Annotated in this window: 102 protein-coding genes and 1 rRNA gene (1 of these 103 running past the window's edge); 44 read left to right on the top strand and 59 right to left on the bottom strand. The window is 60.3% G+C overall.

Going from position 1 to position 115343, the window contains the following annotated elements; all coding sequences use genetic code 11:
- Window positions 1–60 precede the first annotated feature (60 nt).
- The gene (locus HYT87_03065) at window positions 61–441 is read right to left on the bottom strand and encodes a helix-turn-helix domain-containing protein (GenBank protein MBI2058726.1); all 381 of its coding nucleotides are present in this window, start codon (window positions 439–441) and stop codon (window positions 61–63) included.
- Window positions 442–711: 270 nt separating this feature from the next.
- On the opposite strand from HYT87_03065, the gene HYT87_03070 reads away from it, so the two are divergent.
- Both HYT87_03070 and HYT87_03075 read left to right on the top strand, forming a co-directional pair.
- Window positions 712–1029 (top strand): RNA-binding protein, encoded by a 318-nt coding sequence (locus HYT87_03070; GenBank protein ID MBI2058727.1) that lies wholly within the window; start codon window positions 712–714, stop codon window positions 1027–1029.
- 42 nt (window positions 1030–1071) lie between these two features.
- On the top strand, window positions 1072–1269 hold the full coding sequence (locus HYT87_03075) for a hypothetical protein (protein ID MBI2058728.1): 198 nt from the start codon (window positions 1072–1074) through the stop codon (window positions 1267–1269).
- A gap of 68 nt (window positions 1270–1337) precedes the next feature.
- Here the strand turns inward: HYT87_03075 and HYT87_03080 are convergent, their stop codons facing one another.
- From HYT87_03080 to HYT87_03090, 3 genes are all read right to left on the bottom strand, one after another.
- Window positions 1338–2192 (bottom strand): MaoC family dehydratase N-terminal domain-containing protein, encoded by an 855-nt coding sequence (locus tag HYT87_03080; GenBank protein MBI2058729.1) that lies wholly within the window; start codon window positions 2190–2192, stop codon window positions 1338–1340.
- A 329-nt stretch (window positions 2193–2521) separates the two neighbouring features.
- Window positions 2522–5095 (bottom strand): hypothetical protein, encoded by a 2574-nt coding sequence (locus HYT87_03085; protein MBI2058730.1) that lies wholly within the window; start codon window positions 5093–5095, stop codon window positions 2522–2524.
- Complete coding sequence (locus HYT87_03090; GenBank protein ID MBI2058731.1) at window positions 5092–5835, bottom strand: LON peptidase substrate-binding domain-containing protein; 744 nt, start codon at window positions 5833–5835, stop codon at window positions 5092–5094. The genes HYT87_03085 and HYT87_03090 overlap by 4 nt, the downstream gene beginning before the upstream one ends.
- Window positions 5836–6118: 283 nt before the next feature.
- Here HYT87_03090 and HYT87_03095 point away from each other — a divergent pair, with 283 nt between their 5' ends.
- Window positions 6119–6286 carry a hypothetical protein gene (locus HYT87_03095; protein MBI2058732.1) on the top strand — a complete coding sequence of 56 codons (168 nt, stop codon included), beginning with the start codon at window positions 6119–6121 and terminating at the stop codon, window positions 6284–6286.
- Between the two features lie 44 nt (window positions 6287–6330).
- Here HYT87_03095 and HYT87_03100 read toward each other — a convergent pair whose 3' ends face one another.
- The 8 genes from HYT87_03100 to pilM form a co-directional block, all read right to left on the bottom strand.
- Window positions 6331–6609: a CopG family transcriptional regulator gene (locus HYT87_03100; protein ID MBI2058733.1), complete on the bottom strand. Its 279-nt coding sequence runs from the start codon at window positions 6607–6609 to the stop codon at window positions 6331–6333.
- Window positions 6584–6928, bottom strand: coding sequence for a BrnT family toxin (locus HYT87_03105; protein ID MBI2058734.1), 345 nt, complete (start codon window positions 6926–6928; stop codon window positions 6584–6586). The genes HYT87_03100 and HYT87_03105 overlap by 26 nt, the downstream gene beginning before the upstream one ends.
- Window positions 6825–7487 (bottom strand): hypothetical protein, encoded by a 663-nt coding sequence (locus HYT87_03110; GenBank protein ID MBI2058735.1) that lies wholly within the window; start codon window positions 7485–7487, stop codon window positions 6825–6827. Before HYT87_03110 ends, HYT87_03105 begins: the two co-directional genes overlap by 104 nt.
- A complete protein-coding gene (locus HYT87_03115) occupies window positions 7484–8491 on the bottom strand; it encodes a site-specific DNA-methyltransferase (protein MBI2058736.1) in 1008 nt (335 codons plus the stop codon). The genes HYT87_03110 and HYT87_03115 overlap by 4 nt, the downstream gene beginning before the upstream one ends.
- Before the next feature lie 114 nt (window positions 8492–8605).
- Window positions 8606–9496 carry a restriction endonuclease gene (locus HYT87_03120; GenBank protein ID MBI2058737.1) on the bottom strand — a complete coding sequence of 297 codons (891 nt, stop codon included), beginning with the start codon at window positions 9494–9496 and terminating at the stop codon, window positions 8606–8608.
- Between the two features lie 236 nt (window positions 9497–9732).
- Window positions 9733–10581: a type II secretion system protein GspN gene (gspN, locus tag HYT87_03125; protein MBI2058738.1), complete on the bottom strand. Its 849-nt coding sequence runs from the start codon at window positions 10579–10581 to the stop codon at window positions 9733–9735.
- A 27-nt stretch (window positions 10582–10608) separates the two neighbouring features.
- On the bottom strand, window positions 10609–11133 hold the full coding sequence (locus tag HYT87_03130) for a hypothetical protein (protein ID MBI2058739.1): 525 nt from the start codon (window positions 11131–11133) through the stop codon (window positions 10609–10611).
- A 70-nt stretch (window positions 11134–11203) separates the two neighbouring features.
- Window positions 11204–12709: a pilus assembly protein PilM gene (pilM, locus tag HYT87_03135; GenBank protein ID MBI2058740.1), complete on the bottom strand. Its 1506-nt coding sequence runs from the start codon at window positions 12707–12709 to the stop codon at window positions 11204–11206.
- A gap of 206 nt (window positions 12710–12915) precedes the next feature.
- Here pilM and HYT87_03140 point away from each other — a divergent pair, with 206 nt between their 5' ends.
- From HYT87_03140 to HYT87_03170, 7 genes are all read left to right on the top strand, one after another.
- Complete coding sequence (locus HYT87_03140) at window positions 12916–13158, top strand: hypothetical protein (GenBank protein MBI2058741.1); 243 nt, start codon at window positions 12916–12918, stop codon at window positions 13156–13158.
- A complete protein-coding gene (locus HYT87_03145; protein ID MBI2058742.1) occupies window positions 13155–13445 on the top strand; it encodes a cell division protein ZapA in 291 nt (96 codons plus the stop codon). Before HYT87_03140 ends, HYT87_03145 begins: the two co-directional genes overlap by 4 nt.
- 237 nt (window positions 13446–13682) lie before the next feature.
- On the top strand, window positions 13683–14252 hold the full coding sequence (locus tag HYT87_03150; GenBank protein MBI2058743.1) for a 5-formyltetrahydrofolate cyclo-ligase: 570 nt from the start codon (window positions 13683–13685) through the stop codon (window positions 14250–14252).
- Window positions 14245–15810, top strand: coding sequence for a ribonuclease Y (gene rny / locus HYT87_03155; protein ID MBI2058744.1), 1566 nt, complete (start codon window positions 14245–14247; stop codon window positions 15808–15810). The genes HYT87_03150 and rny overlap by 8 nt, the downstream gene beginning before the upstream one ends.
- A gap of 48 nt (window positions 15811–15858) precedes the next feature.
- Entirely contained in the window at window positions 15859–16887 is a 1029-nt protein-coding gene (locus HYT87_03160; GenBank protein ID MBI2058745.1) for an alcohol dehydrogenase catalytic domain-containing protein, read from the top strand.
- Window positions 16887–18077, top strand: coding sequence for a tyrosine--tRNA ligase (locus HYT87_03165; GenBank protein MBI2058746.1), 1191 nt, complete (start codon window positions 16887–16889; stop codon window positions 18075–18077). Before HYT87_03160 ends, HYT87_03165 begins: the two co-directional genes overlap by 1 nt.
- Window positions 18074–19801, top strand: coding sequence for an Rne/Rng family ribonuclease (locus tag HYT87_03170; protein MBI2058747.1), 1728 nt, complete (start codon window positions 18074–18076; stop codon window positions 19799–19801). Before HYT87_03165 ends, HYT87_03170 begins: the two co-directional genes overlap by 4 nt.
- A gap of 109 nt (window positions 19802–19910) precedes the next feature.
- On the opposite strand, the gene HYT87_03175 is transcribed toward HYT87_03170, so the two are convergent.
- The 3 genes from HYT87_03175 to HYT87_03185 all read right to left on the bottom strand — a co-directional run bounded on the left by HYT87_03175 (window position 19911) and on the right by HYT87_03185 (window position 22450).
- Window positions 19911–20816, bottom strand: a complete 906-nt coding sequence (locus HYT87_03175; protein MBI2058748.1) for a hypothetical protein — start codon at window positions 20814–20816, stop codon at window positions 19911–19913.
- A 273-nt stretch (window positions 20817–21089) separates the two neighbouring features.
- A complete protein-coding gene (locus tag HYT87_03180) occupies window positions 21090–21245 on the bottom strand; it encodes a cytochrome P450 (GenBank protein MBI2058749.1) in 156 nt (51 codons plus the stop codon).
- Window positions 21246–21460: 215 nt separating this feature from the next.
- Window positions 21461–22450: a glycerophosphodiester phosphodiesterase family protein gene (locus HYT87_03185; protein MBI2058750.1), complete on the bottom strand. Its 990-nt coding sequence runs from the start codon at window positions 22448–22450 to the stop codon at window positions 21461–21463.
- A gap of 275 nt (window positions 22451–22725) precedes the next feature.
- On the opposite strand from HYT87_03185, the gene HYT87_03190 reads away from it, so the two are divergent.
- The 3 genes from HYT87_03190 to HYT87_03200 are packed head-to-tail and all read left to right on the top strand — an operon-like array spanning window position 22726 to window position 23801.
- Entirely contained in the window at window positions 22726–23118 is a 393-nt protein-coding gene (locus HYT87_03190; GenBank protein ID MBI2058751.1) for a DUF302 domain-containing protein, read from the top strand.
- Between the two features lie 11 nt (window positions 23119–23129).
- A complete protein-coding gene (locus tag HYT87_03195; protein ID MBI2058752.1) occupies window positions 23130–23585 on the top strand; it encodes a thioredoxin family protein in 456 nt (151 codons plus the stop codon).
- A gap of 36 nt (window positions 23586–23621) precedes the next feature.
- Window positions 23622–23801 carry a thioredoxin family protein gene (locus HYT87_03200; protein ID MBI2058753.1) on the top strand — a complete coding sequence of 60 codons (180 nt, stop codon included), beginning with the start codon at window positions 23622–23624 and terminating at the stop codon, window positions 23799–23801.
- A gap of 16 nt (window positions 23802–23817) precedes the next feature.
- On the opposite strand, the gene HYT87_03205 is transcribed toward HYT87_03200, so the two are convergent.
- The 11 genes from HYT87_03205 to HYT87_03255 form a co-directional block, all read right to left on the bottom strand.
- Entirely contained in the window at window positions 23818–23994 is a 177-nt protein-coding gene (locus HYT87_03205; GenBank protein MBI2058754.1) for a hypothetical protein, read from the bottom strand.
- Between the two features lie 147 nt (window positions 23995–24141).
- The gene (gene gspF, locus HYT87_03210) at window positions 24142–25365 is read right to left on the bottom strand and encodes a type II secretion system inner membrane protein GspF (protein MBI2058755.1); all 1224 of its coding nucleotides are present in this window, start codon (window positions 25363–25365) and stop codon (window positions 24142–24144) included.
- Window positions 25366–25370: 5 nt separating this feature from the next.
- Entirely contained in the window at window positions 25371–25775 is a 405-nt protein-coding gene (locus HYT87_03215) for a type II toxin-antitoxin system VapC family toxin (GenBank protein ID MBI2058756.1), read from the bottom strand.
- Entirely contained in the window at window positions 25753–26016 is a 264-nt protein-coding gene (locus tag HYT87_03220; protein ID MBI2058757.1) for an AbrB/MazE/SpoVT family DNA-binding domain-containing protein, read from the bottom strand. Before HYT87_03220 ends, HYT87_03215 begins: the two co-directional genes overlap by 23 nt.
- Window positions 26017–26104: 88 nt before the next feature.
- Window positions 26105–27808, bottom strand: coding sequence for a type II secretion system ATPase GspE (gspE, locus tag HYT87_03225; protein ID MBI2058758.1), 1704 nt, complete (start codon window positions 27806–27808; stop codon window positions 26105–26107).
- A gap of 11 nt (window positions 27809–27819) precedes the next feature.
- Window positions 27820–30060, bottom strand: coding sequence for a type II secretion system secretin GspD (gene gspD, locus HYT87_03230; GenBank protein ID MBI2058759.1), 2241 nt, complete (start codon window positions 30058–30060; stop codon window positions 27820–27822).
- Between the two features lie 59 nt (window positions 30061–30119).
- Complete coding sequence (locus HYT87_03235) at window positions 30120–31025, bottom strand: hypothetical protein (GenBank protein MBI2058760.1); 906 nt, start codon at window positions 31023–31025, stop codon at window positions 30120–30122.
- A gap of 44 nt (window positions 31026–31069) precedes the next feature.
- Window positions 31070–32020 carry a polyprenyl synthetase family protein gene (locus HYT87_03240; GenBank protein MBI2058761.1) on the bottom strand — a complete coding sequence of 317 codons (951 nt, stop codon included), beginning with the start codon at window positions 32018–32020 and terminating at the stop codon, window positions 31070–31072.
- The gene (xseB, locus tag HYT87_03245) at window positions 32004–32285 is read right to left on the bottom strand and encodes an exodeoxyribonuclease VII small subunit (protein ID MBI2058762.1); all 282 of its coding nucleotides are present in this window, start codon (window positions 32283–32285) and stop codon (window positions 32004–32006) included. Before xseB ends, HYT87_03240 begins: the two co-directional genes overlap by 17 nt.
- Window positions 32286–32325: 40 nt before the next feature.
- The gene (locus HYT87_03250; GenBank protein MBI2058763.1) at window positions 32326–33705 is read right to left on the bottom strand and encodes an exodeoxyribonuclease VII large subunit; all 1380 of its coding nucleotides are present in this window, start codon (window positions 33703–33705) and stop codon (window positions 32326–32328) included.
- Entirely contained in the window at window positions 33705–34343 is a 639-nt protein-coding gene (locus HYT87_03255) for an MBL fold metallo-hydrolase (GenBank protein MBI2058764.1), read from the bottom strand. The genes HYT87_03250 and HYT87_03255 overlap by 1 nt, the downstream gene beginning before the upstream one ends.
- Before the next feature lie 156 nt (window positions 34344–34499).
- Here HYT87_03255 and HYT87_03260 point away from each other — a divergent pair, with 156 nt between their 5' ends.
- On the top strand, window positions 34500–35348 hold the full coding sequence (locus HYT87_03260) for an SPOR domain-containing protein (protein ID MBI2058765.1): 849 nt from the start codon (window positions 34500–34502) through the stop codon (window positions 35346–35348).
- A gap of 345 nt (window positions 35349–35693) precedes the next feature.
- Entirely contained in the window at window positions 35694–36356 is a 663-nt protein-coding gene (locus HYT87_03265) for a DUF5610 domain-containing protein (protein ID MBI2058766.1), read from the top strand.
- 61 nt (window positions 36357–36417) lie between these two features.
- Here the strand turns inward: HYT87_03265 and HYT87_03270 are convergent, their stop codons facing one another.
- The 4 genes from HYT87_03270 to HYT87_03285 form a co-directional block, all read right to left on the bottom strand.
- Complete coding sequence (locus HYT87_03270; protein MBI2058767.1) at window positions 36418–37878, bottom strand: ATP-binding protein; 1461 nt, start codon at window positions 37876–37878, stop codon at window positions 36418–36420.
- A gap of 871 nt (window positions 37879–38749) precedes the next feature.
- Window positions 38750–40864, bottom strand: a complete 2115-nt coding sequence (locus HYT87_03275; protein ID MBI2058768.1) for a hypothetical protein — start codon at window positions 40862–40864, stop codon at window positions 38750–38752.
- A gap of 368 nt (window positions 40865–41232) precedes the next feature.
- Complete coding sequence (locus tag HYT87_03280; protein MBI2058769.1) at window positions 41233–41346, bottom strand: helix-turn-helix domain-containing protein; 114 nt, start codon at window positions 41344–41346, stop codon at window positions 41233–41235.
- A gap of 179 nt (window positions 41347–41525) precedes the next feature.
- Entirely contained in the window at window positions 41526–42881 is a 1356-nt protein-coding gene (locus tag HYT87_03285) for a DUF2088 domain-containing protein (GenBank protein ID MBI2058770.1), read from the bottom strand.
- 291 nt (window positions 42882–43172) lie between these two features.
- On the opposite strand from HYT87_03285, the gene HYT87_03290 reads away from it, so the two are divergent.
- The 8 genes from HYT87_03290 to HYT87_03325 all read left to right on the top strand — a co-directional run bounded on the left by HYT87_03290 (window position 43173) and on the right by HYT87_03325 (window position 56834).
- Complete coding sequence (locus HYT87_03290; GenBank protein ID MBI2058771.1) at window positions 43173–44072, top strand: hypothetical protein; 900 nt, start codon at window positions 43173–43175, stop codon at window positions 44070–44072.
- A gap of 146 nt (window positions 44073–44218) precedes the next feature.
- Entirely contained in the window at window positions 44219–45658 is a 1440-nt protein-coding gene (locus tag HYT87_03295) for a hypothetical protein (GenBank protein ID MBI2058772.1), read from the top strand.
- Between the two features lie 142 nt (window positions 45659–45800).
- Window positions 45801–47810 (top strand): cyclic nucleotide-binding domain-containing protein, encoded by a 2010-nt coding sequence (locus HYT87_03300; GenBank protein MBI2058773.1) that lies wholly within the window; start codon window positions 45801–45803, stop codon window positions 47808–47810.
- Entirely contained in the window at window positions 47807–48070 is a 264-nt protein-coding gene (locus HYT87_03305) for a hypothetical protein (GenBank protein ID MBI2058774.1), read from the top strand. The genes HYT87_03300 and HYT87_03305 overlap by 4 nt, the downstream gene beginning before the upstream one ends.
- Window positions 48071–48073: 3 nt before the next feature.
- The gene (locus HYT87_03310) at window positions 48074–48280 is read left to right on the top strand and encodes a DUF2283 domain-containing protein (protein MBI2058775.1); all 207 of its coding nucleotides are present in this window, start codon (window positions 48074–48076) and stop codon (window positions 48278–48280) included.
- 124 nt (window positions 48281–48404) lie between these two features.
- Entirely contained in the window at window positions 48405–51905 is a 3501-nt protein-coding gene (locus HYT87_03315; protein MBI2058776.1) for a PD40 domain-containing protein, read from the top strand.
- A gap of 48 nt (window positions 51906–51953) precedes the next feature.
- Window positions 51954–55472 (top strand): PD40 domain-containing protein, encoded by a 3519-nt coding sequence (locus tag HYT87_03320; GenBank protein MBI2058777.1) that lies wholly within the window; start codon window positions 51954–51956, stop codon window positions 55470–55472.
- Window positions 55473–56834: an FG-GAP repeat protein gene (locus tag HYT87_03325; protein ID MBI2058778.1), complete on the top strand. Its 1362-nt coding sequence runs from the start codon at window positions 55473–55475 to the stop codon at window positions 56832–56834. It abuts the gene before it with no gap.
- Between the two features lie 39 nt (window positions 56835–56873).
- Here HYT87_03325 and HYT87_03330 read toward each other — a convergent pair whose 3' ends face one another.
- From HYT87_03330 to HYT87_03345, 4 genes are all read right to left on the bottom strand, one after another.
- On the bottom strand, window positions 56874–57245 hold the full coding sequence (locus HYT87_03330) for a clan AA aspartic protease (GenBank protein MBI2058779.1): 372 nt from the start codon (window positions 57243–57245) through the stop codon (window positions 56874–56876).
- Window positions 57246–57294: 49 nt separating this feature from the next.
- Window positions 57295–57885: a hypothetical protein gene (locus tag HYT87_03335; GenBank protein ID MBI2058780.1), complete on the bottom strand. Its 591-nt coding sequence runs from the start codon at window positions 57883–57885 to the stop codon at window positions 57295–57297.
- 104 nt (window positions 57886–57989) lie between these two features.
- Window positions 57990–60419, bottom strand: coding sequence for a PBP1A family penicillin-binding protein (locus HYT87_03340; GenBank protein ID MBI2058781.1), 2430 nt, complete (start codon window positions 60417–60419; stop codon window positions 57990–57992).
- Between the two features lie 112 nt (window positions 60420–60531).
- Window positions 60532–61761: a BamA/TamA family outer membrane protein gene (locus tag HYT87_03345; protein ID MBI2058782.1), complete on the bottom strand. Its 1230-nt coding sequence runs from the start codon at window positions 61759–61761 to the stop codon at window positions 60532–60534.
- 44 nt (window positions 61762–61805) lie between these two features.
- On the opposite strand from HYT87_03345, the gene HYT87_03350 reads away from it, so the two are divergent.
- Both HYT87_03350 and HYT87_03355 read left to right on the top strand, forming a co-directional pair.
- Entirely contained in the window at window positions 61806–63161 is a 1356-nt protein-coding gene (locus HYT87_03350; protein MBI2058783.1) for a hypothetical protein, read from the top strand.
- Window positions 63158–64489, top strand: coding sequence for an outer membrane protein transport protein (locus HYT87_03355; GenBank protein ID MBI2058784.1), 1332 nt, complete (start codon window positions 63158–63160; stop codon window positions 64487–64489). Before HYT87_03350 ends, HYT87_03355 begins: the two co-directional genes overlap by 4 nt.
- Here HYT87_03355 and HYT87_03360 read toward each other — a convergent pair whose 3' ends face one another.
- The 5 genes from HYT87_03360 to HYT87_03380 all read right to left on the bottom strand — a co-directional run bounded on the left by HYT87_03360 (window position 64490) and on the right by HYT87_03380 (window position 68172).
- Window positions 64490–65509 carry an alpha/beta hydrolase gene (locus HYT87_03360; protein ID MBI2058785.1) on the bottom strand — a complete coding sequence of 340 codons (1020 nt, stop codon included), beginning with the start codon at window positions 65507–65509 and terminating at the stop codon, window positions 64490–64492.
- A gap of 2 nt (window positions 65510–65511) precedes the next feature.
- Window positions 65512–66396 carry a methylmalonyl Co-A mutase-associated GTPase MeaB gene (meaB, locus tag HYT87_03365; protein MBI2058786.1) on the bottom strand — a complete coding sequence of 295 codons (885 nt, stop codon included), beginning with the start codon at window positions 66394–66396 and terminating at the stop codon, window positions 65512–65514.
- 111 nt (window positions 66397–66507) lie between these two features.
- Entirely contained in the window at window positions 66508–66909 is a 402-nt protein-coding gene (locus HYT87_03370) for a cobalamin B12-binding domain-containing protein (protein MBI2058787.1), read from the bottom strand.
- A gap of 109 nt (window positions 66910–67018) precedes the next feature.
- Entirely contained in the window at window positions 67019–67531 is a 513-nt protein-coding gene (locus tag HYT87_03375) for an ExbD/TolR family protein (protein ID MBI2058788.1), read from the bottom strand.
- Entirely contained in the window at window positions 67435–68172 is a 738-nt protein-coding gene (locus HYT87_03380; protein ID MBI2058789.1) for a hypothetical protein, read from the bottom strand. Before HYT87_03380 ends, HYT87_03375 begins: the two co-directional genes overlap by 97 nt.
- A 164-nt stretch (window positions 68173–68336) precedes the next feature.
- Here HYT87_03380 and HYT87_03385 point away from each other — a divergent pair, with 164 nt between their 5' ends.
- From HYT87_03385 to HYT87_03410, 6 genes are all read left to right on the top strand, one after another.
- The gene (locus HYT87_03385) at window positions 68337–68810 is read left to right on the top strand and encodes an NADH-quinone oxidoreductase subunit C (GenBank protein ID MBI2058790.1); all 474 of its coding nucleotides are present in this window, start codon (window positions 68337–68339) and stop codon (window positions 68808–68810) included.
- Between the two features lie 2 nt (window positions 68811–68812).
- Window positions 68813–69319 (top strand): NADH-quinone oxidoreductase subunit NuoE, encoded by a 507-nt coding sequence (gene nuoE, locus HYT87_03390; GenBank protein ID MBI2058791.1) that lies wholly within the window; start codon window positions 68813–68815, stop codon window positions 69317–69319.
- Window positions 69320–69326: 7 nt separating this feature from the next.
- Window positions 69327–70640, top strand: coding sequence for an NADH-quinone oxidoreductase subunit NuoF (gene nuoF, locus HYT87_03395; protein ID MBI2058792.1), 1314 nt, complete (start codon window positions 69327–69329; stop codon window positions 70638–70640).
- 7 nt (window positions 70641–70647) lie between these two features.
- The gene (gene nuoH / locus HYT87_03400; protein MBI2058793.1) at window positions 70648–71688 is read left to right on the top strand and encodes an NADH-quinone oxidoreductase subunit NuoH; all 1041 of its coding nucleotides are present in this window, start codon (window positions 70648–70650) and stop codon (window positions 71686–71688) included.
- A gap of 218 nt (window positions 71689–71906) precedes the next feature.
- Complete coding sequence (locus tag HYT87_03405) at window positions 71907–73766, top strand: diguanylate cyclase (protein ID MBI2058794.1); 1860 nt, start codon at window positions 71907–71909, stop codon at window positions 73764–73766.
- Between the two features lie 225 nt (window positions 73767–73991).
- On the top strand, window positions 73992–74324 hold the full coding sequence (locus HYT87_03410; GenBank protein MBI2058795.1) for a hypothetical protein: 333 nt from the start codon (window positions 73992–73994) through the stop codon (window positions 74322–74324).
- 386 nt (window positions 74325–74710) lie between these two features.
- Here HYT87_03410 and HYT87_03415 read toward each other — a convergent pair whose 3' ends face one another.
- The 5 genes from HYT87_03415 to HYT87_03435 all read right to left on the bottom strand — a co-directional run bounded on the left by HYT87_03415 (window position 74711) and on the right by HYT87_03435 (window position 81836).
- Entirely contained in the window at window positions 74711–76642 is a 1932-nt protein-coding gene (locus tag HYT87_03415) for a hypothetical protein (protein ID MBI2058796.1), read from the bottom strand.
- Window positions 76643–76765: 123 nt separating this feature from the next.
- Entirely contained in the window at window positions 76766–77584 is an 819-nt protein-coding gene (locus HYT87_03420; GenBank protein MBI2058797.1) for a glycosyltransferase family 2 protein, read from the bottom strand.
- Between the two features lie 16 nt (window positions 77585–77600).
- The gene (locus HYT87_03425; GenBank protein ID MBI2058798.1) at window positions 77601–78416 is read right to left on the bottom strand and encodes a class I SAM-dependent methyltransferase; all 816 of its coding nucleotides are present in this window, start codon (window positions 78414–78416) and stop codon (window positions 77601–77603) included.
- Between the two features lie 162 nt (window positions 78417–78578).
- Window positions 78579–79211, bottom strand: coding sequence for a cytochrome P460 family protein (locus HYT87_03430; protein ID MBI2058799.1), 633 nt, complete (start codon window positions 79209–79211; stop codon window positions 78579–78581).
- Between the two features lie 255 nt (window positions 79212–79466).
- Complete coding sequence (locus HYT87_03435; protein ID MBI2058800.1) at window positions 79467–81836, bottom strand: hypothetical protein; 2370 nt, start codon at window positions 81834–81836, stop codon at window positions 79467–79469.
- A gap of 93 nt (window positions 81837–81929) precedes the next feature.
- Here HYT87_03435 and HYT87_03440 point away from each other — a divergent pair, with 93 nt between their 5' ends.
- The 7 genes from HYT87_03440 (at window position 81930) to HYT87_03470 (ending at window position 90415) form a co-directional block, all read left to right on the top strand.
- Window positions 81930–84158, top strand: a complete 2229-nt coding sequence (locus HYT87_03440; GenBank protein MBI2058801.1) for a hypothetical protein — start codon at window positions 81930–81932, stop codon at window positions 84156–84158.
- Window positions 84159–84216: 58 nt separating this feature from the next.
- The gene (locus HYT87_03445) at window positions 84217–85728 is read left to right on the top strand and encodes an outer membrane protein transport protein (GenBank protein ID MBI2058802.1); all 1512 of its coding nucleotides are present in this window, start codon (window positions 84217–84219) and stop codon (window positions 85726–85728) included.
- 188 nt (window positions 85729–85916) lie between these two features.
- Window positions 85917–86915: a flagellar motor switch protein FliG gene (fliG, locus tag HYT87_03450; GenBank protein MBI2058803.1), complete on the top strand. Its 999-nt coding sequence runs from the start codon at window positions 85917–85919 to the stop codon at window positions 86913–86915.
- Between the two features lie 3 nt (window positions 86916–86918).
- Complete coding sequence (locus tag HYT87_03455) at window positions 86919–87758, top strand: hypothetical protein (protein ID MBI2058804.1); 840 nt, start codon at window positions 86919–86921, stop codon at window positions 87756–87758.
- A 205-nt stretch (window positions 87759–87963) separates the two neighbouring features.
- Entirely contained in the window at window positions 87964–89274 is a 1311-nt protein-coding gene (locus HYT87_03460; GenBank protein ID MBI2058805.1) for a FliI/YscN family ATPase, read from the top strand.
- 38 nt (window positions 89275–89312) lie between these two features.
- Window positions 89313–89765: a flagellar export protein FliJ gene (gene fliJ / locus HYT87_03465; protein ID MBI2058806.1), complete on the top strand. Its 453-nt coding sequence runs from the start codon at window positions 89313–89315 to the stop codon at window positions 89763–89765.
- Window positions 89762–90415 carry a hypothetical protein gene (locus HYT87_03470; GenBank protein ID MBI2058807.1) on the top strand — a complete coding sequence of 218 codons (654 nt, stop codon included), beginning with the start codon at window positions 89762–89764 and terminating at the stop codon, window positions 90413–90415. Before fliJ ends, HYT87_03470 begins: the two co-directional genes overlap by 4 nt.
- 38 nt (window positions 90416–90453) lie before the next feature.
- Here HYT87_03470 and HYT87_03475 read toward each other — a convergent pair whose 3' ends face one another.
- From HYT87_03475 to HYT87_03490, 4 genes are all read right to left on the bottom strand, one after another.
- On the bottom strand, window positions 90454–91245 hold the full coding sequence (locus tag HYT87_03475; GenBank protein MBI2058808.1) for a methyltransferase domain-containing protein: 792 nt from the start codon (window positions 91243–91245) through the stop codon (window positions 90454–90456).
- A 24-nt stretch (window positions 91246–91269) separates the two neighbouring features.
- A complete protein-coding gene (locus HYT87_03480; GenBank protein ID MBI2058809.1) occupies window positions 91270–91668 on the bottom strand; it encodes a hypothetical protein in 399 nt (132 codons plus the stop codon).
- Window positions 91669–92417: 749 nt separating this feature from the next.
- The gene (locus tag HYT87_03485) at window positions 92418–93194 is read right to left on the bottom strand and encodes a ParB/RepB/Spo0J family partition protein (protein MBI2058810.1); all 777 of its coding nucleotides are present in this window, start codon (window positions 93192–93194) and stop codon (window positions 92418–92420) included.
- Window positions 93195–93343: 149 nt separating this feature from the next.
- Entirely contained in the window at window positions 93344–93973 is a 630-nt protein-coding gene (locus HYT87_03490; protein MBI2058811.1) for a TetR/AcrR family transcriptional regulator, read from the bottom strand.
- 337 nt (window positions 93974–94310) lie between these two features.
- Between HYT87_03490 and HYT87_03495 the strand changes: the two genes are divergently transcribed.
- From HYT87_03495 to HYT87_03505, 3 genes are all read left to right on the top strand, one after another.
- Window positions 94311–95660, top strand: coding sequence for a hypothetical protein (locus HYT87_03495; GenBank protein MBI2058812.1), 1350 nt, complete (start codon window positions 94311–94313; stop codon window positions 95658–95660).
- 94 nt (window positions 95661–95754) lie between these two features.
- The gene (locus tag HYT87_03500) at window positions 95755–96018 is read left to right on the top strand and encodes a DUF2191 domain-containing protein (GenBank protein ID MBI2058813.1); all 264 of its coding nucleotides are present in this window, start codon (window positions 95755–95757) and stop codon (window positions 96016–96018) included.
- Window positions 96002–96430: a PIN domain-containing protein gene (locus tag HYT87_03505; protein ID MBI2058814.1), complete on the top strand. Its 429-nt coding sequence runs from the start codon at window positions 96002–96004 to the stop codon at window positions 96428–96430. The genes HYT87_03500 and HYT87_03505 overlap by 17 nt, the downstream gene beginning before the upstream one ends.
- A 47-nt stretch (window positions 96431–96477) precedes the next feature.
- Here the strand turns inward: HYT87_03505 and HYT87_03510 are convergent, their stop codons facing one another.
- Window positions 96478–97314 carry a hypothetical protein gene (locus HYT87_03510; protein MBI2058815.1) on the bottom strand — a complete coding sequence of 279 codons (837 nt, stop codon included), beginning with the start codon at window positions 97312–97314 and terminating at the stop codon, window positions 96478–96480.
- 11 nt (window positions 97315–97325) lie between these two features.
- The gene (locus HYT87_03515; GenBank protein ID MBI2058816.1) at window positions 97326–98243 is read right to left on the bottom strand and encodes a PD-(D/E)XK nuclease family protein; all 918 of its coding nucleotides are present in this window, start codon (window positions 98241–98243) and stop codon (window positions 97326–97328) included.
- Between the two features lie 94 nt (window positions 98244–98337).
- Here HYT87_03515 and HYT87_03520 point away from each other — a divergent pair, with 94 nt between their 5' ends.
- Window positions 98338–101172, top strand: a complete 2835-nt coding sequence (locus HYT87_03520) for a lamin tail domain-containing protein (protein MBI2058817.1) — start codon at window positions 98338–98340, stop codon at window positions 101170–101172.
- Entirely contained in the window at window positions 101172–101675 is a 504-nt protein-coding gene (locus tag HYT87_03525; GenBank protein MBI2058818.1) for a thermonuclease family protein, read from the top strand. The genes HYT87_03520 and HYT87_03525 overlap by 1 nt, the downstream gene beginning before the upstream one ends.
- A gap of 328 nt (window positions 101676–102003) precedes the next feature.
- Here the strand turns inward: HYT87_03525 and HYT87_03530 are convergent, their stop codons facing one another.
- The 9 genes from HYT87_03530 to HYT87_03570 form a co-directional block, all read right to left on the bottom strand.
- Window positions 102004–102498: a hypothetical protein gene (locus tag HYT87_03530; GenBank protein ID MBI2058819.1), complete on the bottom strand. Its 495-nt coding sequence runs from the start codon at window positions 102496–102498 to the stop codon at window positions 102004–102006.
- A gap of 66 nt (window positions 102499–102564) precedes the next feature.
- On the bottom strand, window positions 102565–102930 hold the full coding sequence (locus HYT87_03535; protein MBI2058820.1) for a hypothetical protein: 366 nt from the start codon (window positions 102928–102930) through the stop codon (window positions 102565–102567).
- Between the two features lie 331 nt (window positions 102931–103261).
- On the bottom strand, window positions 103262–104788 hold the full coding sequence (locus HYT87_03540; GenBank protein ID MBI2058821.1) for a hypothetical protein: 1527 nt from the start codon (window positions 104786–104788) through the stop codon (window positions 103262–103264).
- A 529-nt stretch (window positions 104789–105317) separates the two neighbouring features.
- Window positions 105318–105743: a putative toxin-antitoxin system toxin component, PIN family gene (locus HYT87_03545; GenBank protein MBI2058822.1), complete on the bottom strand. Its 426-nt coding sequence runs from the start codon at window positions 105741–105743 to the stop codon at window positions 105318–105320.
- The gene (locus HYT87_03550; GenBank protein MBI2058823.1) at window positions 105740–105958 is read right to left on the bottom strand and encodes a ribbon-helix-helix protein, CopG family; all 219 of its coding nucleotides are present in this window, start codon (window positions 105956–105958) and stop codon (window positions 105740–105742) included. Before HYT87_03550 ends, HYT87_03545 begins: the two co-directional genes overlap by 4 nt.
- Window positions 105959–106094: 136 nt before the next feature.
- Window positions 106095–107216, bottom strand: coding sequence for a hypothetical protein (locus tag HYT87_03555; GenBank protein ID MBI2058824.1), 1122 nt, complete (start codon window positions 107214–107216; stop codon window positions 106095–106097).
- Window positions 107217–107269: 53 nt separating this feature from the next.
- A complete protein-coding gene (locus HYT87_03560) occupies window positions 107270–108232 on the bottom strand; it encodes a PEGA domain-containing protein (protein MBI2058825.1) in 963 nt (320 codons plus the stop codon).
- Window positions 108216–108686: a hypothetical protein gene (locus HYT87_03565; GenBank protein MBI2058826.1), complete on the bottom strand. Its 471-nt coding sequence runs from the start codon at window positions 108684–108686 to the stop codon at window positions 108216–108218. Before HYT87_03565 ends, HYT87_03560 begins: the two co-directional genes overlap by 17 nt.
- 261 nt (window positions 108687–108947) lie before the next feature.
- A 23S ribosomal RNA gene (locus HYT87_03570) occupies window positions 108948–112063 on the bottom strand.
- 350 nt (window positions 112064–112413) lie between these two features.
- On the opposite strand from HYT87_03570, the gene HYT87_03575 reads away from it, so the two are divergent.
- Window positions 112414–115343: the 5' portion of an Ig-like domain-containing protein gene (locus HYT87_03575; protein MBI2058827.1), read on the top strand. The gene runs 640 nt beyond the window's last position; only the first 2930 of its 3570 coding nucleotides appear in the window; the start codon lies at window positions 112414–112416; its stop codon lies beyond the right edge, outside the window.

Genomic DNA, 115343 nt, shown 5'->3' on the forward strand with positions numbered 1-115343 from the left:
TCTCGCTCGGATGGGAAGGTATCTTCAGACACCGCTCAAGCGATTCGTAGGGGAGCATCTTCAGATGCTCCCTCTTGTCGGGAGGGTCTGAAGACCCTCCCCTACTTGCTCCCTCTTGTCGGGAAGGTCTGAAGACCCTCCCCTACGCTCCTCCCGCGTCCAGTGGGCGTCGTTGCGGCGGAAGATCCCGTGCCGGTCCATGTAAATCGACAGCGGAATGCCCTTCTGGGTGAGGACCTGCCGCAGGATCCGGCGCACGGTCACGCGCGAAAGCTTCACCCCCTCCCGATCCACCTTCCGCCTTAACCGCCTCACCTGACGCTCCGACAACCCCAGCAACTCCGCCGCCTTCTTCACCGTCTCACGCCCTTCCAACATCAACCGAACCACGTGCAACCGTTGCCACTGCCTCTGACTCAACCGAATCTCTCCTTCGTCCATAAGATAATCTCCTTTCCAAAGATCATCTCGGACACGAAGAAAGAGGACAGAATCACTGAACAGTTACAGGAGGACATTTTCACTGAACTACCACAGGATCAAAAGCAAGCTTGACTCAAAGGCGGCAGTATGCGAAGGTGCGCCCCATCGAGCAAGGGCATACTTCAACTCAATGCCTGGTGGCATCCGGCGAATCTCTTCCACGCACAGGAGCCAAATCAACATTCGGAAGGGAGCGACTCCGGCTAATCAGGGGGAAATGAGGTAATCATGGGAACAAAATTGTATGTTGGTGGACTGTCCTATTCGACGACCACCGAAGAACTTCAGGGCGCGTTTTCGCGAGTGGGCCAGGTGCAATCGGCCACGATCATTACGGACAAGATGACCGGACGATCCCGAGGATTTGGCTTTGTGGAGATGAGCACGCAGGAGGAAGCGAATGCGGCCATTTCTCAGCTCAATGGTCAGACGTTGGGTGATCGCACGATCACGGTGAACGAAGCACGCCCGCAGGCTCCCCGCTCAGGCGGTGGAGGCGATTTCAGGGGCGGCAACCGCGGAGGTCGCTCGGGCCAACGATGGTAGGCTCAACCTCGTTGAGCCTGGCCGGGCCTATAAACGAGGCCCATGCCCGATAGCGGAGGGAAGAGGGCGCGCGAAGCGCGCAAGCGGGAGAAGAAACGGATCAAGGAGGAGCGGAAGCGCCTGCGGAAAGCCGGTTTGCTTCAGCCTGGGTCATCCACCTCGTATCTGCCGGACGACGAAGGATCGGCGCCGGCGGAGGACTCCCCCGAGCCGGAGAAGAAAGAGACTACCGAAACCTGAGCCGCTCCTCCTTGGAGCGGCTCCTTTTCAGTTGATCGACCGCGTGAGGCGGTATGCGAAAAGCGAACTCAGTTCGCGGACTCGACGAGACCGTTCTTGAGGACGAGATCTCCTGCGCGGTTCTTTGTCTCGAATCCCAGGATGGTCATCTTGTCGTTCTTCTCCACGATCCATGCTTCCGTTGAGAGGGTCTCCTTGGGCAGAACAATCTTCGCGAACCGGACGGCGATTCGCTTCACCTTTCGGGGGTCGGAGTCGAGCTGCTTATCGATGATCCCTTTGGAAGCAAGGCCCAATGTGCACATGCCGTGGATGATGATTCCCGGCAGTCCCGCCATCTTGGCGACGTTGTCGTCCACGTGAATCGGGTTCCGGTCGCCTGAACCTTCGGCGTATCGGATCGACTGGTCTTTGGCCACTTCCATCACGACCGTGAAGAGGGGTTTCTTGTTGGAAGCCTCCGGGGCCGGTTCATCTTTCTTGCCTCCGCCGCCCTTGCCACCGCCGCGGATGAAGTAGCCGCCTTTGGCGACCTGCACGACGGCGCCGGACTTGTCCTTGGTCGTGGATTCGACGGTGATGAGTTCTCCGGAGCCCTTGTCTTCGATGTTGAGGATCTTTGCGCCGGTCTTGAGTTCGTCGCCGGGCTTGAGGAGTCGATGGAACGTCATGTCCTGCTCACCGTGAACGAGCATCATGATGTTCGCGTTGAGATCGGGATCGAACAGCGGGCCGGCCGATGCGGGAAGTGAGGGTACGATGCCGAAGAGCGGAGGACCGATGAGTCCGCCGTCTTTCGACTCGTCCCAAAAGAAGGGCGACGTTTCGTTGATGCCGAGACAGTATTTCTGGATTCCTTCTTTCGTGACGGCGTAGCCGATTTCGGGGTAGGTTCGGCCGATGCAGGCCTTGTTCATTCCCATTGGAGTCCTCCTTCGCGTAAGTAGCCGGGATTCGCCTCGTCCCTTCCGCTTCGCTCCACGGGCGAGGAGTGGAAGGTCCATCGGGCTCTGGCCTCGGCTCCGATGCGTTCGCGGGCGGAACGACCACCCGCTTGGGTAGGGTTACACAGTATGACGCGCCGTGTCAATGCGAAGCCGGGTTCGCCGGCGGTGGGCCTGCCGGCCCGTTTTGGTAGCCGCAGCCTTCGGGCTGCTTACATGACGCGGGCTGAAGCCCCATGCCACGGAGGGTATGGGACCATGATATGTCGCCGCACCACGGATGGTGCGGCATGGACCATGGCCCGCGCCTACCGAATGATGAGCGTCAGCAGGTGCCGGTCCATTCTGAGGGTGTAGTCGTCCGTGAGATCCGGGAGGCGTTTCCCCGGCTCCTCCATTGCGTCCGATTCGTAGACTTGTTTGAGTCCGAATTCGCGCAGGGCGGATTTCATCTTGACATTCACCGGCGTGTCGAGCGGATTGAAGAGCCGCAGAACGAGCGAGTCGTCAATCTCGGATCGCTTGAACACCATCAGCTCCGCGCCCTCGAGGTCGATAAAGCTTTTGCTTGCCGGTAAGGTGCCTTCGTGCGCGTCGGTGGGGACGGAAATCAGGGGCTGGTGGAGGTCGAATGCTTGACGGTATGCCTCCGCCGCGTCGATGGCGCCATCGTGCGGGATGATCCAGAATGATACCTCGTGTGGATCGGGATCGGTGCCGATCGCGCCGAGGACTTGGCATTTCTCCAGCGAGGCGTTTCGCGTGATCATCATTTCGACGTCGGCGTTTTCGCCCACGTGCCACCCTTGGCTCGCGAGGCTGACGAACAACATTCCCTTCCCCGTCGGGTCGGAGACATCCAGCCATTCCAACACGGGCCAGAACGTCGGATCGTAGTGACGCTTGAGCGGTCGGGCCGTCCACGCATACGGCGTGGCGGTGACGAGTTGCGGATGGCCCAACCTCGTTTCGACCCGTGCGGTAATCGTTGAATCCTTTGGTGCCGAGGCTGTCAGCTTCTGGAGGAGTCCGGGTTGTCCCGCGTAGCTCCATTCTTCCTGACGGACTTCCGAGCCTTCCAAATCCAATCGAGTGATCGTGACAGTTGCGAGCGGTTCGCTTGCAACTACCTCAGCGGATTCGCTTCCAGGGCGGGCAAGTGCGACACGCTCAAAGCGGCACCCGTCCATCTCGTGCCCCAGTCGCCACATCCCGCCATCATCCAGGTATGAAATGATATCGACTTCTTGCTTGCTTGGACTCATGGCCGCGAAGCGCGGAGTCGCGCGAGACGTACTCGCCGGTCCACCTTGCCTGGCCAAAACCCTGAACCCCATCGGAGGAACCTCGTTCGCCGCGAATAGTGTTCCTTGCCCATCCGTAGATTCACCAGCATTCACGACTTCACTTCTTGAGCGTGAGAGGGAATTCCAGACGACAAAGGGATCAGCGCCTTCGTCCGTTGTTTGGGAACGCGCGGTCAGGCTTCGGAGTGCACTGTCCATGACGGATTGCCCCCGGAGGATGACGTCTCGAAGGATGGGAAGTTGCTCTTCCTTGTAGACCTTGTCCGGGCTGGTGCCGGGGAGGTAGTCGTGATGGTTGCTCCAGGCGAGTTTTTCCCAGAGTTCGCGGAGCTCGGCCTTGGGATAGCCCGCGGGGTCGAAGAGCGATTCCAGTGTGGCGAATTTTTCGGCCTGCATGAGGAGGTAGCTCGCTTCGCGGTGGAGTTTTTTCAGTTCGACTCGCGAGCCGAAGAAGCCCATCCAGTACGGCGCGATATCCACTTCCAGCTCTGGGACGCGCTTGCCCTGAAACTCCACCAGTCGAGCGAACTCCTCGAAAGTGGCGGCCAACGCCCACACTCCCGTTTCCGAATATTTCGTCGCGTTCCAGTTGTCCATGTATTCCACCAGTCGCGGTTTCGGCAGCGCGAAGTCGCAGCCGATGGGGACGAACATGTAGTCGGTGGGACTGACATCCGCGAGTTGGGAGACGTACATGGCGATCTTGGCGTTGGTGGATTCGGCATCCGGTTTGAACGGGCCTAGATGGCCCCCCGGTAGCTGGAACGGTTCGTCGTAATCGATGTTGTCTCCTTGACAGTATGTATAGGGCATCCAGTGGGTCAAGATCCGCGTGCCATCGGCACCCTTCCACCAGAAGTCGATGGCCTTCTCGTTGAACAGCTTCTCGGCCGTGGAGCCCGGGCGAGGTGTGTATTTCATATTTGGCATGATGAAGTTGTCGATGCCGTCCGCTCGCGAGAGCGCCGCGTATTTGTAGCCTGCGGCCGTGAGCAGACTAGGCAGGCCGGTTCCGAGGCCAAAATCGTCGGGCAGCCACGCCGTGGCCGAGCCGACTCCGAATTCCTCCATGGTGAACCGGCGGCCGAGCATGAAGTCTCGCAGCAGGGCTTCGCCCGTGGGCAGCACCACGTCCGGACTCGTAATCCCTCCGCCCACAATACGAAATCGTCCGGATTTTGTGTGCCGTTTCAGCCGCTCGCGATCTTCGGGATGTTTTTCAAGGTGGTGCTTTAGGAATGCCATTTCGGCCATGGAATAGAAGTAGCGCGGGTTTTCATCGAGAATGTCGAGGGAGCTCCGGATAATTTTCTCAACGTACCGGTCGTAGTACTCCGGGAATGTCAGTTGCCAGTCCAGATCCATGTGCGCGTTCTGCCCGAACACGATCACGCGCTTTGCCTTCGCAGGGATTCCCAGCTTCTCCCTCAGATCGTGCTCCGAGTTGGCCCCGATGACGGTTACCTCATACTTCTTTTCGCAGCCGAGCAGGAGAAAAAGCAGGGCGGTTGCAATGGCGATCTCCCCTCCGATGCGCCGGGGCCGGAAGAAGCGGGTCGCCTTCTTCGGAATCAATTCAGGCTGGATGGGGATGTGGTGGGTGGAGAGGATGGGGAGGATTTGGACATGGATTCAATGCGGCTGACCATGATCCGGGTGACCTGTTCGCACCGCAGGGCCACGTCGTCCAGTTCGAGGAGGCTCTGCTTCGTGGCCGGTTCGATGTTGAGGAGGAAACACGCCCAATTCGTGACGACCTCCATCGGCATGGACTCGGTTGTCGACATCATTTGGTCGACCTGCTCTTGAGGCTGCCCTTGCAGGCTCAGAAGCGTGCGCGCGGTTTCCGTGAGCGTACGCCGAAGCCGCAGGGCGAAGTCCGGAGATTCCGGGAGGTGATCGAGAAGGACTCGGATGGGCGCCTCCTGGTAGGAGCGATCATGAGTTGTGCTTCCGAATTCGACTTTCTGAACCCCGAGCAGAACGATGTTGTATCGATCCTCCGCTTGCTCCTCCCAGGCGACGATCCGCCCGAGGCATCCGATGGAGCAGAACTCGGGGGGGTCGCCCCCTTCGCTGCCCTCCTCGGCGCTTCGGGTACGGCCAGCCGTCCTAGCGCCGCGATACTGCGGTTCCCATCCCGGTTTCAGGAGGGCCATGGCGATGTGGCGCGAACCCGAAAGGGAATTGTTGATCATTTCGAGGTAGCGCGGCTCGAAGATGTGGAGCGGCATTCGAGTATGCGGGAAGAGCACCACGTTCGGCAGCGGAAAGACTGGGACGGTGGTCGGAAGATGCCTGGGTGCAGCGTCCATCGTGATCATTGTCACAGTTCCGTGGGGCCAATACAACATTGCACCGCGCACCTGGGGGACACACACTGCCCGTTATGGGGAATATTCAACGTGACGCCGCTCACACAATTCAGAACGCGCCGCGATTTCGGGCAGAGATCAATAACCTTTGACGCAACATTCCTGGCACGGGTCCTGCTTCATCTTTGGCGGGTTCTACCGATGAAAGGAGTATGGAATGGAATGGTGCTTCACTAGAGTCAGGGCCGCAGGGAGCCCTGAGTTTGCCGAAGGGGGGAACCCGATGAGTTGGAAACGAGCCGTATTGAACATCGATGGCGGGGCCGTGGAGGACCCCAGGGGCGTGATCGGATTCGTGAAGGACGTCCGATCCCACTGGGGATTCTATTTGATCTCTTCCGCCTTCACCGCGGCCGTCTGCACGATGGCCGTGAAACTCCTGGCGAGCTAAAGCTCACCCCTATCGAGGCAAATCCTCGATCGTGCGTGTGCCCCTCACTCGCGTGGGCCTCCGCGTCGGCTCGATGAATCTGCCGGCGTATGTTCTTGATAGAGTGCGGCGTACCGATCCACCAACATGCGAATCATTTTCTGGTAGTGGGTTCGGTGCTTCCGCGCCTGCTGTTTGAAGAACTGAACGCTTCTCTTGCTGAGCCCCATCGTAACCTTCACGCTCTCCTCCCTGTAGGCGAGATCCCTGGGTTCCGGCAGGAAGTCCGCGACCAAGCGGGGGCTTCCCATCGGTTCGTCAGTGTATCGGGTTTTGCTTTTCATAGATCCTCTTTCCCTTTCTCCAATACCCCGCTCCGAGAATCCGGATAACTTCCTTTCGGTATGTGAATCGAACGGTCAGGATGCCGCCCCCGATTCGTCCCAAGCAGAAATACCGGTGCTCTTTGCCCGCACCGTGGCGCATATCTTCCGCGACAACGCTCCGGTTCAGCGGCGGGCCGCGCAGCGGACCGTCCGCTGCAACCGGTTGTTGGGCGTCATTCGTCGGATTTCCTCGACCAGAACTCACGGACCTGCTCGAAGCGAGATACCCGTTCGCCAATCTTCGCGATCTCTTTAGGGTAGAACTCCAACATGACATCGCAAAACTCCAACATCCAACGCTTCCGCGGGTACCCCGGATTCACGGTCACACGATTCGAGTTGGCGATCTGAATCTGGCCCCAGCCGAGGGCCCCGATCGTCAGGCAATCCCATCCAAGGAATTCGATGGGCACGAATGTGACATGGGTGACCTTTGCCTTCACGCCCTCGACGCTGTAGCTGACGAGAAGAACCGTGAAGAAGTTGCTGTCGTCCTCGTAGAAACGCGCCAACCGTTCCACGGAAGTAAGGTTCGGCATGTTGAACTTCGTGTCGGTCCTGTGCGTCTTGACGTCGACGATGTAGTACAGTCCTTCGCGATCCTTGAACGCAAGGTCAGCCATTGCCCGGCGAGCGAAGTTCGGGGAGTACTCGCCACAGTGCTCGCCAAGAATGTTCTCGAAGGATGCCGCTACGACGTTTTCGATGGCATCTCCCACAGCCCTGGGGCTCTGGGCGGTGTTCTTCGATAGGAAATCTGGACTGCCATTGATCAAATCTCGGACCCGGGCCTGGATCAACACGTAGTCATTGCTATGAAAGAGCCGGCTCATCATGACTGATCCTCGATTAGGAAAGACTGCGCGGTCGTGTTGGATCTCGGCGTTGAGTTCTTCGTGTCCTGGAACGCGAGAGAATTACGTTCCCAGAAGTAGCCACCGGAGTAGCCCTGAATCGAAGGCTCGTGATGAGAAAGCTCCAACCGCTTCTCGGCAAGCAGGCAGTAGATTTCCTCCTGCTCAATGCCGATGAATTGTCGACCGAGTTTTTTCGCTACCACTGACGTGGTGCCGGAACCCAAGAAAGGATCGAGCACACAGTCTCCGGGCTTTGAGCTGGCGAGCAGAAGCTTGGCGAACAGTTTCTCCGGTTTCTGAGTCGGGTGCTCCGTGTTCTCTGGCATGGACCAGAAGGGAACTGAGATATCAGTCCATAGGTTTGAAGGGTGGGTCACTCGGAAACCGCCGTTGGCTTCCTCGTTCCAGTCCTTCGGCTTTCCGTCTACGTCACGATAGGGCGCAATCACCCGGCGCTTTTGCTTCACGGCCTCTACGTTAAAGGAGTACTGGTCGCTGAGAACACAAAACCAAATGTCCTCGGAGCAGTTCTTCCAGTTACGTAAGGCGCCGCGGCCTTTCTCACGTTCCCACGTGATCCGGTTCTGCACAAGAAAGTACCGTTCAAGAGCACGTTGGACGACTCCAGAGGATCGCCATTCGCTGCACACATACACTGAGGCCGAAGGCTTTAAGAGTTCGACAGCCAGCGAGAGCCAAGAGTGTAGCCACTCTTCGTATGCCGCGAGGGGCTGTCTCTTGAATGTGGAGCTTCTGAATTCCTTGGTTAGGTTGTAGGGCGGATCAACGATCAGCAAGTCCACGGACTTCTTGGGCAATAGGGGCAGGACCAACAATGAGTCGCCGAGGATCGTTCGCCCGGCGCATTCCGACAAAGTCACTGGCTGATTGACAGAAAGCAGTCGCCTACGCAGGCGTTCGGCGTCTTGCTCAGAGAGTGCCAGCGTCCTGTTCCGTGGTGCTCGCAATGCTGGTTCTCTCATGCCTTCCTCTGCAAGCAATGCCGCTTCATGACGACCAACGTTTGCGCTGACCCGCGGTCGCTATAGATTCCTCAATGGCGCCCGTCGGGTCAAGCGCCTTGTTCGCCGGCAACATCACTTCTTGAAGTCCTCGAAAAAGGATTCGTCGATAACGAAAGCAGCCCGGGGCTTGAGGCCGAGCTCAAGCTTTTCGAACATATCGAGTAGCTTCTCGCCATCTACAAGCTCTATCGGAGGGACACCATCTCGCACAGCTTCTTGACGAGCGTCGGCCGTGAAAGTTCCTGTCGTAAGAATGATGCCCTTGTCAGCACGGCCGGCCATGGCTCCTCTGAAATCACGCACCTGTCCAGGCGTGACTGTGCCACTATACTTCTTACACTGGAAGAGAACGCGGAAGCTGACGAAGGGATTGACTTCAAGAACGCCATTCCCATCAATTCCCCCGTCACCAGATCGCCCGGTAACCGTTACATGCTGGAATCCCGACTCTCGAAGTAGCCGCTGACACAGTCTTTCAAAACCAGCAGAGGGGAGCGCTCTTATCAGCAGCAACAGACCTTCACGGTGGCCATGGCCCCGCGCCGCTACCGCAGACTCCGGCAATGACTCTTCAAGAAGCTGTTCTGTTCCATCCGTCCTTGGTTTTGCTTTCCACTCGGCAGTGAACAACTTGTGCAACTCCCTAAAGAGCTGCAAGGCCGCCGCATGAGACAGAGTGGTTGCGCGCCCCTTCTCTGTCAGGCTCCATACACCTCGTTTCGACGACTCGTCCAGCAAGCGAGCTCGGGTTAGGTAGAACCGAGCCCATGCCACTTGATTCGCAAACCGAGATTGGCCACTCTCCATCTGTTCGCCCTGCTCCTTCTCCGAGATGCTAAGAAGCGAGACAGTCTTGTTTCGGACCTCTTCCGGACTACCCGAGCCGCCAAGTTCTTTCAATGCTTCAAGGACGGGACCGAAATATCGTACAAAGCGCGGCCCTTTCCCTTCGTTTTTACTCATTTCATGCCCCCTTGGCGGTCGTCCTGGTCCGGTAAACCACTGACTAGGTAACCATCTTACCCTGATATTCCAGCCATCTGGCGGTCTCCTGGCGGTTTTGGACGATACCCGTAACTGACGCGGCCAAGGGCCATTTGGGAGATACGGTATGCCTCCGCTCACCCAAGGTCAACAGCCCCCTCATCTCTTGATGGGGAGGATGGTGGTGGGGGGGGGGCTGAACGGATACGCGAGAATTACAATTCCGGGATGGGGAAGCCGAGGGTGCCGCCGAGGGCGAGGCGGTAGTAGCCTTCGCCGTCCACACGCAATTTGCCGCTGACGAGCGGAGTGAGTTTGGCGACTAGATCGCCCATGGGCTTGAAGAAGATTTCGGCATGAAGCGGGCTGCTTGAGAGAGGGGCTTGGAGAACGACGGTGCCGTCGGCTCGGGCGGCGAGATCGCGGCCTTGAAGAAAAGCCTCCCGCAGGATCGCTTGGGACTTGTCGAAGCCGATCTGGAGATCCAGCCGGCCGAGTTCGCCGGACGGAATCTGGACGACGAAAAGGTCGAGATTGTCCAATCGGATTTTCTCCCCATGGAGCTGAATGAAGCCGTCCAGCGACAACGATGTGGCGGTGTCGACGGTGACTTCGGCTTCGCCGGAGAGAGAGCCCTTGATTTTCCGGGCTACCAACGCCGGCAAAGGGAGTTGTGTCGGATCGAGCGATGCCCATTTCGCCTTCACGCCGGTCTTCTTGCCTTTCCATCGATAGGAACCGCTCAGCGATCCGCCGAAGCCGCGAACGCGGAATGATACTCCAGGCTCCAGCTTGAAGATCGTCCACGACGGAGTCAGGACGACCCGGTCCATGAAGATCGTGGGCAGGCTGGGAGGAATGGCGAGCGATACTCCGCGCGCGCTCAACCCAATCGGGAGCGCAAGGTTCAGCGTTTCGAAATCGATGAGGACCCGGCCGGCCGGATCGACTTTGGCGAGAATCTTCTGCGCGATTTTCTCATAGGGGAAGAGGAGCGCAATGAAGATGAGCGTCATGGCACTCCCGTATAGAATGTACGGCCAACGGGGATGATCTTTTTTCATGGAAAACGACTCAAGCGGCTTTGGGGCTCAGCCGCCGCGCGGGGAGAGCGAGTAGACGCGTACCACGGCGTCCAGCAGCTCGGGCTTGTCCGATCGCTTGCGAATTTGAAGCCGGTCCGTTCGAATGGATCGTTCCCTGAACCCTTCCACGTTGACGAGGTAGTTGCTCAGTTGCTTGAGTGTAAGGCGCTCCAATTTCACCTCCACGTACTCCAGGGGCAGCTCCGCGGCAGGCGGGCTGGATGAGGGAATCATGCTGAGGACCTGGTCCTGGGCGATTTCGCTCTGCCGGGTCAGCCCGTCCATCGCCGCAACGAGGGAAGGTGCCACTCCCGTGGAGATGCCTTGCGCCTGGGCGGACTGCTTGAGTTTTTCGTAGCGACTCTTCAGCCGCTCGAACTCCTCGAGGTCCGTTTGGGCAGTGGCCGAGGGTCCCCGCATTTCCCCAATTTTCTTGGAGATACCAGGAAGGAGGAAAAAGAGGAACGTCATGAGAAACATTCCGCCGCCCACGATGGCCAGGAACTTTTCTCGCTTCGAAAGCGCCCTCACCCCATCACCCCTCTCCGGAATTCAGGATTTGAGATTTGAGATTTCAGCTCTTGTGGGAAGGGGTGGGAAATCATCGCGCGGCTCCCCCGATCTTGGCGTGGGCCAGTTCGAATGACACGCTGAACTGAACCTCCCCGCCCGAAGTCGCGCGAGTCTGGGCGAGCTTTACATTTCGCAGGAGCTTGGAGGTTTGCAGGCCTTGGTAAATGGATTCCGCGCCGGCAAACGAGGACGCCCGCCCTTCAAGCGTGCCGCGGACTTCTTCGATCTTGAGGGCGTAGATGGTGGCGAGGCTCTCCTCGGGAAGCAGGCGGCTGATGTCGGTCAGGATGTCGAGCGCCGAGGGCGTGTTCTGCGCGCCGCGCTGGGCCATTTCGAGTCGGTGTGCGCGGGCTTTCAGATCCTCCACTTCCTTCCCGGCGGGTGTGGAGGCGCCTTCGGGGACCAGTCTCAGATAGTCCGAGCGCATTTGAGATCTAATCTTGCCGGACTGCCGCATGCGCACAATCGCTCCCGTCGCGAAATCGGCGAACACGGCGCCCGCGAGAACGGCGGCCAGAAGGACGGGCCCCTTCCACTCCGCCTGCCAGAACGCGCGCTGTCGTCGGTACTCCAATTCACCCTGACGAAGATTCAGGCGCGAGAGGTCTCTCGAGTCCATTGCGCTCAGGGCGCTCCCAAGCGCGACAAGGGTGCGCTGACGATCCTGCGGCGCCGTGCGGGCCGGACCCCCGGCCGAGGTAGCGGGTGACAGGGGCGGAGCGGCCTCGACCTTCAGACCGAGCTCTTCACGGAGGCGGGAGATGGCCGGGTCGTCCGGAGAGAGATCCCCGCTCATGAAGAATCGTTCTACCGGCATTTGGAATTCGACCTCCGAGTGGGAAAGAACCTGACGCATGTTCCGCACGAGCTGCGCCTCGGGTCCGTGGCCGTTCCGGCTGAGGAACACCGTGTGTCCGACTTTGAGAAGGCCGTTTTCGAAAACTCCTATGGAGGCATAGCCGTCCGCCACATGCAGGACTCCGACCGGTTTCGCGGTGGGTGGACCGGCCAGGACCACCTGGCCGAGCGCCACAAGGCTGCTCTGCACCCGGGTCGGCTCGAGCCCGGCTTCCTTGAGCGTAGTCAGGAGCCCCTTGAGCGCCTCTTTCTTCGAGCCGACGACGAACACCTTTGCCCCCGCGGCTTCGCTGCCGAGGATGGCGAAATCGAAAACCACCTGCTCGATTTCCAAGGGCAGTTGGTCCTCCATCTCGCCGGGGAGCACCGCTTCGAGGCGGCGGCGATCCTTGAATTTTGATTTTACGATGAACGTCTTGTGGAAGACGCGGTTCGACGGCACCGCGAGCACGATTTCGCGAATCTGTTCCGGCGAGACCAGCTTTTTCCGGAGCGCAACGAGCGCCTGCTTTAGAGCGGCCTCCGGGGCGAGGTCGGGTCCGGAAGGGACCGGTTCGACATAGAGCTTCAACCCCTCGGGTTTCCGGGCGTTTCCGGACAGCTCTACGGCCTGGATGGAGAGGCGGCCGATATCAAGCCCCAGGACTCTCTTGGAAAGACCGATGCGGCGGATCATTCGCAGCCATTTTAGCACAGCCTGCCGCACCCCGCCTTCTTTTGCCTCCCATCGTGGTCGGCTTGCGTGGCGGGGTACCGCACCGTCCCTGGCTGGCACTTGCCGTTCAGGCGCCGCCCGTCCTTGAGACGGCTTTCCTGGCGGCAAGTACCGCACCCTCCCTGGCTGGCCTTGACGCATGTCAGCTCTATGTTATGATCGAAAATGTGGAAGCCAAGACCGTTATCGATGCGGTTGATGAGCTTGAAAAAGTGACGAATTCCCTTCTAAACCGCGCCCGGACGTTGAGGTCCCAGCGCCTTCAGCTCAAGCAGAACCTGACGGGGAAAGATCAGGAGCTGACGAGGCTGGAAGGGTGGCAGGCGAGGCAGAAGGAACGAGAAAAAGAGGTGCTGTGGCGTTTGGAAAAGGTCGTGAAAGCTTTGGATCGAATGGGGGTTGAGGCATGAGTCGTAATCAGAAAGTGAAGGTGTACGGCCATGTCTTCTCGATCAAGACCAGCCGGGACCCCGCTTTCACGCAGGAGGTGGCGCATCACATCGATCGTCAGATGCGCGAGGTGGCCACCGCCAACAAAACCAGCACAACCGAACAAATCGCTCTCCTCGCAGCGCTGAACATTACGGGTCAGTTGCTGGAGGAAAGGAGGAACAACGAAGCCGTTTTGACCAAGGTTTCGCAACTGCGGAGAAGTGTGGAAGCTGAGATTTCGAAAGATACAGAAAGCAAAAGCTGAGAACGTATGAAAAATATGTTTCCCTGGGATGTGGGTGAGCGCGGCCTGAGATTGAGCCATCGTGGTAAGTCATTGGGGATCTCCGTTCGATCGGGGACGCGTCACCCTCTTCGGGGGGTTTGCGAGAACCGGTTGCACCGTTCCCCCCCTACACCGTAGGGGTTCAATTTCAACCGTTCCACCGCATTCCCGGGGAAACAGCCGATCCTCGCTCCCGGTCTCCGCCCACAAACGATGGTGGGCAGCAAAGAACACATTCGAGCCAAACTTCTAAGACGCCGCCGGGCACTGACTCCCTCCGAGCACGAGGGCCGGAGCCGGGCCGTGGGCCTTCTGGCCCTGAGGCTGTCCGCCCTCCGGTCCGCCCGAAGCGTGGCGCTGTATCGCGACATGCGGAATGAGGTCGCGACCGGGTTCCTGTTTGACCGGCTCCGGCGGCGGCGGAAGAGAGTATCGCTGCCCAAGGTGTCGGGACGCCGCTTGGCCTTTTATCGCGTCGATCGGTGGGATAACCTCCGTCCGGGCTACGAGGGGATTCCGGAGCCGGTTGCGCGCGCGGGCCGGCGGAATCGTCTCGACGCCATCGATTTCTTTTTTGTGCCGGGGGTGGCCTTCGATCGTCGAGGCAACCGGCTCGGCCACGGGGGGGGGTTCTACGATCGCATTCTCGGCCGACGCCGGCCCTCCAGCGTCGCTTGCGGGTTATGCTTCGATTTTCAACTCCTGAACGAATTGCCTCGACAGGCGCACGACCGACCGGTCGACGTGATCGTCACGGAAAAGGAGGTCATTCACACCCATGCCTGAAATTCTCCTCTCCTTCGGTTTACCGGTGGTGATCGGAGCAGCCGTGGCGGGTCTTCTCACGGCTGTTCTGTACTCCACGAAAGTAAAGAAGAATCGGGCCGATGCCCAGGCCGAAGCCGCGCGGCTGGCCGAAGGTGCCCGGAAAGAATCGGAGTCTGCGCGGGAGAAAATCGAGAAGCAGGCCCGGGATCAGGCGAACCGGATCCGGACGGAGGCCGAGCAGTCAATTGCCGACCGGCGGCGCGAAATCGAGAAGTGGGAGCGCAAGCTCCGGGGCCGGGATGAGGTGGTGGACCAGAAGTACAAGATCATCGAGCAGCGGCAGTCGGATCTTCAGCGCAAGGAGCGGACGCTCGCCGAGCAAAGCGAGACCTTGCGCAGGAAAATCGAGGAGGCGGATGGCGTGAGGGACCGCCTGGTGGCGAAGGTCGAGGAGGTTTCCGGTCTGAGCCGCGAGGACGCCCGCAAGCAGCTCGCCGCCCAGATGGAGGCGGAAGCCAAGATGGAAGTGGCGAAGGCCATGCGAAAACACGAGGAAGAAGCCCGGAAGACCGCGGAAGAGAAAGCCAAGCACATTATTGTCGAGGCCATCCAGCGCTGGGCGGGCGAACTTTCACCGGAGGCGACGACCACGGTGATCGACCTTCAGGATGACGAGGTCAAAGGGCGCATCATCGGCCGGGAGGGCCGCAACATTCGTGCTTTCGAGGCGGCAACCGGCGTGGACGTGGTGATCGACGACACCCCGGGCACGTTGCTGCTCTCCTCCCTTAATCCAGTGCGGCGCGAGGTGGCGCGAGTGGCGATCAAGAAACTCATCGGAGACGGGCGCATCCATCCGGGCCGCATTGAGGAGGTGGTGGAGCGGGCGAAGAAGGACGTGGACAAGCGGATGATGGACGCTGCGGAGAAGGCCCTGCTGGATCTCCGGATCCACGGGATGCACCCTGAACTGGTCCGGCATCTTGGGCAGCTCTTATACCGAACGAGCTACTCGCAAAATGTTCTCTACCACAGTGTTGAAGCAGGATTCATCGGCGGGATCATCGCCGTGGAGCTGGGCCTGGACCAGAAATTGGCGCGCCGGATCTGTCTCCTTCATGACATCGGGAAGGCCGTGTCGCACGAGGTGGAGGGGACGCACATGGACATCGCCGCCGATCTGCTGCGCCGATGCGGCGAGTCCGAAGAAGTCATCAAGGGTGTGGAGGGGCACCACGAGGCCGAGCCGCCCACTATCTTCTGCGTCATCGCGCAGGCGGCGGACGCGATTTCGGGCGCGCGGCCTGGGGCGCGACTCGAATCGCTGGAGAACTACGTCAAGCGCGTGGACTCGCTGGAGAAAATCGCCCAGTCGTTCCCCGGCGTGGAGAAGGCCTACGCCATCCAGGCGGGACGCGAAATCCGCGTTGCGGTGGACTGCAAGAGAGTCAACGATGACGAGGTGTACATGCTCTCCAAAGACATCGCGAACAAGATCCAGCAGGAGATGACGTATCCCGGGGAGATCAAAGTGACCGTGATCCGCGAGGTGCGCGGAGTGGAGGTGGCCCATTAGACAATTTGAGATTTCAGATTTGAGATTTGAGAGTGCGGAGAAGATGTCGTGAAGGCGGTGGTGTTGCACAAGACCGGCGGGGTGGAGGGGCTCCACTATGAAACCGTGCCCGATCCGGAGTTGCGTGATGACGACGTTTTGGTGCGCATTCGCGCGTGCGGCGTGTGCTACCGGGATCTGCTCGACCGGCGGGGAAAGTTCCCGTTCATCCAGATTCCGATTATTACCGGCCATGAGTTCTCGGGCGAGGTGGTGAAGGTGGGAAGGAACGCGGGCGAGTGGTCGCCGGGCGATCGCGTGGTGAACCTTCACCGGAACCCCTGCGGTTTTTGCGGCCCATGTTCGATTGGCGACGAGATCCACTGCGAGCACGCCCACGCCCATTTCGGGCTGACCTGGCCGGGCGGATACGCGGAATACGTGGCCGCTCCGAAGACGAGCCTCGTGCGTCTGCCGGATTCAATTCCGTTCACCGACGGGGCGGTCCTCATGTGTACGGCGGCGGTGGCCCTGCGGGCCGTGAAAGTGCGGGCCGACGTCCGCTTGGGCGAAAAAGTCCTCATCACGGGGGCGTCCGGCGGCGTGGGTACCATGGCGCTCCAGGTTGCCAAACAGTGCGGGGCCTCGGTCGTTGCCGTGACGTCGAGTGACGGGAAGAAAAAGCATTTGGAGGAGATGGGCGCGGACGAGGTACACGTCAGTCCGACCGGCAGTTTCCACAAGGAGATCGGCGGCGGACCGATGGGCGGGGTGGACGTGGCGGTGGAGATCGTCGGGAGCGCGACGTTCAACTCCTCACTCCGGTGTCTCAAGCCGGGGGGCCGCCTCATCCTGGTGGGGAACGTCACTGGCGAGCGCGTGGAGCTCAATCCGGGGATCATCATCCTCAAGGCGCTCAAGATCATCGGATCGGATTCCTGCTCGCGGGCCGAACTGACCGAAACCATCCGGCTCGTGGAGGCGAAAAAATTGAGGGTGCATGTCTCGAAATCCTTCCCTCTGAGCGAGGCGGCGAAAGCCCAGACGTGGCTCGAAGAGAAGAAATCGTCCGGCCGCACCGTGCTGATCCCGAATTGATGGTGCCAGCAGACCAACAGCTCGCCCTGATCCGCCGGGGTTGCGTGGAGATTATCAAGGAGGAGGACCTTGCCGCCCGGTTGGCGACGGGAAAACCGCTCCGTGTGAAGGCGGGATTCGATCCCACCGCGCCGGATCTCCACCTCGGCCATCTCGTGCTGTTCGAGAAGCTCCGCCAATTCCAGGAACTCGGTCACGTGCCGGTGGTCATCATGGGCGACTTCACGGCACGCGTGGGCGATCCATCGGGACACGACCAAACGCGTCCAACCCTTTCCCCGGCCGAGATTGAGCGCAATACCGAACGGTTCTTGCAACAGCTCGGGAAGGTACTCAACTTGAAGGGTGTGGAGATACGAAGGAACTCCGATTGGATCTCGAGGATCGGCCGAGAAGGAGTTTTCGGGTTCCTGGATTGGCTTTCCGCCATCGGGGCGCCTCCGATCCAGCGTCTCTTGGAGCGGGAAGAATTCCAGAAGCGGAAAGAGAGGCGGGAGCCGATCTACATCCAGCAGCTCCTCTACCCCCTCTTTCAGGCCTACGACTCCGTCTGTGTTCAGGCCGACGTGGAGCTTGGGGGGACCGACCAGAAATTCAACCTCCTGTTGGGTCGGGAGGTTCAGCAGACGTTGGATCAGCCGCCTCAGGTGGCCGTGCTCCTTCCCCTCTTGGTCGGTACGGATGGGACGAAGAAGATGAGCAAATCGCTCGGGAACCATGTAGCTCTCGAAGACTCCCCTGTGGAGATGTTCGGTAAGGTCATGTCGATCGGCGACAGCGTAATGAAGACCTATTACGAGCTGCTGACATCGGAGACCGTGGATGACGGGCACCCAATGGAGGCGAAGAAAAGGCTGGCCTCCTTGGTCGTGGGGCGTCTGCACGGCGCAGCGTCGGCCGCCGAGGCCGCCCGGGACTTCACGATGAAGTTCCAAAAAAAAGAACTCCCTGAAGACATGCCCGAAGTGCGGCTGCCGGCGACCGGAGCCCCCCTGCTCCTGTGCGACGCCATGGCGGGTCCGCTCGGCCTCGCGCCCTCGAAGAGCGAGGCGCGCCGGCTTATCCGGCAAAAGGGAGTTCGAATCAATGAACAGACCGTGGACGATGAAAAGGCCCTCCTGCCTCTGGAGGATGGGCTGGTTGTCCAGGTCGGAAGACGAAAATTCGTGAAGGTGAGGATAGTGAAGTGAACGAGAACGAACCTGAAAAACCCGTCGAGTCCCGACCGGAGCCCGCGGGAGAACCCACGGAGCGTCCGCGAGAACAGCAGCCGCGCCAGCGGCATGATCGCCATCCTCGTCAACGCGGGGGAGGTGGCGGGGGCGGAGGCGACGCCAGGACCCAGTCGCAAAACCGCTCCTCGTTTGCGGAACGGGGCGGCGGAGGCGGTGGATGGCCGCGTCATCGAAGTGGTCCCCCCCCCCGTCCTCGCGAGGAGGAAGAGCCCGAGGAATTCGAGCGTCGGCCGGCGCAGCCCATCAAGATTGTCATCAGCGCGGCGGCGTATGAGACGCGCGCGGGCGTGCTGGAGGGCGACAAGCTGGCCGAAATCCTGATCGAACGGCCCAAGGAAAAGAACTTCACCGGCAACATCTATCGGGGGAAGATCGTCCGGCTGCTTCCCGGCATGCAGTCGGCGTTTGTGGACATCAACGACACGCGCACGGCGTTCCTGCACATCACGGACGTCATGGAGCGCTGGGAGGAGCGCAATCGTCCGAAGCGCTTGGAACAGGTCTTTCGCGAGGGAGACAGCATCCTCTCCCAAATCATCCGCGACCCCGTGAAAGACAAAGGCGCCAAGCTCAGCACGAAGCTGACCTACACGGGGCGGTTCTGCGTGGTGGTGATCGGCAACACCATGTTCGGGATTTCACGGAGAATCGAGGACAAGAGGATCCGTCGCCGTCTTCACGATATTGGCGCCCGGATGCAGAAACGGCGTACGGGTCTCATCTTCCGCACGGCCGCGGGCTTGGCGGATGAGGAGGCGGTCGTACATGAAATCGAGGAGCTCTACCGCGCGGCCGAGGAGATTGCGGACAAGTTCAATGAGAAACGCGATCCGGAATTGCTATCCGCCGAGCCGCCCCTGATCATCCGGGCCGCGAGGGATATGCTCGGAGGGCGGGATGAAGAATTGATCATCGATCGGGAAGAGGCCTATCAACAAGTGGTGGATTACATGAAAAGGCACGATCCCGGCGCCCTTCCCTGCGTGAAGCTCTACAAGGGCCATGAACACGTCTTCGAACATTATGGAATCGAAGCGCAGATTCAGAAGGCGCTCCAAAAGGAGATCGACCTGCCTTCCGGCGGGAGCATTGTCATTGACGAAACGGAGGCCCTCACGGCCATCGACGTCAACACCGGGCACTATGTGGGCCGCGGCAATGTCGAACAGACGCTGCTCAAGACGAATCTGGAGGCGGCGCAGGAGATTGCGTACCAGATCAAACTGCGTAACATCGGCGGGCTCATCGTGCTGGATTTCATCGACATGGCCAGGGAAGAGAACGAGCGGAGGGTGTATGACGCGATGCTGGATGAATTCAGGTACGAGAAAGGCCGCACCATCATCCAGCGGTTCTCCGGGCTCGGCGTCATCGAGATGGCCCGTTTTCAGACACGGAAGAGCCTACGAGGCGTCATCACCGAACCGTGCGTTTCGTGCAACGCCACCGGCCAGGTGAAGAAGTCGATCACCATCTGCTACGAGATCCTGCGGATGTTGGAAAAGAAGTTGAGGGAGAATAAGAAGACCACGTTCACGGTCACGGCGCACACGGACATCGCCTACCGCCTCGATTCGGAGGAGAAGCAATACGTGGATCGGCTCCGGGAGAAGTTCAAGGCCATGATTGAGGTCCGTACGGAGAGCCGTTTCAGACCGGACGAATTCTGGGTGGATTGAGTGCAGGAGGCTTAACCACGGAGGGCGAAGGAACGCAGAGAGATGGAATTGAATGAGATCAGTGGACAGATTGTGGATGGGGCGATGACGCCGGCTGTGTCCTGCTTTCTCATGGTTGACTCTCCGGAATGATTTCGAATCGGGAAATGTCCCCGCCGAGGCTTTCGGAGAGATAGACCGTTCCATCTGGTGCAACGGCCAGATCCTCGGCGTGTGAGATGCCGTCGCAGGCCACGCGAACCGAGTGGCCGTTCTCGGGATTGATCCAGACGACTTCGTCCAGTTGGGAAACCAGCAACCCTCCCGTTGCCGGATGGAAGATCACGTCCGTGGGGGATTGGATCGCCGTGGGAACTGTTTCCATCTTCCCTGTCCCACTTAGACGTAGGATCGAGGTTGAATTGGCTGCGACCACATACAGGCTTCCACCTGACGAGTAAGTAATATCACATGCACCGGGCAGGCCGGACAACAGTGTGGAGCGGGAAGTTGGGTCGTCCGCCGGGCCTTCGAATCGCGTAACCCACGATTCCGGGAACGCGAAGAAGGGTCCCTTGCTCTCGCAAAGGGTCAGGCGACCTCTTTGATCGAAGGCGATGTCCATGGGAAGGCTGAGCGAATCGAGAACCGTGCGATCGGCGCGAGTGACAGGATCCAACCTGTGCAGTACGCCGGCGTTGGATTCGGTCACCCAGAGGGCCGGATTGGACTCGGGGCCGATCGCGAGAGCCCACGGGAACGGAACGTTCTGAATCCACGGGGGATCGAGAGGGGCGCCCGAAACGGCGTCGAATCTCAGAACCGCGGATTGATCCGTGCTGGCGACCCATAGCTCCGTCCCGTCCGGGCTGATTTCGATGTCGTCCGGTATCAGGCCCGGCTGGCGGACGACCGTCTGAAGGGGGGAACATGATTTCGGCGTGATCGGTGCGACATCCTTTTCAGATACCTCCGAGCAAGCGAGGGAGAAAGCGGATGTGAGCAAGATGAGGACGAGGGGATTGCGCGTCTCCATTTCGAGCGGGCATCGTAGCGTACCTTACAACGAAGGACCATCCAGAATGACGCGCGTTCCCCTGGACGGCGCAAAGGTGATACTTCGTCGGACAACTCGTGCGCGATACCCGGGGGCCAGCCGGAGCCGGAATCTGGAGAAAACCTGCGAGGCAACAATCTTGATTTGTATCCGTTCAGCACCCCCCATCCTCTCCTCCCCCCTCATGGGGGGAAGGGGTGGTAGCCGCACCCTTTATGGGTGCGTCTTCAGACGCAGGCATGAAGCCTGCGCCTACCCCCTCCCCCTCGACGGGGGAGTCACGCCGGAGGGCGGATCCGCCTGCTGGCGGAGGTCAGGGTGGGGGTGAACGCTTACTTTGATTTCATACGTGGCGAACACCGTGCCAAGGCACCGTCGAACTCCCCCGCCGAATGGAAAATTCTGCACGCTTCGATGAAGGGAATTGGACGGAACCCCCAGTTGAGGATTTGGAGCAGAGGGGGCATTCGGGGTCCGGGTGGTAGGAGGGACGGCGCTTCGGGATTCACGCGGCCCTCCTCGCCTCGCTCGGAGGACGGCGTTTGGAAGTAGAATGGAGACTCACGCCGTCACCATTATCGGGTGAGTGCGCCATTCGGGCAATTCGTGACAGGAGGGAGAGGCTAAGGCAGAAGCTGCCAGGGATCGCTTTTGAAGAGCCAGCGATCGAGATGCTGGAGCAGAATGGCGGGGAATTCCGTCTGAACGATCTGGATGCCGGCGTCGAAGATGGGGGAATAGTGGGACGTGTCGTGCGTTCCTTGCTTGCTCCGCAGGACCGTCACGGCATCCTCTGTGAAGATGTCGGAGAAGAGCTTGGGCTCGGAACCGACGAGGGGGCGGGCTTGAGGGCCGAGCGGCCAAGGGATCTCGAAGATTTCGGGTCGGCGGTCGAAGAGCGCGAGGTGCCGGCGGATCTCCTCTTCCGTATCCGGGCGGACCTGCACGTGGACGGCGGGATTCAGCTTCCGTGCTTGAACGGCGCGCTCCGCGTCGGACACGCTGATCATGACTTGATCGATCATTCCGGAGGACTCGATCGCCTGAACCACGAGATCGATTCGACTCGTCTTGGTATCCAAAATAATCACCAGCCGGTCCCGGGCGATCGCCAAGGCGTCCTCGAAGGCAGGCACATGGTCGCATGCGAAATCTCCCTTGAAGCGGTTGTTTGGCGCAAGGAGCGGAATCGATGTGATCTCGCCGGCCGACTTCGTTTCCACTTCCGCGTCGATGCCGGTCGTGCGTTTCATGTTGCCGTCGTGCATGAGGATGAGTCGGCCATCGGAGGTATCTCTCACGTCGATTTCTGATCCATCGGTTCCCATCCAGACGGCGGCGCGCAGACCGGAGAGGCTGTTCTCGGGCGCGATCACGCCCCCTTCCCCGCCGGCGCCTCGATGCACCACCACCGTCGGTCCTTGGTTACACGTGGAATCGATGACACAACCCAACGGAACGGGCGAGCGGCGCAGAGGCAGCTTTGATGTGGAGGTGCAGTCGAAGAGCGATGGAGAAAACGTTTCGGGGGCCGTCGGCAGGGGTTCATCGTTGCCGCACCCTATCCCGTGGATGCCGGCGAGAACGAAAAGCGCCAGTGCCGATCGGGTCATGCGAGTCTTTTAGCCCAGACCTTCAATCGGGTAAAGCCAACCGCGAGGAGAATCCACCGTGTAACAATTGACCGAACTCACGCCCTCAATACTGGGAGCAAACATAATGACGTTTGAAAACGGCTTGGTCCTTGCAGGATTCATGGTCGGATGGATCGTACTCCAGACGTGGGTCCTCCCGCGGCTGGGTGTGCCGACTTGAGCGCGTCCCGACGCGTGCCGGCCGGCGCGCAAGGCAGATCCGGCACCGGACAAGCCGGAGGAAGGGAGTTGAGATGGCCACGTTTGGAATGAGAAAGGAATTGAATTCGACGTATGACGCCGCGCTGTCCAGTGTGCCGGATGCGCTCAAGAGCGAGGGGTTCGGCATCCTGACGGAAATCGACGTGAAAGACACGCTGAAGAAGAAATTGAACGTCGATTTTCGCCGTTACAAGATCCTGGGCGCCTGCAATCCACCTTTTGCCCACAAGGCTTTGCAAGCGGAGTTGGAGATCGGGCTCCTGATGCCGTGCAATGTGATTATCTACGAGGGAGATTCCGGGAAGGCCGTGGTCGCGGCGGTTGATCCGGTCCTGACGATGGCGGCCCAGGGGAACGCACGGGTCAAGGAGATTGCCGGAGAGGTGCGGGAGAAGCTGACGAGAGTCTTGGAAAGGCTGTGCTGAGGAGATCGTCGATGGGAATGATTTCAGAGAAAGACGGCCAGGCCATCCGGGACCACTTCAACGGAAACCTGTCGGCGCCGGTCAAGATCGAATACTTCACCCGGCCGGACAGCCGGATCTTCGTGCCCGGCCGCGAGGAATGCGCGACCTGCAAGGAAACGGGCGAACTCTTGGGCGAGGTTGCCGCCCTGTCGGATCAGCTCACGCTTGACGTTCACGACATCACGCGCGACGCGGCCCGTGCCGATGAGCTTGGAGTCAAACGGGTTCCGGCCTTCGTGCTCTCAGGCGCGGCGAAGGGCCGAGTTCGGTACTTCGGAATCCCATCGGGCTATGAATTCTCCGCGCTGATCGAAGATCTGGTTGACGTATCCAAGGGGGAAGCCGACCTGAGCCAGAAGACGCTCGATGCCCTGGGAACGCTGGATAAGGACCTCCACATTCAGGTTTTCGCCACGCCGACCTGACCCCACTGCCCCGGTGCGGCCAGGCTGGCCCACAAATTGGCCATCGCGAGCGAGCGCGTGACGGCGGACGTCATCGAGGCCAACGAATTTCCGGATTTGGTTCAGAAATACCGCGTCTCCGGCGTCCCCAAGATCATCGTCAACGACACCGTCGAATTCGTCGGCGCCCAGCCGGAATCCCGATTCGTCTCCGAAGTCCTCCGCGCTGTCGAATAGGCACCCGGTCGGCCTCTCAGCGCAGTCGGGCGAGGACGTGGAGAAACTCCCAGAGGCCGTCTTTTTCGCGGCGGACGGAAAGGATCCGGAAACGATCGCATAGAATTCGGCGCAAGTCCGCGGGAGTGAAGAAGTGATCGTAGTGGTTACGGTGGATGATCCAGTCCCGCTTGGCGGCCCTCTCCGCAGCCAAGATTCAGTGAAGATGTGGTGATGGGGTCATGCAAAAATGTGGGGATGTGGACATGTAGTCATGTGATCATGTGCTCGGACGGGTGTCTCTTCTCCGTCACATGACCTCATGACTCCATGAATACATGACAACATTCCTTCATGCGGCCTACATCGTGATCTGGCTGAGCTGGAGAATCGGTAGCAGGATGGAGAGCAGGAGGAAGACGATTACGCCGGCCATCACAATGATCATCACCGGTTCGAGGAGCGTGACGAGGCCGTTGATCTTCGTTTCCGTTTCCATCTCGTAGTTCTGGGCGACTTTCATGAGCATCTCTTCTAGGGCGCCGCTGCGCTCGCCGACGGCCACCATGTGGATGAGGATGGGCGGATAGAGTCCGCTTCGTCGGAGCGGCTCATGGAGAGGCGCGCCTTCCGAGACGCGCTTGCGGGCCTCATCGATCGAAGCGGCGAGGATCACGTTGTTGACCACCGGTTTGGAGATCTCCAGCGCCGGGAGGATGTTCACGCCGCTCGAGAGGAGTGTACTCAGCGTGCGGCTGAATCGGGCCACCGCGAGTTCACGGACGATCTTCCCGAAGACGGGCAGCATGAGGAAGAACCGATCGAAGACCAACCTCCCCCGGTCGGTCTTGCGGAAGCGATTGAGTGAGTACAGGCCTCCGGCGATGGCCAGGATGAGGAGCCACCAGAAGCGGCTGAAGTTCCTCGACATCATGAGGAGGATCCGGGTCATGAGCGGGAGCGTCATTTCCATCTCTTCAAAGATCGAGAGGATGCGGGGCAGCAGAAATGTGAACACCAGGAAGATGAACACGGAACCGACCACCGTCATGAAGACCGGATAGTAGAGGGCGCGGCGGATCCGGTTCTGAATGGCCACTTGGTTCTCGAGGAATTCCGCGAGCCTGAGGAGGACCGCATCGAGCGCGCCGCTGGCCTCGCCGGATCTCACCATGTTGACGTAGAGAAAGGAGAACACCTCCGGAAACTCCATCATGGAGTCGGCGAGGGATTTTCCTTCGTTTACGCTCTGTCGAACCTGGGAGAGGACCTTCTTCATTTTGGGATCGTCCACCTGCTCGATAAGGGCGGTCAGGGTCTCATAGACCGTGAGTCCGGCCGCGAGGAGCGTGGCGATCTGGCGGGTGATCGCTGCCACGTCCTGCGTGCTGGCGCGGCGGAACGGGAGGGAGATGGCGAATTTGGAAAGAGGCTTGGCTTCCTGGAGAACGCCCTCCTTGACGGCCGTGGCGTAGACTCCGTCCTTCTTCAACTTGGCGCGCGCGGTGCGGGGGTTGTCCGCATCGACCACGCCGGCGACGGTCTTCCCGTCGGTTTTGTATCCTTCGTATTCGAACAGCGGCATGGGCGCTAATGGGAAAGCCAGTTGATGGTGATGATGGACTCCACTTGCTTGAAGTCCTTATCCACGGTGTGGAGAACGGCGTTTCGCATTCGAGCGAGACCCGCGGCAAAGGAGTCGCCCAGCGACATCCGATAGGTGGACTTGATGGCTGCCGCGGCCTCCGAAACTTCGAGATCGGCGGGGATGACGAGAATGGGCAGCCGGAGGACGTCGCCTCGAACGCCTTGCCACTGACGTTCACCCCATTTCTTGACGGCCGCGTAGGTGACCTCCGCCCAATTTGGGCCCGACAGGAGGATGGGTTTTCCGGCCTGAAAAGCGTTCTCCAGCAGTTCGGTCACCGCCGGGGCGCAAGGTTCCTCAAAGAGGTAGGCCAGGACCGCGGAACTATCGAATACCGAATCTCGCAAGTTTCTTCTCTTCCCGCTCCAGGTCCCGGCGCCTCTCATCAACAAGATCTTGCACGGCAGACCCGTCGCTCTTCAGAATCCCGCGAAGGCTTCGGATGAACTCCTTCGTGATGGGCTGGAGAAGGATCTTGTTGCCCTGTTCGATGAAGGCGACCTTCGTCCCTTTCTTGATCCCGTATTTCTTGCGGAGCGGCGCCGGAATCACGAGCTGCCCCTTGCTGGTCACCGTGCCTTGATCCATTTCGACCTCCAGAGAGGGATTCTTACATTACCATCAAAGTAAGTCAATCGAGAGAAAGTAATACGCCGAGCCGCCGGTCCGCAGGCCCCTACGCCAGTTCGAGGACTTCTTCCTGGGTGACGCGGAGGACTTCTTCGATGGTGGTGAGGCCGGCCTTCACTTTGTTGGCGCCATCTTCGCGGAGGGTGATCATGCCCTTGGAACGGGCCATCCGCTTGATGACGTTGGCGTCGGATTTCTGGACGATGAGTTCCTGGATGTAGCCGTCCACCAGGAGCACTTCAAAAATCCCAAGGCGGCCCATGAAGCCGGTGAAAAAGCATTGGGGGCAGCCTTTCCCGCGGAAGAACTGAATGCCGTTCGAGTCGCCGTTGATGCCGAGTTCCTCCACTTGGGACTGGGTCGGGACATACGCCTCGCGGCAGTCGGGGCAAATCGTCCGGATCAGCCGTTGGGCGATGACGGCGGTGAGGGAGGAGGAAATCAGGAACGGCTCGATGCCCATGTCGATGAGCCGGGTGAGCGTGCCGGCCGCGTCGTTGGTGTGGAGAGTGGAGAAGACCAGGTGGCCGGTGAGGGAGGCCTGAATGGCGATCTCGGCGGTTTCGGCGTCGCGGATTTCGCCGACGAGGATGATATCCGGATCTTGACGCAGAATCGACCGGAGGGCGTTGGCGAACGTCAGTTCGATCTTCGGGTTCACCTGGATCTGTCCGATGCCCTTGATCTGGTATTCGATCGGGTCTTCCACCGTGATGATGTTCTTGTCCGGCGAATTGATTTTCGAGATGGCCGCGTAGAGCGTGGTGGTTTTTCCGGAACCCGTGGGGCCGGTCACCAGGATGATCCCGTTGCTGCGCTTGAGAAGGACGTCCAACATGCGGAGGTCCTTCTCGCCCATGCCGATTTCCGGGAGGTCGAGGAGCCCTTTGCTCTTGTCGAGCAGTCGCATGACGATGCGTTCACCGAAGGCGGTGGGAACCACGGAGACGCGCACGTCCACGTCCTTTCCGGCGATGCGGAGCCGGATGCGCCCGTCCTGGGGCAGCCGCTTCTCCGCGATGTTCATGCCCGCCATGACTTTGATACGCGAAGTGATGGTGGGCTGGGCCGCTTTCGGGGGCGTGTGGACGTTGTAGAGGATGCCGTCCACTCGGTATCGAACCACCACCTCCCGCTCGAACGGTTCGATGTGGATGTCGGTCGCGCGCTGCTTGATCGCGTTGTAAAGGAGCGAATTGACGAGGCGGATGATCGGTTGCTCATCCGTCACGTCCAAGAGGTCCTCCGGCTCAGGCAGGGCCTCGGCGTCGATGCCGAGGGTCTCATCCTTCAACTCCTCCATGGCCCGGCCGCTCGCGGCGAGTTTGTCGTAGATCTGATTCGTCAGGGCGACGATCCGGTCTTTCTCAGCCAGAAAAAGATCGAGAGGGCTTTCCAGGACCAGCCCCAGATCGTCGATCCCTTCGATGTCGAGGGGGTCGTGCAGAACCGTCAGGATGCTGCCGTTTTCGCGTTTGAGCGGGAGGATGTGATGGGTTCGCACGAATTGAATGGGAATGCGCTCGGCGAGTTCAATCTGGAGATCTTCGGGCGTTTTCTGGAGGATGGGGATGTCGAACTGCCGGCTGAGCGCCTGAATCAAATGCGTCTCATTGATCGACTTCTGCCTGACGAGGATCTCGCCGATACGTCCGCCTTTTGACTTCTGGGCCTCCAGCCCGTTTTCCACGGCTTCGGCCGAAATGCCGTAGTCCTGGACGAGAATTTCGCCGAGCTTGCGATGGGTCACCCCATCCCCTCCTACTGCCCTTCTTTTGTGGGCGGCGGCGGTTCCTGGGCCGGAGGCTCCGGAGTGGGAGATTCTTCCTTGGGTTTTGGGGGGGGCGTGGGTTCGGGTGGCGCCGGGCTTGCGTCAAAATTCTTTTCGGCCTCTCCGGAGCGCGGCGAATCAGGTGGCGCCGGTTCCTCCAGCCGATCACGCAGTTTCTTTGTTGCTTTTCTGTGCTCCTTCGTGGCGCGTTCGATGGTCTGGCGCATTTCCTGTTCCTTCCGGAGACCGAGATCGCGCACTTCTTCCGGTGTGCTGAGAACATAGGGAGTCAGGAAGATGAGCAGATTCGTCTTCAGAAGCGTTTTCTTCGACGACCGGAAGAGCCAACCGATGATGGGGATGTCGCCGAGAATCGGGACCTTGCTTTCGCTGATGCTGATCGTATCTTCGAGGAGGCCGCCGATGACCACCGTCTGTTTGTCCTGCACGACCAACGTGTTCTTGACCTGTCTTTTCCGCGTGATGAGGCCCTGTTGGCCGACCTGGAATCCGGTGGGCACCGACTCACTCACCGCGGAGATCTCCTGAGAGATCTTCAGGCGGACGGCCCCGCTCTCGTTGATTTGCGGTGTGACTTTAAGATTGATGCCCACGTCTTTTCGCTCGATGTTCTGGATGATCGGCGCGCCGGCCAGCGTCGATTGCTGCGTCTGGGTGATGAACGGAATGTTCGAGCCGACGATGATCTCGGCCTCCTCGTTGTCCATGGTTAGAATCTGTGGCGTGCTGAGGATGTTCACGTCGTTGTCGGAGGCCAGAGCGTTGAGGAACGCGCCGAAGGTGGGAAAGGCCAGCTTGGCGCCGCCGACATCAATCTCGAACTTCTCACCGAGGATTCCGAAGAACACGCCCGGCTTGGCGAAAGTGGCAATGCCCGTCCCGGCGGATGCCCCGGTCGCGCCGGTTCCTCCCCCGAGGGGAATGAGGGTGCTCGATCCGCCCAGGTTCGTGCCGCCGAAGGTGATCGCCCCGGCGCCGTCCTTGGAGGCCTGGCCGCCGTGGGCCACGATCCCCCACTCCTTCTTTCGATCAAACGAGACTTCCATGACCACGCCTTCGACGTAGACCTGCTTGCGACGGACGTCGAGCTGCTGGATGACGGAATCGATGACCTCGTAGTCCCGCTGCGAGGCAATGATGATGAGAGAATTCGTGGCCTTGTCCGCCGTGATTTTGACTCCGCCCTCCAACGTGACGCTCGATGGGGAGCCTCCGCCGCCGGGCTGGGAGGGGGGCGAGGGCTGCCCCGGCATTCCGGCGGATCCCGTTTGCCGCGTGGGAAGCCCCGACACGAGGCTGGCCAGCACTTGCGCGAGTTGCTCGGCATCCGCATAGTTGAGCGAGCGGACACGGATCCGCCCGCCACCCGCCTCCACCGGCACGTCCAGATCCCCGATCAGCTTCTTGAGTTTCTCGATTTCGAGCCGGGGGCCGACGACGATGAGGACGTTCATCCTCTCATCCGGAATGATTTTCGTGATTCCTCCGGCGCCGGGCTGGCTGCCCGCGCGGCCGACCCGTCTTTGCCGTCCGGTCTGTTCAACGAAGATTTGTGAGATCTGCTGGGCCAACGTGACCGCCGTCGCATATTTCAGGCGGACAATTTCGACGATGTCTTCGAAACCGGGAACGTCCAGCGTGTCGATGATACGGAGGAGGCGAAGGATATTGGCCGATGTGTCGATGAAGATGAGCGTGTTGGTGGCGAGATAGGATTTGATCACGCCGTTGCGGGACACGAGATCGCGCAGGAGTCCTTCGATTTCGTCCGCGGGCACGTACTGGAGAGGAACCAGGCGCGTGATGAAGGTTTCCACCGGCGGGAGGGGCGTCTGTTCCACGCTCGTGGGAATGCTCTCCTGTTTGGCGTCCGTGGCCGGAATGATTTTCATGATCTTTCCGGAAGGTACGAGCGTGAACCCACGCACATTCATGACGCTCTCGTAGACGTGATAGGCCTCTTCGACGGTGACCGGCTGGGGCGAGATGATGGTGATCTTGCCGCGCACGCGCTCGTCGAGAATGAAGTTCTTCCCGGTCAGATTGCTGATGGTTTTCGTGAGATCCTTGATGTCGAATTCGCCGTCGATGTTGACTTTCTCTTTCGGATCGAAGGTGGGCTTCCTGGCTGGCGCACCCGGCGCGGGGGCCTGGCCGGTGAATAGCAGGAAAAAGGCGAGGCCGATGGCGGCCCTGGAGAGAGGGCTCACGGGATTCGGGGGGCTATCCTCGCGGTCGAATCCGCGCAGGAAGAGTCGCAGATCGAGCGTTACCGGATGTCATAGTTGAAACTTTGGGCCGAGCCGTCGCGTTCCAGATCCAGGGAGAGGCGGGAGGCTGCCTTGAGCTGCGTGAACGCTTGGAGCGCTTCTTCGGTCGTCGTGATGTTCAAGCCGTTGATGCGGCGGAGGACGTCGCCGTTCTTGATCCCGATCTGGTCGAAGAGACTGTCCGGGCGGATCGAGAAGATCCGGAAGCCGTCGGGCTTGCCTTTGTCGAAGTGCGGCACCACGCGGGCCTGCGTCAGGAGCGTGCTGAGGTTTGAGAGGTGTTCGTTGACCGTGTTGCGGTCGAGTCTGTACTGGCCGGGCGCGACCTGCTGAGGCGGCGCGGTGGGGCCCGAAGGAGCGGGTGGGCTGTAGCTCGCGGTCTGAGGTTGCGCATCCACGGGCCTCGGTTTCCCCTCCTCGCAGAGCACGAGTTTCTCCAGGTACCCGAGCCGCTCGAAGTAGACCACCTGTCGATCCACTTTGACCAGCTTGACGTCCGGCTTGATCATGCCGCCGACGAAAAACAGATTGACGTCTTTGTTCGGGGTGTCGAGATCCTGGATGGACGCGAAGGAGTGGTCGGCTTGAGAGCTGACCACGGTGCCCACCAGACACAGGTTGAGCGAAGTGTGTTGAGCCGCATTGGGATCGATATCGGGTGTGGTTCCCTGGGCCGCCTGATTCTCGGTGGCGGCGCCGAAAATATTTTTGTCGAGAATGGGCGAGTAGTCTTTGGCTGCCTGAACGGTGGTGGGTGCCTCCACGGGCGCCAAGGCCGCGGGTTTGGGCCGCGAACCGAAAGCCAAGTTCTGATCGATCACCGTCGTAACGAGATGGGCGTTGACGTACGAGATCAGCGTGAGAAGGGCAATGTTGATAATGGTGCCGAGTTTCTGGGCGGTCATTTTTGGTATTTTAGCTCAGAAAACGGGCACTTGCAAAGGGTTGATCAGCGGGAACGGGAGACGACCCAACGGGCGATCGCCCGGAGCGGGTCGGCCCCGGGTCCGAACGGGCGGAGGCTCCGCTGGGCGCTTTCGGCCAGATAATTCGCCTTGTTGCGCGCGCCCTCGATCCCGTAAAGGGTGACGAACGTGGTTTTCCTCAATTTCTCATCCTGGCCGGCCTCCTTGCCCAATTGGCTCGACGTGGAGGTGGCGTCGAGAAGATCGTCGGCGATCTGAAAGGCCACGCCGATCTTGAGGCCGTATCGCTGCAGGGCGCCGAGGGTGGCGGCGGACGCCCCCTTCACCAGGGCTCCCGCGGTGAGGGCGGCTTGGATGAGCGCGCCGGTCTTGCGCCGTTCGAGGTCTTCGATCCGTGCGGGTGTGGGTGTCGCGGGCACCTGTCCGATATCGATGGCCTGACCCGCCACCATTCCATCCGGACCGGAGGCGCGAGCGATGGCTTGGATAATCCGGACAACCGCCGCCGCCGGAAGCTTCGAGGGGTTCCGCGCCAGGATCTCAAAGCCGAGCGTGAGGAGCGCATCGCCGGCGAGGATGGCCTGTGGTTCGCCGAAGACCTTGTGACAGGTGGTCTTGCCGCGCCGGAGATCGGCGTTGTCCATCGACGGCAGATCGTCGTGAATCAGGGAGTAGGTGTGGATGAGTTCGATGGCGCAGGCGACCGGAAGGGCTTTTTCGGCCTTTCCCTTCACCGCTTCGCACGCGGCGATCGCGAGAATGGGTCGGAGACGCTTGCCGCCGGCGAAGACGCTGTATCGCATGGCCTCGAAGAGGCGCGAGAGATCGGCATTGGAAGCCGAGCGTGGGGAGGGCAGGATCGTGCCCAGGGCCGCGTCGATACGGCGAACCCGCTCGCGGAAGTAGCCTCCCAGATCGAAGGCATCGGCCGCGTCGGACGGCTTCGGCTGCCCACCTTCAGAAGGGGATGTCATCGTTTCCCTTCGTGGCTTTCTGCCCCCGGGCGGGTTTTTCGGGCGAACCTTCGTTTTCCTCGAAGGGAACGGCCTTGCTCTCGCCCCTTCCGTTTTTCATCAGTGTTTCCACCTTGAACTGGGCTTCGTCCAGCTTCTTCTTGCAGAAATCGGAGAGCTTCTTGCCTTCCTCGAAGAGTTCGATGGATTTCTCGAGGGGCAGGTCGCCCTTTTCGAGATCGTCTACGATCTGTTCGAGACGCTTGAGGCCGTCTTCGAATCGCATGGATTTCGGGTCGATTTTGGCCATCGGGTTCTCCTTGCAGCTAGATCAACCTGCCCTGCCTGGGGTCGCGGATGATTTCGCACGTCAGTTCGCCGTCCCACAGTCGGACTTCGACTTTTTCGCCCTTCCGGGTCTGTTTCGCCTGGGTGAGGATGGCCCTCTGGGGGAGGCGATAGGTAATGGAGTAGCCGCGTTTCAGGATGGACAGGGGGCTCAGGGATTCAAGCAGAGCGCCGTGCCGCTCGACGGCCTGGGCCTTCGCGGCCAGGATTGTTTCGCTCGAAGCGTCGAGGCGCTGATCGAGGCGACTCAGATCGATGCCCGCTTGGAGGAGGCGGCGAGTCGGGCTGAGCAGGGTGAGGGCGCGGGCAAGTTCTTTGAGGTGGGATTCGTGCTGCGTCAGGAGCCAGACGGCGGCGTTGTCCATGCGGGCGGAAACGTCATCCAATCGGAGCAGGAAATCCTCCACCCTCCGCTCGGGAGAAGTCAGTACGCGGAGGGCCTGTTGGAGGCGCGCGAGATTCGTGGCCAGGAGGTTTTTCATGGCTCGCGCCAGTCGGATGTCCAACCCTCCCATCTTCTCCTCGAGTTCAATCTTGCTCCGGATGACCATTTCCGCCGCCGCGGAGGGGGTCGGCGCGCGGACGTCGGCCACAAAATCGGCGATGGTCGTGTCGATTTCATGCCCGACGGCCGAGATCACCGGAATCTTCGATTCGAAAATGGCCCGCGCGACCACCTCTTCGTTGAACGCCCAGAGGTCCTCCAGCGATCCCCCCCCCCGGCCGACGATCAACACTTCCGCCCAGTCCCGTTCGTTCATCTCGCGAATGGCGGCGGCGATCTCTTCGGCGGCGCCCTCGCCCTGCACTTTGGCCGGGGCGATCAGCACGTGGACGTTCGCAAATCGCCGCCGGAGAACCGTGAGAATGTCGCGGACGGCTGCGCCCGTCGGAGAGGTGACGATCCCGATCCGCTGTGGCAGCTCCGGGAGCGGTCGTTTGCGCGCGGGATCGAACAGGCCTTCTTTTTGCAGTCTCTGCTTGAGCTTTTCGAATTCGAGAAGGAGCGCGCCCACGCCGACCGGCTGGAGAAAATCGACGATGAAAGAGTAGTTGCCGCGCGGTTCATAGAGATTGAGGCGGCCGTGGGCGACGATTTCCATTCCGTCTTCAAGATCCACCTTGAAAACCGATTTCTTTTCCGCGAACCGGAAAATGACGGAGCTCAGGATCGAGGAGGCATCCTTCAATGAAAAATACGCGTGGCCCGAGGCGTGAGGCCGGTAGTTGGCCACCTCGCCCCGCACCCAGAGGTCCGGGTAGCGTCCTTCCAGTAGGCCTTTGAGTTCGTGCGTGAGCTCGCTGACGGAATAGACTTTTTGCGCCTCGGCGAGGCTGAGCGAGGATGGATTGGGCACTAGAGCTCCGTGATGAAGGGGTTGGTCTTGCGTTCGCGACCGATCGTGGTGGCGGGGCCGTGGCCGGGATAGACGACCGTTTCATCGTCCAGCCGGAGAAGGCGTTCGCGAATGGATTTCATGATGTCGTCGAACGATCCGCCCCAGAGATCGGTCCGGCCGATGCTGCCCAGGAACAGCGTGTCGCCCGTGAAAAGTTTATCCCCCGCGCCGTTGGCCAGACGAAAAGTGAGGCTCCCGGGAGTGTGACCTGGAGTGTGGATGGCTTCGAGCTGGAGGGATCCCGCGGTGAAGCCGTCGCCGTCCTTGGAGGGGCCGTCGATCTGGGCGGCCAAACTCGGCCGGATGCCGAGGAGCGCGGCCTGTGCCGGCAACATTTTGAATAGAAAATCATCGTCCGGGTGCAGGTAGACCCGGGCGTTCGTGGAGGCCTGCAATTTCCGGGTCCCACCGATGTGGTCGAGGTGGGCGTGGGTGTGGAGAATGGCCTTGACAATAAGGTTGTGTCGTTTCAATATCGCGTCGATTCGCTCGGTTTCGTCCCCCGGATCGATGACCAGGGCTTCGCGCGTGGATTCGTCGCCCAGGATGTAGCAGTTGCACTGGAACGGGCCCACGACGGCGGTTTCCAAGACCATGGAACCGACAGTAGCACGGGAGGGCCGTTTTTCAAGCCCGGCTGGGAGAGTGACAGGGCGGACCGGGTGTGATAGAGAGTAAGTGTAGGACATCCCGAATCGGCTCATGAGGCCGGGCAGGGAGCAGCCAAGGAGGGGCCAATGAGTTAGAGGCAGATGAGCGATTTTGATCTGACGCTGATTCGGAAAAAGCTGGCCCGCGATCTCGGCAAATCGGCCGGGAGAAACGCCAAACCCGTCAAAGGTCCCTACGACGTTTCCATTTTCCCTTCTTCCAAGGGGCGGTACATCAAGTTTGCCCTGGCGGGCTTGGCGATCGTTTTCTCCGTGGGATTGGTTTCGTATTTGTTTGAGTCGGGGGAACCTCAGCCGGGCCATTCAGGCAAGGCCGGTGAAGTGAAGGTCAAACAGCCCTCCGCTGCGATGGCTCAGCTTGAGCGATTGGCGAGCCTCCCGGCCACTCCGGCGGTTTCCGCCCCCATGAAGGCCGAGGATGGTTCGGCGCATCGGCCCGTAGAAGTGAAACCGGTGGAACGAGCCGGCTATTACGTGCAGGTGGCGGCGTACCGGGGGATGCGGACGATGCAATCGGCTCAGGACCGCGTTTCCCAGATGGGCTACGAGAAACAGATGGTGGTCAAGGAGACGTTCTGGACTCCGCAGTACGTGATCGTGGAATCCGGCTCCGCGCAGGCGACGGAAATCGCCGCGCGGGTGGGCGCCGCCCTCCGGAATGTTCGACCCATGCTGCTGGTTGAACCGGTCGGGGGGGGGGGCCTGAGAGTCGGCCCGATCTACTATTCCGAGCTTCTGGAGAATGTGCGCGGGCGGCTAGGCCAGGCCGGACTGATCGTCCGCGATGTTGCGGTGGTGGAAAGGGAATTGATTTATCTCCTGCTCATCGGGCCCTACGCGGACGAAGCCTCGGCGGCGGAGACGCGAGCCCGGCTTCATTCCTTCGCTCCTGACGCCCTCTTGATTTTCGAAAAGGGCGCGGGCGGGTAGCCCAGGACTGGCCTGGGATTTGAAATTTGAGATTTCAGATCTCAGAGTGGGTGGCGGGGTGATCCCGGTCACAATCTTCAGACATTCCTCAAGTTTTGCCTTCCGGCTCCGATAACTTCACATAAGGCCTGAAAATAGAAAGAGTGAGTGGAGAACGGGGCGCCCCGGGGGGGGCCAGCCAGGACAGGCGCGGTACTTGCCGCAACGTGGCCGAGCGTGATGCGAGGCCGACCCACGGCAAGTGCCAGCCAGGACAGGCGCGGTACTTGCCGCAACGTGGCCGAGCGTGATGCGAGGCCGACCCACGGCAAGTGCCAGCCAGGAGCAGCAAGGAAAGGAGCAAACATGGAGGTCAGTATTCACGCGGAGGTTCTGAGAGCGCAGTATCTTTCAACCCAACTGGGTGGGGTCTACGGGGGTGGGGGGCAAACGTCGTTCCCACCGGCGCTGGATCGAGCACGGGCAAGCATCGCACCGGCGCAATTCCCCAAATCCAATCCTTTCGCCGTCCCCGGAGCGGAGCGGAGGGGGGCGGCCCCTGATTCAGGACCGGCCACGGTGGTTTCACTCTCCTACAAGAGTCTGGATCTCCGCATTTCAATGGACGATTCAGAGGTCAAAGAGTTGGAGGAATCGGGGGGAGCGAAGCCGGCGCTCGAAGATAAATTTTCTCCGGAAGCGGTCAGCGATCGGATCATCGATTTCATCAAGGGACTCTTCCAAACCTTTCAAGGGCAGGACCCGAACGGTGACGTGAACACTTTTGCGGGGGAGGTCGCCCGGGGTGTGGAGGAGGGTTTCGCCCAGGCGAAGGAACTCCTGAAGTCGATGGACATGCTCACGGAATCCCTCGCCAAGACGATCGGGGAGACCCATCGGCTCACGGTGGACAAACTGGGGAACTTCTTCGATTCCATCGGTGTGACGCTGGAGAATCTGCTCCAATCGGCCACCGAACTGACGGGGGCTTCCCCCGCTCAGACCCTGCAAGCCACCCAGGCGACGTAGCCACCACCGTCACTTTCCTCCGTCGCCGCCCCTCGTCCCCGTCCGGGGATGGGGGGCATCTCTATGGGGGTTGAAGGGGCAGCTCGATCTGTCCGTCGACCGGGGGTTTCCGGGATCTGAGTAGGTTGTATCCTACGGTCCAACAGTAGACGCTCGATTCAACAAACCTGATCTTGAGATCAGCTTCCGCCATTTCCCCCCGCTGATCCACTGTTGTGACAGCTACGCTGTGGATTTTGTTCTTTCGGGCAAAGTTGAGCAGAGTTGAAAGTTCATACGGCCTCTCGTGGAAGCGGTTTGTCCACTTGACTTCTACACACCACCGGACTTTTTCGGTGTCCCTCCACACCAAGTCCACCTCCCCTTCATGCTTGCATCGGGCATAGAACAGATTCTCCAGGCCGGATGAATGCGTCCATTGGCTCAGGATCGCTGTTTCGACCATGTTGCCCATGAAGGGATGTTCAGAATTGATCGGATGGAAAAGCGCGGACCTCATGGAAGGGTTTGTCAAGTAGACCTTGAAGTAGTTGGCTCTTCTGAATCGCCGGCCAGCGTCGTCAAGCCGGTGAAGAACGATTATTAGGAAAGCCGCCTGAAGGTATTCGATATACTTCTTCAGCGTGTTCTTTGCGACCCCTGCCCCTGAAGATAGCCCATCGAGCGAAACTTCGTTTCCGGTATTGTAGGCGAGGACCGTGAACAAGCGATTAAGCTCTTGGATGTCTTGGATGCCGTACAGGTTCGGCAAATCCTTGAGGAGCACCTTGTCGACGATGTCACTCTTGATGAACCGCTGCGGGTTTGCCTGGATGGCCTTGGAGAACAGGGCCTCTGGATATCCTCCGAAATTCAAGTAGTTCACGAATTCCTGGTTCAAGGTGGCGATGTTCGCGGACACCCCCCAGCCGGTTGCCATGTCGCCCGGGTGGCGCGGCCACTCGATCAGGTTATTCTTGCGCAGGAGTAGGAGATACTCATAGAAGGTGAGCGGGGGGAGATAGAAATCTGTGAATCTTCCGGCACCGGACTCGGTACTCTTCAACTTTAACGCGGCGGCTGCGGAGCCGGAGGCGACAAATCGCGTCTTCCCGTAGTCGTCTACGAGTCTTTTGAGATGGACCTCCCAACCTCGGAGGTATTGAATCTCATCGAAGAAGATGAAGCAGTTCTCAAGTTTCGGGCTTTCCGCCATCTGCGCGTAAAGTTCCACGAGATGCTCGAGGCGACATCCTGAGTAGACGGGGGCCTCGATCGACAGGTAACAGATATTCCTGGGCCGCACTCCTTGTTCGATTAGTTGCTGGATGGCGTGGTATAAGAGAATGGTTTTCCCCACTCTGCGCGGGCCCATGAGTACCACCGCTCTTCGAGCCCCCGCTTCGAGAACTAGGTTGAGGAAGTCGGGCAGGTATGCGCGGGGCGTCATGGACCGATGGTCCGCGTCGATAGCTCCATCGATCCACCAAGGGTTTTCCAGCTTGATCTTTTCTTGTCGTTCCTTATCTGAGATCTGCTGCATTGGATACCGCCTGCCTGTTGGGGCTCAGCATATGGCACGATGAAAATAAAGTCAAGTATTTGATCTTATTTTGTTTTACGTGGATAATACAACAACACTAGTTTGTTACGTGGTTGCATATGTGCAACCCCAGTCTAAAGCCGGTAGTGCGTCAGGTCGGCAGGTGGTCGATGAAGGTGAGGTTGCAGGAGCGGCCGTGGGTGGATTCGGCCATGTCGACGGCGGCCTCGACGGACGGTGCGGGAACGAAGATCGGGGTCCTTCGCGCCCGCCACGATGACCTGGCCGATGTGCTTCATGCGCCGGAGAGGATAGGGCTCATGGGGTCAACTCTTGACTTGATACTAGCTCATGGGGTCAACTCTTGACTTGATACTACTTTGGGGTGGCGCGTAGAAATGGGGTCACTCTTGAATATTGATTTTCTCCCGAGGTCCGGATCGGCGGTGCGACGGAGATGATCCCGCCATTACTCACAGTCCATATGTTAACGCAAGACCTGACACCGTATGTTTGTGGCATCTAAACCCGAGCTTCGGATCGGTCACAAGGCTTTTCTTTCTCGATCTATTTACGCCGGTCACCTTCTTTCCTGCGTGTGAGTTCCAAGCACTGGGCAGAGGGCTGGCGTACATCCCACGCAGTTTCATACTTGAGACATTTGTCGGTTGCTCGGCAGGTGCAGCAAATGGCGTGAATGTGACAATCGATCCTTCCATCCAGACTCCCGGAATAATTCATCGGCTCACGACTGGTGGTCACGCCGAGGCATGGATGAAATTTGGAACCCTTCACGCCCTTGTCAACCATAATGCAATGTAGGAAACAACGTCCCGGTAAGCGTTCTAAATCAGGAACCTGTCTCCGAAATCTACTGGAGGCAGGCGAGACCCTGGTCGGCCTTGCCCAGTGAGGAATTGTATCCAAGCTCTATCACCGTCCGCTCCCCGTTCTTGGTGGCGGAGGCCCATCCATTGTCGCCGACCACCTTCATGTTCACCGATTGCGGTGCGGTGTCTTTCGTGTAGGACCCCGTGTGGCTCGATCCGGAAATGATGAACATTGTGGTCGAATCCATGAAGAGGGGATGGCCCTGAAGGTTGACCTGTACAACATTCTCGGGAGATTTCAGTGTCTTCTTGCCATTCTTTCCGGCGGAACCTTCTCCGAAGGGAACGCAGGTCAGGTTCCAGGGATTGTTTTTCCCGTCACCGGATGACCAGTTTTCGTTGAACGGCTGTCCATCCTTGTCCACGTAATTGTTGCAGGCCCCTCCCCGGTCAATGGCGATGAGATCCTGGCGAAGCAGGATCGGAACGTAACGGAACGTGGAGATAAGGTCGTCGTAATACAGGCTCCCGTGCTTCTTCCAGGCCCAGTCGTTGATTTTCGCCGAGAAATTCTGTTCGCGCACGCCCTTCGGGCTCGCATGGTACAATTTCAGGAACTCCTTCGGGGTAGCAGTTGCCATGCCATAGCAATACGCGCAGACCGGCTTCTTCGCGTCTCGATTGAGGTAGAGGGGGTACTCGCGATCGGAAAAAACCTGCCCCGGGTATTGCAGATGATAGTCGCGGCAAGAGACGGGTATGAACGCCTTGTGGGCCGGAAGGTCGTCCGCGATCGTTTCCGGCATGGGGGTGACGCTCCCGATCGCGCACGTTTCGGGTGTCCTTTCACACACCTGTGCCAGATCCCGCAATTTGCGAATCGTCCCGGATGTTGGATCCGTGATCTGAGTCTTGGCGTCGACCACGTTATAGGAGTGATACTTCGTGGTCGACGTCCACTCATAGTCATCCGGGTTATTGAACATGTTGTCGATTTCGCCGAGGAGTTTCTGGTAGTCATCATAGGAATTCAGGATCGCCGTAATGGCTGCCACCTGAGCGGTGTTATCCGCGTTGCATGCGTCCTCGGAGCCGGGACAGGCCACGTCCTTCTGGAGCCAGGCCTTGCGCTTGGACTCCCAATCGTCCCTGCTCCACTTGCGGAATGAGGCCAGGTACGCCGCCGTCTCGGAGGCGTCCGCGCCGCCCCCCAGGCAATCCTTGAGCTTACCGGTGAATTCCTGTGTCTTGGCGTAGAAACCATCCAGGGTGTCCCCAGGCGCCTGGAAATCGCATTCAATGGCGGCGTTCATAAAGGTTTTGAAGCTCTTTTTTGAGTTGTCATACGCAGCCTTGAAATCCGCGTTTGTCGACCCGCCCGCCGACTCATTGGGAACCTCTTCGCTGAATCCACCTGAGATGGATGCGGCGGCGGACGCGTCGGTTGCGACGATTTCAATCATGAGCTTGAGCTCGGCGCCGGTTTCCATCTCGAACAGGTAGTAGTCTCCACAATGATTGACGAAATCATCGAATGTGTCATACGCGCCGAGGATTTCGTCCTTGATGACGATGTCGGGGTTCAGGGACTTGACCAGCCCGGCCGCGGTGGAGTGATACACTCCGTAGACGCGGTTCGTTGAAAACTCGGCCGAGGCGGACCAAGAGGCATCTTCGCCCGCCTTGAACACTCCGATGCCCATCTTGGCGTGCTCGTTCATGGAAAGGCTGGCGGAAAGGTCCACGGAGGTCTTGATCACCTTTGCCTCGGTGACGCTCTCGACCGTTCCCGGTTTCCAGTAGCCGCCGGTCGTGGGATCCTGCGAGAACCCGGTCTTATCAAGGTCCACACACACGATCTGATCGTCCGCCGCGCCGGACACGGAATCGTAGGCGGACCCCCAGTTCATACGGGTCTTGACGTATTTGATGTCCAACGCATTGTGGCCGTCGAAACTCCGGGCCACCACGCGATCCACCCTTCCCGCGTCCTTGGCCTCCAGTTCCGGAGGCGTGATTTGGGCCAATGTCGCATCCGTCTCCACAGGCTCCGGGGGCGCGGCTGAGTTTGATTTGCCGGAGCCGTTGCAACCAACGAAGGTCACGGGCAGAACAATGACAAAGGCCAAAATACCGGACAGGGGAAAATGTATCATTTGCGAACTCTCCTTTGGAAATGGGGACTTTGGGGAAGACCGTTCAGTGATCCGTAATGTCCACAATCACCGCCCGGCGCGAGGAAGAATCGAGATTGAATCAGCGCGAATTTCCTTGCCGCTGGAAGCACGGGGTGCAACCTACGCTACGCGGACGAAATGTCAAGGTCGATAGAGTGCATCCGAAACCTCAGCGCTTCTCGACCCGCCTGCCGGTCTGCGGGCGGGAGGGATCGAAGAACAGGCGGGGTTACTGTTCGAGCGGATTCGAGAACTCCAAGACTTCGAGACTGGTTCCGTTCGCGCCAATTTCCGGACGCACATACGGCTCATACGGTGTCACATACGGTGTCAGGTCTTGCATTCATTCATTTCGTCTTCTCGAACTCCCGCAATCGTCTGCTCACGGTCGAGTAATGAACGCCCAATGACGCCGCGATCTCGCCCAACGTGTACCCCTCTCGAATATAGGCACGGCCCACCTCCTGCGGCGTCCCCTTCCTTCACGATCTCCCCGATCCCCCGGCGTACCCCAATTCCGGCCGATGAAGTCTGGGAGGAGCTGGGTATTTCCAGAAAGAAGAAGTCCACCCGCCGATAGCCGGTCCCCTATTCCCCGGGACAACGCGATGCTTGCCGCCGGGGTTCGTGCATGATGTGTTCAGGTCGGCAGGTGGTCGATGAAGGTGAGGTTGCAGGAGCGGCCGTGGGTGGATTCGGCCATGTCGACGGCGGCCTCGACGGACGGTGCGGGAACGAAAGGATCCTTCGCGCCGGCCACGATGACTTGGCCGATGTGCTTCATGCGCCGGAGAGGATAGCTGGCCATGAGTCCGTGAACGGGGTGGAACGAGTAGCAGTATCGGTACTTAAAAAGGTAGTCCGGCCGGTTGGCGAAATCTTCTTCGAACTGGTCACGCATCGCCCAGGGGTCTTTTGTGACAGGCAGGACGCGATCCCACACCTCGCGATAGGCGGCGTGGTGAACGTCGTCCCATTCGTTCGGACACGGCGTGGCCATGATGACCGTGCAGCCTTTCTTGCCGACGCTTTCCGTGGTTCCACCGAAGTAGCCGAGTCCCGATGAAAAAAGCGTAAGGATCGGGTTCATCTTCGCGAACGTGGCGTAGGGGCTGTACGACGCCAGGCCGTAAACGAGCACGTCGGCCTTTTCACCTTCCGGAACCGCCGCCGGCACGGAATCCTGGAGAAGCGAGAGAACTTTCTTGCGCGTGGCGGAGACTCCGCCCGCGAAGACATGGGCGACCTCGAAGGGGCTGCGGAGCACGGTCTCAATCTTGAACACGCGGTTCTTGCCCAGTTTCTCGTCCACGAGCGCGCCCATTTCGTCGAGCACGCGATGGAGCGGATTGTTGCGAACGGAGGCGCTGAGGCCGTCCGGCGAGTGGTGCCACCGGATGCTCCGGTTGGTGCTGAGGCCGACGCAGACCGATTTCCATCCTCCCGTGAGGCCGCGGAGGGCGCTCGCGTTGATGTAAACGGTGAGATCGCAATCGACCACGAGTTTGTTGACTTCCACGTCGTATCCGTTCGGCGTGGCGCCGAGGTAGGCGAGGTTTTCCTTGTCTTCCGCATCGTGGGAAAAGACACGGTAGCCGAACTCCTGCACGAGGTCGTCGCCGATGATCCGTCCGATCTCGTTGCGCGTCCACCGCCGGTGCAGCGCCGAGGCGCAGACGAGCCAGATGTCGTTTCTCTGCACGCCGGCCTTGCGGAGGTCGTCCAGTACGGCCCGAATGGCCAGATTTCGCAGCGGGGCGAGACAGATCACGGTGGGATCGTCGAACGCGATAAGGACCTTGCTTCCATTCCGGACCAATTCCGGTATTCGCGGCATGTCCATCGGGCGATCGAGGGCGTCGCGAACCGCTTTGCCAATGTCCGTGATCGGCGGCAGTTTGCCCGGCATCCAGGAGCTGGGCCGCTTCCGGGTACGGTCCGGGAGTGTCGCGTCGATCATCCCGTCACCGAAGGCCATCGAGACGCTGATCGCCATTCCGCCTTCTTACCAACCCCGGCGAAAGAAGTCGAGCGGGAGCCGCACCCCGCCTGCCATCGCTTCCCATCGCCCCTTGCGCTTCGCTCCAGGGACGATGAGCGGTAGGGCCATGCGAGCTCTGCATCGTGTTCGGCCTGACGGGCGGGGTACCGCACCATCCATGGCTGGCACTTGCCGTTCAAGCGCCGCCCGTCCCTGGGACGGCTATGCTGGCGGCAAGTACCGCACCATCCATGGCTGGTTGCCGGAGGGTGCCATTTGCCTTATTGTGTAGTCATAGTGACCCGGATGGTCCTCTTATGGGCGGTTCTTGCGATGGCCTGTTCGTCTGAGAACACGGGCGAGAAACCGCCGACACTCGCTCCGCCCACGCGCGGATATCAGATCAGAGCAGATCCGATCCGCGTGGACGCCGGCGAGGAGTCGGAGGTCTGTCAACATGCGGCCACCGTCGCGGGACCGGGTGAGGCGGTGCGTCGGATTGAGGTGGCCGCGGGACCGGGCTTGCATCACTTCATACTTTTTACGTGGGAAAGCGAGAGCGCGCCGACGCCGTCCCGATGGCCGTGTGTGGCGGCGGGGATCGGGGGGGATCTGTCGCACATCCTCGACTTTCGGCCACTCAGCGGGTTTCCGCCGCAGCCCTATTCCGAAATCCTATTTCCTGAAGACGTTGGATTTCCCCTTCGCCCGAACCAAGCGTTCGTGCTGGACGGCCATTTCCTCAACCTCGGGGCGACGCAGCAGAGGGAATCCAGTCTCACCGTCAACCTGCACACCGTGTCGCAGTCGGAGGTGTCGCACCTCGCGCGAATTCTGTACGATATCAATCTGTCGTTCCGCGTCCCCGCCTCGTCCAGGGGCTACGCGGAAGGGACCTGGGAGGCGAAAGAGGACATCCATCTTTTCGCCCTCACCTCTCACACCCACCGCAGAGGGATCGAGGTAACCATCCACCACGCCGAGCGACTTCCGGGCGATCCGGCCTCTTTCGAGGAGAAGGAGCCGCTCTACCGGAGCCGCGACTGGTCGTCTCCGGCGTTTGCCGTCTTCACGGAGCCGATCCTGATCCGAGCGGGAGACGGTCTTCGCTACCGCTGTCTCTTCGATAATGACAAAATGATCCCATTGATATTCGGAGTGACCTCGGAAGACGAGATGTGCATCCTCTACGGTTTCTACTACTGAGACCGTCGGGAAGCTTCCTTCCGCGCATGGTTCGACAAGCCGTTCGACGGGCTCAGGACCCCATAAGGTCCCGAGTCTATCGAGGGGCACACCATGAGCGGATGTATTCCGCCCACCCTGAGCTCCGTCGAAGGGTCGTCCTGGGCATGTCGAAGGACGAGGCCGCATGGGCGAGGCGGAGAGCAATCTTGGGGCTGTGCGTCAGCAGCTTGCTCATGGGCTGCTCCGACTCCGATGATCTGCCCTGCTCCCCCGCTCGGGTCCGCCCCGCGTATTCCGACGCCCTCTGCCTGGCGGGGGCGCTGCCGGCGGGAGACGATGACTGGGCCCGCAGCTACCGGCGGTTCGTGCTGGAGAAGGCAACAGCCGCTGGGGTCAGGACATTCCGGGACGATTTCACCTGGTCGGAGGCCGAACCGGAACGCGGTCGGTTCAACTTCGCCGCCCAGGACGCCAGAATGGACGATCTGACCGCCGCCGGCGCTCGGGAGATAGGCCTGATCACCTATGGGAACCCGTGGGCCTCGGCGAAAGGAAGCGATTGTGCGAGGCAGGACCGTGGGAATTGCGCGGTCTATCCGGCGGACGATCCGGACGACTACGCCCGTTTTGCCGCCGCTCTCGCCGAACGATATCGGGCAACGGTCTCGGACTGGGAAATCTGGAATGAGCAGAACTCGGGCTTCCGGTTTTGGGTGGGCTCCGACTATCCGTGGAAGTATGGGGCGGGCACGGGGGGCGATCCCGATCGTTACGGCGAACTGCTCGGGCGAACCTACAAGGCGATTAAGGCCGTCCACCCGAAATCCGCCGTTGCCTACGGGGGGCTTTTTTATCACGAGCAGTTCATCATGGGCGCGGAACGATTCCTTGACCTGAGCCTGATGCATCGCCCCGACTTGGGCAGGTTTTTCGACGTCCTCGCGTATCATCCCTACACCACCTATCCTCCCCAGGTTCCACCGGAGGCAGGCGACTCAACCGAAATTCCTCTCGTAACGATGCAGAAGAATCTTGAGAACGTGATGGCTATCCGGGGCACTGGAACCAAAGAGGTCTGGGTGACGGAGGTCGGCTGGCCCGTATATGGGCAAGTGGATGAGGAGAGGCAGGCGCAGTATCTCGTTCGCAGCGCCATTCTGGCGATGAGCGCGGGTGCAACGCGCGTTTGCTGGTTCACCTTTCAAGACGGACCGGAATTCAGGAGTTTCCCGCCTGAGCAGGCGTTCGGGGTCTTCCGTTACGCCAACGATCGAACAAGCGCCGGTCCGAAGCCCGCGTACGACGCCCTGACTACCATGTCCGCTCGGCTGGAGGGAACCCGATACACGTGCGATCTGAATGAGGAACTGGGGTTGGGCGCGGATGGATACGCCTTTTTGTTCGAGGGCCGCGGCAAGCGCGTCCTGGTCGCATGGGCGTCCTCCGCCGATTCACAGGTTCTTTCGATGGATCTTCTTCAAGAGCTTTTCAGGGGAACCATCCTTGGCGTGAGAGCTTGGGATCGTGAAGACGATGCGCGGAATTTTCCACCGGGGGTTTCCATCCCCTTGAGCGGCTCCCCGGTCTTCGTGAGTCTGCCGTAGACGCATCGTATGCGTTCGGCACCCCCCATCCTCACCTTCCCCCTCAAGGGGGGAAGGGACAAGAACGGAAACGTCTCCCGACTCTTCCCCCTCCCCCTTGAGGGGGGAGGGACAGGGTGGGGGTGAACGCATACAACGCATCATGTCGATCGACTACGTGCCCTTCCTCTTGCGGGTTCCGTTTTTCGCCGCGATGGATTCGGAGGAAGAGCTTCTCCGGATCGCCTCGCGGGTCACGCTTCGGCGTTACGCCAAGGGGGACGTGGTTTACCGTGAGGGCGACGTGGGGGACGCCCTGTACATCATCCGGACCGGTCGCGTTCGGATCTCGGTGCGATCGGAGGCTGGGGTGGACCGGCCGGTGGCGTACCTTGGCGCAGGAGAGATTTTCGGTGAAATGGCTCTCCTTATTGAAGAGCCACGCTCGGCAACGGTTCGAGCCGACACGGCGGCGGAGATCATCGTCCTCCTGAAGGAGGACTTCCATGCGCTGCTCCGAGAGGACCCCGCGATCGCCCTGGAACTTTCCCGCACGCTCTCGCGCCGCCTGGCGCGGACCACGCGGGGTTCCGAGCGTCGTGTCGAGCCGGTTTGCATCCTGTGTGCGTCATTCGGCGCCGCGGTTTCCGGGGCTTTCGACGGGAGCGCTCTCCTGGCCGCCCGTCTCGCGCCAGCCCTCGCGGAGCAGAACACGCATCGCGTCGTTCTGGTGGATCTCCATGCGGATGGCGAAGCCTCCGCGGCGCGGCTCCTCGCCCCGGATTCCCGAAGAGTGAAAATCTCCGAACTGGCATCCTGCCTTGCCGGTCTTCACAAACTGGAGCCGCTCATGAGATCGGGTCCAAGGGGCGAGCACGTGATCACCGTGGAGCGAGACGGCGCCGAGGGTGCCTTCGAGGAAGCGTTCTCAGGATTGGTGGCGGCGCTCAAGTCGTCTTACCTGTTCATCGTCATCGCCCTGCCGGGGAGTGCGGAAGCCGTGCCTCGATCCATCCTATTGGAGCCGGACCAAATCTGGGTGCCTTTTCTGGAAGAGTCTCGATCCGCGGCGGTGGATCGAATCGAAGCGCTCACGCGCAGCATGTCGGGCCTGCCGTACAAAACTCACTGGCTATGGTTGAGGCGTGAGGAGGATCGGGATCGGAAGCGGTCGACCATCGAGGTCGATTTAGGCCGTCCTTTGAGGGGAACAGTGGACTTGCCGTCCACCTTGGTCAAGCCTCCCGAAGAAAGCGAAGAGGACTCTGCGGGGGCCGACACCGCGTTCAGAAAATCCGTTTCGCGCCTCGCCCGTCAGGTGGCACACCGATCGACGGGCGTGGCCCTGGGAAGCGGGGCGGCCTTCGGGTTCGCCCACGTGGGCGTTCTCCAAGCCCTTGATCAGGCCGGAATCGACGTTGACTACATCGCGGGGACCAGCATGGGCGCGCTCGTCGGGAGCTTTTATGCGTCCGGGCTCAACGCGGATGCCCTTGCCGAGCGGGCGATCGAAATGCAGGGCCGCGGCCGATTCCTCGGTCTGGCCGATTTCTCATTCCCGCCGCGAACGGGATTTCTGCGAGGGGAAAAGGTGGACGCCTACCTTCGGGAAATACTGGAGGAAAGGACCTTCGCCGACCTGGAGATCCCCTTCGCCTGTGTGGCCACGGACATCCTCACGGGCGAGCGGGTGGTGCTTGATCGGGGGCCGGTGCATTCGGCCGTGCGCGCCAGCCTTTCCCTTCCCTTTGTGTTCGCCCCCGTGAGGATCGAGGGCCGGCTCCTTGTGGACGGCGGCCTCGTGGAGCCGGTACCGGCGGCGACGGTGAAGAACCTCGGCGCAGACCTGATCCTCTCCGTCAACGTGGCGGCGAAACCCAAGACGGCGTCGAGTGAAAATGATCCAGATTCGGCCTGGCGAGCCAAATCGGAGTCCGTGCGCACGCCGAACATGCTCAAGATCGGACTCAACGCCTTGTACACCATGCAGCACGAAATCGCCCTCGCTGCCGATCCGATTTCGCACCTCACCTTGGCGCCGGAATTCACGGGCATCGTGCATTCGGAGTTCCACCGGGCCGGCGAACTGATCGAAGCCGGCCGCCGCGCGGCGGAGGCCCGGATTGACGAAATCAGGTCTCTCTTCCAAACGCAACCGGTCTCCCAGCCATGAAGGACATTCGAATCGACCCTCACACTCTGGAGCGCGCGGAGCAGCGGGGTACAAACCCGGAGGAGATTGCGGAAGTGATCGAGACGGGGCTGCCCATTCCGGCGAAACACGGCCGATTCGGGAAAACCAAAGTCTTCAAGTTCGGACGGCATCGCCTGGGCAAATTTTACGAGGAAAAGAAGGTCGAAGTGTATTATACTGTCCATGGAGATTTGGTGGTGACCATCACGGTGTATGTCTTCTACGGGTCTTGGAGGTAGGAAATGCAGGTCCTCTATGATGCGGCCAAGGATCTTCTCTACATCCGTCTGGATTCACGAAGCCGGGAGGTGGTCAATCGGCGCGTATCGGAGGATGTCGTGCTGGATGTGACTTCCGACGATCGAATCGTCGGGATCGAGATCATGGATGCCTCGAAGCGCGTGGATCTTGGCGAGGTTCTGCCGATCGTGTCTCAAACCGCGGCGTAGGCGGCCGTACAACAAAGGTTTAGCGCCGCCTGAAGAAAAACGGCGGCGTCAGGGGCCTTGCAGCCGCTTGGCTTCCGGGGTTCCAAGGTTTGCAATCGCGGGGCTTTTCTAATACAACGAGCGAATGAAACACATACACCTTGTCCTTGCTCTGCTCTTGCTCGCGCCCTCCGTGGCGCACGCCAGGAATATCTATGGAACGCACAACCACGGCGATCTCCAATGGTACACCCACGAAACGCAACACTTCGTCATCTACTACCACAAGGGGAAATCCAGCTCCGAGTGGACCGCGCGCAAGCTCGCCTCGATGGCGGACCAGGTGTATGACACCGTCACCGACCACTACGCTTACAAGTTCAAGGAAAAGATCCATCTCGTTGTGCGCGACACCGAGGAGATCGCCAACGGGTGGGCCATCGCTTCACAAGACTGGATGACCATCTGGGGAACGAACCTCTACACCGTCACGCGCGGCCGGAGCGACTGGATCAAGAACGTCTTTCACCATGAGTTCGCCCATATCGTTTCCATCAAGGCGGCCAACCCCTTCAACAAGCATTTCCCGGGGCTCGCGGTCATCGGATCGCTCGCCGTTCAACAGAAGCTCGGAAAAGACAAGTTCGGCTCTCCCTTGGATTCGCCCGATGAGCTGACCTCCCCCGTTCCCTCGGACGCCGGATTCGTTTTTCTTTTCCCCGGCGAAATCGTTCCCCCCTGGTATGCGGAAGGCGTCGCCCAATATGCAGCCACCGCCGCGGGCTTCGAATCGTACGACACCCATCGCGAGATGCTCCTCCGTTCCGCCACACTGGAAAACAACCTCCTCACGCTGGACGAGATGAACACGTTCGACGGCAAGGGATCTCTCCAAATGGAAATGATCTACAATCAGGGGTTCAACTTCATCGGTTTTGTCTCGGACAAATACCGGAATGACGCCGCCGGCGCCCTGGCGAAGGCGCAGGGAAAGGGGTGGCACCTCGTGTTCGATTCGCGCTTCCCGAAAATATTCAACAAATCGCGCGCGGTCCTGTACGGCGAGTGGAAGCAGAACCTCCAGGAGAAATACGGCAAGCTTCAGGCGGAAGTGCAAGCCAACCCCTACGCCGGGGAGGAAGTGGATTTCTTTAAGACCAAGGACGAGAAGGAGCCGGAAAGGCCGTCGGACTTGCGGCGATTCCGATTCCGCAAGAAGGGGCTCTTGAACCGGTTCGTGCGGTTCTCACCGGACGGAAAATACTTCGGTCTGCTCTCCACGAGAGGAGCGGATCGATGGGGCACGTCGCTCTACCTCTGCAAGACCAGTCCGGGCCCCGACGAAGAGGCCTGCAGTGAAGTCGAGGACGCGAGCGCGAATTCGCAGTATGCGTTCTCCCCGGACTCGAAGAAATTGGCCTTCACGACAGAAATTGAAGGCGAACACGGCGAAACGAACGAAATCTTTGTCTACGACATCGAAAAAGAACGACTGACCATGATGGATGGGAAACGCACCCATGCCCTGACCGCCGAATGGCAGTTCAACAAGAACCGTCCACCCTACCGAGCGGTCGATCTCGACTGGTCTCCCGATGGCCAGTGGATCGTCTACACGGAAAACCTCGACGGTCAGAAGAATCTTCGGCTGATCCGGCCGGACGGAACAGCCAAGACGAAACTCAGCAGTTTCGAGGACGGCACCCAGATCGGCGGCCCCATGTGGGCGGCGGACGGGAAGAGCCTCCTTTTCTATATGTACCACCATGACCAGCAGGACCTGTGGCTGATGGAAATGAAGACGCTGAAAATGCGCCCGCTGACCTACGATAAGACGGACGACCGCGATCCGATCTTCACCCCCGAGGGAACGGTCATTTTTGCGTCGGACAGGACCGGCATTTTCAATCTTTATGAGCTCGATCCGAAGACGAACCAGCTCAAGCAGCTCACCAATGTGGTGACGGGCGCGTTCTGGCCGTCGCTCTCTCCGGACGGCAAGACGATATATTATTCCTACTACACCTCATACGGGTATCGGACCTACAAAATGGACCGGAGCGCCGCGTACAACAAGCCGGTCGGAAAGCTCGACATTCCCCCGGTCACGATCGGCCGGGAGGAGATGGAAGTGGCGTCGGAGTTCCCCGAACTCCGGAAGAAGCCCTACACGTTCGACGCGAGGCCCTGGGAGTTCTATCCGGAATTGTCCGCCATCAACCAGGAGATCGACGTCGGAGGGATGTTCTCAATCGGCGACTTCCTCGACCGCCACGAGCTGTCGCTCTACGGCCGCGTGGGCTTTCCGGACATCGTTCCGTTCTACAGCGCCAATTACAGGCTCAGCCTTTTCTGGCCGGACATCAACATCTCGTATCGCGGCTTTGTGATATCCGGAGAAGCCTCGCTTCCCTACGTGGACAACGATGGAAACACCCAGCGCGTCACCGTGGAAGACAACTCCGCGGGCGATTTCGGTGGACTGGATTTGACTTTCCCCCTCCGTCCGAACCACCGGCTCACCACGGGGTATCTGCTGCGAAGGATCTCCGAGTCACTGAAGGGAAACAGCCTGACCAACCAGACCTTCTTTGGAAACAATTTGCTGGGCTGGCAATTGGCGCAGGATTCCCTCGCGTACGCGGATGCGTTTGGAGAGCAAAGTTTCTGCTTCGACTACGATGAAGAGGGCAAGATTGTCGACTTCTCCACGGCCTGCAAACTGGGCAACAGTCAGACCGTCCTCCTGAACCACCAGCTCTCCCTCGGGTACCGTTACGCCTTCAGCCGGAACATCGTCGACGGCGACGTCAATCCTCGCGGGGGCCGCGATTTCGCCTTCACGTACAGCTACACGCTGGCCCAGATTTCACAGAGCACCAAGCTGGCCCAGAAGAATTTCCTAGGCCGTTGGCGCTTCTTCCAGGACGGCAACGAACAGGACGTGCTCAAGTCGCCCACGGACGACTACAACTACAACCAGTTCCTACTGACCTACTCCGAATATCTTGCGAGTCCCATCAAATACATTTCGTCCGCCCTCGAAAGCCTGCGCCACACCTTCATCGCCCGCGTGTACTTCGGCCTGAACGACAGGCCCACTCTCGGCTACGACAAGTTCCAGGCGGGTGGCCGCCTTCCTCTTTTCAGTGGAAATCTCTTCAGCCCGGTGTTCCCCCTTTATGGATACGAGGATGGCTCGGTCACGGGCGACATGCTGGCGATCCTGAACGCGGAATACCGATTCCCACTCGCCCGGGAGATCAACGCTCAGGCGGGGCCCTTCTACTTTGAGAGCCTGTACGGCTCGTTCCTCTTCGACATCGGCAACGCGTACGACCTAAAGAAGTCCTATTCGCCGGTTTTCGACAGCAACGGCGACGGCTCGGCTTTCAACGACCTCCTGACGGACGTGGGCTTCTTCCTGAACTTGAAATCCTACATCTTCCATGGCCGGCCCTGGTTCAGCATGCTCGGCGTGGCCAAGGGTCTTTCGGACAACCAGGGCGACAGTCTGAGTTTGGGGTGCGACACGGAGGATTGCTCGGACCTCGTCGACCAGGAGCGGGGCACATTGAACTGGAAGCGGATTTCCAAGCCGGAAGCCGCCCTACGTGTGTACCTCGGCTTGGGCGTAAGCTTTTAGCCTGAGTACAAACGCCGAAGGCATCGCCGGGGGCCTGCTCGGAGCCGGGTGGTTCGTATGTTGAGGGCCGTCCTTCTAGTGGCGTTCTTCCTATCCGCCGTCGCATCCAGCGCCGCGGCCGACCCAATCCACCCTTACGTCCGCGGGCTGGAGGAGCCTGAGCTGGGAGCGGCACGGAAGGGCTGGCCGGGGGGAAGCGCCTACAACTACCCGCACCTCGATTGGCACACCATCGAGACCGCGCACTTCTACATCCACTACCACACGGGCGCCGAATGGACCGCCCGGAAGATCGCCGCGATCGCGGATACCACCTATGATCTCATCACCGCCGCCTACGATCACCGGCTCAAGCAGAAAGTGCACGTGGTCGTGCGGGACGTCGAAGAAGTCTCCAATGGGTGGGCCAGCTACTCGCAGAAGTGGATCACGATTTGGGCGACGAGCCTGTACCATCCGCTCCGGGGCCGCCATTACTGGATCGACAACGTGTTCCCGCACGAGTTCGCCCACATCGTCTCGCTCGATGCCGCGGACGCTTTCTCACCCCACCTCGATGGCGTCCAGTTCGTCGGCTTGCAGGATTGGAGCCAGAGGCTCGGCGAAGAGTTCGATGGGTCCGACGCCCGGACCTCGAAAGTGCCGGTCGATCTCGGCGGCTCCTTCTTCTTCATGGGCGAGGCCGTTCCACCGTGGTTCGCCGAAGGGATCGCCCAGTATCACGATACCGTCACGGCCGGTTTTGAGCGGTGGGACACGCACCGCGACATGTTTCTCCGCATGGTCGTGCTGGAAAACAACCTGCTCACGCTGGACGAGATGGGCACGTTCACCGGCCGCAACTCCTTGCAGGCCGAACAGGTGTACAACCAGGGCTTCTCGTTCGTCACTTTCCTGGCCGAAAAGTTCCAAGCCCCAAACAGCCTGGACGCCAATGCGCGGATCGCAAAACGCAACGGCCGCTCGCTCCACCTCTTTTTCAGCGACGCCGTGCGCCAGGCACTCCGAAAAGACATCCACCGGCTGTATGACGAATGGAAATCGATGCTGACGGCCCGCTACGAGGGGGCCCGCCGGACTCTCGGCACAAGCACGGAGGGCGAGGAGTTCAATCCGACCGGAAAATCCGAATGGCTCGACGCAAAGGGGTTCGAGAAAGGCCTCATGAACCGGCTGGTCAAGGTCTCCCCGGACGGAAAACATCTCAGCTACCTCTCCAGCCGTGGGCGGGACGGCTGGGGCACTACACTCTATCTCGCCGAACTGAAGAATGGCGCGCCGGTCCCCGGAAAGGATCCTACGGCCCTCGACGTCGGCTCCGCCTACTCTTGGTCTCCCGACGCGCGCAAGATCGTTCATGTCGCCTCCGTTGCAGAGCCGGGCACGGGCCTGGAGAGTCGGCGATTGATGATCTACGACCTGGAAACCAAGAAGTCGGAGATGCTCGGGGGCCGCACCCTCTGGACCCTCGGCAGCATCCGCTTCGGCGATCTCCCCACGGCGGGCCAACGCGCGGGCGAGCCGGCATGGTCGCCGGACGGCCGCCGGGTCGTGTTCACGGAGAACCGTGACGGGCAGATGAACCTGCGGCTCATCGGGGTGGACGGGGGAGACTTCACGCCTCTGACCGAATTCTCGGACGGTACACAAACCGGCGGTCCGCAATGGTCGCCGGACGGAAAGACCATCGTCTTTTTCATGTTCCGCAACGGGCAGCAGGACATCTGGCGCCTGGATGTGGAAACACGCGAACTCACGCCCCTCACGAACGACCGGCACGACGACCGCGATCCGGTTTTCCTGCCGGACGGCAGCGGCATCCTCTTCGCGTCGGATCGCACGGGGATTTTCAACATCCATCGGATGGACCTCCGGAGCCGCGAGGTAACGCAGGTGACGAATGTTTTGGGAGGGACGTTCTGGCCCTCGATCTCGCCGGATGGGCATTGGGTACGCTACTCCTCGTTCACCTCCACGGGTTACCGCCTCTTCCAGATCGCCCTCGATCAACGAGTCGAACCCGGCGAGGAAAAAACGACGTTCGACACGCAGCAGGGATGGGACCCCCTCACGGTGTCCTCGTTGTCCGCTCACCCGTACCGGGCCGAAATCAGGCCGTTCACCCTTTCGCCGTCCTTTGAGTATTTCGACGAGCAAGTTCGCGCCGGTCTCGGAATCGACGTGGGCGATTACCTCGCTCGGCACCGTCTTCTCGGTTTCGCCTCCGCGGGGATGCCGGTCGAGGAAGGCCCCTCCTCGGAGGAGATTGACCAATTCTACGAAGCGGCCTACGTGAACCAGAGCTGGCACATCTCATGGTTGGCCGACTATCGGCGGGCCCTCATCCGGGAAAGCTTCGGCTCCGGCGAATCGAGCCTGGGCATCCACGAGACGGCGGACTTCCTCGATGTCCAGGCCTTCTACCCTCTGGCCGCCGGGGGAAGCGGAGGAGCGTTTTCGGGACATACGCTCTCGGCCGGGTATGCGCTCCGTAACGTCCAGGACGCATTTCGGGGCGCTGGGAGCGCCACCCTTCTGGATGACGTGCTGGCTGCCATGTACCGCCAGATCGGCCTCGAACCGCCCGTGGGGTGTACCGCGGCGGACGTACGGGGTCGGCGGATCCCCGGGCCGGATACGGAATGTCTGGGCAACCGGCACAATCTCATCCGAAATCACCAAGGGAGTGCCACGTATGCCTATCGGGTTTCATCCTCGGCCGTGGACGCAGGGATCAATCCGCGCGGAGCCAAGGGGCTCTCGGTGACGTATGCCTATACCCGAAGCGAGACCTCCGCGTTTCTGGATGCCGTGAACGCCTTGAACAATCGGGTGGCCCTGGTCGATGAAGGCCGCAGCATCAGGCGAAGTCCCGCCCCCGAGGGTGACTACCAATTCAATCGTGTCTGGCTCGGCTACGCCCACTTCCTCAAGAGCCCGATCCGATATCTTCATGAGGATCTGGACCGGCTGCGCCACACACTCTATTACAAGGTATTCGCGGGGCTGACGGACCGACCGGTTTCGGCGGCGGATAAATTCTACGCGGGAGGCCGGCTGGCCTTGTTCTCCAACAGGCTGGTGAATCCGTTCCTCAACCTGCCCGGCTATGAGGACGGACAGGTTCGCGGCGACTCGCTCCTCCTGGCCACCGTCGGATACCGGTTCCCCGTTCTCCGCCGCATCCACAAATCGATCGGCCCCTTCTATTTCAACAGCGTCTACGGTTCGGTCTTCGCGGATGCGGGCAATGCATACGACCTGCGGGGCAAGGGGCCCTTCGTTACGAATCTCATTCTGGACAAGAACGGCGATCACACGCTGGGACGGGCGGATGTGCTGGAGGACGCGGGGGTCGAACTCCTGATGGAGGGCGATCTCTTTCACGTCGAGGGCGCGTGGAACAGTTTCGTTCGCGTGGCGAAGGGGTTTTCGCCCGTGCCGAACCTCACGCGGGAAGTTCCGAACCTGCTCGATCCCGCCGGCATCGGGATCGCCGGCGAGGAAGGCGTGCGCAGGAAGGAGGCCCCGGTGCGGATATATGTCGGCCTGGGGATCGGGTTCTAGATGGGCACACGCAAATTATTGGCGCCGTTCGTTTGCCTGGTCCTCTGGAGCTGCGCGGAACAGCAAACGACGGGACGTTCGACGCGTATCCTTCGTGGAGCCGTGGTCCGCATGGAGGTTCACGGGGCGGCAGGAGGCGAGAGGTTTGGCACAGGCGTCGCCGGTCTTGGGGATCTTGACGGCGACGGGATCGGCGAGATTGCCGGAGGAGCGCCAGGGGCCGACTTCGACACGGATGCCTGCCCGGACTTGCAGCCCGGCCGTGGGGTCGTCCGAATCCACAGCGGAAGCGACGGCTCGCTCATGCGTGTTCATTGCGGCGTGGCCCAGAACGAATCGTTTGGAGAGTTCATCCGGGCGGTGGGCGACGCCGATGGCGACGGCGCCACGGAGTACGCCGTGGCCGCTCCCGGCGCTTCTTCAGATCCTGTGTCCTGCCCGGACTCCATTGTGGGCCGGGGTGTCATCCGGATCTACTCGGGCCGCACCGGATCATTCCTACGCGCCCTCTGCGGCTACAGCGCCTACGAGAATCTCACCAATATCGTGGCGGACGTAGGCGACCTGGACGGAGACGGATTGGCCGATTGGGTCGCCTCGTCTCCTCTTGCCTCCACCCATCCGCAGGCCTGCCCGTTGCGGCCCACGGATCCGGTCCGATGCCCAAGCCCGAAGATCGGCCAAGCCGACCGCCCCTGCGGCAAGGGATATGTAGAGGGCCGCTCGGGAAAAGACGGACACCCTCTCTTTGCGTCTTGCGGCGCCCGAGCGGGCGACCTCTATGGATTTTGGGTTGCGCGCGCCGACTCCGGCCTGCTGGGCGGAAGAGAGAAGGACCTCGACGGCGACGGCCTCACGGATCTGTTCGTGGGGGCTCCCACCGCAACCTGCAAGACTTCGGATGAGGGTACCCAGCCCGAAGGGGTCGTGTTCCTGCTTTCGAGCGCGAATGAATGGGACCGGCCCAGCCGGTCTTCGGAAAAGATCTGCGGCGACGAGCCGGGCGAGGGTCAGGGAGGGTTCCCGGCGGATACCATCCGGGGGGACCTGGATGGCGACGGGACGCCAGACCTGGTCATCGGATCTCCCCTTGCCGACCGCTCTCCGGGAGACTGCGATGCACCCGCGATGGCGGGAGGAGTTCTTCGGGTCATTCTGGGCGGCGGCGCATCCGTCCGCGCCACCCTCTGCGGCGCGCAGGGGGAGGCCCTCGGCGCGGGCTACGATTTTCTACCCGTGGGGGATGCGGACCGAAACGGGCAGGACGATCCGGACCAGTTCGTCGTGGGCGCGCCGGGAGTCGACTCCGATGGGAAAACCAACGCCGGTTCGATCCTGATTTTGGAACTGACTCCGCCGTAGGCGGAATCCCCTACTCGGCCCCGGCGTGAGTTTCTGATTTCAGCCCGCGCGCTTGAGGGAGATGGCGGGCATCCGCTTCAAGGAGTGCGTCTTCGGGTCCACCGCAATCCCTGTCGATTCCAATGCCGTCACGCCCAGGATCGGATCGACGCCGTCAGGACCGAACACCACGCGTCCTGCCGTAATGTCCCCCATGAATTCGATCACGGCGGCGCCGAAGTCGAGTTCCTTGACGGTGCCGTCCGCCAGTTCATAGCTCGTTTTCCCGAGGGGTCGAATTCCAATGGCACGAAGTCGCCCGGCCGGGGCCATGGAGTCTGTGGCGCCGGTGTCAACGAGAAATTCCTCCCGATATTCCTTCTTCGACGTTGTCATGGCTTTCAGAGTGACCGTTACCCGCGTCAGTCCCATTCGGAAAGTATAGCAGAAACAGGCCGACCGGACAGGTGGAAGCGGTCCCTCAGAAAACGTAGCGGACGCTGAAGGAACTAAGGAGGCCAAGCGCGTAGCCGGAGAGGTCGGCCTTGTCCGAACCGGACTTCAGGCTTCCGCTCAGGACGTAACCAAACCGCATCAGGCCCACACCGATGACCGCGTTTTCGGCTGCGGCGAAATCCACGCCCAGTCCCACATTCAGCTCCGTACTGCTGAGCTCGGCGGATGTCGTGGATTTCCCATCGTTCTGCTCCTGCTCGGTGGACGACCGCTGGACGCCGATGCTCACATAGGGTTTCGATCTGCTCGAGGGCAGGCCGAGGAGCACGTCGCCGCCAAATGAGGTGGCCGTCTGGTCGGCGTCAGCGGACGTATCGCCGATCTCGAAATTCCCCCGTAACAGGCTCATGGCCAGCCCCAGCCGGAGACCGATGTTTTCGCCCCAGTATTGAAAGCTCGGGCCGAGCGTGGCGCCGGCCGGGCTCAGGATGACTTCGCCGCCGAGCATCGTGCCCTCCACGACCGGTTCGGATTCCTCCTCCGCTTCGGCAGCGTAGACCGGACGAATGAACGCGGCGATCAGGGAGAGAATCAAAGCAAGTTCAAGCTTGTCCATTATTCCTCCGTGCATCCGAAGGGAAATGGGCCAATGATCAATGGTCCATTCTCAATTGCCATTTTCCGGAACTGACAATTGATAGCTGAGAATTGAAAATTTCCTCAGAATCCCAGATCGTTCTCGTAGAACTTGTTGGGGTCGAGTTGGTCCGGTTCCGGGGCGTACTGCTGCGGCTCGGACCCGGCGAGGTAGGCTTCGTAAACCACTTTCCTGCTGCTGTCGATGGCGCGGAGGCCCGAGTCCGCGTCGATCTTCACAAACACAATGCCTTCGGGGACGGTGAACTCTTCCACCGGCTCGCTCTCCAGCGCCTTCTGCATAAAATCCAACCAAATCGGCGCGGCATAGGCCGTGCCCGTAGCTCGTCCTCCCATGCTGTGTGCGTCGTCGTGCCCGACCCACACCGTCGCCAGGAGCTGCGGCGTGTAACCGACGAACCAGGCGTCGCGGGAATCCGTGGTCGTGCCCGTCTTCCCCGCGGCGGGCCGGCCCAGAACGGAAACGGGATGGCCCGTCCCAAACCAGATCACTTCCTTCATGAGGTGCGTGGTGAGGTAGGCGATTTGCGGCGTCATCACCTGCTCCCCGGTGGCCTCTTTCACTTCGTACTGCTGATCTCCGAGCTGAACGATCGATTTTGGAACGCTTTTTCCATGCAGAATGTCTTTCCCCTCCAATAGTTCCCCGCTGCGACCGTATACGGCGCGGATGAACGTCGGCTCCACCCGGCGCCCTCCGCTGGCGAAGACAAGATACGGCAGACTCAGTTCCACGGAGGTCAGCGCCGACGATCCAAGCGCCAGGGAGAGGTTGCGATCGAGGTCGACGGAAACGCCCACCCGACGGGCGAATTCAATGGCCGCATCCACACCGATCTCCCGGAGAATTTTCACCGTCACAATGTTCCGGGAATGGATCAGTCCCTCGCGAAAGGTGGTCGGACCCTGGAACTCCTTCTCAAAGTTGCGGGGTTTCCACATTTCCTCATCGTCGTGCAGGCGGAATGGAAGGACCACGGGTGTGTCGTACATCATCGTGCTGGCGGTGAATCCTTTTTCGAGCGCCGCGGCGTAGATGATGGGCTTGAACGCGCTCCCCGGCTGTCGCTTCGCCTGCGTCGCCCGATTGAACTGGCTCTTGGAATAATCGTATCCGCCGGCCATCGCACGCACCTCGCCGGTCTTCACATCCGTCGCCAGGATGGACCCTTGAATTCCCGGCTCCGGATCCAGCGCCACGGTCGCTTCCTGTTCGCCGGAAAGCTTCTTGATGTGAAGAGGAAGCACGTCGCCCACGGCAAAAAGCCTGAGCGCCGATCGGCCCTCGCCCGGCGCCAGCCAGGCGTAGTCATCCGGTCTGACCGTGGCAATCCGGCCGCCCAGGTCGAGCCGAAGCTCGCGCTTGCTCTTGATCACCGCGGTGACCACTCCTTCGGCGCGGTCTCCCGGTTGAAGCTTCGATTGTCGGTCGAACAGCTCGGTGAGATAGGCTTCGACCTCGCCCGGACCCGTAAGTTTGCGGAGCGGCCCATGATAGCCTTCCGCCTTGTCCAGGCGTTCGAGCCCGCGGCGCACGGCCCCCTCGGCGGCCTCCTGGGCTCCGAGTTCCACGGTGGTGTAGACTTTCAATCCCTGTGAGTAAAGCGCATGGGCGCCGTATTTCGACTCGATGTGACGCCGGACTTGCTCAACGAAGTAGGGGGCGGCATAGACGGTGTCGGAAGGCTGAGGGTAGAGTGGGAGCGGCTGCTGCCACGCCTCCGTTGCCTTGGCCTCCGGGATGTATCCATCTTCCACCATCCGCCGGAGGACATATTTTTGCCGATTCTTTCCCTGCTCCGAATTGTTGTAGGGCGAATAGGTGTTGGGCGCGGGAGCCAGGCCCGCCAAGAAGGCCCCCTCGGCCACGGTCAACTCAGGGGTCGATTTGTGGAAATACATTTGGGCCGCCGCCTCCACGCCATAGGCGCCGTGACCGAGGAAGATTTGATTGAGGTACAGGTAGAGAATCTCATCCTTGGAGAGGTTTTTCTCGATCCGGAACGCGAGGAGGGCCTCCTTGATTTTTCGCGAATAGCTGCGGCCTCGGTAGCGCAGGATGCTCCGCGTGAGCTGCTGGGTGATCGTGCTTCCCCCCTGGACCACCTCTCCCGCGAGCACGTTGCGGCCGAGGGCGCGCGCGATGCCCCAGTAGTCGATGCCTTTATGCTTGTAGAAATGCTGGTCCTCCGCCGCCACGAATGCATCCATGACGTGCTTGGGCACGCTCTCAAGCGGGACGATGTATCGCTTCTCGCTGAAAAATTCGGCGATGACGCTGTTGTCCCGCGCATAAAAAGTGGTGACGGTGGATGGCTCGTAGTGTTTCAGGATGCTTTTCACGTCCGGAATGACTTTGGTGTAATACCAAAGGACTCCGACCCCCAAGCCGAGGCTGAGCGCGATGGACGCGAAACTGACCCGCAGCACGAGCCGCAATGTTTTCATCATGAAGGCAGACTCTTTCCGCTTTTTCTTGGTGATCCGCTTCATCCTGAGATTCCGCACCCGTTGACCCCTATCCGTGGGAGTGACTATTTTCCCTCAAAGCCCTCCTGTTTTCAACCCACCGCCGCGTACTATGGAGGCTTAGCCTCGATAGTCGCTAGAAGGGGTAGTCCAGCGAGACGTGAGCGGCGGGACCCTCTGGACTGACGCCCACATCGATGGAAGCCACCAGGCTGTTCGTAACGATGAAGCGCCACGAGCCCCCCAAGGCCCTCGCCCACGGCCCGGAGGGCGCAAGGTCCCCGAAAGAACCGAAGACGCGCCCCACCTCGACAAAGACGGCCGGTTCGAGCGCCACGGGCACCCTGAGAATCTTCGCCCGTGCCAACAGCCATCGCTGCTCCACCGAACCCGCGACGCGACCCCAGTCGGTGAACCGGTTGTAACCGTATCCCCGGAAGCTCCACTTGCCACCCAGCGTCGGCCGCTCGAAGAATGGAGTGTCACGGTCGCCGATCATCTGATCCAAGAAAAGCCGTGCGGCCAGCACCAGGCGCTCCCCGCCGAAGGACACATATCTTCTGACCTCGCCACCCCACGCCCAGTAGTCCGCCCCGCTCCCGGCCTCCCGCCATGAACCGCGAATGCCCAGGGAGGCAAGCGATCCGCTGTGGGGAAGGTTCTGGCGATCGCGGGAGTCGTAGCGTAGCGTGTAACCCTCGGAGTGGATGAACGCATCCCGCAGGCCGTCGAGGTCGCGCCACTTCTCAAGGGTGTATTCTTCACGTGGACCGACGTGCGTGGGGCGGACCTCGCCGCGATGGAGAGTAAAATCGAGGCCGAGTTCGAGCCGTTCCGAGAGAATGAAAGCGATGGTGCCGTATCCGCCCCGATCCACGTAGGCGTAGTGCGATTCATCGCGCGGCGTGGTCCCCGCTCCGTAGCCGTAGAAGCGGAAAGCCGGATCACGCATGAGCAGCGCCCTCCCTCGAAACCCGACCCGATCCTTCCACCATCGTGGGACGCGAAAGTCGAAATACGACTCGTGATAGTTCTTGCCGCCCAGGGAGCTGTACACCCGCCAGTTGTTTCCCTCCGGCGTGTATCGGTAATAGCGGAAAGTGCCCATCGGCCCGTACGATTCGTGGTAGCTCCCTGAAGGGGCAAGGATCGATTCGGTGAACTCGTTCTCGATTTCGGTGAAGGAAAGAATCAATCCGGCGTTGTAGCCCGTGGTCGGGTTGAGGGAAAACATCGGCACGGGCACGACGATGAGTCGCGCAAAACACGGGGGGGGGGCCGCGAGGGTGCACAAGGCGCCCCAGAAGCATGCGATCCATCGAATGGGTCGGCCCACGACGGGCGTATTGTAGTGATACGGATTCATTGGCTCAACCTGGCCTAATTTGTCATACAATACGGCGGGGAAGGATGACGAAAATCGCGGGGATCTCCATGGTGGCCGCCGGTCTCGTCGCTCAAGCCCTGTGGCCCGCCGAACTTCCGGCGGACGATCGGCCCCTGCTGGTCCTTGCGTTGGACGGGATTTCGCTCGATGCCGCAAAGGAGGTTTGGGAGGAAGGCGCTTTTCCGGGATTCCATCCGCCCTCGGGAAACATCGCCCCGTTTCCCAGTCTGACCGACGTCTCGATGTCCGGCATGTTCCACGCGGGTCCCGTCCCCGGCTACGAGGAGATCTACTACGACACGACCCGGCACGCCCTGGCCGGAACCACGTGGAGTTATCTTCGGGCGACGAAGTTCGAACGGAGCCGGCAGAGTTACTACGGTCTCCTCCACTACGCCGATTCGCGGTTCTGGGAGATCCCGAACAATCTCTTCCCAAAACTTCTACTCGGATTCGATCTCTGGCGGTTCTTCCGCTCCGACGCCATCGAACGATTCGCAGCGAACCCGGCGGCTTTCCATTCGCCCCTGTCGCCCGGATCGCGCATCATCGTGACGTACCTCGAATCGGGGGACGTGGTGGCTCACCAGACCGGCCACGAGGGGGCGGTCGCCTACTTGCGCGTCCTTGCGGAATTCCTGGAGGTCATGCGGAAAAAGGCCGGTGAACCCTTCGATGCCCTGATCTTTTCCGATCATGGCAACGCGGAGGGAATATCGCGCTTCTGTCCGGTAACGCGGTTCCTTCGAGAACGGGGTTACCGCGTGGAGGACCGGGTCTCAGGGCGCAGAAGCGTGGTCGTGCCCACGTTCGGTCTCATCAGCAGCGTGGCCCTGCACGCGGCCCGCGAGGAGTCCGAGGAACTGGCCGCGGCCATCGCGGGCCTGTCGTGTGTCGATATGGTGTTTTCCGGCGAAAAGGGGATGTACACTGTGCGGCATGGTGGACAACTGGCCCGAATTGAGCACGACCGGTCATCCGACTCCTACGCGTACCGCCCGGAGGAGGGCGATCCGTTGGGTTACCGGTCCGTCATGAAGAACATGGGAGACTCGGGCTATCTGGACTCGAATGGATTCGCCTCCTCCCGGCGATGGTTCGACGCCACGGCCGATTCGGCCTATCCCAACGCGCTCGAAAGAACGGCGGAGGCCTTCGAGTCGCTCGTGCAGAATCCGGCGACGATCCTCCTGAGCCTCAAGCCGGGCACGTTCTACGGTCGAAGCGACATCCGCTTCTGGACACGGCTCGAATCCACCCATGGAGGCATGGCGCGCGAGGAAAGCCTCGGGTTCGTCATGACCACGCTTCGTCCGCTTCCGCCGTTCGTGCGATATAAGGACTTTTTGGGAAGTCTTCTTGGAGGTGCGACCGAATGATGATCTTCATTCGAAGATGGCTCCTCCTCGCCGCCATGGCGGCGCCCTCCACTCTCACGGGGACCCGTCCCGCGTTCGCCAATCCGCAGGACACATTCGGGTTCGGAGGCCGCGGCCCCGCCATGGGCAACGCCCAGGTGGCCGACGCACGCGATCTCTCGGCGGTCTACTACAACCCGGCCACGATGTTTCTCATCCCGGATGGAGAAGGGCTGGACCATTTTTCGATCGCCACCCTTGCTGCCGTGGACGATCTCTATGTGCGCAACCCGACGGGCGGCGACATCGGCAACCCGATCATCAATTCCTACAATGTGGGCATGGGCATGGTGGATGGCATCGGAACACCATGGTTCAGGTCCGGTCTGAATTTCCAGATCCCCATTTTCCGGCTCCAACTCCAGCGCACCTATTTCCCGGACGAGCGCGAGGCTTTCTTTTCCAACAAACTGAATTTCGAATTCTATGGGGGCCGTTTCCAGCGCCAGGTGGTCATGCCGGCCGTGGCGTTTCGTCCGCACCGCCTGGTGTCTTTTGGCGCGGGCATTTCCCTTTTCACGTTCTCCCAGACGGATACGGATGTGTATCTCGCGGACGTCCTGGACCAAAGCAAAGCGTTCATCAATTTGCGCGGCGACCAGCAGAATACGAACAGCCTGACCTATGGACTCCTGTTCTGGCCGATGGAACGCCTGCGGCTCGGCGCGGTGTATCGCGACAGTGAGAGTTTTGTCATCCGGGGGCTCAGCAAGGTCGAAGTTGAGGATTTCCACCAGTTCTCGGATCAGCTCCTGGATTTCCGGGTTCAGTTTCGGCCGTCACAAGCGGGCCTCGGGGCGGCGTACCGGTTCTCGGACGTGCTCGGCTTGACCGGAGACCTTGTGTGGTATCGGTGGAGCCGGTACCGCGATCTTCACAATGAACGGCCGGCACCCGCGTTCAACGACACCTACAGCCCGCGCGTAGGGGTGGAGTACGTCTGGAGACCCATGTGGGTCTTGCGCGGGGGATACGATTTCGAGCCCACGCCGGTGCCGCGGCAGACGGGACGCACGAATTACGTCGACAACCACAAGAACGTCCTCTCCGGAGGTCTCGGCTTCCGGCTGCCGGCGGAGGGCTACGTGGCGTCCTTCGATCTTTTCGGACAGGCTCACTTCATGATTCCGAGGAGAACGATGAAGGAAGCAACCCGTCAAGAGCTTCTGACCACCGCGGTCCAGTCCGCCTTCAATGTGGAGGATGCGCGGGACAATCCCGGCTGGCCGGGCTTCGAGAGCGGCGGCCGCGTCTACGCCTTCGGCCTGACCTTCAGCGTCGGAAGATAACTATCGCCGGCGTCGCCTGGCCGGACGGCGGCCAGAAGGCTTCCGGGAAACTTTTTTCACCGGTGTGAGGCGGCCAAGGGGGACGTTGTAGTGGTCGAGCAGGAATCGGTCGAAGCGCAGGTTGATGAGTTCCGGCTGCTCGAACATCGCGCCGTGACTTCCGTTCGGAATGTGCAGATGTTCGGCGTTCGGGATCTTCTCCACCATGCGCTCGGAAATCCAGTCGGGCGTGAACTTGTCCTTGCTGCCGCTGACGACAAGCGTCGGCACCTTCACCTGATCGAGCAGATCCTCCGCCGTGTGCTCCTGCATGTGCTTGGCCATCTCGGCGAAAACCTGGAAGTCGAGCTGGTCGACGATGTGCCGGAAGTATTCGTTGAATTCGCCTGAACGGACGATCTCGGGATCGACCCCCATCACTTCCGCCAGGTTGGCGATGTAGCGGCTCTCGATGGCCGCTCGGGCCACGCGCTTCGCCGATTGCGTCTTCTTTCTCGCACCCCAATACACCACGGGAAAAAGCACGCGACCGACCCCGGAATCGAAAAACGTGTCCATCGGCCGGCCGTAGGTTCCCAGCATGGGAATCAGGCCGAGAACGCGGTCGGGAAAAAGTCGGTAGAACTCGAGGATGACCTGCACGCCGTAACTATGGCCCACCAGCACGGCCTTGTTCATGTGATGGTGGTCCAGGAGAAGCTTTGCGTCGGTTGCATTGACCTGCACGGAGGTTTGTTTGAGATCCTTGGGCCGCTCGGACCGGCCATGACCGCGGTAGTCCCACGTGATCAGTTGGCACCGATCCTTGAGGTGCAACAGGAGATGCTTCCAGAAAAACGTGGACGTGCCGATCCCATTGCAGAACAGAATGGGGAATCCACGTCCGACGGAACCGTAGAAAATGTTCGGTCCGGCCTCTCCTCCCCTTCCGCGAAGTCTCACGTGGCCCTCCTGGCCGCTTCCGGAATCTTCAGGGGCGATCCCCCCATGGCCGACGATGTATCCCGAGTGGTTCCGCATGTTCAGGCGAGTTCCTTCTTGAGCAACTTCTCGGCCACCGAGTAGGGATCGGATTTTCGCTGGATGATCTCGGCTAGGACCGCATCGAGCCGTCCGGCGTCCTTCAACTTCTTCAGCACGCGGGTATCGATGGTGTCTTGCAGGGCGATCAGCAGCTCCCGGAGCGCCCGGCGCCGTTTCTTCTGCTCGAACTGCCGCGAGGTGTCGAGGTAGGCGTGGTGTTTTTCGATCGCATCAACCAGCTCTTCCAATCCTTTTCCTTCCGCGGCCACGGTGGAGAGAACGGGACGGGTCCAGCCCGCCCGCTCGCCTTCCATTTCAACGAGTGTGGTGAGGTCCATCTTCGTCCGATCGGCGCCTTCGCGGTCGGCTTTGTTTACCACAAAAATGTCCGCAATCTCCAGGATGCCGGCCTTGATGGCCTGAATGCCGTCGCCAAGGCCGGGCGCGAGCACCACGAGCGTGGTGTGGGCCACCTCGGAGATTTCCACTTCGGCTTGGCCGATGCCGACGGTTTCGAGCAGGACCACATCCTTTCCCATGGCTTCCATCACGGCCAGGATGTCCAATGCGGAACGCGAGAGTCCGCCGAGGTGGCCGCGCGTGGCCAGCGAGCGGAGGAAAACGTCCGGATCGGTGGAGTGGCGTTGCATCCGTACCCGGTCTCCAAGGATGGCGCCGCCGGAGAACGGGCTGGTCGGATCGACGAGGATGCCGCCGATTTTCTTCTTCTTCGCCCGGTAGAGATCGATCAGGCGGTCGATCAGCGTGCTCTTGCCCACACCCGGCGGTCCGGTGATCCCGATCACGGTGGCGGCGGAAGGAGCGGAGAACAGCTTTTTCAGGACGTCGCGAGAGCCGGGGATGTTGTCATCGAGGTCGCGCATGAGGCGAGCTGCGGAGCGGACGTCGCCTCCCCGGATTTGCCCCACCGGGTCGGCCGGGCTTTCAGATTTCGGATCAGGGAGCGACTTGGATCGGGTCGAACGGCTCAAGGCTCACGCCCGAGGGCGAACGTTTTCTTGGACCCATTTGATGATGTCCGCCAGGGAGGCGCCCGGGCCGAAAATTCCCTTCACGCCCTTCTTCCGGAGCGTATCGGCGTCATCGTCGGGAATAATTCCTCCGCCGAAGACCGCCACGCTGTCCGCTTTCTTTTCCTTGAGGAGACGGAGGACTTCCGGAAACAGCGTGTTGTGCGCGCCGGAGAGAAGCGAGAGTCCGATGGCGTCCACGTCCTCCTGGACGGCCGCCTGGACCACCATTTCGGGCGTCTGGTGGAGGCCGGTGTAGATGACTTCGTAGCCAGCCTCTTTGAGTGCGCGGGCAACCACCTTGACCCCGCGGTCGTGCCCGTCGAGTCCTGCCTTCGCGAGCAGGAGCCTGATTTTTCGTGCCATGGTGGTTTTCGATTCTCCGGTTGTGGTCCCGTTTTCTTAGCCGCGTTCCGCCATCTTGTCAATTTCCGGCGGAACGTCGAAATTGGAAAGCGGCTCGCGGATACAGGGGCTACCGGTTCTCCTCGAGTTCCGTGACGAGCCCGAGGTCGGAGAGGCCGGACTCGCGGATTTTGCCGACAACGCGGATCACGTAGCCGTAGGGCAGACCCCGGTCGGCCCGCAGGAAGATGGAGGTCTTCGGATTCTCACGCGCAAGTTTCTGGAGCCGCACATCCAGCCCTTCGAGTGTAATCTTCTGCTTGTCGAGGAAGATCTGACGGTCCTTCGTCAGCGTGAGCGTCATCTGTTTCTCCTGCTCCACCAGCTTCCCGGCGACGCTCCGCGGGAGCTCGACGCTGATTCCCTGTTCCAGCAGCGGAGCGGTGACCATGAAAATGACGAGGAGCACGAGCATGACGTCCACGAACGGCGTGACGTTGATCTCGGAGAGCGGCTTCGTCGTGCGCTCGTGCAGGGAATCGCGGGCTATTCCCAATTCAGATACTCCCTCAGCGTCATGGAGGAGCGGGCGATCGAGAACCGGCTGCTCCTTCGCGTGATCTTGGGGCGTCGCCCTCCCCATTCTTTCACCAGGCGGCCGACATACTCCAGTTTCCCAAGAACGATCGGTCGATCGGAATACTTTTCCAGCCACCGGGTGGCCGGGTCCAACCAGACGGCGAACGTCTCCGCGAAATCGTCATCCGGGTGTTTCTGCGCGTAACAGGCCGGCGCGAGTTTTTCCACTTCCAGGTACTTCACATGCTTGGGACTCTCCGGATCTCCCTTCCACGGCTTGGTCCAGTGCGGGTAGTCGAGGTAATCCCCTTCCACTTCAAAGGTCGTCCTGAACTCTTCCAGCTCAAAAAGCTCGTAGGCATAGCAGAAGAGATGACCGGATTCGTGGCGCATGCACATGCGAACTTCACGGGGGGTGCACGGGCGTTCGCCGTTCTCCGCGAGCGCGGCCAACAGGTCCGGCTTCGTCGCGGCATCCATGAACAGCATGGACATGCTTCGCGACTTGGAGGGAACGCCGTATTCGAATCCGAGGTAGAAATCCGGATTCAAGTGCGCGATCCCCGCTTTCCGCAATTCGGCCACGAGCTCCTGAGCGCATGTTTCGAGTTGCGTGCCTTCCACTCGAAGGCCGAGGTCCCGGAGCGGCGTGGCCAACAGCTCCCCGGTCGAACGAGGACGATCTCCGGTGGAAATGGGAGGCACGGGCCTTCTCAAGGCGGTCCGGCGTGAGGCCGGCCGTACTCTCGACGTTTTCGGCGGGCAGGATGCCCGCGATGGCGCGGAGAGTGCGGAATTCACGAGTCCACATTATCATAGCGCTCCGCATTGTGAAAAGAGAGGCGACATGCTACTAAATTCCGCTCGTTATGGAAGAAATCGTTCGGGCGATCCAGGAACGGTTCGGTGCGGCCATCCAGCGCGTGGATCAGATTCGCGGCGAAACGTCCCTCGTGGTGGACCGTGCGTCCATGATCGACGTGTTGACCGCGCTCAAGGCCGCGGGGTTTGAAATGCTGGAGGATCTGACCGCGGTGGATTGGCTTACGCTGAAGAACGGTCCGCTCAATCCAAAAGGCGAACGCTTCTCTGTGGTCTATATTCTCCTCTCACTTTCCCGGAACGCCACCTTGCGCGTGCGAGTCCCGGTGCCCGAAGAGGACCCCGAAGTGCCGACCTGCGTGGATCTCTGGCCCGGCGGAAACTGGATGGAAAGAGAAGTATTCGATATGTTTGGCATCCGCTTCAAAGGCCATCCGGAACTCCTGCGCATCCTGATGCCCGCGGACTACAAAGAATTCCCGATGCGGAAAGAGTTTCCGCTTACGAAGAGACCCGAATAGACATGGCCTTCCAGTTTTCCCAGGCGGGGCTCGACGACCTGAACGGCTACCTGAAACACTGCCCCAAGAAGGAGGCCGGCCTGCTCTATGCCCTCCACTTGGTTCAGCAGCAGGCGGGCTACGTTCCGGATGAGGCGGTCGATGTCGTCGGGAAGCTCCTGGAAGTCAGCCGATCCCACATCGAAGGGGTGTTGACCTTCTACACGATGTATTTTCGAAAACCGATGGGCCGGAATGTGGTGACGGTCTGTTCCACCATCTCCTGCGCGCTCAACGGCGCGCTCGATACCGTGGGCGAGTTTGAAAAGCAGCTCGAAATCGAAACCGGGGAAACGACGCCGGATGGCCAGTTCTCGCTCCTCAAGGTGGAATGTCTCGGCGCGTGCGACAAGGCGCCCGTGGTGATGGTGAACGATCAGAAGTTCGACGGCGTGAAGCGCGAGAAGGTGAAAGAATTGATCCATGTCTGCCGCAAAAGAGCCGGGGCGAACGGCTCGGCGAGAGCTTGAGGCATCGATGGAACCGATCCTGACCCGGTACGCGCGCGACCCCGAGCAGAAAAAAATCGACGTGGCCGTTTCGCATGGCGCGTACGAGGCGGCGAAAAAAGCCCTTGCCATGAAACCGGAGGAGGTCATCGAAACGGTCAAGTCCTCGGGCCTTCGCGGCCGGGGGGGGGCCGGATTTCCCACCGGGAACAAATGGTCCTTCATCCCGGCGGCGGCCCCGGTGCGTTATCTCGCCGTGAATGCGGATGAGAGCGAGCCGGGAACGTTCAAGGACCGGCTCCTCATCGAGGGCGATCCCCATTTGCTCCTCGAAGGGATCATCATCGCGTCCTACGCGATCAAATGCCGGACGGCGTTCATCTACATCCGAGGAGAGTTTACCGACGGCGCGAACATTCTGCGCGAGGCGATCCGCGAGGCGTACGCCAAAGGAATCCTCGGCGAAAAAGTTCTCGGCACGTCCTACGCGCTCGATGTTCTCGTGGCCCGTGGCGCCGGCGCCTACATCTGCGGCGAGGAAACGGGGCTGCTCGAATCTCTGGAAGGTCACCGCGGACAGCCTCGCGTGAAACCGCCCTTCCCCGCGATCAGAGGGCTTTTCGGCCAGCCGACGATCGTCAACAACGTGGAAACCCTCTGCTGCGTCCCGCCGATCCTGAGCCACGGCGCGGAATGGTTCAAAAAGATCGGTCCGGAAAAGAGCCCGGGACCCAAACTCTTTTGCATCTCCGGCCGCGTGCGAAAACCCGGCATCTACGAACTTCCGATGGGCATCCCCGCCGAGCAGTTGGTCTTGGAGTACGGCGGCGGCGTGCCGGAAGGCCGGAAAATCAAGGGGATCATTCCGGGGGGCAGTTCGGCGGCCGTTCTCGGCCCGAAACAGTTCGGTACGCCGCTCGACTTTGATTCCCTGGGCAAGATCGGAAACATGCTCGGCTCCGCGGGCGTCATCGTGTTGGATGACACCGTGTGCGCGGTGGATGCGCTCACCAATATCATGCGGTTCTACGCCCATGAATCGTGCGGACAGTGCACGCCGTGCCGCGAAGGAACGGCGTGGTCCGTGAAAATCCTCACGCGCCTCGAACGCGGCGAAGGCGTGCCGAGGGATCTCGAGAATATCGCGAATCTGACGCGAATGATCAGCGGGCGCGCGCTCTGTCCGCTTGCGGACGGCGCCGCGATGCCGCTGACGAGTTTCTTCCGGGAGTTCAAGGACGAATTCGTGGCGCACCTCGAACAAAAGCGGTGCCCGATGCGCGGTGCCGCCGTGCCGGGCGAACAGCGGCCGTTGCCGTTGGAATCCGGCACCCACGCCTGAGCCTCCCATGCTCTTTGCCCTGACCGTTGCCTTCGTGAAAGTCGCGCTCCTCGTGGCCGTCATCATGACCACAGCGGCCTACCTCACGTTTCTCGAACGCAAGATTTCCGCCTTCATGCAGGATCGCGTGGGCCCCAACCGAGTGGGGTGGAAGGGCCTTCTCCAACCGGCGGCCGACGGTCTCAAATTCGTGTTCAAGGAGAGCATCACCCCGAAGTCGGCGGACCGCCTCCTGTACAACCTCGCGCCCGTGATGTCGTTCGTGCCGGGCATGCTGAATCTGGCCATCGTCCCCTTCGGCGCCGCCTTCGTGGTTGGCGGCCGGGAGTTTTCACCCCAGGTGGCCGATCTCGACATCGGCATCCTCTACTTCGTCGCCCTCGCTTCGTTGAGTGTGTACGGGGTCGTTCTCGCAGGCTGGTCGTCCAACAACAAGTATTCGCTCCTCGGCGGCGTGCGTTCCTCCGCGCAGATGATCAGCTACGAACTGGCGATGGGCCTCGCCATCGTATGCATGCTCATGATCTACGGCACGCTCAAGCTGGGCGAGATCGTAAGCGCGCAGGACTCGATCCTGGGATGGGGCGTATTCCGCCAGCCCATCGCGTTCGCCATGTTTCTGGTGGCCTCCTACGCCGAAACCAACCGGCTGCCCTTCGATCTTCCCGAGGCCGAGGGTGAGCTCGTCGCGGGCTATCACACGGAGTATGCCGGCTTCAAGTTCGCGCTTTTCTTCGTGGGCGAGTACGTCAGCATGATCGTTTCGTCAAGCCTGCTCGTGACCCTGTTCTTCGGCGGATGGCAGTTGCCGGGGGTGGACGTGTCCGGACTCCCACTCATCCTCCAAATCCTCATGCCCCCGCTCGTGTTTGCGGCCAAGACGGGTGTCCTCCTATTCCTCTACATGTGGGTGCGTTGGACCCTCCCCCGCTTCCGGTACGATCAACTCATGAACCTCGGCTGGAAAGTCTTCGTGCCCGTGGGTCTCGTCAACATTCTCGCCACGGGAACACTCATCCTCGCCCGGATCAGACCATTCGCCGCATAGTCCCATTCAGGGGACGGGCCATTTCAGGATGAAAGCCTAGCGTCTTTGCCATCATAGTTGTAAGATATCGTAACTATATAGTTTTATAATTGTGTAGGAATAGCGGACGATACCGTCTTGCACCTAGAAGGGATTTCCATCACGCTCCGATAGATACCATCGTGATTTTAATAAGTTAGTGTGGCGTCCCGGAACGGAAATTGCGCTGTACTCCCTCAATGAACGGTTTTCCGCTCATATTGTACGTAGGGAGGGATCAGAAGGTTCTCCACACCTTCAAGGGCATGGACGTTCATGTCCTGAACGAATCGGAATATGACCGGCTCGACTACGACCGCGTTCTCCGCGCAAATCCGGAACTGGCGGTGGTGGACCATACGCTGAATGCGCGCGAGGGCTTCAATCTCTTCAAAAAACTGCGCGATCTCCAGCCGGGCGTTCAACTGCCGATCCTCATGCTCACGGAGGAAAACTCGCCGCTCTTCCGCGCGAAGTGCATGGATCTCGGGGCGGATGAAGTCCTGAGCAAGCCCATCAATCCGATCGAATTCCTATCCGTCATTCGATCTTCCCTGCGCAAGCGCCGCGAGTTCGTGAAGCTGCATCAGGAAGTTTCCTCGATCCGGCAGAAGGTCGATCAGCTCCACAAAACACACGACACCACGAGGCGCCAGAAGGTCGACCTCGCCGACGATCTCCTCAAGGCGGAGCAAGTGAAGCAGTTCTTCCGCAACATCAACCTTCTCGATCTCAAAAAGGTGTACGAGCGCATCCGTGAGCAGTTGCCCACGCTTCTGGAAGTGGAGCTGTTCTCGCTCTTCGTCATGAATCAGGAGAAAGGCACGCTTGAGCTGGCGGTCCACAATCACACCAACCTCAGCGAGCACCTCGTCCTGCATCCGAACGCCGGCGGCGTGATGTTCGATGCGGTGAAGGAAGATGAAAGTTTCGTCATTACCAATCCCGGGCTGCGCCGGAACAATGGGGATAGCCGCGCGAAGTACAAGCACACGGATGCCCTCTTCGTCCCTTTGAAAGTCGGCGGAGAGACGGTCGGAATCCTCAACCTGAACAACAGCCTCAAGGGGCGATTCTCCGAGCAGGACAAGGTGTTGGCCGATCAGGTGGCGCAGTTCCTCGCGACGATTCTGTGCAATGTGCGGCTTTATCAGAAAGTCCGCGCCCTCTCCACGATGGACGGTCTCACGGGCCTCCTCAATCACCTGAATCTCCATAAGCGGCTCTACGTGGAGCTCCTCCGCGCGCTCCGCTACCAGCGGCCGCTCTCCTGCATCATGCTGGATCTCGATCACTTCAAGCTCATCAACGATACCTACGGGCACCAAGCCGGCGACCGCATTCTCAAGGACGTGTCGGAGATCATCCAGACCACCGTGCGCGAAGTGGACATCGCGGCGCGCTACGGCGGTGAAGAGTTTTTCATCATCCTTCCGGAAACGGCGGTGGACGAAGCGCAGCGCGTGGCCGAGCGAATGCGCGACAGCATCGCCAAGCACAGTTTCTTCGCCGAAGGGCATGTCATCAAGGTGACGGCCTCGTTCGGCGTGGCGTCCTTCCCCCAGGCCAAGATCATGCACAAGAACCAGCTCATCCGGCATGCGGACCAGGCGCTGTACGAAGCCAAGAACAGCGGGCGTGACCGCGTGTGTACCTACCAGGAGCGGCGCGTCGCCCAGCGGTACAAGGTTGAAATGGAACTGAAGTATCTCACGCAGGAAGTGCGGACCGTCCGATCGGCCATCCTGAACAACATCTCCGCCACGGGCACCAGCGTGGCAGTGTACGAACCTTTGGCGCAGGGCACCGCCGTGTGGCTCGAAATGAAAGTCACGACTGGGAACGGCAACGGTCAGACCGCCTCCGCGCCGGCCCAACCCGGTTCGATGAAAGCGCAGGGCGAAGTCGTGTGGTGCCGCCCGGCTGTCGAAGTCTCCGGCATGTACGAAGTGGGCATCCAGTTCAGGGGCCTCGAGGACGAAAAGAAAAAAGCCCTCACCAAAATCGTCTACACCGCCCTCTTCAAAGACGTCTCCCAGCTCGCCTCCCTCCCGGCCTGAGTCGGCGGGCGCCCTTTTCCCCGACTTGTCGCCCCCAGCCCCCTTGGAAATACTCTTCCCATGGCCAAACCTTTTACGGTGAGGATCCGCGTCGGGAGGTGGGAGAACGGCTCCCCCGAGCCCGCAGATGAAATTGAGGTGCTTGTGGACACGGGCGCGGCATAAACGGCGCTGCCGAAGTCCTTGCTCAAGCGGATGGGTGTGCCGGTGCTGGGGTGATTGACCTTGAGGTTGGCGAACGGCGAGACGATCGAACGGGAATACGGACCTTGTCTCCTTAGAGTCATGGAAGGGTGGTATGGGACAACCGTCCTGATGGCAGAGGATACGGATATTCCTCTCTTGGGCACCAACACGATGGACGATGCCAGTGTGGAAATCGACCTCCGAAATAAAAAGCTTGTACATGTTCAAGCGATTCAGGCCCGGTTTGTGGGCTGCGGGGCGGCGAGGCTCTTCCCGCCACCTCTCCCGCAGTTATTGAAACTCAAACCTTCCTCCAAACGCCGGCCATCACACACCGTCACCCATCCGACATTTGTCAACCCCCATGCTTGACCCCTGACATGCGTTGGATGTGCAGCCTGGGTGTAAATCTTGAATATTGACTTTTCGGCCTCAGAAACTCGATTTTCAAGATTGACACCGTTTTGTTTCGCGACCGCCATCCGATAAGGCGATGATTGTAATAATCGGGTGCCTTCGATGGGGTTCGGCCCATCGGTGTCCGCTTCGAGCTGAAGCAGCAGACTACAGGTGTGGAAGCTGCCACGGAGTACTTCTTCCCGTGCGAGACTAACAGAATGCCGATTCGTAGGGGAGCATCTTCAGATGCTCCCTCTTGTCGGGAGGGCCTGAAGGCCCTCCCCTACGCATTCTGTTAGACGCTCTTAGTAGCAGGAGGTCCGAGGGTCAGGCATGGGGGTTGAGACTTTCGGATTCGGTCAGTCCGGCACCAAAGGTTTTGGACGCATGTAAAGCCGACCGTAACCCGCGACCACTTGTTCGGTCCACCCGGCGGCGAGCGCCTTTCGAAGGAACGGCTCGACGTGCAGACGGTATCGCAGGAAGCCCTGTCTCACGGGCGAACCGTCAATGTTCGCCCATCCATCGCTCACCCAAATGGCGTCCATTGAGGCAAGGCGCTCTTCCGTCCGGCCGCTGGAATCTGGAAAGGGGGGAAGACTGGTAGGACTGACGATCCCGTCAATATCCACAGGCGTGAACGCTTTCAGCCATGTCTCTTCGCGCAGGATGATCTTCGGATGGTGAGAGGCGGCAGCAAGCAACTCGCGGTAGGAAGTTCTCATGCTTATCCCAGGCCCGGCTTGAAGAATGTCGGAGGGACCGGAGATCACGGCACGCATCTGGCCGCTACAACCCCCGTGGGAGGAACCGTAACCGTTGGGCAACACGAGGCACGCACTCACCAGCACCACCCATCGCGTATAGGTTCGTTCACCTCCCCTCAGCCACGATGCGAGGAGTGACTGCCCCGGAATCATCAGCAAGGCGCCACCCAACGCCAAGGTTTGGAGCGCCCGAATCTTCCACTTCGTAACATCGGCCAAACTTCCATCCGCCGACCAGAGCGCTGACAGCACCCATTCGTTGAAGATGATCCCCATCAGCAGGACGGCCCAGCCGCACCAAGCCACGGCCTTCTTGCGAGCAGAGGCGGTCGACAAGTTCCGGTCACTATCCGCCGGACGCTTGAAAAAGGACCCCCGGCTGTAGGCTGCCACCCATGCCAGGCCCCGCCCCGTATGCGCGACCACCAGAAGTCCCACGGGCAGAAGCGCCATGACGTACCGAGTATCAAACCAAACCAGGAGAAGGCTGGCTGAAACGCCGGCGGCGCCGAAAAAGATGGAACCCAACGTCGCGAGCCGGCCCCTCGTCCGAAGCTCATGGACGATGGCCGCCGTCGACACACACAGGCAAAGCCAAAAGACAGCGGCCAACACCGATTCTCCAAAAAAATACGGCCCCCGCCCAAAAAAGAACTTCATGGGTAAGTTCAAGAATTCGGGAACATTCTGGAGAATATGCGCCGCGACCTTGCCCGGAGCCTTCCTCAAGGCCTCTAGGATGGTGGTTGCACCACCAAAAGCCTCCTGATTCGTGAAGTACCAGTCCCGGTCCAGCCAGGAAGATGGCGGCGTGGTCCTTGTTGTGTAGAACCAGTTACCGACTTGGAAGAAACCGATCGTCAGCGCCCCTCTCGCCGCCATGGGAGCATACGTCGTATCGACGAGCATGTGGTTGTGATCCCATCGATCCGAGGGGAACAGCGCGGCCAAGAGCGCGACGGCGCCGAGACCGACCTTGGCTGCCAGGCGCAGGCTCGCATGTCGTGTTGGCAACAGAGCGTCGGCCTCCACTTCTCGTCGCCTTGACAACCTGCCCACCACGACCCCCAGAAAGTGACCGGCAAGGAATGGGACAGCTCCGAGATGGCAAAGAACCGCGGCAAGAAGGGACCAGGGAATGATTTCCGTGTCCGACCGCGCACGTCCCCAGCCTCCGGCAAAATAGAGAGCCACGAAACCGATGGAAGCCACCAAGCCTCCCCCCTCGACGATGGCGAGGGTGGGGATCCATGCAATCACCAGCAGCAATGCGTAGAGAGGAGTGAGCACGTTCCTTAGCATGAGGAACAGCGCGAAGGCGGCAAACAGATGGGTGAGGAGGTACTCAAGAAGTTCCGACCAGGGATAGGGCAAGAAGAAGAACGCCTGCAGATAAACGGCATGGAGAGGACCGTGGGAGAAGACCGGGAAGCCGCCCGTCTCCCTGAGAATACGGGCGGATGCCCAGTATTTCCAACTCTCACTCGGCGCCCAGTCTCGGGGGGCGAGAAAGTAGGTAGCCACCAAAAGGCCGACAAGGAGACCGACCAGCTCCAGCCGGTTCGGCGCAGATAGTCGATCCGATTCCCGCTCGGCTCCGGCCAGAGCTTCCTTGGAGAAGTTGGTCCCTATCGGAGTGCCTCCCGACTATGAACGACGGTCCCCGGTCCGGCTCAACGGGTCCCCTCTCGTGGACGGCTCGCCGCCGGCCCTTGTGTAACGAGTGGTAAGCGACTCAAGAAGCCTGCCTCGAAGGCCAAGCCGATGGAGTCCGTATTTTCCGATGAGGACCAGAATTCCGAGTCCGTAGACCACACTGGACAGAAAACTGGCGCTGGACGCATCCGGGAAGTAACGCGCAGGCACCGGTATCTCGCGTATCTCGTATCCGAGGTGGACAGCCTGAAAGATCAACTCCTGATCGAAGATGAAACCATCCGAGTTGGCCTCGAACGGAATCGTTTCCAGCACACGCCGGGAGAAGGCCCGGTAGCCGGTGTGATACTCGGACAGTTTCAGATGGAGAACCCAGTTCTCGAGCTGGGTGAGAAGCCGGTTCGAAACGTACTTCCACCAAGGCATGCCCCGCGAGAGGGCGTCGTCCACCAGCAATCGTGAGCCCAGAACGATGTTGGCGTCTCCCCGCTCGATGGGCTCGACCATCTCCGGGAGGAGCTTCGGGTCGTACTGGTAATCCGGATGCACCATCACGATGACGTCGGCCCCGGTCTTGAGCGCCTCGCGGTAGCACGTTTTCTGATTGGCGCCGTATCCGTAGTTCCGGTTATGCAGGAAGACCTCAAGTCCCAGTTCACGGGCGATCTCCGCCGTTCGATCGGTGCTTCCATCGTCGACCAGGATGACCGAATCGTAGGTCCCTTTCGGCAGGTCCCGATAGGTGAGGTGCAGCGTCTTCTCAGCGTTGTAGGCGGGCATCACGACCACAACCTTCGATCTTTTCCGCATAGGGGGGGCTATGGTGTCAAAACGATTCGGAATTGCCAAGCTTGACCTGAGCAACGAACTGATACGCCAGCAGGTTGATCCACGCCTGGGTCAGGACGTAGAGGAGCCGGTTGATCCAGTCGAAGCGGTTCCGCGCAAAGAACCTCGGCCAGATCAAGGGCCACGGAATGACGGAGCCCCAAAAGTGCTCGACCTGGAGGCCGCACGCGGCCAGCATTCGCAGGAACGTTGCCTGAGTGAAAAAGCGGAGATGTCCACGGTCCAGTATGCCGCGGTCCTGGTATTCGAACCTCCCCGTCAGGAGATGAAGCCGTACGTAGAGGTTCGCCACGTTGGGCACGGAGATGATCAGCCGGCCCCCGGGCTTCAGGGTTCGGAGGAAGTCTCGAAGGGTGGCCTCTGGCTCCGGGAGATGCTCCAGGATATCGGCCATCAGGATCAGGTCGAACGGTGGCTCACCTTCCAGACTCCGGGTTGGGTGAGCCGCCAGATCCGACTCGTAGAAACGATCCCAAGCCTCATGCCCGGGAGTGGGAGGACGACTGTCCAGGCCGACGACATAGTGGGCTTGCGACCTCAGCTCGCGGGACAGGTAACCGTCTCCGCAGCCGACGTCGCAGATTCTGAGACGGGGAGGCATCGCTCGGACGGCGTTCAGAACAAGCCGGTGACTGCTGCCGGAAAAATCCTTATAGACATATTGGCTGGAGGACGAAGACTCCTGGCTCACCCGATTAAGACGAAGACTCCGACCGCTGGAATGGGTAACCCGATATCTTCGATTGGATTCCGGTTTGACTTCCGTGATGATTTCCATGACGGATACGGGCATTGTATCCGGGGATGATTCCAGGTCAATCGGCTTCCGAGGGGCTCGGGGATCAGACATGGGAGTTGAGACTTTCGGAGGCCGGCGTGGGATGTGTCAGAGTCTTTCTGCGGAACTTCTGCGCATGCCTTCATCATCACCTGCATGCACAGGCAGGTCAAGAGGTTACTTGGCCAGCCAGATGAAGTCGCGCTGGGCGCCGGAGTGACAGGAGGTGCAGGACCCGCTTTTGCCGGAGGATTGCTGCGCCACGACCCGGCCGGTCCCGTTGAACTCCACCCACACCCAATCGCCCGCCTCGGGATTGAATCCTTCCCCTTTTTGTATTGCGGCAACGATTTTCAACTCACCCTTGCCGGCCGGATCCTTGTTCGCGTAGATGTACTTGACGATCGTGGTGCCGTTCGGCATCGGACCGGTAAGACCAGGTTGGATTGCCGCCTCCGATTCGGGATTCACATACACGTTCTCCACACCCAATCCATGAGCGGAGGACGTGCCCAAGCGCGGCCACTCGTATCCCGGCAGGAGTTTCCAGTTCGCGGGAGGGTCTGCCTCAAGAAGACGCGCCCAGAGCGCCTCTGCGGTGGGCTTGGTGGGGCTAGAAGGGGCGGTTGTGGTCGATGAAGAGTCTGTCCCGGTCGGTCCAAGCCCGGTCGAAGCGGTGGGGGTCTCCGCACTTGTCGGCAATTCGCCGGGCGAAGCGTTGGGTTCGTCCTCGTCCGAGCAGGACGCAAGAATAAATCCGGCCGCGATGACGGCGGAAAGGAGGATCGGAAATTTGATACCCGCGCGCATCTACGCGGATGGGGGAGAATCAGCAAAAGCGTGGATCTCGAGTCCCAAGAGCGTCAGAGTGGTGTTCTCGAGGTAGACGAGAACGCGGAGATTTGGTTCCAGAACCGGCGGCGAGTCGGGAACGGGGCTCACGGCGTCTTCCGTCGATCCCGAAAGGTCATTCTCCTGAGACATAGGTGAAGTTGGAGAATGGTAACAGGGACTGCGCCGATCCACAATCGAGATCGGAAGAACGTGGTCGAGGCGATCCCAGAGCTACGACCTGTGAATTCGTGCCTTTCGGCGGGCCATCAGGGGGAAGAGCAGAATGAAGGAGTAAGGGAGCAGGCCGGGGAGTGAGAGACGAGCGCCGGTCCCAATGGATTGGCACGCGCAGGAGGAGGTGCTTTCTGCATGACCCTGGGGCTTTCCGGGGACGAGGCCGTAGAAGAAAGCCGCCGTGAGATAGCTGAGCGTGGCCTCCCACACATGCGGTTGCGCCACGTGCATCTCGTAGTCGAGCGAACCGTTGCCGTCCACATCGCGCACGACGAAAACTTCGCCGTAGTGCTCGGTATCGGGCGTCGGCACTTCCGTGAGGAGAGTCCGGATAACCGGTTCGAGTTTGGCGCCGCGCTCCGCATCGTCTTTCCAGAGCAGGGCGAGCGCCGCGGTGGCCTTGCCGAGATAGGCCCCATCACCCTTCTTCTGGAAAAACGGGAGCATTTCGTTGAACACATAGTCCGAGTGGGACCGCATGCGTGGATCGTCGAAGGGAAGAAACTCGGTGGGCCAGATCAGCCACGCTCCGGCGCCGGTGCCTCCGCCGAAATGGCCGCCGTCCGTCTTGTAGAACTCCCGAGCGATCGCTTGCTCCAGCTCCGTGACCCGGTTCTGCCATGAGGCCAGCCGAGCCGCGTCTTCGCCCATAATCGGTGCGACTCGCACCGCGGCCTTGAGTCCGGCCAGCACAGCCGTCGCCCCATGAATGGTTTGGAAGTTGCCGGGGTTGTCATCCTCTTCCGCGGGACACTGGAGTCCGTTCGAAGCGTCACGGCATGCCGTCAGAAGATCCGCGGCCACTTGAATCGTCGGGTAGACCTTATCGAGATAGGCTTTTTGTTGAGTCCCGCTCAGGAAATCGGAGTGCGCAGCGAGGGTCCACAATCCGAACCCCGCTTCATCGATTTCGAAATCGAAGATTCCGCCCGGCCGCCCATCGGCGTAGTAGTTCATGGCGAAACTTCCCGCGGGTGCCTGATTCGTGCCGAAACGATCCTGCCCATCTCTCTTGCGGATCACGCGGACGTAGAACTCGTTGTGCTTCTCCACCATTTCGGGGTAGCCGGCTAGATCGAGGGTGTGATTGAAAAATGCGCCGTCCCGCGGCCAGTCTTCGCCGTACGGTGGCTGATTCGTGATTGAGGCGACCATCGCGCCACTCTCGCGGTCGGTCGCGATTTTCAGGGAGATAAGAGCGCGCTTGGATACACTCAGGATTTTTTCATCCGAGGTGTTGGGCAGCGCGGCCCGGCTGAGCCATTTCTCCCACCACTTCTGCGTTACGTCCCGCTGGCTTAGGACGGACTGCCCAACGGCACGGGACCAAAGCCCGAGTGAATCGGATGCCTTCCCGGCCACCGCGAAAACGAGGGTGATCTCCGGCGAGGTGGAATCTACATCGTAAAGAAGCCCCAGCGCGGCCGGGCCGGTCACAACGTAAGTGTCATTTGGAGTGGCATCGAAAGGTACGACGGAAGCTTCCCAATCTTCGAAGAGCAGGTGGCCCGAAGGCTTCTTGGACGAACCTAGAGTCCACCACACATCCTCGGTGTGGAGCAGGTTGTAGGGACCCGCGCTTGTGGCCGGATGAAACATGATGTCCGCCTGATCGAGAAACCGCTTGATGGAGGCGGCGTCGTTTGAGGGCAATTTCGAGAAATCCCGGTTTGCCGGCTTGAACGAGACGAATCTTCCACCTCCCTCGTCATACACCGTCGCGTATCCCTCCAGTTCGTCTTCGGTCCAGCACTTCGTGGGCAAAAAAGTGACCTTGGACGTGCATGGGGCCATGTTGGCGAGATAGATGAGTTGTGCGCCGGTCGCCGCGGAGTCAGGGTCTCGATCGATGCGATAGGAACGAATGAGAACGTCATCATCCGGCTTGACGAAATCCGTGCCGGTGACGGTGAGACCGAGGGAATTGTTTCGATATTCGGTGATGATGATGGGGGTGTCGGAGGAGAAATACCGCTGAGCGCGGGTCCAATGCGCGTCTCTCAGCCACGTGAGAGTTTCACCGCCCGACGTATGAACCTTGAGGCCCGCGAACGATCCCCACAGTTCTTCTGCCCCATAATTCTCGTCGTAGTCCTCGATCTCTTCGAGTCCCGGCATCGGCGTACGGTAGTTCAAGTGGTCGAAATAGCTCGGGCTGGGCCATTTGAGGACGACCAGCTCTCCACGTTTGGAGATGCCGACGGACAGCCCGCCGTTCCCGCTCACCGCATTCACCGTCGTGATCCCGAAACTCCGTTCCACCCCCGGAAGAGGTGTGGAACGGGCCTCCCGAATCGGTCCAAGGCCCAAGACGAATGTGACAGTCGTGAAGAGCCGGCATGCGTGGGCGGTCCAAGAAAGGGCCATCCGGGCATCTTAGGGTGGCCCGGCGACGCAGTAAAGAGTTTCCTCGTTTTCGGCTTGCGCGGGAAGGGGGACGTGCGTAGGATAGCGCCACTCATGAGGCGTGGACTCTGTGTCGCTGTTCTTCTCGCGGCCCTCTCCCCCGCGTGCGGCAAGTCCGAACGCCTCGCCTTCGAGCCGGCCTTCCAATTCGACCCGTCCGCCAAGCGGAACTTTGTTCCCTTCCCCATCGATCTCATGACGCGCGCGGACTCCTCCTCGCGGACCGGCGTTCGGCTCAACATCACCGCGGGGATGAATCGGGATATGGACCGGATGCTGGCAGGTCGCGATACGCTCATCGGCTACGAAGCCATCTCCCCCGTGGTCCACAAGCTGAGCTTCGAAGGCATCCGGAACCAGATGAACGCGCTCGATGGGTTCGGACTGCTCTCGCCGATCATCGCGCCCGTCTCCGCACCGGTGGACTTGGCCGGCCTGCCCGCGCTGGAAGCTTCGACCACTCCGGAAAGCCCGATCTGGATCGTAGACACCACGAATTGGGTGCAGGGATCGAGCATTGATCTCACGACGCAGCGGATCGCGTTTTCGTCTCGCTGGGAGCCCTCCGGATATCAAGTCATCCTCGATCCCCTCCTTCCTCTCAAAGGGGGGCACAAGTACACCGTCGTCCTCCGGCGTACCCTCCAAGATCGCTCGGGCCGCGGACTCTCGATGCCATCGGACTATCGGAAGCTCATCGATGGAAACCTGACGGCATCGGGTGACGCCGCCACCTACACCGCGCGCATGAAGTCCTTTCACAATGAAATCCTTTCCCGCTCCGTTTCCGATGCCGTTCTAGCCTTCGAGTTCACCACGATGTCGGGCGCCGACGACGTGGTCAACGCCGTAAAGAACCTTGGGGCCGCTCCCCTGCCGTCCATTGACAACGTCGAAGCCATCGCCTTGGCCGACCTACCCTCCATTATCTTCGGCCCCTCATCCGGAACGCATCCCGACCATCTTGCCGAAGTGTCCACGCTCGTCCGCGGCACCTTCCGCTCTCTGGATTTCCGAGGGAGCGACGAACTCATGCCCGACCGGATTGAAACGGGGGACGCCCTTCCCTCTGCCACACAGGAAATTCAATTTCTTCTCGCTCTGCCGAAGTCCGCCCGCCCCGCCTCGGGGTATCCCATCGTCATCATGCAACACGGACTCGACTCGCAGAAATTCAAGGAGGATAAGTGGCTTCGATTCGTGAACCGGCTCGCCACCGAAGGGGTCGCCGTCATCGGCATCGATGCCATCCGCCACGCGTTCCGAGCGAGAGAGGATTTGAAGGATACTCCCGGCATCATCAACTGGGCGCTGGATCTGATCGATTTCTCCAACCCCCTCCGCACGAGGGACAGCATCCGCCAGAACTTCCTCGACCTCTGGCAACTTTCGAACAAAGCCCTCCCGGCGTTGAATGCGGTATCGCTGCCGACCTGCGGCGCGTCGTGTTTCGATCTCACTCGCAAGGGCTACGCGGGCGAGTCGCTCGGAGGCATCCTCGGAGCCGGGTTCACGTCGATCGATACCTCGCTGAGGGCTTCCGTGCTCTATGTCGGCGGCGGAGAGCTTACGCAACTCGTCCGGGGCGATGCGGAGAACCGCTACCTATTCCTCCTGGGCGTCGCCGAGAACTGCGTGAAGATTCTCCTCCCGGGCGGCAAACCCGACAACACGTGCGGAGTCAAGAATCCATTGGCTTTCGAGTTCTCGGATTCCCCCGCGGCTGAAAATCTTTTCTTCACGGCGGCCCAGATGCTGATCGACAAGTCCGATCCCGCCGTCATGGCCGCCGGGAAGTATCGCCAACCTTTCTTCGAAGCCAATCTCTCGAATTCCCTCCTGATGGTCGAATCGGTGGAGGAAAAGACCGTCACGAACGTCTCCACCGAAGTCCTGGCCGTATCCTTTGGGGTTCCCCATCTAGGTACGGTGGCCCATGACGTTCCGGGACTGCCGAAGATCGACCAGCGCAACTGTCCGACAAGCGGCGCGGGCGCAGCCTCCGGCGCCGTCCCGCTTGATGGCACCCCGCCTTCAGTGGCCTCCCATCGTGGTCAGCCCGGAGGGCGGGGTACCGCACCATCCATGGCTGGCATCCAGCCAGTCGCGGGACGGCTGAGCCCTCCTGGCGCCGTTTGCGGATTCGTCCAAATTCCGGTCCCCGACTCCGAAAAGAAAGATGCCCACGTCTATCCGCTCACCTCCGCTGAGGGATCGAAGATGGGGGCGGACTTCCTGGTTTCGGCGCTCATGGCCGGCAGCGCAAAGATCACCCCACCGTGAGATGAAATTGTGAAGGGTGATGCGTGAAGAGTGAAGTGAAGCTCCAAGAGAGTGAAGGGTGAAGTCTGAAGTGAAGCTCCGCCTTGGAGTTCTGCTGCTTCTTGTTCTCATCACTCATCACGCATCGCTCATCACCGCCGCTTCGGCGAACGGCTTGTACGTGGCCGACAACGGTCCAAAGGCGATGGGAATGGGCGGCGCCTTCACGGCGCGGCCGACCGATGCCTTTGCCCTCTATTACAATCCCGCGGGGCTGAGTGCGCTGCGTCACCGCGAGGCCTATCTCTCTTTGGGCGGGCTCTTCTGGCAATCGAGCTTTGCGAGGAAGCCCGCGTCGGATGCGACAGGTCCCGACAGCACGACCACCTATCCGTATGGGACGAATTTTCCCAGGGTGGACAACGAAGCGTTGCCCACGCCCTTGCCGGCCGCGTTCCTCGTCTGGCCGTTCGCGTGGCACCGCCTCACCTTGGGCGGGGGCTTCATGACGCCCGTCGGTCCGCTCTTCCTCGAATACCCGGAGGACGGCCCTCAGCGATTCATGATCATCGACAGCGCCAGAACGGAATCCTACGTGATGCTGGGCGGCGCGGGCGAACTGTTCAAGGGACTCTCCTTCGGAGGCGTATTCATCCTAGACAGTGTCACTCTCAAGCTCCGCCAGGCCATCCTGGCCTCCGCGCATACGACGGAAAGTCCGGCCCGGGAGGGCCTCGCCGAACTGAATGTGGACAAGTTCGCCGAACCCACGTTCATCGTGGGGGGACGCTACGCCACCGACAAACTCTCCGTGGGCGTCGCCTACCAACGTGGGTCGGACCTGCAATTGAAAGGCACTCTCGACGCTCGGATTCAAACACAGCTCAACCAGATTCTCGGCATGAGCATGTTCGGGGAGCAACCGGTATCGATCAGGACAACCAAGGACGTCAGTGTCATGCTGAGAACCCCCCACGTTGTCCGGTCCGGACTGGGTTATCAATTCGGCAAGTTCTACAGCGAGTTGGATTTTGACTATTGGCAATGGAGCCGATTCAAGGAGTTCCGGATCGACATCGCCGATACATCCCTGCCCCTCGATCCGCCGCTGAATATCGGCGTCAGCCTGGCCGGATTCGAAGTCCAGCAATCCCTCTCGGACCTGAGCCTTGAAGACCGCGTCATCCCGCAGCCCTTGAAGGATACGATGGACTTGAGATGGGGAGGCGAGTACCACTGGTCCGAACCGCTCGACCTCCGGGCGGGAATCCACTACCAGCCCGGCGCCGTTCCCACCCGGGACTTGACCCCGCTCACTTTCGACGCGCAGACGGTCGGCCTCACCGCCGGATGCACCCGGCGATTCGGACGGTTCTACCTGGACGCATCTGCCGCCGCTTACCTCATGGCCACTCGGAAGGTGGAACACAGCGAAATCACCGGTTACAACGGCCTGACAGGGAGCGATCCCACAACGAAAGATCTGATGGAGAAACTCCTTGGCTACGACGTCGAAGATCCCGTGGTCGGGAACGGGACGTTTGCCGGAAGCGCGTACCTGCTCTACCTTGGAGCGGGTTATCAGTTTTGACGGAGAATTCGAGCAGGTTCTGAGATTCGGACGGCGCCAAGTTGCCGAAACCGCCCCGTGACCGGCCGGATGCCGCAAAACGGGGGGTGGAAAGGAAGCTTCTTCCTCCCGCGCGGCAAGAAATGCCGCGAATTGTTAAAGAACTACTTGAAACGACCGTAGTTCTGTACTAACATGGAGGTCCGCACATGGCGGTGACGGAATTCAAGGGACTGGAAAAAGTCGCGATCCTTCTCGTGGCTTGGGGTGAAGAGGTGACGGCCAACGTCCTCAAGAACATGAAAGAAGCGGATGTGCAGGACCTTACCTTGGCCATGTCCACCGTGCAGGGTATGCGACAGGAAGTCGTCGAGAAAGTCGCCAAGGAATTCTACGACGACATCGCCAAGGGCCAGATCATGAGTTCCGACTACAATTTCATCCGGAACTCGCTCGTGAAGGCGCTGGGTGAGGACAAGGCCGCCGAACTCATGGAAGGCCTCTTCTTCGCGGATCAGGAAGCCCGGCTCGTTATTCTCAACAAGCTGGACGCCAAGACGCTCCTCACTTTTCTGAAGAACGAACATCCGCAAACCGTCGCCGTCATCTTGGCGAACATGAACCCCAATCGGGCCGCGGAAGTGCTCACCGGGCTCCCCCCGGAACTCCAAAGTGATATTGTTAAGCGCGTGGCGAAACTGGAACGCATCTCCTCGGACATGGTCCGTGAAATCGACCGCGCCCTGCACGACGAATTCCGCACCGGAGCCCTGGCGAGTGCGAAAGTGGGCGGCGTTCCCGCCGTGGCCGAGATGCTCAACCAGGTGGACCGGGCGGCGGAAGAGGACATCCTGGCGAAGATCGAGGAAGAAGACCCCGAGCTGGCCGAGTCGATCCGTCACCACATGTTCACCTTCGAGGATCTCATCTACATCGACGACCGAGGCATGCAGGATCTCATGAAGGAGGTCAACCGCGAGGACCTCGTCAAGAGCATGAAGACCGGCTCTGAGGAGTTGAAAGAGAAAATCTTCCGGAACATGTCCAAACGCGCGGCGGAAATGGTCCGCGAGGAACTCAGCCTACTGGGGCCCATGCGGTTGAGCGACGTTGAGCGTGCACAGCGCGAAGTCATTCAAGTGGCCCGGCGGCTCCAGGACGAGGGGAAGATCGTGATCTCCAAGGGCGGAGGCGAGGCCCTCGTCTAGCCTATGGCGTCGATCATTCGCGCCGAGGAGGAAGGTCGGTACACGATCTACGGATATTTTCCTCCTGCCGTGGAGGTGGGCACACCGGCCCAGCCCTACCAGTTTCCGGTCATCATCATCCGCCCGGGCAAAGAGGCGGCGCCGAAATCCGAAGGGGAGGACGGGAAGGAGTCGCCCGCCGCTGCCCCGCCGGTCCCGGCAGGCCCCGCTACCCCCGCTCAGGAAGCGGAACGCACGGCGGATCTGATTCTCCGCGAGGCCAAGAAACAGGCGGACAAGATTCTCAGTCAGGCATGGCGCGAAGCCGAGCTCATCCAGGCCAGGGCGAGAGAGAGCGCCTTCGCCATCGGCCACGACGAGGGGTTCAAGGCCGGGCACGAAGAGGGATTCAACAAGATCAAGAAGGACTCAGAGCCCATTTTTCAGGCCCTCCAGGGGGCGGTGCAGAGGATGGTCAAGCTGGAATCGGAAATCCGCGTTCTGGTCGAGCAGCAATTCTGGCGGCTGGCCCTTAAGATCGCCCAGAAAATCCTGAAGCGCGAGATCGATATCGCGTCTCCCGTGGTCGAAAACCTCCGGGAAGCCGTCAAACGGGCGGTCGATCTGAACCGGCTCGACATCCGCGTGCACCCCGAAGACCTCGAACTGGTCCAACGCTACCGGCCGACCCTTCTGGCGGAAGTGGAAGGGATCAAGGCCATGCATATCCAGGCGGACGCCGCCCTCGCACCGGGCGGCTGCATCGTTGAAACGAATTTTGGAGACATCGACGCCCGGATCGAAAGACAGCTTGCCGAACTCGAAAAAGATATCCAGGACGTCACACACCCGCCCGCCGCGTAGGCCCTTGGGCATGAGGCGTCGGGTGGTTCCCAGCATCTTGCAACCATGCCACTAGTACCGCGTCGGCCGACTAAAGCCGCAGTTTCCAGCCTCCGCGCGGTACGGCAGCCCCGCTCTCAATCGGAAATTCTGTATGGAGGCGGGGCGTGAGTACCATGTTGCCGGCTGGCTCTGGCCATCCAAACTGCGGCAAGACTTCAGCAACATGGTGCTAGGCCTCGATCGATATCTGGACGCCGTGGAGCGGGTGGACCCCGTTCGCGTGAACGGCACGGTCATCGAAGTCACCGGATTGGCCATCATCGGCCACGGTCCCGGCTCCAGCATCGGAAGCCTCTGCGAAATCATCACCGAGGGCGGAAAAGTTCTCGGCGCGGAGGTCGTCGGATTTCGTGAGGGGAAAGTCATCCTCATGCCCCTCGGAGACACGCAGGGCATCGGTCCCGGCGCCAAGATCGTGCATAAGGGCCGCGTGGCCACCGTGCGCGTGGGCCGGAGCATGTTGGGCCGGGTGTTCGACGGTGTGGGAAACCCGTATGACGACAAGGGATCGCTGGACGCCGAGACGGAGTGGCCGATCTACACCACGCCGATCAACCCGCTCAAGCGGGCGCGAATTCGCGAGCCGCTCGACGTGGGGGTTCGCGCGATCAACGGGATGCTGACTGTGGGAAAAGGCCAGCGCATGGGAATTTTTGCGGGGTCCGGAGTCGGCAAGAGCACCCTCCTCGGGATGATGGCAAGGCGGACGAAGGCCGACGTGTCGGTGGTGGCGCTCATCGGCGAACGAGGACGTGAAGTGCGGGAGTTCATCGAGAAGAGTTTGGGTGACGAGGGACGCAAGCGCTCCGTGGTGGTCGTGGCGACCTCGGATCAACCGCCCCTGATCCGCCTCCGCGGCGCATTCGCGGCCATGAGCATCGCGGAATATTTCCGATCGCTCGGGGCGGACGTCCTGTTCATGATGGATTCCATTACCCGGTTCGCCATGGCCCAGAGGGAGGTGGGCCTCGTTGTGGGCGAGCCCCCGACGTCGCGGGGATACACGCCCTCGGTCTTCTCGATGTTTCCAAAAATTCTGGAGCGCGCGGGGACCTGGGACAAACCGGGGAGCATCACGGGCTTCTTCACCATCCTCGTGGAGCAGGACGACATCAACGATCCCATCGGCGATGCCGTACGTGCCATTCTCGACGGGCATATCATGCTCTCACGCTCCCTGGCAGCCCGGAACCACTACCCCTCGATCGACATCCTCCAAAGCATCAGCAGGACCATGATCGACTGCGTGCCTAAGGAGCAGATGGTGCTCACCAAGAAGGCGCTCACCGTGCTCTCGGACTACCGCGAGGCGGAAGACCTCATCAACATCGGGGCCTACGTCAAGGGGTCCAGCCCCAAGATCGACTACGCCCTCAATTATGTGGACCGGGTGAACCAGTACCTCCAACAGGATGTGGAGGCCGGCATCACCCTGCCCGAGAGCGTCAGCCACCTCCAACGGGTCTTTTCATGATGACGCCTCCCGCCTCCCGCCTCTCGCCTCACTAAGCCATGCCGTTCCGTTTTCGCCTCCAGAAGGTCCTTGAAGTCCGCGAGCGGATTGAAGAGAATAGGCGTAAGGAACTCCGAACGGCCATGGAACTCTATCAAGCGGAATTGCAGCGGTTGACCGCCCTGCGACGGAAGCACGAAGAGGTCCAGGCGGACTTCGACGAGCGGATGCGTACAGGCTTTGTGCCCTACGAGGGTGTGATCTATCAGAACTACTTCCGGCGATCGCGACAGGAAATCGCCGACCAAAACGGACGCATTGCGAAGTCCAAGCTGAACGTGGATGAGAAACGGAAGGCCTACATACAGTCAAGGAAGGAAAAGCAGGTCATCGAGCGGTTCAAGGAGCGTCGGTTCGAGGAGTATCGGGTCGAAGAGGAGCGTTCGCAGAATAAGTTGCTCAATGAGCTTGGCGTGATCGCCTTCAACCGGCCGGAGGAAAGTGCCCAGTGAGCATTTGGGAGCGCCTCCTCGTCGCGGTCATCGCGGTAAAGATCGTGGTTTCCGGCGTCGTCCTTTACAAACGGAACGGCGTCTTCGGGATCGCCCACAAGGAGGCCAGCGCGCAGGCGCCCACGCCGGAGGACTCGTCGCGGTTGACGGGCACCATCCCCCCGAAACCCGGGAAGGAAATCAGTCTCGAAGAACTGCTGCGCATTCTCAAGGAGCGCGATGAATTGGTCATCAAACGGGCCCTCCCCCCCGAAGAGGAGATTCGGGGAGCCGAGGTGCTGAAGGCGCTCGAAGATCGACAGAAATCACTTACGAAGAAGGACGAGGAGCTCCGCCACCGCGAGCAACGCCTCGCGCAGCTCAAATTGGAGATCGAGAATCGCGTCAAGGAGCTTTCCGGGCTGAAGAGCGAACTTCAGGGCCTCATCCAGAAGCGCGAAGTGGTGGTTGAAGAAAATCTCCGCCGGCTGGCCAAGATATACGATCAGACGCCCCCGGAAGAGGCCGCGAAGATCATGGATGCCCTGCCGGTGGAGGTCGCCTCCGATATTTTTCTCCGCATGAAAGAGCGCAGCGCGGGCCGCATCAAGGCCGCGATGGATGCGGAGAAAGCCCGCCTCGTCGACCTCGAAATCGCGAAGAAGAGATAGCCTCTTCGGCCGCGCCACACCGGCCTCTCCCTGATCATCTACGCCGGCCTGACGGCCTCCACTTCCAACCGGACCATGGGGACGTGAGTGTTCCCCTGGGCGTCCAACGGATATCGCGCCACGTATGCGCGCAGTTCTTCATCGAGAAACATCTCCCGGAGCGATTCGGGCAGTCGCGCGAAATAGGGAATGCCGTGGGTCGTCCGGAGCCAGGCCTTGAGACCCTCCACGCCTCGGTGGGCCATGTCTTTCGGCATAAGCTCGATCCGGCCCGCCTCGAATCCCGCGTCCTTGACCCAACTCCGATACTCCCGGGCTGAACAAAATCGCCAGGGCTCTACGAATCCTTGGAAGTGGGGGGCCCACTTCGGCCTCCGGATGATTTCACCGGTGATTTGACGGATCGGAAGGGCGTTCCCCTCGCCGCCGAATTGGAGAAGAAGTCGTCCACCCGGACGCAAGGCCCGATGGAATCCTTTCAGCGCCTTGGGGTGATCGTGCACCCAGTGAAGGCAGGAGAACGATACGATGAGATCGAATCGCGCGTTGAACGTGAGGAGACTGGCCTCGCCTTGCTCGAATCCCAGGTTGGGGAACCGACTCCGCGGGTAGTTCTGGCCTGCATACTTCACCATTTCGGCGGATTGGTCCACGCCGAGAACGATTCCACGGGGGACAAGCCCTGCGAGCCCGGCCGTGATCTTCCCATCGCCACAGCCCACGTCGAGGATGCATTCATCTCCGCGGAATTGGATACGGCCGAGGGTCTCCTTCGCCCACCTTTCCTGTTCGGACGAGCTCCGCGCGTAGTCCTCAGCGCTCCATTTCATGGCGGCGGGAAGGTCCTACGAATTCTATGGATGAGCCGTGACCCGGACGGAGATTTCAACGGGGACGGAGGCAGGAAAAAGGCACCGGTGGTTGTCGCAAGCCTGGTAGGCCATTTCACCCTTGAGCATGTGTTCGCCTTCCGGTGCCATGAGGTCGGCATCGATGGGAAGGAGCACTTCGAAGGTTCCCTCGTAGGTTGAGATCGGATCGGTCTCTCCTTCAATTCGGTGAGGCTTTCCCGGCGGGTAGAGAGGCGTGCCCACGTGGAGGATCGAAGTGTCGTCAACTCTCAACTCGACCGGAACGAGATAGTCCTTGCTCGGGGGATTGGCCTGCACGTGGTAGCCCTCGGCCACGGCGGCCTTAATCTTAACATGGGCGATCCTTCCACGCGCCACGGCCACCGGTTCGAGGGGTGCCACGACCAGCACAGGCTTCCTCGGCCCGACTGGGGCACCGGGCTCCCCACGCTTCTCACAGGCGCACACGGCTAGAACAACGGCTATCCATGGGATGGCGCGTATGAACATCAGCCTGAATCGTCCCCCAGCAGCCGTAGGACTAGCAGTGGAGGCTACCTTATTGTGCCAATACTTAGCTCGACTTTTGCCATTTTTTGAAAGGCTTATGTTGGTCATTATGCGTGGGGGAGCGTCTTCAGACCCTCCCGAAAAGAGGGAGCATCTGAAGATGCTCCCCTACGAATCGGCATTCTGTCAGAGGCTCTAAGCTCGACTTTTGCCATTTTTTGAAAGGTTTATGTTGGTCATCATGCGTAGGGGAGGGTCTTTAGACCCTCCCGACAAGAGGGAGCATCTGAAGATGCTCCCCTACGAATCGCTTGAGCGGTGTCTGAAGATACCTTCCCATCCGAGCGAGATTCTGAGTGATGTTCACACAGCATGGAAAAATGGCAAAAGTCGATCTCAGAGCCTATCCCAAAACGTATCGCGGACCCTGACACGTCTTCCAGTGCGGCCGCGGCCCCGAACGGGTTCGGAGCCGGGCGGCAGCGATGGCCCGCTACGGAGAGATCGTTTTTCGACTGTAGCGGAGCCTTTAGGCTCCGCAAAACCCGCTCCGTTTCCGCCGGGTTTTGGGATAGGCTCTTAGTTCCAATCTGTCCCAACACCCAGCCTGATTTCTCCCTCAAAGTTGTCGCATGACAACTTCAGGCCAGTTTTACCCTTAGGATTTCAACCGCCTTCTCAAGCTCGGATGTGTCTGTAAGGAAGATTTCAACTACTATCCCTTGTCTCCTCTGGCGGAGCGTAAGCCGGGTCTTCCCAGATATCCATGTCGTCCCTTCACGAATCGTTGAGCTGGGATTTTCGCCTCCATCTCTGACACGCTTTGCCCTCACCTCTGCTTCAGACACGGGAAGCTCGCCATCCAGAACCTCTCCAAGCAGCTTCCTTTGGGCATCGGGGTCGTTCCGCAAAGATCCGATCGCCCGGGCGTGGCCGAATTGGATTCTCCTTTCCCGAAGAGCTTCGAGCACCTCCGGAATAAGTTGAAAGGTCGCGAGAAGGTGCGATACGTAGGCCTTATCCTTCCCAAGTTTCTTTGCTACCTCGTACTGCTTAAGCCCGTGGTCGGCGACGAGGGCCTTTGCTACGAGAGCCTCCTCATATGGTGTCATTTGCTCCCTAACCACGTTGTCGACAAGGCCAAACTCAATGGCCTCTTTCTCACCCATCTCCACCACTAGGCAGGGGACTGGGTGATCTTTCCCGAAGTCCAGCCCCAAGAGGGCTTGGTAGCGGCCGTCCCCGCTGATGATGTCGTAGGTCTCGGAATCGGTCTTCCGAACCACTAGTGGAATGAGCGGGCCGCTCGTTGCCTGAACCGACTTCTTGAGCTGCTCGAGCTTCGTTGGGCTATGTGCCTTTCTGACGCGGTGATTGGAGAGTCTCAAGTTCCCTAAAGGGATATTTTGGAACTGCACCCCGCACCTAATCCTTTGAAATCGGGCTTCCCCAATGCAGCCTGAAAAGGGTCAAATGGGAGGCCGTGTGGCGCTTCTCGATCAGACAGAACAAGTGCGGGGGCACGGAGCGGGATATTATCCAAAATAAGGCCGAAGTCAACCCCGCGTCATCTTGTCGATGGGCGGAACGCCAGAGGGTTCGAACCTTGCAGGAAGTGGTCAACAATCAGGTCGACCGATGCCTTTACACTCAGCTTCGATACCAAGGGATTGATTCCCAGGCTCCTTTGCTCCAACATATAGTATAAGAGCCCGCCGAAAATTTGAGCTTGGAGCTCGACCGCCAGGTCGCCGCGGACGAGTCCCTGTTGTCTCGCTCTTGCCAGAAATCGCACCAAGGGCTCCGACCTGTTTTTCACGTGGTAGGCTCGGTAGTCCCTCAGGAGATCCGGCTCTTCGAGCAGGGTGAATCGGAGCAGTCGGAAAAAATCCGGATTCTTTTCATAAGCATCGAACGCCGATCTCGCCGCAGTTTGCAGGAACGAGACGAGCGAGTATTCCTTCGGCTTGTCAAACGGCGCAATGGTTTCCGCGAGGCGGTTCTTTTCGATCAGCGCCTTGAGCAGATCCTTCTTCGATCCGAAGTAGCGAAAGATCAGCGCCTCATTCACGCCCGCTTCCATGGCAATCGCCTTGGTCTTTGCCCCGTGGTAGCCCGACCGCGCCATCAGCTTCAGCGCGGCCAAGAGGATCTTCTCCTTAGTCTCCTCGCTCCTCCGGAGAACGGGACGTTTCATCCCACCACCTCCCGCCGGCCCTTCGGGCCGCTATCTTCAGCCGCCTTCGGCGGCGCGGGAGGTGGTGGGGTCACCCCACAATGTAAGCATATGCTTACCCGCGCGTCAAACCCGTGCATGGAATTTCATGACGCACTACCCCCTTGACTCCCCTTGGGTCATGACGTAAGCGTATGCTTACTTCATGAGGAGACAAGAAGGATCATGCGGACACTCCATTCGAAGGAGACACGGAGGCCGCGCCCGTCACGGGTGATCTTCTCGCGTCGGCGCCACGATACTGAAGCGGCTTTCCAGCCCCCTCGACGCCGCTTCCAACCGGGCGTAGGATGGGCCGGTGGCCCGATCCTCGAAAGGGAAGTGCATGGTCCCGGTGACGTGGGTCCTGGGTGCCGCTTCCCTCGTCGCCGGATGCGGAGAGGGTAGGCAATCCACCAGCACCCCCTCCCAAGCCGGACCTGAATCAGCGGAGAACGTGGCCGGGATGACCGCTCCGGTAATCACCTTTATCGAGCTCCGTGCGCGAGGCGACCGCGCTATTCTAGTAGGTGGCACTGAAACATTTATTGCGTATCCCAAGGATGCCAGCGGAACGGGGGTCGGTCCCGTCAATCTCAAGTGGAACGTCTCTGATCCTGGAATCGCCGAGGTCACCAAAGCGCCAGAGGGTGGGCCGGCGGCCGGCGTGACGGCGAGATCCCCTGGACAGGCAACGCTTCAGGCGTGTTGCGTACCCGGGCCGGGACCCGAGGACGACCCGCAGGCGCCCCGGTGCGTCCTTGAGGTGTGCGGTGTGACCACAGTGCTCAGCGTCGCACGAGATGCCGTCACCGCTCTATCCTCGGGGGTGCCCGGAGCGCTCGCTTCAGTCAGCTTTCCCTCCGACGACCGGACGGGCTTCGCCGGCGGCGACGGGTCGACTCTACTCAAGACATCGGACGGAGGGAGTTCTTGGACGCGGGTGGGTCCGTCGGCCGGAGCCGGTTTCGTTTCGATCGCCTTCCCATCGGGAACTTCACTGGGATTTGCCTTGGCAGGCAGTGCCGTGTGGAAGACTCCCGACGGCGGCTCTTCCTGGTCGAAGCAGGAGCACGGCTCGAAATCGGTGATGACGGCCCTCCATTTCCCTTCGGAATCCGTGGGCTATGCGGTGGGGGGAAGCGGAATGGTGGCAAAGACCACGGATGGCGGGGCGACGTGGAAATTGGTGCCCACAGGAGCATCCGTATCGCTACGGGGGTTGTACTTCATCAATGCAGAAACGGGCTATGCCGTGGGCGACAGCGGGATGATCTTAAAGACGACCGACGGAGGCGGGGCATGGACGACACAGGCCCCTGGAGTGCCAGGATACCTCTCGGATATCGTGTGCGCGGATGCCGCCTTATCTATTGCGGTAGGCAATCTGACGATCCTACGGACGACCGACGGCGGGTCGAATTGGTCGCCACACCTGGCATACCCGGAGCTCACGGCGGTTCACCTTCTCAGCGATGGCCGGACCGGTTACGCGGTGGGCGGAAACGGGCGAATCCTCAAGACCGTCGACGGCGGAGAAACGTGGGTCCTGGAGCCTTCCGGAACCACCGCCAAACTCTGGGATGTCCACTTTCCACCCAACGGCCGTACCGGTTTCATCGTCGGCGACAACGGCACAATCCTGAAAATCGAATCGCCCGCGCTCTGAGCACCCCGGGCGCGAGGACCGGCACGCAACGGGGGATCCGACGACCCTACGCCCAGCCATGGACAATGCTGCATCAATGCAGTAATATGCTTTTATGCGAACCACATTGGACCTACCCGAGCCGCTTTTGAAACGCGCCAAGATCGCCGCTGTGAAACGCGGCACGACGCTGCGCAAGCTGGTGGGGGCCGCCCTGGAGCGTGAGCTTCGCTCGCCGAACCGGCCCGGCGCCGCTCCTCGACGCGCGCGATTCCCGATTTTCTCATCCGCCGCTCCCGGTTCGCTCCACCTGACCAACGCTGATATTGCTCGCCTGGAGTCCGAAGAGGATCTCCGCCGCCATGGCGGCGCTGTGTGACGTGAATGTGCTGGTGGCGCTCCTTCATGCGCGCCACGTCCATTCGGCGCGAGCCGTTTCCTGGCTGAGCACCCAGGAAGAAACCGGATCTGTTCTTGTCTGTCGTGTCGTTCAGATGGGAGCGTTGCGCGTGCTCACCAACCGGTCCTGGCTGAAAGAGGAGGTCCTTTCGGCGGAGCAGTTTTGGACAGGATGGGACAAGCTTCTCGGCGATGATCGCTTCGCCATGCTTGCCGAACCGGAGCTTCTTGAAGAGGCGTGGAGGCGAGTGACCGTCCGGATCCCCAAGGGGCAGGCGGTGGAAACCGATGCGTACCTGGCCGCACTGGCCCTATCGACGAGCCATCGAGTCGTGACGCTCGACCGCGGTTTTCGGCGCTTCCCCGACCTTCAGATCGAGTTTCTGGCCTGAATCGCGTCTGGCCTTCCACCAACCGCTCCAAGAACCGCGATGGGCACTCACTCACGGACCGGGTTGGTTTCTCGCTGCCCCGACTCCGGCTTGGGCGGGATTTCTTCTTTCGGCGCGCCCTCGAAGCTCAGGCCAAAAGTGGGAAATGCCAAGGAGCCGGAGGTGTCCACAACGGGAAGAAAGGCCAGGACGGGAGAAAGTTCGAAGTTGACGAAGAGACAAGCCAGGCTGAAGCCGGCCCCGACGATAGGCCCCTGCACGGCCAGGATGGGCTCGGTCATCCGAACACGTGGGTTGCCTATCCAGAGGCTCTCCAGACCCGCCAACATCTTGATACCCGTGTAGGCGTGCGCGGATGCCCAGATCCAGCGCGAGCGGGCATGTACCATCCGTCCCCGCGCGCCGATGAGGAAGGGCAGTTGCAGAAGCTGGCTGTCAGCCCGTTTCTCACGGTGGGAGGACTTCAGGATGGAGGCTTCGGCGCCCGCAGAAGCTGCGATCGCACCTTTCCGCCACACCACCTTCGTCCCTCCGAACCTCCCCGCCCGCCCCGGGCTATGGTCATCCCCACCTTCATCCGTCTGGTCAAATCCATAGTACTCAGCATGGAAACGGTACTCACCCCCCAGGAGAAGTTGGCCGTCAATGGCGAGACCTCCGTCTCCCGAAAGATTCGAGCTTGGGTCCGCGCGGCCACCGATTTGTGTGAAGGGAGAAGCAAAGTCCGGCGCCAACTCTGCACCCATTAGAATCCTGGCGCCCTCACCGTTCTGCGGAGGAGAGTTTTCGGCAATCGGGTGAATCACGCGAAGCGCCGGCAAGCAGGACGCCAGCGCGAAGACTGCGATGAGATGGGTGATTGCTGACCGGTGGCGGCGACCCATGCGCCCGCCGGCTACACCCTGACCGGGCAGAGGCGCTGGTAGGGGCACCAGCGGCAGGTGGAGGGATCGGTCGTGCCGGGGAAGTCGTCTTCGACGGCCACGTTCTTCGTCGGATCGCGCAGGAGGGCGCGCATTTCGCCGGCGGATGCGAGGATTTTCCCCTTCACGTTCGCAATGAGTTCGGCGGAAACGGGAAACGCCTCCTCATTCCGGGTTCGGAGGTTGATCGCGAAGGTCTCGATGCCGTCCGGAGTGGCGTGCCACAGATGGCTGGCCGCGAGGGCGTAGGCCCCCATCTGAAACCCGATTTCTGCGACGTCATCCTTGCCCGTCTTCCAGTCGAGGATCCGGATCCGGCGCTCGCGCGTGCGATAGGCCAGATCCATCTTCCCGAGGATCAGCGTCCCCTCCAATTGAAATTTGATCAGCTCCTCCAGGCTCACCCAATCTTTCGGATCGACTTTCTGGATGGACTTGAAAGCTTGCGATTCTTCGAAAGCGACGAGGCAATCCTGCACCATCCCCGCCGTCTCTTTCCATTTCTCGTCCGAAAGCTCGATGCCGAACTCGTGCTCGAAGAGAGCGCACGTCTTGGCCTTGCCGGGCTGCCAGTAGGTCTTGCTCCTGGAGCTCGCGAAATCCCGCCGCATGAGTTCCATCGTGCTTTTTCGCCACGCGGCGGGGTCCATGGGCTCTTTTCGCCGCATGGCCAGAAGGAAACGTTTGATCGCTTCGTGAACGAGATCACCCATCCACATCGCGCGCGTCATGAGCTTGCTGAGAACGTAGATCTGACGCGTGCGCTCCGGGGCATCCTCCTTCCACCCGTTCCACATCCCGTGGACGTCGTAGTAGTACTGCCGCCGGCAATCGCGGAACGTCCGCGCACGCGACACGCTCCACGCGAATTCGTTGACGAGTTCGCCCACGAAGTGAATCTAGGATGTCTGGTCGGCTTCGTCAACCCAGCGAAAGGCGCTTGCCAAGACGGGTTCCCTCGTGCTTAATGATGAAAACGGGGGAGTGAGTATCTTGGCCCACAGCACTTGGCGGTTGCTTCCAGTATTGGTTTTCTCGATTCTTCCGGCTTGTGAAGGGGCCGTAACGACCTCCCACCTCGGCACATGTCCCGGAAATCTCCTGCCGGGCGATCTCGTCATCACGGAGATCATGGCCAACCCGTTCGGGCCGGGACTCTTTCCGGAATGGATTGAGATGTTCAACGCCTCGGACACACCGATCGCTCTGACAGGTATGGATTTGGTGTCCACCGACCCCGACGGCTCTCGCCGGAGGACACACACGCTGTCAAGAGGCCGGATCGAACCCGGGGGCACGTGGGTGGTGGGAAACGTCGCGGATGACCGCCGGCCGGACCACATCCATTATGGATATGGCGACGATCTCAGCAATCTTTCCAACAAGTCGGGGACTCTGACCGTGGGATGCGGAGGCGTCACGCTGGACGAGTTTACATATTCAGACATGCACGACGGCTTTGCCCAGGGCTTCGACGGGTCGTTCTTCCCGGACAATGTGGCCAACGACGCAAGAGACCGATGGTGTGATGGACAGACGATTTTCGGTCCCTCGGGGTTCGGATCCCCAGGACTGGCGAACGAACCGTGCCCTGGAACAGGAGGCCGCAACGACGCTTGTGGGAACGAAGACCGGTGCATCGACGATCCTGGTGAGGAGACCTGTGCGGGGGTAGCCGGGCCGAGAGCCATGGACCGCCCGCGGGTAGGCGATCTCGTCATCACGGAAATCATGGCCGATCCGCGATTGGCGGAAGACCCGAAGGCGGAATGGTTCGAGATCCATGTCGCCCGAACCGTCGACCTGAACGACCTCGAGATCGGGCCGGATCCCGGCACGCCCAAAACGATCCTCGGCGGGCCGAATTGCCTGAGAGTTGAGGCAGGGGCGAATCTCGTATTCGCCCGCTCGCCCGATCCGGCGGTCAACGGCGTGCTGAGCAAGGTCGACTATCTCTTCGACTTCGGTCTCCCGAACTCCGGTGGCTCTCTCGTCATCGGAATCGGGGGAAGAACATTGGACCAAGCCTACTACCCTTCCGCCCGTTCAGGCGCTTCAACGGCTCTCGATCCGGCGAAAATGACCCATACCGACAACGACAACCCGGCGAATTGGTGCGTCTCGATCGGTGTATTCGGTGCGGGCGACCTCGGAACGCCGGGATTCCCCAATGCCCCGTGCGGCACCGGAATCGGAAGTGTATGTATCGAAGGGGACGCGAGCCGGGAGATCGTTTCGCCAAAGCCCGATGACCTTGTGATCTCCGAAGTGATGGCCGATCCCAATGCCGTGCCGGATCGGAATGGTGAATGGTTCGAAGTTTACGTGGTGCGGGCGGTGGACCTGAACGGCCTCGAATTGGGAACCGATCCGGAAGATGTCCTGATGACGCTGGGTGGATCGGCGTGCTTGCGAGCGGAGGCGGGCCGAAGCCTCGTCTTCGCCCACTCGAAAGATCCGGCTGTGAACGGTGGTCTGTCTTCGGTGGACCATCTATTCAACTTCAGCCTGCCCAACAGTTCCGGGAGTCTTTTCCTCTCGCTGGATGGGAAGCTGCTCGACCGCATCAGCTACGGCTCGGCGACGCCCGGCGTCGCTTCAGCCCTTGATCCGGCGAAACTCACTCTCGCCGAAAATGATTCGGCCGGCACCTGGTGTCCGGCGACGACGGTTTTCGACACACTTTCTGGGAGTGCCGATCTGGGGACTCCCGGACAGCCGAACGCCGCGTGCGCGGGAAGCGCCGAGGGCGCCTGCCTCGATACCGGTGTTTCACGCCCCATCATTTCGCCCGCGGTTGGAGATCTCGTGATTACCGAAATCATGGCCGATCCGAATGCCGTAACGGACGCAAACGGTGAGTGGTTCGAGGTCCAAGCGAATCGGAACGTCGACCTCAATGGCCTTGAGGTGGGCACGGAAGCCGGCCAGGCCAAAGTAACACTCAAAAGCTCCGATTGCCTTACGGCCTCCGCCGGTGGGCGAACTCTTTTCGCCCGGTCGAGCGATCCCTCCATCAACGGCGGCCTTCCGGGCGCCCCGTATTTGTTCAATTTCGGATTGGCCAATTCAGCCGGGCGCCTGATCTTGGGCTTCGGCGGGAGCACGTTGGATCAGGTGACATACAGTTCGGCAGGGGCGGGAACGAGCGCGAGCCTCGATCCCTCAATAATCACGGCCACGGGGAATGATGTAGCTGGAAATTGGTGCAAGGGTACGGTCGTCTACGGAACCGGCGACCTGGGCACGCCGGGACAAGCCAATCCACCTTGTGCGGCGGCGTCCAGCAGCACCTGTCTGGAGAACGGGAGCATGCGAGAAATCCTTTTTCCGAAAACCGGTGATCTGGTCATCACGGAATTCATGGCCGACCCGAACGCGGTGGCCGACTCGAACGGAGAGTGGTTCGAGGTCTACGCCGCCCGCGCGGTGCACCTGAATGGATTGGAACTTGGCACCGAACCGGGGACGCCGAAAACCACCCTGGCCGGAACGGATTGCCTGTCGATCGCGGCCGGAAGCTATCTCGTAATCGCCCGTTCCAGCGATCCGGCCGTGAACGGCGGCCTCCCGGTGGTTCACCACCTTTTCGGATTCTCCATCGTCAACTCCAACGGTCGCCTCGTACTCGGTTGGGCGGGCGCGGTCATCGATCAAGTCTCATACGTCTCTTCGAGCACCGGGAAAGCCTCCAGTCTGAAACCGACCATGCTCGATGCCGTGAGCAACGACACCGCCGCCAACTGGTGCTCGGCCTCGGCTTCATTCGGAAAGGGCGACCTCGGTACGCCGGGGTCCCCCAATGGAGCGTGCCCGTGATGGACCGAACGGTTGGGAGCCTTGGTTTCGCCGTGCTTGCGGGATTTTTCATCCCGGCTTGTGGAGGAGCAAAACTCGATGCCTCGTGCGGCCCGCCGCAGGGTATCGTCCAATCGGTGATCGATGGCGACACGATTCGGCTCGAATCCGGAGAGACGGTTCGATACCTCCTGGTCGACGCACCGGAGATCGGAGCAAAATCCCAAGCCTGCTTCGGCCCCGAGGCCCGCGAACTTAACGTCCAGCTCGTCGAAAACCGGACCGTGGATCTTTCCTACGACAAAGAATGCCGCGACAAATACGGCCGCCTCCTGGCCTACGTCACTCTCAAGCGTCGCAGCATCAACGCACTCCTCATCAAGCGCGGCTTCGGTTGCGTCATGCAGATTCCTCCGAACGGAGAGTCCCGCAAAGTGGAATTTCTTACGCTCCAGGAAAAAGCCCGCGCCTCCAAACGCGGCCTCTGGGGGGGGTGCCCGCGTACCCTCTGCCCGGATTCCTGAAGAGTGAGCGTCTGTTTTATATGTGTCATTGGACATGGTCCGTTGACATATATGGTTAAGACACAAGTCTACATGCCGGAGGGAGAGCTTCGGGAGCTGAACCGTCTGGCGCGGCAGAAAGGGCGTCGGATGGCCGACTTGGTTCGCGAGGCCGTGCGCCGAGTGTGGTTGGAGAAACCCCTCAACGGCCCGGTTGCCCTCTCAAACGGGCAGCTTCGCGGGACATCGGCCGAACACGATGCCGCTTTCGACGACCGGGGAGGCGGCCAAGCGAGTTTCCTTCGACTCACATTTCGCCCTCGCGGGCTTCCGGTGTATGGGGTGAGGTTCAGGCCGGGGACCAGGCGCCGTCTGGATCGCTTGTGCAGGCGGTCTGGGCGCTCTGAGCGGTGAACGCTCTCCTCCCGCTCCCGTAGTAATAGACCGTGATGTTCTTCTTTGCGTTCTTACACGTGCCGACCAAGCCTTCGGCCGGGCATGAAGTCACAACGGTTCCGCTGAGATTGGTGGTGCACTGGGTGTTCACGGAGTCGAGCTTGCTCTGGCTCAGCTTCTCGTAAAACTGACAATTGCTCGCGGTGGAGCTGTGGCATCCGGTGCTCAGGGATGCCGTCTCGGTCGCCGTCGTTGGAGTGGTTGCGGTCTGCCCCCCGGTTGACGATTGTCCGGTGCTGCTCGATTCGCCTGCCTGTTGAGAAGCCTCCGCGGGATTCGAAGCGGCGGGCTCCTCATCCTCCTTTCCACACGCGAGGAAGAAGGCGAGCACGGTCGGGATCGTCGCTTTGAGGAATCCGGGCCGCGCTAAACCTGCCAACACACTCACCCCACCCCTCGTCTCCGTGGCAGAACCCCGACATCTCCTATAGAGGTTCGGCCTCTATAGGAGCGGCTAGAGTGCGGTAAACGTGCCTTGGTTGGATGACATCTGCCCGCAGAAGGTTTGCGCCTGGGTCTTGTCGGCAGGTGAATAGATATAGGTCGTATTGGTGCCGCCCGCGTTGCCGAAGGTGCATTTCCCGACGGCGCCGCTCGTGGAACATGTCGAGTCGGACGCCGTGCCGCCACCTTGGGTGCACTGCGCCATGACTTGGTCCACCACGCTCTTGTCCGCCGTGGATTCCGCGCAATATTTGTACGAATTTTGAACCGTCATGGTACAGCTCTTGGTTACCAGCGATTCGCTCTTGGAGTCGCTTCCGCAGGCAACCGGCAATAGCGCGAGCGCCATGGCCGCCGCGATTCCAAACCCTTTCATCGTTTCCTCCTCCCGTCATGGCCTAATGGATCCCGGCCTGTTCGCAGGCAGCAGCACACTCGTTTCCCTGAGACTTCGTGGCACGAGCCAAGAACGCCAATTTCTTCTGCGAATCCTGGACCCTTGGTCGCCATGACAGCTTGTCCTATGTGAATCATCCGTGGCGCGAAGTCAAGCGGAAAATCCGGCCTTCGGGCCGCCGGCCGGGCGGGGGCCGCTCCTTTATCAGAAAGGACGCGGCAGTGGGAGGGGGCTTGAACCCTGCTTCGACTGCTGAGCCAGGACCATCATGGAGTGGGGCCAGGGGAGCGGCTTTCCAGATCCCTTGGACCTACCTCGCTAGGCTTTCAAGTGAGTCGCCGGCCGTGTCAGGGGGTGGCAGGATGACACCGTCACAGCCGATGCCGCCGGAGTCAAAGAGTCGCCAGATCTCATCGTCGTCTGTTGAACGCATGTCCGGTCCGAACCGGAGAAAGGAAATACCCGGGCATGGCAGGGGGGAATTGAACGACATGCCTGCCTTGGAATTGTCCGGGGTAGCGGGGTGCGGTGCGACCGGAATGGATCGGATGAGCGCGTAGCACTCGATCTTCCTATGCGAACAGGACGTCATTGCGAGAATCCCGCCTGGGCTGCTGTCAAACGATGCCACGCGGCGGCTGAGCTGCGGGTAGGACACCATCGTTTCGTCATAGGGGTTCCCCGGGTCCAAGGCAGTCCGACCGAAATCGAGGTAGGTGAACCCGTCATGGGCAATGAGTGCCTCGTGGTCTGAGATGAACTCAATCTGGTACCCGGGCCGAAATCGCTCGTCCAAGTAGAGCCTGTCGTCACTGGTATCGACGGGGTCCGAGCCATAGTCGAAGAGGTAAATCCCCATCCAACTGGGAAGCCACAGGATATTCTTGCTGTCGGCCAAAATATCAAGGAGGTGATCGTCAAGGATCCCTTGTCCCTCCGCGAAGGTCGCAAGCCAAGTGAGCGTGTGGCCTGAAAAGTCAGGTCGGAAAACGCTGACACCGTCGACGCCCGTTCCCTCGGTGGCAGTGACATCGAAAGTGGACGCCCACAGATAGCCTTTCGTATCGAGCGCAATCCCGGACACATCTTTGTCCGGTAATTTGCCTTCACCCAGTTCTTGGAAGGGCACACTCACACCGGCGGAATCTGAGAAGCGAATGCCGGTGCCGAGCCCACCACTTGCAGTCAGACTTGGGCCAACCTCCGTCAGGTCTAGAAGGCCACTGTACTCATAGGAAAATGGGAACAAATCTCTCATCTCCGGCGAAATCCGATCGAATGGGACGAGAAAGGAGAGAGTTCTAGGAGCAGCGGTCGGCCCCAACTTGGCAACTTCCGAGAGCCATGTATCGAAGGGGACAGGGGTCAGAACGTCGTCCGAGGGGGAGACGATATCTTTCCCCAAATCCAGCTCGAGAATACCTTGGCGCGCCGTCCCGACCCACAGCACTGTATCGGATTTCCAAAGGACACCGGCTGCATCGAGGATACGTGCAAAGTAGAGCCGCCGTGCGTGAATCCTGTTCTCCCGATCTGCCCACGCGAGATCCAAGTAGTGTAGACCGTAGGACGCGAGGTCCAGGTTGACAGAAAGGTATATGGAGAGGGAGGAAACGGCACCCATGGTGCAGATGGGATTTCCGAATGGGTCCAGGATTTCCGACTTGGGGAAGATTGTCGCAGGACCGGACTGGAGCGAGACGAACCCGCGGTCTCCTTTCACCTCGAAGCTCTCTGTCATGAATGTCTTCTTGTCAACCTGGAAAATCGGGTCATCGTCCACGCTCAGAGATATCCGCTTGAACGAATCCAAGTAGAGCAGAAGCGGCAATTCCAATCGGACGGTTCCAGAGATTGTAAGGGGGAGGAAACCAGTGCCGCACCCGGCAGGCCTTTCCCCCTCTTGGGCCGGGTTGGCCGCCACGCAGTACCTGAAGAACTGGCTGCGAATCCATTCGCCCGGGCTATCCTGGCAATCGGACTCGGCGGGTGGGCAAAGTGACTTTGAGAACGAAAAAGAGACGGGGAGTTCATTGTCGTCCAGCAACACTGCTGAAGAAGGACTGACGCTCACCGCTGCACCGGGATCTGGTTTTGGGCAGGAGTTATGGGAGCCGATCGGGCTATCCCCTGATCTGGAGCGGTTAGCGCAACTCGCACCAACGACGACTACCCCGAGGAGGCACGCAAGAACAATCCCCCGTGTCACCATTGCCAGTCATTCTATCACACAGGCAGATGGATTTACGCACACTTCGGGTGAGAAGAATAGAACCAATCCTTGTAGGGTGGAGCAGGGGGCGAAAGGAGGAGGGCGAGGGGAATGTCGGGGAGGAGTGATTGTCCGCCAACAAGCGCGGCCGAATCTACCTGACAGCCTCAAGCTCCCGAAGGAGGTCGGCGGGTGGGAGGATGCGGATTGGGCCGGCGCCGCAGAGCACAAGCAAATCTTGATCGCCGGTTACAAGAACTTCTGTCTTTGCGTTCAGTGCGGCTGCCAGGATCGCGTCGTCGGTTGGATCCCTGCAAACGCTGCGAATATCATCGGGCGTTTCCACCGATTCGAAAACCTGTCGGACAACGCGCATGGCTTCCGTCGCGTCAGCCGCCGTGAATTCGAAGGTCGTGCGGAGATGCCGCTCGGTTTCCTCGATGACCTGCGAGCTGACTATTCCGGCGATTTCACGTGCCCGCGCAAGGCGAAGGAGCCGCCGGCAGGTGCCTTCGGTGATGAAGGCCGAAAGGACAACGTTGGTGTCGAAAAAGACCCTCAGACGCGCAGGGCTCTTCACGAGACGATCTTGAAGACGTCCTCCTCGGACACGATTCCCCGTTTGGCGGCGTGGTCGCGCATGCGAACAAGGAGTCTCTCAAACTTCTCGTCCGAGAGATGTTTCTCAACCGCCTGGCGCACGACCAGGCTCCTGGGTACCCTGAGCCGCTTTGCAAGATGAGCAAGCTCCCTCGCAAGGGGCTTCGGCAGGCTGAGGCTGATCACAGTCCTCATGTATTACAGTGTAGTGCGTCGACACCCCCCTGTCAAGGGCACCCATTTTCAATTCCGGGATGGGAGTGAATGGCAGCAGCCAGCCCCGCGAAGGCCTTCGGCTTCCTTCTTTCACGGCCCAGCCGAAGGATGCGGATCAGAAGCGGGATGGGTCAGGTGGGACGGGGGGCTGGAGGAGGAGGGCGAGGGGGACGTCCGGGAGGGAGGTGACGAAGGCAATGCGGCCGAGCCAATGATCGATCCAGCCGATTTCGGCGGGATCGCGGGAAAGGAACAACGTGAAGTGAGGATCCGGGGCCTCGAAGATTTCGAATGGGGCGCTCTCCGCTCCCAGTGTCAGTTTCGCCTCGGTGCTGAGGAGGTCGGGGGTAAGGATTTGGAAGCCGTGGGCCACAGGATTGGCAAGCACGAGCCGTGGCCCTTTCTTGGTAAGCCCGACGCTCACTGCTTGCGGCGCACCACTCACGGCGAAATCCACGCGGGATGTGAGGTTGGAGGAGATCCGCGTGACGGCACCCGACCCCGGCCGTGAGACGTAGACACTGCCGGATTCGCCGACCATCATTCCCGTGGGCTTCGAGCCCGCCGCAAAATCAAGGGATACGATTTCACGGAGGGGGTCCACTCCCAAAACCAAGACCCGGTCTTTCTCCGGAATGGAAACGAAAAGCCGCTCGTTGGTTTCATCCAACACCAAACGCCCCGGCCGGCCGGGGAGGTCGTACGCACCGATGTGGGAGAAGTCCTCGTACGACAGGAGCACCATTTGCGGAGGGCTGAACCGCGCCACGAATACGATGGAACGTGCCGCCCCGTACTTGGCCTCAACCGGATTGGATAAGCCAAGGTTTACTTCGGATTCAATGTCTCCCGTCGCAGCTCTAATCGTGTGCATTCTCCCTGATGCGGAAAGGCCGTGGAAGTACCCTCCATCGGGCGAAAACCATCCGGTCCGGAGAGGTTCCGGGAGTGAAACGTCTGCAATGAAACGAGGGGTTGAGCTGTCCGGGGAATGAACCCTGACCAGTGACAGTACCGAAGAATCCTCCTCTCGGTTCCAAATAGTCAGTTGGCCGAGCCCAACGGCGGGTCGAGTCTCGTAGAGGAGGAAGAAAGGTCGCCACACGGAATCGTTCGCCTGGCCGGAGCAGGAGAGAACGGGCAGACAGATTGACAGGATGAACAGAACCAGCTTGAGGGCATCCGAAAAATCGTGCGGGTATCGGAGCACCCGCAGGCTGAAGCCTGCGCCTACCATGGTCCAGACTGGGTTCCCCCGCCCGAAAGCGGGGGAGCGACGAATACCGCGACTCAGAAGCGCCATTCGGGACCCACCACGAATTGGAAGCCGCCGAGATCGAGGTTGTCACCCAGCGCGTTGACGTTTTTCGCGAGCGCGTAGGTGTAGCGTGCGTCGACGGTCACATGAACCATAGGGGTGACGGCATAGGCATAGCCCAAGCCACCGCCGAAGCCGAAGACGTCGCGATCTACGTCCGGTTCGGCCACCTCTTGGGACTCGGGGAGGAGGTTTTGGAAACTCACGGTCTTGAGCAGCCCGAACAAACCGGCGCCGACGTAAGGATAGAGATCGTGGTCACCGCGGAGGAGGTAGAACCGATGAGACGCGAACAGGACCGTCCGGAAAATCTCCAGGCGGCCCAGCGAGTCATTGTTGTTTCGGAATTCCTGGTCGCCCTCTGAAGTACCAAGATCGAAACCCAGCGCCAGTCGCGGCGCATACAGGACGTGATAGCTGAGTTGCAACAGGAATGCGTTGAGTTGGCCGGGCTTGAAATAGGCTTCGTTTCGATGGAAGTAGGCGCTTTTCGGCGGAACGTGCTCGCCGTATTGGAGGCCGACCACGTGCCTGCGCACCGAGGTTCGGCGCTCATTGGAAGGAGATGGATACTCTTCTGTGGAGTCCGTCGGAATGAGATCGGCGGAGTATTCCTCCTCAAACGTCGGCGCGAACACCACGCCGACGCCGCCGAGCAGCGAATAACTGAATGTTCTCCACGGGTGGGCGCTTAGGCTCTCGGCCCGGATCTCTCGCTCCATGGGCTTGTAGCCTTCTTTTTCCACGCGGAGTGTCGCTTCATTGTGTTCGATCGCCGGGAAGTCCCACGCCACCGGTGTCTTTCCGATGGGGATATCGTTCAGGTAGACCTGCGCCTCGGGCGGGTCCGATTTGAAAAGAACCGGGTAGGTCGTTGCGCAGCCCGCGAGGCCGAGGGCTGCGACCCCGATGGCGAGCCTATGGAGCCTGCGCATTGTAGATTCGGACGGCGTCGAAGAGGTCTTGCTGGGCGGAGCGGCCCAAGTTCATGGCCGGATACAAGAGTCCGTATCCCGTGACCGTCACCGCCACGGGGAGGAACATGCCGACTTTCTCATGCGCGGAGAAGAGGACGAATCCGCCCAAGATTCCGCCGAGCGCAAACCCGCTCAGGATCGAGGCTGTCCGGGAATTCTTGCGGGACGATTCCACTTTCATCCTGCATTGGGAGCAATCTTCGAGCATCCGCCGGATGGTACCGCTTTCACTGAAGGATTCCCCGAGGGGAACGGCTTCGTTCCCCTTCACAACGATGAATCCCAGTGGCGATAGTAGCGGCGCCCACTCCACACGGATTTTTTCGCGCGGGGGGGCCGCCTCCTCTGCTCCGGCATGAAGGGGTTGAATACCGATGATCAGGGAGAGCGCGGCGAGGCCAAACCTTTTCATGGCCTGCACATCATACCAATCCCTTGAGAGCGTTTGAAAGGCGGATTGCCGGTTCGCTTTACCAGGGAGGCAGGAGGTTCTCGACTATTTCGAGTACGGTTTGCCTCGGCGACCAACCGAAAACGAGACGGCAGAAGCCAAAGACCAATATGATCAACGCCCCCACGACGCCAATGGCCAAGAGGATCTTTGTAGAGAAGGCTGTAACCAAATCGAGTGCGCTGTCCAGACCTCATGCGGAGGTTGGTTGCGAGATGAGGCGTAAGTCTCACGGGCGATTAGTACCGGTTCGCTCCACGCCTTGCAGCGCTTCCACGTCCGGCCTATCAACGTTGTAGTCTCCAACGGCCCTTTAGTCCGTCTTTCGACGGAGGGAGACCTAATCTCAGGGTGCGCTTCCCTCTTAGATGCCTTCAGAGGTTATCGCTACCGTACCACGGCCACCCAGCGATGCCACGGGCGTGACAACTGGTACACCGGAGGTACGTTCCTCCAGGTCCTCTCGTACTGTGGAGGACTCCCTTCAAGTCTCCTGCGCCCACGGAAGATAGGGACCGAACTGTCTCACGACGTTCTAAACCCAGCTCACGTACCGCTTTAATGGGCGAACAGCCCAACCCTTGGGACCTCCTACAGCCCCAGGATGCGATGAGCCGACATCGAGGTGCCAAACGGTGCCGTCGATGTGAGCTCTTGGGCACCATCAGCCTGTTATCCCCGGCGTACCTTTTGTCCGCTGAGCGATGGCCCTTCCATACGGGACCACCGGATCACTTTGCCCTGCTTTCGCACCTGCTCGACCTGTCGGTCTCGCAGTCAAGCTCCCTTATGCCAATGCACTCCACGGCGGGTTTCCAATCCGCCTGAGGGAACCTTCGGGCGCCTCCGTTACATTTTGGGAGGCGACCGCCCCAGTCAAACTACCCACCAGCCCGTGTCTCCATGGTTACAAGCCACGGGTTAGAACCGCAGACCTGCCAGGGTGGTATTTCAAGATTGGCTCCCCCCGATCCAAAAACCGGGGTTCAAAGCCTCCCACCTATCCTACGCAGACAACTCCACAGTTCAAGGGCAAGTTGTAGTAAAGGTGCACGGGGTCTTTCCGTCTTTCCGCGGGTACGCGGCATCTTCACCGAGACGTCAATTTCGCCGAGCTACTCACCGAGACAGCGGGGAAGTCGTTACGCCATTCATGCAGGTCGGAACTTACCCGACAAGGTATTTCGCTACCTTAGGACCGTTATAGTTACGGCCGCCGTTTACCGGGGCTTCGGATCAACGCTTCGCCCCTTGCGGAGCTAACATCTCCCCTTAACCTTCCGGCACCGGGCAGGCGTCAGACCCTATATTTCCTCTTACGAGTTAGCAGAGTCCTGTGTTTTTAGTAAACAGTCGCCTCCCCCAATTCTCTGCGACCGGCTTCCGCTTTGGGGGCAAGCCCCTCTGCGTCCACCGGCACACCTTCTCCCGAAGTTACGGTGCTATTTTGCCGAGTTCCTTGGTGAGCTTTCACTCGCGCGCCTTGGGATATTCACCCAGCCTACCTGTGTCGGTTTGCGGTACGGTCACTCTGAAAAACTCGCTTAGGGGATTTTCTCGTGAGCATAGGATCGATCACTTCGCCGGACGAATCCAGCTCGTACTCGCCTCTCGGAGTTCCCCGTCTTTCGACGGGAGACGCGGCGGATTTGCCTACCGCACCCTCCTACGGGCTTAAACCGGGACAACCATCACCCGGATGATCTACCTTTCTCCACCCCCCCATCGCTGATAACGCTTTCCAAAGAGGGGCCGGAATGTTAACCGGCTTTCCATCAGCTACGCCTTTCGGCCTCGCCTAAGGGACCGCCTAACCCTGGGAAGACGAACTTTACCCAGGAAACCTTGGGCTTTCGGCGACCGGGATTTCCACCCGGTTTGTCGCTACTCATGTCAGCATACTCCCTTCCCAGCGCTCCAGCGCGGTTTACACCGCACCTTCGACGCCCTGGGAATGCTCCCCTACCGCTCCGCACCCTCCGAAGAGGACGCGAAGCCCGCGGCTTCGGTCACAGCCTTAAGCCCCGTTATGTTTTCGGCGCAGAACCACTTGACCAGTGAGCTGTTACGCTTTCTTTAAAGGATGGCTGCCTCTAAGCCAACCTCCTGGCTGTCTGTGCGATTCCACATCCTTTACCACTTAGGCTGTAGTTGGGGACCTTAGCCGGCGGTCTGGGTTGTTTCCCTCTCGACCACAGAGCTTAGCCCCTGCAGACTCACTCCCGTCCTTTCGTCCCAAGCATTCGGAGTTTAGTTGGGTTTGGTACCAGTTTCCCAGCCCTAGCCCATCTAGTGCTCTACCACCTAGGCGAATCGAACGAGGCTGTCCCTAAAGACATTTCGGGGAGAACCAGCTATCACGTGCCTTGATTAGCCTTTCACTCCTAACCACAGCTCATCCCAGATCTTTTCAACGATCGGAGGTTCGGGCCTTCTCCGCCGGTTAAGGCGGATTCACCCTGGCCATGGTTAGATCGACACGCTTCGGGTCTACTCCCGGCGACTGATCGCCCTATTCAGACTCGCTTTCGCTGCGGCTCCTCCACCGCGTGCGGTGGATTAACCTTGCCGCCGAGACGTAACTCGCTGACCCATTAAGCAAAAGGTACGAAGTGACCCGAACTCCCGAGTTGCCCCGGAAGTCAGGCTCCCTCTGCTTGTAGGCATACGATTTCATGTTCTATTTCACTCCCCTTTGGGGGTTCTTTTCGCCATTCCCTCGCGGTACTAATCCGCTATCGGTCAGGTCGTAGTATTTAGCCTTGGAGGATGGTCCCCCCAGATTCCCACAAGGTTTCTCGTGTCTCGTGGTACTTGGGTGCCCGACCCAGGAAGTCCTTCTCTTTTCGTCTACGCGGCTATCACGCTCTTCGGCCCCACTTTCCAGAGGGTTCAACTAGGAGAAGGATTGATAACTTCCCGTTCCGTTTGCGCCCGGAACCGGTCGGGACCCACAACCCCGCTGGAACAACGCGCGCAAGCTTGCACTCCAGCGGTTTGGGCTGTTCCGCGTTCGCTCGCCACTACTAGCGGAATCTCGGTTGATTTCTCTTCCTCCGGGTACTGAGATGTTTCACTTCCCCGGGTTTGCTTCCCCGCCCTTTGGATCCGTGATCCCGTGAATCGTGACCCCGTGAACCCGAATTCGATTCACGATTTCCGATACCCGTTCCACGCGCCCAAAGGGCGGGGCAGCTTCGATTTGATCGAAGCAAGTTTCCTTATTCGGACATCCCCGGATCAAAGCCTGTTTAGCGGCTCCCCGGGGCTTATCGCAGCTTAACGTCCTTCTTCGCCTCGACCTGCCAAGGAATCCATCGTATGCCCTTAGCAACTTATACCTCATCGCCGCAAACCCAACCTCCGCACAAGTCCTGGACTGTCAGTCACGGACGCCCGCCCATGCGCCGCGCTTACACGCGCGACGCGGGGAAAACGCCATGAGACACAAAAAATTCCGACAAAGCAACACCCATGTGCCGCTCCGGCCGGAATTCCTTTTCCCAGCTTGCACATCGACTCGGTTTACAACATCTCGAAATCATGACGATTTCGAGACGCGATGCCTTCTCTATGTCATTTTCAAAGAACAATCCCCGGAAGATTCCGGGGACGACTCGCTATGTGTATCACGGACCGTGTTTCTTGTCAACGATCCCCTCTGTATTGTAAGATGGAAGCTGTCCACATGATGAGGGGGTGGGTGTTATTTCTGTTGAGGGGACTGGCAGTCATGGTGACGTGTCTCGTCCCTCGTCTTTCCCACGCCCTTCTGAACACCACCTGGTCCAAGACCGACCTCACGGCGCAGACGTATCCGCGCGGAAAGACCCACGCCGTCGTCCTTCAGATCAAGGCGGACAATCCGGATGCCCTAGCCCAGACGGTCACCTCCATCACGGTCACGCGCGTGAACGGAGCGGACACAGACATCGCCACGGTTCATCTTTTTCTCGACAACGGCGACGGATCGTTCAGCTCTTCAAGCGACAGCGAGCTCGGGACGGCCGGCGCCTTCTCGGGAAGCACCAAAACTTTCGGTGGACTTTCCGTCTCCATCCCGGCGGTCACCGGCTCAAAGACTTTTTTCGTGACGTACGATCTCTCGACCTCCGCGACGAATGGGGCGACGCTGAGCGCCAAGATCAACGCCACGGGAGATATCGCGCAGAACCCCGACGGCGTTGCCGGCACGTTTCCGCTCTCCTCCCTGGGGACGGCGGCCACCGGTGGACACTCCGTCAATACGACGCTTTCCTTCACGCAGACGGCCCAGCCGTCCGGCGGCAAGGCGAGGTCGAGCATCACAGCGCCGTACACCGTAACGTACTCGGATGGGACGGCGGTGAGCGCCTTCAGCACGGATCCGACGATCAAGCTCCGCACGGGGAGCACCGACGCAACGGCGACGCTCGTGTGGGAGGCCGTCAGCGCGCCCGCCGGCCAGTGGAGAGTCCGATGGACGGTGCCGGACATCCAGGCGAGCGCGACGGACTACAACTTTCAAGTGCAGGCTTCGACGGCGGCTTCCAATGGCAACTCCGGTCCGGCGGCTGCGGTCACCTCGTCCAACTTCATCATCGACACGGGGATCTCATTCAGCGTGACGGCCCAGCCGGGGAATGGGATGGCGGGATCGACCATATCCGCGGATGTGACCGCCACGCACAGCCAGGGCGGCGCCGCGGCTACGAACTTTTCGACCGCACCCACGGTCAAAGTCTTCAAGGGGACGGTTGAGACGGCGGCCGCTACGTGGGCCGCGGCAAATGCGGCGGCCGGGCAATATCGTCTCCAATGGACGGTGCCGAATCTCCAAGCCTCGGGAACGGACTACAAATTCATCCTTTCAGCCGGCAGCGGCACCGATTCGGGGAACAACGGCCCGGCCGCGGCGGTTTCGAGTAGTACGTTCACCGTGGATACACAACTCACATTCCAGGTGGCCGCTCAACCTGTCACGGCAGCCGCCGGCGATTCCGCCGCGGCGGATTTCACGGTCACCGTTTCCCTCGACAATTCGAAGGTGGCCCAGTTCGACACGGCGCCGACGGTCAAGGTGCTCAGCGGAGCATCCGAGGTGGCCACCGCCACCTGGTCTACGCTGGATTCCACCGCGGGGAGTTACCGAGCCACGTGGTCCATCCCCGCGGGACAGGCAAGTGGTTCCGACTACTCCTTTCAGATGGCGGCCAATTCCGGAGCGCGGTCTGGAAACCAGGGTCCGGCGGCAACGGTAAGCACAAACAAGTTCTCCATCACGAACGCGTCGCTCGTTTGGAAATCTCTACCGATCACACCGCAGAAGATTCCCGGAGGTCGGAAGGCGATGCCGTTGCTCACGCTGCTGGCGCACAACGATGACGTGAACGGGCACGAGGTCAGGCAAATCGTCCTCACATCGAAGAGCTCGTCCGACACCGCCGTGTCGAGCATCCACCTATACCTCGATGACGGGGACCAAACGTTCAAGGCGTCATCCGACCGCGAGCTGGGAACGCCCGGGTCGTTCGAATCCGGGAAGAAGACGTTCGACTTTTCTACGATCGTGGCTCCAGCGGCCGATGTGGTATTTTTCTTCACGGCGGACTTGGCCGCGGGCGCAAAGACGGGAACGCAGCTCGGCGCCATCCTCGATCAAAAGGGGCACGTGGGACTTGAAGCAGGCGTTGCGGCAAAAGGCACCTTTCCCATCGGATCGCTGGAGACGGCGCACACGGTTGACACGACGTTGACCGTGGCCATACTCCAGCCGCCATCGGCCACCGTGAAAGGCTCAACGGCGCAAATGCAATTTTCGGTGGCGCTGTCGGATGGCACGAAGCTCGCCGCGCTCAGCCAGAACCCGACTGTGGAAGTGGTGCAGGGATCGTCTCGCGTGGCCGGAGCCGTGGTGGAGCTGTTGGACAAGGACAAATCCATTTTCGTGGCGCGATGGGACACGGCCGCCGGTGATCCGCCGGCGGGAGAGGGCTACACGCTGGTGGTCCGTTCGAACACGGCGAAGGACGGCGAAAACGTCGGCCCCGCGGAGGACCTTCGGAGCCCGTCGTTCAGTCTCCGCGCGGACACGGCCTCGCAGATGGGATTCTTCAACGGGAATGGTCTGCTTGGTGGATGCGTGGCCTCAAGAATGCCGTTGGAGGTCCGCGTGACCGATGTGCAGGGGAACAGCGTCGAAGGTGTGAGCATCACGTTCACGCTTCCGGCGGGTTCGGATCCCAGTGCACGGCTGGAGTCCGGTATCGTCAACACCGCGGGGGACGGTGTGGCGCGGGCCAATCTCGTCATCGCAGAAAAGGTTGGCCGAAACACCATCCAGGCCACGCGCGAAAGACTGGCCGGCAGCCCGCTTAATTTTTCTGTCGACGGCACGGCCTGCACAGCGGACGCGGCGACGTCCACCATCGAGGTCGAGCCGGATTCGATCGGGGCGGACGGCGTAACTCCGGTCCAAGTGGTCGCCACGATTCGGGATGCCTTCGGCAACCCTGTCGGAGGCAAGACGGTGGGCTTCCGGTCGGATTCCGAGAATGACGTGTTCGTTACGTTGGATGAGCAGCCGCTGTTGACCGATCCCCCCGATGCGGTCACCACCAACCCGGATGGGGAGGCGAG

It is taken from the genome of Nitrospirota bacterium (assembly GCA_016180645.1).
In the GTDB taxonomy this organism is placed as follows: domain Bacteria; phylum JACPQY01; class JACPQY01; order JACPQY01; family JACPQY01; genus JACPAV01.

Bases quoted from the DNA above. Each gene is read 5' to 3' on its own strand.
- HYT87_03070 (MBI2058727.1), top strand. From the start codon at position 712: ATGGGAACAAAATTGTATGTTGGTGGACTGTCCTATTCGACGACCACC.
- HYT87_03330 (MBI2058779.1), bottom strand. From the start codon at position 57,245: ATGGGACTGACGCGGGTAACGGTCACTCTGAAAGCCATGACAACGTCG.
- HYT87_03090 (MBI2058731.1), bottom strand. From the start codon at position 5,835: ATGGACGCTGCACCCAGGCATCTTCCGACCACCGTCCCAGTCTTTCCG.
- HYT87_03285 (MBI2058770.1), bottom strand. From the start codon at position 42,881: ATGGCGATCAGCGTCTCGATGGCCTTCGGTGACGGGATGATCGACGCG.
- HYT87_03185 (MBI2058750.1), bottom strand. From the start codon at position 22,450: ATGACCCGATCGGCACTGGCGCTTTTCGTTCTCGCCGGCATCCACGGG.
- HYT87_03165 (MBI2058746.1), top strand. From the start codon at position 16,887: ATGGTGCCAGCAGACCAACAGCTCGCCCTGATCCGCCGGGGTTGCGTG.
- HYT87_03305 (MBI2058774.1), top strand. From the start codon at position 47,807: ATGAAGGACATTCGAATCGACCCTCACACTCTGGAGCGCGCGGAGCAG.
- HYT87_03435 (MBI2058800.1), bottom strand. From the start codon at position 81,836: ATGGCCCTTTCTTGGACCGCCCACGCATGCCGGCTCTTCACGACTGTC.
- HYT87_03315 (MBI2058776.1), top strand. From the start codon at position 48,405: ATGAAACACATACACCTTGTCCTTGCTCTGCTCTTGCTCGCGCCCTCC.
- HYT87_03440 (MBI2058801.1), top strand. From the start codon at position 81,930: ATGAGGCGTGGACTCTGTGTCGCTGTTCTTCTCGCGGCCCTCTCCCCC.
- HYT87_03345 (MBI2058782.1), bottom strand. From the start codon at position 61,761: ATGAATCCGTATCACTACAATACGCCCGTCGTGGGCCGACCCATTCGA.
- HYT87_03110 (MBI2058735.1), bottom strand. From the start codon at position 7,487: ATGATGAGCCGGCTCTTTCATAGCAATGACTACGTGTTGATCCAGGCC.
- HYT87_03430 (MBI2058799.1), bottom strand. From the start codon at position 79,211: ATGCGCGCGGGTATCAAATTTCCGATCCTCCTTTCCGCCGTCATCGCG.
- HYT87_03350 (MBI2058783.1), top strand. From the start codon at position 61,806: ATGACGAAAATCGCGGGGATCTCCATGGTGGCCGCCGGTCTCGTCGCT.
- HYT87_03325 (MBI2058778.1), top strand. From the start codon at position 55,473: ATGGGCACACGCAAATTATTGGCGCCGTTCGTTTGCCTGGTCCTCTGG.
- HYT87_03100 (MBI2058733.1), bottom strand. From the start codon at position 6,609: ATGAAAAGCAAAACCCGATACACTGACGAACCGATGGGAAGCCCCCGC.
- HYT87_03190 (MBI2058751.1), top strand. From the start codon at position 22,726: ATGGCCACGTTTGGAATGAGAAAGGAATTGAATTCGACGTATGACGCC.
- HYT87_03080 (MBI2058729.1), bottom strand. From the start codon at position 2,192: ATGGGAATGAACAAGGCCTGCATCGGCCGAACCTACCCCGAAATCGGC.
- HYT87_03265 (MBI2058766.1), top strand. From the start codon at position 35,694: ATGGAGGTCAGTATTCACGCGGAGGTTCTGAGAGCGCAGTATCTTTCA.
- HYT87_03235 (MBI2058760.1), bottom strand. From the start codon at position 31,025: ATGACCGCCCAGAAACTCGGCACCATTATCAACATTGCCCTTCTCACG.
- HYT87_03370 (MBI2058787.1), bottom strand. From the start codon at position 66,909: ATGGCACGAAAAATCAGGCTCCTGCTCGCGAAGGCAGGACTCGACGGG.
- HYT87_03220 (MBI2058757.1), bottom strand. From the start codon at position 26,016: ATGGATCAAGGCACGGTGACCAGCAAGGGGCAGCTCGTGATTCCGGCG.
- gspN (MBI2058738.1), bottom strand. From the start codon at position 10,581: ATGAAAAAAGATCATCCCCGTTGGCCGTACATTCTATACGGGAGTGCC.
- HYT87_03425 (MBI2058798.1), bottom strand. From the start codon at position 78,416: ATGCCCGTATCCGTCATGGAAATCATCACGGAAGTCAAACCGGAATCC.
- HYT87_03500 (MBI2058813.1), top strand. From the start codon at position 95,755: ATGCGAACCACATTGGACCTACCCGAGCCGCTTTTGAAACGCGCCAAG.
- HYT87_03145 (MBI2058742.1), top strand. From the start codon at position 13,155: ATGAGTCGTAATCAGAAAGTGAAGGTGTACGGCCATGTCTTCTCGATC.
- HYT87_03360 (MBI2058785.1), bottom strand. From the start codon at position 65,509: ATGCGGAACCACTCGGGATACATCGTCGGCCATGGGGGGATCGCCCCT.
- HYT87_03335 (MBI2058780.1), bottom strand. From the start codon at position 57,885: ATGGACAAGCTTGAACTTGCTTTGATTCTCTCCCTGATCGCCGCGTTC.
- HYT87_03505 (MBI2058814.1), top strand. From the start codon at position 96,002: ATGGCGGCGCTGTGTGACGTGAATGTGCTGGTGGCGCTCCTTCATGCG.
- HYT87_03065 (MBI2058726.1), bottom strand. From the start codon at position 441: ATGGACGAAGGAGAGATTCGGTTGAGTCAGAGGCAGTGGCAACGGTTG.
- HYT87_03490 (MBI2058811.1), bottom strand. From the start codon at position 93,973: ATGAAACGTCCCGTTCTCCGGAGGAGCGAGGAGACTAAGGAGAAGATC.
- HYT87_03240 (MBI2058761.1), bottom strand. From the start codon at position 32,020: ATGACATCCCCTTCTGAAGGTGGGCAGCCGAAGCCGTCCGACGCGGCC.
- HYT87_03300 (MBI2058773.1), top strand. From the start codon at position 45,801: ATGTCGATCGACTACGTGCCCTTCCTCTTGCGGGTTCCGTTTTTCGCC.
- HYT87_03275 (MBI2058768.1), bottom strand. From the start codon at position 40,864: ATGATACATTTTCCCCTGTCCGGTATTTTGGCCTTTGTCATTGTTCTG.
- HYT87_03290 (MBI2058771.1), top strand. From the start codon at position 43,173: ATGGTCCTCTTATGGGCGGTTCTTGCGATGGCCTGTTCGTCTGAGAAC.
- HYT87_03550 (MBI2058823.1), bottom strand. From the start codon at position 105,958: ATGAGGACTGTGATCAGCCTCAGCCTGCCGAAGCCCCTTGCGAGGGAG.
- HYT87_03120 (MBI2058737.1), bottom strand. From the start codon at position 9,496: ATGAGTAAAAACGAAGGGAAAGGGCCGCGCTTTGTACGATATTTCGGT.
- HYT87_03405 (MBI2058794.1), top strand. From the start codon at position 71,907: ATGAACGGTTTTCCGCTCATATTGTACGTAGGGAGGGATCAGAAGGTT.
- HYT87_03560 (MBI2058825.1), bottom strand. From the start codon at position 108,232: ATGCGCAGGCTCCATAGGCTCGCCATCGGGGTCGCAGCCCTCGGCCTC.
- HYT87_03295 (MBI2058772.1), top strand. From the start codon at position 44,219: ATGTCGAAGGACGAGGCCGCATGGGCGAGGCGGAGAGCAATCTTGGGG.
- fliJ (MBI2058806.1), top strand. From the start codon at position 89,313: ATGCCGTTCCGTTTTCGCCTCCAGAAGGTCCTTGAAGTCCGCGAGCGG.
- HYT87_03510 (MBI2058815.1), bottom strand. From the start codon at position 97,314: ATGGGTCGCCGCCACCGGTCAGCAATCACCCATCTCATCGCAGTCTTC.
- HYT87_03310 (MBI2058775.1), top strand. From the start codon at position 48,074: ATGCAGGTCCTCTATGATGCGGCCAAGGATCTTCTCTACATCCGTCTG.
- fliG (MBI2058803.1), top strand. From the start codon at position 85,917: ATGGCGGTGACGGAATTCAAGGGACTGGAAAAAGTCGCGATCCTTCTC.
- HYT87_03260 (MBI2058765.1), top strand. From the start codon at position 34,500: ATGAGCGATTTTGATCTGACGCTGATTCGGAAAAAGCTGGCCCGCGAT.
- nuoH (MBI2058793.1), top strand. From the start codon at position 70,648: ATGCTCTTTGCCCTGACCGTTGCCTTCGTGAAAGTCGCGCTCCTCGTG.
- rny (MBI2058744.1), top strand. From the start codon at position 14,245: ATGCCTGAAATTCTCCTCTCCTTCGGTTTACCGGTGGTGATCGGAGCA.
- HYT87_03460 (MBI2058805.1), top strand. From the start codon at position 87,964: ATGGTGCTAGGCCTCGATCGATATCTGGACGCCGTGGAGCGGGTGGAC.
- HYT87_03255 (MBI2058764.1), bottom strand. From the start codon at position 34,343: ATGGTCTTGGAAACCGCCGTCGTGGGCCCGTTCCAGTGCAACTGCTAC.
- HYT87_03555 (MBI2058824.1), bottom strand. From the start codon at position 107,216: ATGGTAGGCGCAGGCTTCAGCCTGCGGGTGCTCCGATACCCGCACGAT.
- xseB (MBI2058762.1), bottom strand. From the start codon at position 32,285: ATGCGATTCGAAGACGGCCTCAAGCGTCTCGAACAGATCGTAGACGAT.
- HYT87_03565 (MBI2058826.1), bottom strand. From the start codon at position 108,686: ATGAAAAGGTTTGGCCTCGCCGCGCTCTCCCTGATCATCGGTATTCAA.
- HYT87_03535 (MBI2058820.1), bottom strand. From the start codon at position 102,930: ATGAAAGGGTTTGGAATCGCGGCGGCCATGGCGCTCGCGCTATTGCCG.
- HYT87_03175 (MBI2058748.1), bottom strand. From the start codon at position 20,816: ATGGAGACGCGCAATCCCCTCGTCCTCATCTTGCTCACATCCGCTTTC.
- pilM (MBI2058740.1), bottom strand. From the start codon at position 12,709: ATGATCCGCCGCATCGGTCTTTCCAAGAGAGTCCTGGGGCTTGATATC.
- HYT87_03375 (MBI2058788.1), bottom strand. From the start codon at position 67,531: ATGGGGAGGGCGACGCCCCAAGATCACGCGAAGGAGCAGCCGGTTCTC.
- HYT87_03105 (MBI2058734.1), bottom strand. From the start codon at position 6,928: ATGTCATGTTGGAGTTCTACCCTAAAGAGATCGCGAAGATTGGCGAAC.
- HYT87_03340 (MBI2058781.1), bottom strand. From the start codon at position 60,419: ATGAAGCGGATCACCAAGAAAAAGCGGAAAGAGTCTGCCTTCATGATG.
- meaB (MBI2058786.1), bottom strand. From the start codon at position 66,396: ATGCGCGACCTCGATGACAACATCCCCGGCTCTCGCGACGTCCTGAAA.
- HYT87_03270 (MBI2058767.1), bottom strand. From the start codon at position 37,878: ATGCAGCAGATCTCAGATAAGGAACGACAAGAAAAGATCAAGCTGGAA.
- HYT87_03075 (MBI2058728.1), top strand. From the start codon at position 1,072: ATGCCCGATAGCGGAGGGAAGAGGGCGCGCGAAGCGCGCAAGCGGGAG.
- HYT87_03455 (MBI2058804.1), top strand. From the start codon at position 86,919: ATGGCGTCGATCATTCGCGCCGAGGAGGAAGGTCGGTACACGATCTAC.
- HYT87_03355 (MBI2058784.1), top strand. From the start codon at position 63,158: ATGATGATCTTCATTCGAAGATGGCTCCTCCTCGCCGCCATGGCGGCG.
- HYT87_03525 (MBI2058818.1), top strand. From the start codon at position 101,172: ATGGACCGAACGGTTGGGAGCCTTGGTTTCGCCGTGCTTGCGGGATTT.
- nuoF (MBI2058792.1), top strand. From the start codon at position 69,327: ATGGAACCGATCCTGACCCGGTACGCGCGCGACCCCGAGCAGAAAAAA.
- HYT87_03420 (MBI2058797.1), bottom strand. From the start codon at position 77,584: ATGCGGAAAAGATCGAAGGTTGTGGTCGTGATGCCCGCCTACAACGCT.
- HYT87_03475 (MBI2058808.1), bottom strand. From the start codon at position 91,245: ATGAAATGGAGCGCTGAGGACTACGCGCGGAGCTCGTCCGAACAGGAA.
- gspF (MBI2058755.1), bottom strand. From the start codon at position 25,365: ATGCCGCTGTTCGAATACGAAGGATACAAAACCGACGGGAAGACCGTC.
- nuoE (MBI2058791.1), top strand. From the start codon at position 68,813: ATGGCCTTCCAGTTTTCCCAGGCGGGGCTCGACGACCTGAACGGCTAC.
- HYT87_03195 (MBI2058752.1), top strand. From the start codon at position 23,130: ATGGGAATGATTTCAGAGAAAGACGGCCAGGCCATCCGGGACCACTTC.
- HYT87_03115 (MBI2058736.1), bottom strand. From the start codon at position 8,491: ATGAGAGAACCAGCATTGCGAGCACCACGGAACAGGACGCTGGCACTC.
- HYT87_03095 (MBI2058732.1), top strand. From the start codon at position 6,119: ATGAGTTGGAAACGAGCCGTATTGAACATCGATGGCGGGGCCGTGGAG.
- HYT87_03385 (MBI2058790.1), top strand. From the start codon at position 68,337: ATGGAAGAAATCGTTCGGGCGATCCAGGAACGGTTCGGTGCGGCCATC.